Source organism: Edaphobacter paludis, from assembly GCF_039993895.1.
Classification (GTDB): Bacteria; Acidobacteriota; Terriglobia; order Terriglobales; family Acidobacteriaceae; genus Edaphobacter; species Edaphobacter paludis.
On record NZ_CP121194.1, the window covers coordinates 747,812 to 859,949 of the forward strand.

The window sequence follows — 112,138 nt, forward strand, 5'->3', positions numbered from 1 at the left end:
TCACCAACGGGATCGAGGTCACGACCTATATCCCGGGCATCGGCCACAACCTGCAGGAGCACTCGATTGTGCTGATTCGCGGCGGCCGTGTGAAGGATTTGCCGGGCGTTCGCTACCACGTTGTTCGTGGAACCCTGGACTCGGTCGGTGTTGCCAATCGTAAGCAGAGCCGCTCGAAGTACGGCGCAAAGCGTCCGAAGGCTGCTGCCAAATAAACCCTGCGGTTCGCCGCATGAATTTTAGATTTTGAAACCTAAGTTCAGGCCTTGAGAAGTCGACGGTCCTGAAGGAAGACGAGAAGAGAAAGCAATGCCCAGAAAAGGCTATATCGCGAAGCGTGAAGTTGCACCGGACCCGGTGTACAACTCGACCCTGGTTACAAAGTTTGTCAACTCCATGATGTGGGGCGGCAAGAAGTCGACCGCGCAGGGCATCTTCTACACTGCCATGACCAATCTGGAGCAGAAGGGTGGCGACGAGGCCCTCAAGCTGTTCAAGAAGGCGATTGAGAATTGCAAGCCTTTGCTCGAAGTTAAGAGCCGCCGCGTTGGCGGTGCGAACTATCAGGTACCGATCGAAGTTCTGCCAGAGCGCCGCACCTCGCTTGCGATTCGCTGGCTTGTAACTTATGGCCGCGCCCGTGGCGAGAAGGGCATGGTGGAGAAGTTGACGGCCGAGCTGCTCGACGCCGCCAATGGCCGTGGCGCTGCAATGAAGAAGAAGGAAGACGTTCACCGCATGGCTGAAGCAAACAAGGCGTTTGCTCACTATCGCTGGTAAAGAAAGAGCTTTCAGTAGAAGCTCCTGTCTTCACGTATTGTCTTAACGCATTTTTACAGCGAACAGAAGTTCGCAGATGAGAGATTGACCGTGGCACGCACTACACCTCTGAATCGTTGCCGGAACATCGGAATCATGGCGCACATCGACGCCGGCAAGACGACGACGACCGAGCGCATCCTCTTCTATACGGGCATTACGCACCGTATCGGCGAGGTGCACGAGGGCACTGCGACCATGGACTGGATGGAGCAGGAGCAGGAGCGCGGCATTACGATTACGTCTGCCGCTACGACCTGCACCTGGAAGGGCATCCGTATCAACATCATCGATACTCCCGGCCACGTAGACTTCACGGCCGAGGTGGAGCGCTCGCTGCGTGTGCTCGATGGGGCTGTCGCCTGCTTCGACGCTGTGGCCGGTGTTCAGCCACAGTCGGAGACGGTCTGGCGTCAGGCTGACAAGTACAAGGTTCCCCGCATCTGCTTCATTAATAAGATGGACAAGGCTGGCGCGGATGCAGTGTATGCCACTTCGACCATTGTCGATCGTCTTGGCGCTCGCGCGGTACCGATCAATATTCAGATCGGCGCCGAGGCAAAGTTTCTTGGTGTGATCGATCTTGTCACGATGAAGGCGATTCTGTGGCATGACGAGACGATGGGCGCGGAGTACTCGATCGAAGAGATTCCCGCCGAACTGCTCGACAAGGCGAAGGAAGCCCGCGCGCATCTCATCGAGGCAGTTGCCGACTCCGACGACGAGATCATGCATATGTACCTCGAAGGCCAGGAGCCAACCGAGGCGCAGCTCAAGGCTGGCATCCGCAAGGCGACCATCGCGATGAACATCTTCCCGGTGCTCTGCGGCTCATCCTTCAAGAATAAGGGCGTTCAGACGCTGCTCGACGCCGTGGTGGATTATCTGCCCAGCCCCCTCGATATTCCCGCTGTTGTCGGATCGAACCCCGACAACATGGAAGAGAAGATCATTCGCAAGGCTGATGATAGTGAGCCATTTGCCGCGCTGGGCTTCAAGATTATGACCGACCCGTTTGTCGGTCAGCTTATCTTTATCCGTGTCTACTCCGGCCAACTCAAGACTGGTGATTCGGTCCTGAATCCTCGTACGGGCAAGACCGAGCGCATTGGCCGCCTGTTGAAAATGCACGCCAATAAGCGCGAAGAGATTACGGAAATTCTCGCCGGCGATATCTGCGCGGCGGTCGGTCTCAAGAACCTTGTGACCGGTGACACGATTTGCAGTGACAAGCACCCGGTTGTGCTCGAGTCAATCGACTTCCCCAAGACGGTTATTGAAGTCGCGGTGGAGCCGAAGACAAAGGCCGACCAAGAGAAGATGGGCATGGCCCTCGCCAAGCTGGCGCAGGAAGATCCCACCTTCAACGTCCACACCGACATCGATTCGGGTCAGACAATCATTGCCGGCATGGGCGAGCTGCACCTTGAAATCATCGTCGATCGCATGATGCGTGAGTACAAGGTTGAGGCCAACGTCGGTAAGCCACAGGTTGCTTACCGCGAGACCATCCGTTCCAACTCGGACGCGGAAGGCAAGTACATTCGTCAGACCGGCGGTTCGGGTAACTACGGCCACTGCAAGATCCGCATCAGCCCCAACGAGCCCGGTAAGGGTTACGAGTTCTCGAACGACACCAAGGGCGGCGCGATTCCCAAGGAGTACATCAAGCCGATCGATCAGGGCATTCAGGACGCCATGCTGCGCGGCATTCTTGCCGGTTATGAGATGGTCGACATCAAGGTATCGCTCTACGACGGCAGCTATCATGACGTCGACTCGAACGAAATGGCATTCAAAATTGCTGGCTCCATGGCCTTCAAGGAAGCTGCCCGCAAGGCGAAGCCAGTTTTGCTTGAGCCAGTGATGGATGTGGAAGTTACGGTCCCCGAAGAGTATATGGGTACGATTATCGGCGACCTGAACAGCCGCCGTGGCCGCATCGAAGGTATGGAGATGGTTGGCGGCACGCAGGCGATCAAGGCGACAGTTCCACTGAGCACCATGTTTGGTTATGCGACGCACATGCGGTCGTCCACACAGGGCCGCGCTAATTACTCGATGCAGTTCAAGCAGTATGAAGAAGCGCCGCGGTCGGTCTCGGAAGAGATTATCGCCAAGGTGCAGGGCAAGGACAGTAAGTAAGCTGTTGCCGCGATGTACAACGAATTTAGCAGTATCAATTTAGAAGCAGCGACACACGGAGAGTAGTCATGGGCAAGGAAAAGTTTGACCGGTCAAAGCCGCACGTAAACATTGGGACGATCGGACACATCGATCATGGCAAGACGACGCTGACGGCGGCGATTACGAAGGTTCTGGCGAAGCATAACCCGAACAACAAGTTTCGTTCGTTTGATACGATCGACAACGCTCCGGAAGAGCGTGAGCGCGGTATCACGATCGCGACCTCGCACGTGGAGTACGAGACTCCGAACCGGCACTATGCGCACGTTGACTGCCCGGGCCACGCCGACTACATCAAGAACATGATCACGGGCGCAGCGCAGATGGACGGCGCGATCCTGGTGGTGGCAGCGACCGACGGTCCGATGCCGCAGACGAAAGAGCATGTGCTGCTGGCGCGCCAGGTTGGCGTTCCTTACATCGTGGTGTTTCTGAACAAGTGCGATGCGGTTGAGGACGAAGAGCTGATCGAGTTGGTGGAGATGGAGGTTCGCGAGCTGTTGTCGAAGTATGACTACCCTGGCGACGATACTCCGATCATCCGTGGCTCGGCACTGGGCGCGTTGAACGGCGAAGCGAAGTGGGAAGAGAAGATCGACGAGCTGATGGCGGCGGTGGACAAGTATGTTCCCCAGCCGGAGCGCGCGGTTGACCTTCCGTTCCTGATGCCGATTGAAGACATCTTTTCGATCTCGGGCCGTGGCACGGTAGTCACGGGCCGTATCGAGCGTGGCAAGATCAAGGTTGGCGAGGCTTGCTCGATCGTCGGCTTCCGCGACACGCAGCAGACGGTGTGCACGGGCGTGGAGATGTTCAAGAAGCAGCTGGACGAAGGTCTGGCGGGCGATAATGCCGGTCTTCTGCTGCGCGGTATCGCGAAGGAAGATGTGGAGCGTGGCATGGTGCTGGCGAAGCCGGGATCGATTACGCCGCACACCCAGTTCAAGGGCGAGATCTACGTGTTGAGCAAGGAAGAAGGCGGACGTCATACCCCGTTCTTCAACGGCTATCGTCCTCAGTTTTATTTCCGCACCACGGACGTGACCGGATCGGCGAAGCTGCCGGAGGGCACGGAGATGGTGATGCCGGGCGACAACATCCAGTTGGAGATTACGCTGCACACGCCGGTTGCCATGGAGAAGGGCCTGCGCTTCGCTATCCGCGAAGGCGGCCGCACCGTCGGAGCCGGTACCATCTCCGAGATCATCAAGTAAAGAAGATTTCGGTAAAGGTATTTCAAGTCAATCGAGGGCTGCCGATTCGTGCAGAAGTTCATGGCCGGCAGCCACTCCAAACGATCTTTGAGTAACGGAAGAGAGAACAACAATGGCTGGACAGAGAATCAGAATTCGGTTGAAGGCGTATGACTACCGCGTGCTTGACACCTCCACCGGAGAGATCGTCGAGACGGCCAAGCGCACAGGCGCTCAGGTTGCGGGTCCCATTCCGCTGCCGACCATGAAGAACAAGTATTGCGTTTTGCGTTCGCCCCACGTCGACAAGAAGTCGCGCGAGGCTTTCGAGATTCGTACCCACAAGCGGCTCATCGATATCCTCGAGCCGACCCAGCAGACGGTAGATGCGCTGATGAAGCTCGATCTGCCTGCCGGCGTCGACGTAGAGATCAAGACCGTTCAGAAGTAGTACTAACCCGGCAGTGCCTGGATGATCCGGGCATGATGAGGAAAGGAAACTCAAATGTCAGTAGTAGGAATTCTCGGAAAAAAAGTCGGCATGACGCAGATCTTCGATGAGCGCGGAGATGTTCATCCAGTCACGGTGCTCAAGGCTGGTCCTTGCGTTATCACTCAGCTTAAGACGCTGGCGAAGGACGGCTATGATGCCGCGCAGATCGGCTATGTCGATTTTGTCAAGGCTTCCAAGGTGAACAAGGCCATGACCGGTCACTTTGCCAAGTCAGATGTCCCTCCTGTTCGCGAAATCAGGGAAGTTGCTCTCGAAGCGGTCAAGACTGCAGACGGTGAAGAGGCTGTTACCGCCAAGGCTGGCGACCGTATTCTTGTAGACATTTTCAACGATGAGAAGTTCGTCGATGTGATCGGAACCTCGAAGGGACGCGGTTTTGCTGGCGTCATTCGTCGCCACGGCTTCGGCGGCGGTCCTAAATCGCACGGTCACATGTTCCAGGTGCAGGGTTCCATTGGTGCCTCGTCGTTCCCGTCTCGCGTATTTCCGGGTCAGCGTATGCCTGGCCACATGGGCCACGCGCAGATCACGGTTCGCAATCTGCGCATTCTTGGCGTCGACGTTGAGGATAACCTCCTGATGGTCGAAGGCGCGGTACCTGGTCCACGAGACGGCTTTGTGCTGATTTCGAAGGCAAAGGCTCCGCCGCGCGAGCGTCGCGGGTTCGCTGGTGCCGCAACGAAGGATGCCTTGAAGGCTTCCAAGAAGGCTGCGCCGAAGAAGAAGTAAAGAAGATTCAATCAGAGAGCTCTTTTTTGTAGTGCTTTCTATAACAAAGTTTTGGCCCGCCGCATCGATGGCGGGCGCGAAGAGAGAAGAAGAGATGGCAAACATCAACGTAGTAAATCTCGGTGGAACCAAAGTCGGTGAGTTTGAACTCGCCGACGAGGTCTTCGCGGGCGAGATCAACGACGCGCTCCTCTGGGAGTCGGTCAAGCACTACCGGGCCGCGCTCCGTCAGGGAACCGCAGCTACCAAGAACCGCAAGAACGTCTCTGGTTCCGGTAAGAAGTTGTGGAAGCAGAAGGGTACCGGTCGCGCTCGCGTTGGCTCCATCCGCACCCCGCTTTGGCGCGGTGGCGGTACGGTCCACGGACCTCAGCCGCGCAGCTATGAGTACGCCTTCCCGCAGAAGAAGCTGATGGGCGCGCTCCGCTCTGCCATCGCTGCCAAAATTGCAGATGGCAAGTTCACTGTCGTCGATTCCTTTGAAGTCGCCGAAGCCAAGACCAAGCTCTTCCGTGCTGCGATCACCAAGCTCGATGCCGGCAAGACAACTCTGCTGGTTGAGAGCAGCCGCAAGCTTGACGAGAAGCTGTACCTCGGTTCGCGGAATCTCAATGGCGTTGAGCTTGTGCTCAGCTCCGAAGTTCATCCTTACGACCTGCTCCGCTACGAGCATGCCATCTTCTCGAAGGATGCTATTGTGGCTCTTCAGGAGACGCTCAAGAAGTTTGTATCGAAGCGCAGCAAAGCCGCTGCCCAGAAGGAGGTTGCGTAATGCCAACCCTCTATACCGTAATTCGCCGCCCTCTGATTACCGAGAAGGGCATGGGCGTCAAAGAGACCCAGAATACGCTCGTCTTCGAGGTTGCTCTCAAGGCCACCAAGACCGAAGTCAAGCAGGCTGTCGAGACTCTCTTCAAAGTGAAGGTGTCCGGAGTCCGTACCGCAACCGTTGAAGGCAAGGAACGTCGCCGTGGCAAGTTCTCTGGCTACCGGCCCGACTGGAAGAAAGCTTACGTTCGCCTCAAAGAGGGCGAGAAGATGCCGGACTACATCAACAGCCTCTAACGCGGCCGGTCAGGAAACAGCCGCTGCACGCAACAGATTTTCAGGAACCGAAGCGCCGCTGGGAAATTCAGAGGCGCCGCAGGCAAGGGAATAAAGACGATGCCGATCAAATCATTTCGACCGATTACCCCATCACTCCGCTTCGCGACGAAGCTGGTCAACGACGACCTGACGACGGACAAGCCGCATAAGCCGCTGCTCGCCGTCAAACAGCGTACCGGTGGCCGCAACAATGCTGGTGGCCTCACCATGCGCCATCACGGCGGCGGTCACAAGCAGAAGCTGCGCATCGTAGACTTCAAGCGCGAGAAGTACGGCATTCCGGGTACGGTTGCCACCATCGAGTACGACCCGAACCGCAGCTCGCGTATCGCCCTCATCAGCTATGCGGATGGCGAGAAGCGCTATATCATTCAGCCTATCGGGCTGAAGGTGGGCCAGTCGATCATGAGCGGCCCCGAGGCCGACATTCTGGTCGGCAACGCTCTGCCGCTCAAGAACATCCCGATCGGTACGATCGTGCATAACATCGAGCTTCGTCCAGGTAAGGGCGCGCAGATGGCACGTTCGGCCGGCGCTCAGGTCAACCTGATCGCGAAGGAAGGCGACTACGCACTCCTGAAGCTGCCCTCCGGCGAGACCCGCAAAGTTCTCGTCGAGTGCATGGCGACCATCGGCCAGGTTGGCAACACTGACCACGAGAACGTCACCATCGGCAAGGCTGGACGCAACCGTTGGAAAGGAATTCGCCCCTCGAACCGCGGTGTCTCGATGAATCCGGTCGATCACCCGCACGGTGGTGGTGAAGGTAAGACATCAGGCGGTCGTCACCCGGTCACTCCGTGGGGTCAGCCGACACGTGGTTACAAGACCCGCAACAACAAGCGGACCGACGTATTTATTGTCAACCGCCGTACCAAGTAGTTCTCTCGTAGTAAGGGCAACACCAAGTCTCGCACGTAAGAGATTCGTCGTATCCAGCATCGCAACAAGAAATTCGGAGCTTAGCAAATGTCACGTTCAGCCAAAAAAGGTCCTTTCATTGACGGTCATCTGATGAACAAGATCAACGTCATGAACCAGACCAACGACAAGAAGGTTCTCCGTACCTGGTCCCGCCGATCCACGATCCACCCGGACTTCGTTGGCCACACCATCGCAGTGCACAATGGCCGCAAGTTCATTCCGGTCTACGTGACGGAGAATATGGTCGGCCACAAGCTCGGCGAATTTTCGGCCACCCGCACCTTCAAGGGTCACTCCGGGCGCGCCACTGAGTCCTCCGCAAAGCCCAAATAAAGAAAATCGGGCAGAGTTTTCGTTTGTCCTTCAAGGAAGAAGATCATGGCTAAGGCAGCAGTAGAGAAAATCCGAGAGTTCCGCGCAGAGGCGAAGTTCCAGCGCACCAGCCCGCAGAAGGCGAAGCTTGTTCTCGACCTCATCAAGGGCCTCCGCGTGGAGCAGGCACTCAACACGGTTCACTTCAGCACCAAGCGTATGGCTCCGGTGATTGAAAAGGTCCTGCGTTCGGCGATCCAGAACGCCAACTACGTCTCGCAGGAACAGGGGCTCGATGTAGACGTCGATAACCTGTATGTAAAGACCGCGGTTGCGAACGAAGGTCCGCGCATGAAGCGTATCCGCCCTGCTCCAATGGGCCGTGCCTTCCGCTATCAGCGCAGACTCGCACACATCATCGTCACTGTCGCTGAGAAGAAGTCGCCAACTGCCGTATCCGCAGCCGATGCTTCTGAAGTGCCGACAGCGAAGAAGAAGACCACGAAGAAGGCAGCCACCAAAACTGCGGCGAAGAAGCCCGCAGTCAAGAAGGCCGCCGCCAAGAAGCCCGCAGCTAAAAAGGCCGCAAAGTAAGCAGTTTCTTGTAAACTTAGAATTTTGGTTCACCGCCCGCCGGCTCAACCGGTAGAGGGCACGGAGTAAAGGGAAGCTATGGGACAGAAAGTCCATCCGTATGGGTTTCGCCTCGGCATCAACAAGCCGTGGAAGTCGCGCTGGTTTGTCGAGCGCGGCTATGACAAGCTGTTGGTCGAGGATGTCAAGCTGAAGGCTGAGCTGCGCGAAAAGCTCAAGGCTGCCGGTGTCAGCTCCGTTGAAGTCGAGCGTCCGGGTAATAAGTTGCGTCTCATCATTCGCACTGCGCGTCCGGGCATCATCATCGGCCGCAAGGGCGCCGAGATCGACAAGCTCAAGGCCGACATCCAGAAGCGCACCAGCCGCGAGGTCTTCATCGATATTCTCGAGGTCAACAAGCCGGAGCTTGATGCTCAGCTCGTTGCCGAGAACATCGCCCTGCAGCTCGAAAAGCGTGTCAGCTTCCGTCGCGCAATGCGCAAGAGCGTGGACTCCGCCCTTCGCTTTGGTTGCAAAGGAATCAAGGTTCGCGTCTCCGGTCGTCTCAACGGAAACGAGATTGCACGTTCGGAGTGGTATCTCCAGGGTCGTCTGCCGCTGCATACGCTGCGCGCCGACATCGACTACGGTTTCGCCGAGGCACACACCACCTACGGCATCATCGGCGTCAAGACCTGGGTCTATCGTGGCGATATCTACGAGCAGAAGAAGCGCCGCGATCAGGTCGTTACAACAGGCGCATTCGCGTCGTAGGGTTTCAGGCGGGCACGGTTTAACCGCTGCTTGCCGCAGAGTAAACGCGACGGGGCCTGAGCCCCCGAGGGTAAGAGGGTTTTTATATGTTGATGCCAAAGAAGGTCAAGTTTCGCAAGCAGCAGCGCGGTCGCATGTGCGGCAAGGCGTGGCGCGGCTCCGATCTCTCGTTCGGCGATTACGGCCTGAAGGTGATGGAGTGCGGTTATATTACCGACCGCCAAATCGAAGCCAGCCGTATCGCGATGACGCGTTTTATCAAGCGTGGCGGCAAGGTTTGGCTCCGTCTGTTCCCGGACAAGCCGATCACCAAGAAGCCTGCCGAAACCCGTATGGGTAAAGGTAAGGGCGCACCAGACCACTGGGTCTGCGTGGTTCGTCCTGGCCGGATCCTGTTCGAGATGGAAGGCGTCAGCCCGGAACTGGCCAAAGAGGCCATGCGTCTCGCGGCCCACAAGCTCCCGCTCAAGACCAGCTTCGTCCAGCGCCACGATGTGAAGGCGACGGTTGCGGCCAAGTAGTTTTAGCAGGCGTTTTTAGCAGTCAAGGAAAAAGACAATGGATTTTGAAAAGATCAGTAATCTCAGTGATGACGAGCTCAAGACTCAGGCGGCGCAGGCCGGCGAGCAGCTCTTCCGCATCCGCTTTCAGAAGACTCTCGGCAACACCGAAGGCCTGAAGAAGCTGCGGACACTCAAGCTCGATGTCGCCCGCATCAAGACCGTCGAGCGTCAGCGCACTCTTGCTGCGGAGAAGGCAGCCGCTCCGGTTCGCGTCAATGCCGCACCGGCCAAGAGCACTCGCACCGCTCGCAAGAAAGCGAAGAAGGACTAATTCATGGCAGACACAACCAACACCACCGCAGCCGCGACTTCCGCCGAAGCCCAGCCCTCACGCCGCAACGAGAAGGTCGGTCTCGTCGTCTCGACCAAGATGCAGAAGACCATCGTCGTCGAGATCGAGATGCGCAAGGCTCACCCGAAGTACAAGCGCGTCATGAAGTCGAACAAGAAGTTCTATGCACACGATGAGCAGAACTCCGCTCGCGTCGGCGATGTGGTCCGCATCCGCGAAGCACGTCCTTTGTCGAAGCTGAAGCGCTGGTCGCTTGAGGAGATTGTCCGGCGCTCTTCGCTGGCGCAGCTTGCAGAAGAGAAAGCAACAGCAGTCGCTGCCGAAGCAAAATAGTCAGCCACGGGACTTTTGTTCCGTGAAAAGAGATCAGCCATAACGGGGCGCACAGCCCCAGGCCGTTTCACCCAGGAGAAGAACGATGTCAGTACAAATGAGAACAATGCTTGACGTGGCCGATAACTCCGGCGCGCGCAAGTTGCAGGTGATCCTGCCCCTCGGTGGCGGACTTGGCAAGAAGGCCGGCCTCGGCGACGTCGTTACCGCGGCGGTCAAAGAAGCCTCCCCCGATGGAACCGTAAAAAAGGGTAAAGTAGTAAAGGCAGTGATCGTTCGCACCCGTAAGGAGTATCGCCGCCGGGACGGGACGTATATCCGCTTCGACCAGAACGCCGCTGTGGTCATCAACGACTCCAACGAGCCGGTCGGTACCCGCGTCTTTGGCCCGGTAGCCCGCGAGCTTCGTGAGAAGAAGTTTCTCAAGATCGTCTCGCTCGCGCCTGAGGTCATCTAGTTTCAGTGCCCAGCTTCTGGCTGGGCAGCAGCGCATCGAAGAATTGTTTACAGCAAACAGCCAAGGCTGAATGCCAGGAGCTAAGTTTTATGGCAGGCATCAAGATCAAGCGTAACGACACCGTCGAAGTGATCGCCGGTAAAGACAAGGGCAAGCGCGGTAAAGTAATCCGCGTCATCGCCGACAGGAACCGCGTCCTCGTCGAGCGCGTCATGATGATTAAGAAACACCTCAAGCCCAACCCGCAACGGAACATTCAGGGAGGCATCGCCGAGCAAGAGTCGCCGATCCACATCTCGAATGTGATGCTGGTCGACGGCGAGGGCAACAAAACCCGCGTTGGCACACGTCTTGAAGGTGACAAAAAAGTTCGCTTCTCGAAGGCAAGCGGCAACAACATCCCCGAGAAGAAGAAGTAGTTCTTATCCATTAACCCTGTTTCAACGGTTCACCCCACGCATCGGTAAACGGAAGACATCCCACCCCGGCAACCGTGGAGAAAGCGAAAAAGCAATCATGGCATCACGATTCAGAGAGAAGTACGAAAAGAGATCAAGCCGGCTCTCGCCAAGGAATTGAACATCACCAACGCGATGGCGATTCCAAAGCTCGAAAAGATCGTAATCAACATGGGTCTTGGCGAAGCCACACAGAATGTCAAGATTATGGACCCTCTGGTTGCAGATCTGGCAGCTATTGCCGGCCAAAAGCCTGTAACGACGAAGGCAAAAAAGTCAATCGCGGCCTTCAAGGTGCGTGAGGGCATGCCCATCGGCGCGATGGTCACACTGCGCGGCGACAATATGTATGAGTTCCTCGATCGCCTGGTCTCGATTGCTCTTCCCCGCGTTCGCGACTTCCGCGGAGTCTCGTCCAAGAGCTTCGATGGCCGTGGCAACTACACACTTGGTCTCCGCGATCAGCTTATCTTTGCCGAAATTGACTATGCAAAGGTCGACAAGCTTAAAGGTATGAACGTAACTATCGTTACGACGGCGGCGGACGACAACGGTGCCCGCGCTTTGCTTAAGGGTTTCGGAATGCCCTTCCGCGTCGGAGCATAGTCGGCAGTATCCAGGCCGATTGGCCTTCAACAAGTTTGCAGCAAGGATAGAGAGCAAAATACATGGCAACCACAGCAAAACGCGTCAAAGATGCAAGGAAACCGAAGTTCAAGTCCCGCCAGCACAATCGCTGCCAGCTCTGCGGCCGCCCGCGCGCGTTCCTGCGCAAGTTCGGTGTCTGCCGTCTCTGCTTCCGCAATCTTGCGCTCAAGGGCGAAATACCAGGCGTCGTCAAATCGAGCTGGTAGAATAAATTGTCTTCCCACGTTCGGCTTCGTGCCGGACGTATCTTCCAGAGACCTCATTCAAGCTAAGGCTTAGGGTGCAGAAGTCTGGAAGTTTACCGCAACAAGCATCCCCGCTGGTTCTCGTGAGAGACACTCGTGAGCGAACGGGGGATGAAGGAGAATGAATGAACCTCACCGATCCAGTAGCAGACTTTCTGACCCGCATCCGTAACTCCATCCGTGCGCGCCACCAGAAGCTTGACGTTCCAGCTTCCAAGCTCAAGGCCGAGATCGCCCGCATCCTCAAGGAAGAGGGCTACATCGCGAACTACAAGCCCACGGAAGAGGACGGCCAGAAGGTCATCCGTGTTTATCTCAAGTACGGCCCGAACAACGAAGCCGTCATCCGTGACCTGCAGCGCGTCTCGCGTCCCGGTTGCCGTGTATATCTTGGCCGCGATGAGATTCGCCGCGTCCAGGGTGGCCTCGGTATCTCCATCATGACCACCCCCAAGGGTGTAATGACCGGTCGTCAGGCTCGTCGCGAAGGTGTTGGCGGCGAGATCCTCTGCGAAGTCTGGTAATTTTCAGTCGTCCGGGCATAAGCCCAGATGACCTTTTCATGGATAAGTTTTAGAGCGGCTAAACCCCGCCGGCTGCAGTGGAACAGGCGTCAAGTCTGCGACTCGCAAGCCACAAGAAGGATTTGAACATGTCACGTATTGGCAAGAAGCCGATCCCTATGCCCGCCGGAGTCAAGTACACCGTCGACGGCAACACCGTTCTCGTTGAAGGCCCCAAGGGCAAAGTTACCGCAATGCTTCCCGGCGGAATCACCCTCGTTCAGAAGGACGGCAACCTTATTGCCGAGCGCCAGACTGACAAGCAGGCAGCATTCCACGGCCTCGCGCGCGCCCTCGTCTTCAACGCTGTTACTGGCGTCACAACGGGTTGGACCAAGGAGCTTGATGTCGTCGGCATCGGTTACCGTGTAGAGCTCAAGGGCAAAAACATGGTTGTCTTTACCCTTGGCTACTCGCATCCCATTGAATTTCCTCTGCCTTCTGGCATCGAAGTCACCATCGACCCGAAACAGACCCACGTTACGATCTCAGGCATCGATCGCCAGAAGGTTGGCCAGATTGCTGCCGACATGCGCGCTCTTCGCAAGCCCGATCCTTATAAGAACAAGGGCGTCCGCTACACCGGCGAGAAGCTGAAGAAGAAGGTCGGTAAGACCGGAGCGAAGTAAAACCTTCGTGGGGCAGAGACTGAATCTTGTTATTCTGATCTCTGTCCCGCACAACGCAATAAGCCCGAACGTCGTCAGCACTCTGGCGACGCCACTAGGAAGGAAAGCGAATTATGATCAATCCCCGTCAACGCAACGTCATCCGCCAGCGCGTCCACACGCGTATCCGCGAGAAGATGTCCGGAACCGCCGAGCGTCCACGCCTCAACGTCTACCGCTCACTCAACCACATCTATACGCAACTCATCGACGACCTCAACGGGGTCACCATCGCCTCGGCTTCCTCGATGGGCAAAAAGGGCGAAGAGAAGAACTACGGCGGCAATATTGCTGCTGCGGCCGAAGTGGGCAAGCTCATCGCTCAGCGCGCGCAGGAGAAGGGCATCAAGAAGATTGTGTTCGACCGTGGCGGTTACCTGTACCACGGCCGCGTCAAGGCCCTCGCCGATGCTGCCCGCGAAGCTGGACTCGATTTCTAAGGATTAGGCGCCTCAATCGGCAGCCAGAAAGCTGGATTAAGACATTATGGCAATGAAGAAAAAAATCGACGCGAACCGGCTCAACCTGAAGGATGAAGTCGTTTCCATCAATCGCGTCACCAAGGTCGTCAAAGGCGGCAAGAACATGTCGTTTGCCGCTCTCGTCGTCATCGGTGATCCCGGCGAAGGCGTGGTCGGATACGGTTCGGGCAAGGCCAAGGAAGTCCCCCAGGCTATCCGCAAGGGGATCGAAGCGGCCAAGAAGAACCTGCACAAGGTCAACCTTACCGACACCACGATTCCGCATCAGGTGCTGGGCCACTTTGGCGCCGGTCAGGTTATGCTGAAGCCTGCCGCCGAAGGTACAGGCATCATCGCCGGTAAGACGGTTCGTGCCGTAATGACCGCAGCCGGCGTGCAGAACGTGCTCACCAAGTCGCTGGGCACCGCCAACCCGCACAATGTTATCAAGGCCACCTTCGATGCTCTCATCCAGCTTCGCAACAAGGCCGAAGTCGCCGCTTTGCGCGGTAAGGCAGTCGAAGAGCTCTAGCTCTTCGCTCAAAAGATTCAGAGGAGTTCTAGTCCAATGGCTGACAACAACGCAATCGCCAAAATCAAACTGCAGTACTTCCGTTCCAAGATCTGCACTCCGGTCAAGCACAAGCTCGTCATCAAGGGCCTCGGCTTTACCCGCCTCAACCAGGTCGTCGAGCGCGAAGACACACCATCCATTCGTGGCATGGTCGCAAAGGTTCCACATCTCGTCCGCGTCGTCGACTAACTGACGGCAACGAGAGACAACAGCTTCAGGCCCATGGGTCAATCAATGCGAGTCGGTCAGCCAACGAGCTGACCGGCGTTAAGCGAGGAAATAATGGCAATCCGTAATCTCTCCAATCTCCGCGCCCCTAAAAAGGCTAATGAAAACAAGAAACGTGTCGGACGTGGTATGGGTTCCGGCATCGGTAAGACCTCCGGACGTGGCCATAAGGGCCAGGGTTCCCGCTCAGGTTCAAGCCTTATGCGTGGCTTCGAAGGCGGACAGATGCCCCTTCACCGCCGTCTGCCGAAGCGCGGCTTTACCAATATCTTCCGCGTGGAATATCAGGTTCTCGGCCTGGATCGTCTCGCTGAAATCAACGCAGCCTCCAACGAGACTGAGTTCACTCTCGACAAGATCATTGAGCTTGGCCTTCTGCGGAAGAAAAAAGGCCTCATCAAAGTGCTCAACAACGGTGAGCTGAAGGTAGCCGTCACCGTTCACGCGCACAAGTTTTCCAAGACCGCACAGGAAGCGATCGAAAAGGCTGGCGGCAAGGCCATCCTCATCGGCTAAGCAGCATTTAGAATCAATGGCAGGCGAGGGCACACGTCTTCGCCTGCCGGTTCATCCGTAGCAGGTTTCACCCCGAGGTCCACGCTCCGATGTTCGAGAAATTCGCAAACATCTTCCGTATTACCGATCTGCGCACGCGCGTCCTCTTTACGCTTGCCATGCTGGCCGTCTATCGGCTCGGATCGCACATTCCCACCCCTGGCATCAACGCCGACATGCTGGCGCAGTACTTCAATCAGAACTCCGGATCCTCCCTCGGCCTGGTCGACCTCTTCTCCGGTGGAAACCTTCGCAAGCTGACGGTCTTCGCTCTCGGCATCATGCCGTACATCACAGCCTCCATCATCTTCCAATTGCTCACTGTCATTTATGAGCCGTTGGCCAAGCTGCAGAAGGAAGGCGAACTCGGCCGCCGCAAGATCACGCAGTGGACCCGCTATGTCACGATCATGCTGGGCGTTGTGCAATCTTTCGCCATCGCGCTGACCCTCACCAACACTTCAACCGGCGAGTCGATGGTCACTATCTCCAAGGGATTGTTCGTCCCCCTTTGTGTGCTGACGCTTACCGCTGGTACCGGCTTTGTGATGTGGCTGGGTGAGCAGATTACCGATCGCGGTATCGGCAATGGCATGAGCTTGTTGATCTTTGCGGGCATCGTCGTCGGCATACCCGCAGGCATTGGCGACCTCTGGCAGAAGGCGAGTGAGCGTAGCTGGGGAGCCTTTACTCCCATCGCCCTTCTTATTCTTATCGCCGGTATGCTTGCCGTAGTAACCTTCATCGTCTACGTCGAAAAGGCGGAGCGCCGCATTCCGGTGCAGTACGCCAAGCGAATCGTCGGTCGTAAGATGATGGGCGGCCAATCTACGCATCTTCCGCTGAAGGTCAACTCCGGCGGCGTAATGCCGGTTATCTTCGCCGCATCCATCCTCTCGGCACCGCTGCTGTTCTCAGGCGCCAGCATCTTTGGATACTCGCTGCACGATTCGCCGTTCTTTGGGCCGCTCTTCCGCGCTCTCGGACCCGGCGAACCCTGGTATGTGCTGCTGTATTGCGTCTCGATCATCTTCTTCGCTTACTTTTATATCTCCATCGTCTTTCGTCCGGACGACATTGCGGACAATATGCGCAAGTATGGCGGCTTTATCCCAGGCATCCGACCCGGCAAGCGCACCGCTGACTTCATCAACGATGTGCTTACTCGCATTACTCTCGTCGGCGGCGTTTACCTTGTCATCATCTCGCTTATCCCGATGCTCCTCATCAGCGGTATCCATTTCAACCATCTCTGGCTCATTGGTGGTTTGTTTGACCGGATGCCAACCTGGGTGACCAACGGTCTCGGCGTGAACTTCTACTTTGGCGGTACATCTTTGTTGATCGTCGTAGGCGTAGCGATGGATACCGTTCAGCAGATCGAAGCCCAACTTGTCATGCGCCACTACGAAGGCTTCTCTCCGCGCAGCGGGCGCATTCGTGGCCGCAAGAGCTGGTAGGGAAGTGCAAACATTGAGCAGGGATTCCGCAGTAAATCATTCACCGGCCCACGCAGACAACACCTTTCTGCCCGGGCCGGTACTTCTTTTGGGCGCCCCCGGCGTAGGCAAGGGGACCCAGGCCCAGCTGTTGATGGCTGCCTTCGGCATACCGCAAATTTCCACCGGTGATATTCTCCGCGAGAACATCGCTAAGGGAACTGAACTGGGCAAGACTGCAAAGGGCTTGATGGATAGGGGGCAGCTCGTCCCCGACCAGGTCGTCAATGACATGGTGCAGGCGCGCCTTACTGGTGATGACGTCCACGCCGGCTACATTCTCGATGGCTTTCCCCGTACTCTCGCACAGGCCACCTGGCTCGACGCTCATCTTCCAATCTTTCGCGAAACGCCTCAGCTGGTTGCCATCAACATTCGCGTGGATGAGGATGAATTACTACGCCGCATCACCGGCCGTCGCACCTGTTCCGTTTGCAAGCACATTTACAATATTTACTCACATCCACCCGCGAAGCCGGGGATCTGCGATATCGATGGAAGTCCGCTCCAGCACCGCAGTGATGATACGGAAGAGGCTTTCGCTGAACGAATGAAGGCTTACGAATCTCTAACTTCGCCAGTGATCGAACACTATCGTGCCAGCAACCGTTTCCGTGCGGTAGACGGCGAGGCTCCGGTAGAGCAGGTAGCTCAAAGCATCGTCGCCGCCCTCAAAGAGCTTCGCCAAATCTAACCCCTAAGTCCTATTCCTAAACAATGGCCATCCTGATCAAATCGCCCGCAGAGATCGAAAAGATGCGGATCTCCGGCAAAGCTCTCCGCAAGGTCCACGATGCCATCGCGCCTTTTGTTAAGCCGGGCGCGACTACCATGGACCTCGAAAACGTCGCCGTTCGCAAGATTGCCGAACTCGGCGGAATCGCCGCCTTCAAGGGATATCACGGATACCCCGCCGCACTCTGCACCTCGGTCAACAACGAGGTAGTCCACGGGATACCCAACGAGAAACGGGTCCTCAACGAAGGAGACATCGTCTCCATCGACTGCGGAGTCATTATCGATGGCTTCTACTCGGATGCTGCTGTCACTTATCCGGTCGGCAAGGTCAGTCCCGAGACCCAAAAACTTCTGGACGTTACTCTCGCCTCGCTCGAAGCTGCAATCCAGAAGTGCCAGATCGGCGGTCGCCTCTTCGACATCTCTGCCGCTGTTCAGCAGATGTGCGAAGCCGCAGGTTTCGGTGTGGTCCGCGATTTTGTCGGTCATGGCATCGGCAAATCCATGCACGAAGATCCCCAGGTTCCTAACTTCGGTATCGCCGGTAAAGGTCCGCGGCTCAAGGCTGGCATGGTTCTCGCCATTGAACCTATGATCAATGCGGGCGGCCCTGAGGTCCGCGTTTTAAAAGATGGATGGACTGCTGTGACCGTTGACGGAAGCTACAGCGCCCACTTTGAGCACACCGTCGCCATCACGAAAGAAGGCCCCCGGGTGCTCACCCGTTAGTAAAATATCCCCGTTTCAGGGTATGATAAGAGATGCTGCGCGTGCGAACGCGCTGCTGCCTCAAAGAGTGGCGTCAACAACCCACTGAAGAGTTCGAACAGCGGTTTCAACACCGCTGAAGTAATTGCGAAAACTCGGGGCTCAACCCCGGGCTTTCCGAAGGAGATCGTTTGTCGAAGGAAGATGCAATTGAAGTCATGGCAGTTGTCGTAGAAACTCTGCCGAACGCCATGTTCAAGGTCGAGCTTGAAAACAAGCATCAGGCCCTTGCGCACGTCTCCGGGCGTATGCGTAAAAACTTCATCCGCATCCTCCCCGGCGACCGTGTCGCGATTGAGCTCAGCCCGTACGATCTCAACCGTGGCCGCATCGTCTACCGCTACAAGTAGACAATACCTGTAAGTATCCATCTGTTTAGGCATGGCCTAGGCTATGTCGCACCACGCCAACGAGATTTTCGTCTCTGAGGCACGACTTGGAAGGGAATCAAATGAAGGTTCGAGCATCTGTAAAGAAAATCTGCGACAAGTGCAAGGTTATTCATCGCCGCGGCGTCGTTCGCGTCATCTGCGAGAACGCCAAGCACAAGCAGCGCCAGGGCTAAGGAAGTAGAAATTCTGGCTCTGTTTATATATCGGCCCCAGCAGGCTAGTTAGCCGAAGTCAAGGCTTGCGTTGAACCCGCCGGACCAACCGAAGACCATCCACCCGCTCCCCGACCAGTTCCAGGAGCCCAACCGAAAAGGAACCCCATGGCACGTATTGCTGGAGTCGATGTCCCTAATAACAAACAGGCGCGCATCGGTCTCACCTATATCTTTGGCATTGGCGACTCGCGCGCGGCGAAGATCCTCGCGAAGGCGGACGTCGATCCTCTCGCGAAGATCGCAACGCTCGACGAGGACCAGCTGAACCGCATCCGTCAGGTCATCGAAGCCGAGGGCCAGATCGAAGGCGATCTCCGCAAGGACATCTCGCTCAACATCAAGCGCCTCATCGAAATTCAGTCCTACCGTGGCCTCCGCCATCGGCGCAGCCTGCCTGTCCGCGGCCAACGCACCCACACCAACGCTCGCACCCGCAAAGGCCCACGCAAGGGAACCGTTGCCGGTAAGAAGAAAGCGACGAAATAAATGGCGAAGACACAGAACACCAAAGGCGCAGCCAAGACTGGCAAAAACAAGAAGTTCAAGAAGCGCGAGCGCAAGAACGTTCCATTTGGCCTCGTATTCATTCAAGCCACGTTCAACAACACGATCGTCACCATCACTGACCAGGCGGGCAACACGCTTTCCTGGAAGAGCAGCGGTTCGCTCGGCTTCCGCGGCTCCCGCAAGGGAACTCCGTTTGCCGCGCAGCAGGCCGCCGTCGGTGCAGCCAACGCAGCCCGCGACCACGGTCTCCGCTCGGTCGATGTGCGCGTCTCCGGTCCCGGCTCCGGCCGTGAGTCCGCGATCCGCGCTCTCGCCACAACCGGCATCGAGGTTCGCAGCATCCGCGACGTTACGCCGATGCCGCACAACGGCTGCCGTCCGCCCAAGCGCCGCCGCGTATAAGCAATCCGTTGCCGGCTTCCAGTCTTTAGTGAAGATTGGAAGCCGGCAGCTAAATCTTCAACTGGATCGCGACTGAAGCGCAGCCAGCGTGTAAAGCGATCGACAACCGAATTCAGGAGATAGAAAGAAATGGCACGTTATACAGGACCCGTCTGCCGCCTCTGCCGCCGCGACGGCACCAAGCTCTTCCTCAAGGGAGCCAAGTGCTTCTCAGAAAAGTGCCCCGTCGAGAAGCGCAACTTTCCTCCCGGCCAGCATGGCCAGTCCAAGAAGCAGAAGAAGGTTGTAGGCTACGGTCTCCAGCTTCGCGAGAAGCAGAAGGCAAAGCGCATCTACTTCACGCTCGAGACCCAGTTCCGCGCGTACTACAAGAAGGCCTCCAACCGCACCGGCGTCACCGGCGAACTCCTGCTTCAACAGCTTGAGACCCGCCTCGACAACGTGACCTACCGCCTCGGCTTTGCGATGAGCCGTCGTCAGGCCCGCCAGCTAGTACGTCACGGCCACATTCAGGTCAACGGTCGCAAGGTCAACATCCCGTCCTTCCAGTGCAAGGTCGGCGACGAGATCGCGATCCGCGAAGGTTCCAAGGCTCTTATCATTCTCGAAGAGTCGAAGAACTTTGCCAGCGGTCAACATGCCGTCCAGTGGCTTGATATTAACCGCGACAATCTCTCCGGCAAGGTCCTCGCTCTGCCGAAGCGCGAAGATGTCAATCTGCCCGTCAACGAGCAGCTCATCGTCGAACTCTACAGCAAGTAACCGTAGCTGTTACAGAAATTTGGGCACCCCACGTCCTGAGCATCGGGCGTGGGTTTCTCCCACAGTAGTCCCTACAACTTAACCGCAACCGAACCACCCGCCGGTCCGCAAAATGCATCGCGGCCAGGACGGATAAAGGAGATCACCCATGCTTTGGAGAGGATTCCAAAAACCCAAGCGTCTTGCCGTCGAGAACGAAACCCTTACCGAAAAGTACGGAAAATTCTCGGCCCAGCCATTTGAGCGCGGCTTCGGCACGACCATCGGCAACGCACTTCGCCGGACGCTGCTTTCGTCCATTGAAGGCGCCGCCGTCACCGCCGTTCGCATCGAAGGCGTATTGCACGAGTTCCAGTCCATCACCGGCATCGTCGAAGACGCGACCGACATTATCCTGAACCTGAAGCAGATTCCCTTCAAGCTCAACGGCGAAGGTCCCAAGGCCCTCTACCTCCGCGCCGACCAGGCCGGCGTAGTCACCTCGGGTTCCATCGAGGCCGACGGCGACGTCGAAATTCTCGACAAGAACGTCTACATCTGCACCATCTCCGAAGGTGGCAAGATCGACATGGAGATGCGCCTCAAGCGCGGCCGTGGCTACATATCTGCCGATAAGAACTTCGATAGCGACCTCGGTCTCGGCTTCATTCCCGTCGATTCCGTCCACTCGCCTGTCCGCAAGGTCAACTACCTCGTCGAGGCCGCCCGCCTCGGCCAGATCACCGACTACGACAAGCTCACCGTCGAGATCTGGACCAACGGCACCGTTCTTCCTGCAGATGCACTCGGCCTCTCGGCCAAGCTGCTTAAAGACCACATGACCATCTTCATCAACTTCGAAGAAGAGCTCGAAGCCGGTCACGACAGCCTGCACGATGGCCCCGCGCTGCAAAACGACAATCTCAACCGTTCTGTCGAAGAGCTCGAGCTCTCCGTCCGCAGCTACAACTGCCTGAAGAACGCCAACATCATCACCATCGGCGAGCTCATCCAGAAGACCGAAGCCGAGATGCTCAAGACCAAGAACTTTGGTCGCAAGTCCCTGAACGAGATCAAAGAGATCCTCGCGCAGATGGGCCTCTCACTGGGCATGAAGATCGACGAGCACGGCAACCCGCAGCCTGGACCAACATCCGTGCTGCCCGCAGCCACTCTCGCCGCCAGCTTAGGCAACTTCGACGACGACGATGAGGACGAAGACGAAGATGACGACTTCGAACTCCCCGCCGAGCCAGAAAACTTCTAACAGCACCATTCACAGCGGAGGGATCAGTTGATTCTGATTCCTCCGCGTTCAATAGCAGTTCCGACTCACGGCTAAAGCCCAGTCGAAGGAGATCAAATGCGCCACCGTAATGCAGGATTCAAACTAGGCCGCAACACCAGCCATCGTCGCGCCATGCTGCGCAACCTCGTCACCTCTATCATTCTGATGGATCGTGTCGAGACCACCATCACCAAGTGCAAGGCCACCCGTCCTCTCGTCGAGAAGATGATTACCCTCGGCAAGCGCGGAGATGTCCACGCCCGTCGCCAGGCTGCCGCCTACCTGATGACGCCCGAATCCGTCGATCGTCTCTTCGCGGTGGTCGCACCCCGTTACGGAGCCCGTAACGGCGGTTATCTCCGCATCATTCGCAGCGGAGCTCGCAAAGGTGATGCTGCAGAGATGGCATTCATCGAACTCCTCGGCGCCGAGCACGAGCTGAACGAGAAAGCTCAGAAGCGTGCCGAAGCTCGTACCAAAAAACGTGAGGAACTCGCCAAGCAGATGGAAGAGCGCGGTCCCGGCGAAGCTCCGGACCCCAACGCAGAGCCATAAACAATCGTCATGAAAATTGAAGGCGCACCCCGCAAGGGTGCGCCTTTCTTTTGCGTTCCAAGCTATTTGCTCCCCAGCACATCGACTGCAGCATATCTCGCCCGCATGTCAGCCGTTATGCGCTACCACGCGATTCTTTCCCGCCCGTTTGGCCGCATACAGGGCTTCATCGGCCATTTCTACCAACTGAAAACCGTCCATCGACGAATCGTTCAGTGCCGCCATGCCAATGCTAATTGTCAACGGCGCATTGTCCCATCTCTCGCTCGCCACCCTTTCCATCACCCGCCGGGCCAGTCCCAGGGCGCTTTCCTGGCCGCTCTCGGGCAGCAACACGGCAAACTCCTCGCCGCCATATCTTGCAGGCAAGTCAGGCAGCCGCACTGTCGTCTGCAGGATCCTTCCCAGCCGGCGCAATACCTCGTCACCCGCGGCATGACCCCAGCGGTCATTCACCTTTTTGAAGTCGTCCACATCGAGCAGTAATACCGCAAGCTCCCGCTTCCGCCGTCGCGCCATGGAAAACTCCATTACCAGCCGTTCCTCAAAGGCGCGGCGGTTCCGCAGCCCTGTCAGTTCATCGGTCACTGCCAGTTTGCGCAACCGGTTGTTGGCCTCTTCCAGCTCTCGGTGATAGCGTTCCAGCTCAGCCATATGCGCCACCTCTTCAGAGACGTCGACAGCTACTCCTGCCAGCAGTATGTTTCCCGCCGAATCGTAGCAGGGAAATTTGAATGAGCGCAGTGAACGGATCTCACCATTTGCGCCACGAATCTGTTCCTCGCTCTCCAGTATCTGGTCTCCAACCATCACTTCGAGATTGCGAAGACGGTCCGACGCAGTAGGGTTTCGCTGCAACAACTGCTCATCCGTGCGGCCCAGCCAGGCATATTCGCTGACGCCGAAGCGTTGCGCGAAGCTTCGGTTATAGAACAGCAGTCGGCCCGCCGAGTCTTTGATGTAGCTCATAAATGGGCTGGCATTCATAAACGCGCGAAACAACTCCTCACTGGCCCGCAGCCCCGCAGCGGACTCTTCCTTCTCTTTCAATGCCTGTTCCAGTGCGGTCCGTTGCAGCAGGAGTTCCAGCCGGGCGCTCACTTGTCTTCCCAGCACTTCCAGCGTATGCCCCTGTTCTTCGGTCAGCAGCCGAGGCACAGTGTCCATCACTGCCAATGTTCCCAGTAATTGCCCACTCCCCGTCTGCAAGGGAACGCCGGCGAAAAACCTCAGTCCAGGGTCGTCCGTCACCAAGGGATTGGTAGCAAACCGGGGATCGGTAAATGAATCCGTCACGACAAACAATCCGTGCTGCCGTATCACATAGGAACAAAATGCCGATTCCCGCGGGGTCTGCCGTCGCTTCAGCCAATCGGTCGATCGAAACCATTGAAGCCGATCATTCAGCAGCGTCACCAGTCCCAGTGGGGTCCCGCAGATTCCCGCAGCCAGATTCACCAGCTCGTCACATTCCTGCTCGGGCTGGGAATCCAATAGCTCTTGCGTCCAAATCTCTTTGAGACTGGGATCTTCGTTCTCCGCTAACTGTGTGCTCATCAATCACCGTGGGATCAAAGTTAGGATATCCGCCCCGGCGACCCTGATGCCACAGACTTTTCGTAAGCTTACGAGAGTAACCTTCATTTCATTTGATGTAAGTTACCTGAGTTCGAATCGAGCCCAGCCCAGTTTTTTCGTGTCTCTTTCAGTGTTAATTCGATCGGAACTCACTAGAATAGAAGTAACAGCAGGTTTGCCTTCCTCAGGCCCGAGGGAAGGAGAAGCCCCAGCCACATGCCGATCGCTAGACTTACTATCGAACTGGAGATTCCTCATGCGCAATCGCTGAAGGATCGTCGCCAAGTCGTACGTTCCCTCAAGGACAAGCTGCGTCACGCCTTCAATCTTTCGATCGCCGAACTTGACGACGGAATCGTCTGGAACCGCGCCACCCTGGGCATTGCAGCCATCTCGTCCTCGGCCAGCTACCTGACCGGCCAAATTCAAATGATTGATGCCGCGGTACTTCGCCTGGCCACCGGCCTGAGCGCCGAAATTACGGACTCCTATGCCGAAATTCTTCCCGAATAGCTGCCAAATCCAGTCTCCGAACAATGGAGTTAGGTCAAACGCGTGAACCTTTGATATCCTCAACCGTTCACCCTGTAGAAACATATGCCCGAGCAACGAGCCAGAACGTACCACCGAAACCGAGTAGCGAATACTTTCTCCGAAGAGATAGGCGCAATGCTCGAAGGCGAGCTATCTGATCCGCGTATTGCGCCGAGCTACGTCACTGACGTAGTTCTTGCGCCCGGCGGCAAATCCGCTCGTGTCTTCATCGCTGTTCAGGGTACCGAAGAGGAAGAGGACTCCACTCTCGAAGCCCTGACCACGGCTCGCGCCTACATCCGCACGCAACTGCGTGACCGGATGGGTGTTCGCCACGTCCCTGAGCTTAGCTTTGCGATTGACCGCTCCGAAAAAATGACTGGTCGCATGGACGAGCTTCTGAACCGCATGCGCAAACGGGAAAAGAAGGCGGCCCCATCCAAACCATGATGCAAGCACCGACTTACGAACTAACTCACGAAGCCCGGATTGAGGCGCTGCTCGATGCCTTCCGCTCCAGCCCCCGCTTCATCCTCACGTCGCACTCGCGGCCCGACGGCGACGCTCTCGGCTCCGTCCTTGCGCTGGCCGAGATCCTCGACCAGATGGGCTGCCAGACCGACGTCGTCTTCGCCGATCCCGTCCCGCTCATCTATCGCACCCTGCCCAACGTGGAACGCGTTCACCACACTCCCTCCGCAGCCGACATCGCCGACCACAGCATCCCAGCCATTCTGCTTGAGTGTGACGGTATAGCCCGCACCGGCCTGCTCGGTCTGGATGAAGATCGCCCACTGATCAACATCGATCACCACGCCAGCGGACGACACTTCGCCGGAGTCAACTGGATTGACGAGCACGCCTGCGCGGTCGGAGCCATGGTCTACCGCCTCGCCATCGCCGCGAAGGTCGAGATCACGCCCAGCATGGCCACCTGTCTTTACACCGCTATCATGTCCGACACCGGGGCCTTCACCTACTCCAGCACTAACGCCGACACCTTCGCCCTGGTCCACGATCTCGCTCTCCATGGAGCGAACCCCGGCAAGATCGCCCGCGACGTTTATTTCTCGAACTCCATCAGTAAAATTCGTCTCCTTGGCGCGGCACTCTCCAATCTTCAGTGCGAAGGCAAGGTTGCCTGGTCCTGGGTCACGAGCAACGACATGCTACTCACCGGAGCGGACGCAGAAGACTGCGAAGGTGTCGTCAACTACCTCATCAGCATCGCCGGTATCGAATCCGCGGTCTTCCTTCGCGAAGTGCCGGATGTGAACGAGTTCCGTCTCAGCATTCGCAGCAAAGGCAAGATCGATGTCGCCCGCATTGCCGAATCCCTCGGCGGCGGCGGCCATCGCAGCGCCAGCGGATGCACTCTCGCCGGGCCGCTTGATGCGGCCAAGGAACGCATTCTCACCCAGCTCCGCACGGGACTCTGTTAGCCTTGTCTCGTTTACCTGACCCAATGAATGACTTGCAACAACCCGCCGCATCCGGCGCATGGAAAGAGCGCGCACCCATCGCCTGGGTCCGCGGCATATGGAATGGCTTCGCTGCCGAGTCGCCGCAGGAGTTTCTTGTTCTCTGCGTCGTCACCGGTTTCCTTCTCCTTTACGGCCTGGTACCGCTCATCGGTGGCGACCAGCTTGGCCTCGTCGGCGCGGACGAACCCCGCTATGCCCAGGTCGCCCGCGAGATGCTCGCCCAGCACAACCAGATCTGCAACCAGTACAACGCAGAGATAGTGCCGCGTAGTCTGACTGCCAACGCCATCGACGGCTCCTTTCACTGCCTCATCGGCGGAACTATCACGCCAATTCTCTACGGCAAGCCGTGGCTCGAAAAGCCAGCCCTCTACTACTGGCGCGCCATGAGCTTCTTCAAGGAGTTCGGTGTCTCCGACTGGTCGGCTCGCCTGCCATCATCCTCCGGAGCCTTCGCGCTCTTCGTTCTGATCTTTCTCCATATGCGGCGCTTCCGCCCTGGAGGCCACCTCAACGCCGCTCTCATTACCGCCTCCAGCCTTGCCATCTTCGCCTTCGCCCGAGGTGCGTCCACCGATATGCAGTTGGCAGCGCCCTTCTGTATCGGAATGCTCGGTTGGTATGCCTGGTACGAGACCGGCAAAAAGTTCTGGCTCTTCGACCTATACTTTTTCGGGGCCGCCGCTACGCTTGCCAAAGGCCCCGTAGCGCCCTTCCTCGCGCTCGTGATCATCCTTCTCTTCGCCGGTCTCCGGCGCGAGTGGTCTCTTCTTCGCCGTACGATCTGGTTGCCGGGCATCCTGCTCTACATGGTGATGGTGCTGCCCTGGTACCTCGCCGTGCAGTGGAAGAATCCAACTTTTTACCGTCTCTTCTTCCTCGAACACAATCTTGAACGCTTCGCCACGAACCGCTACCAGCATCACCAGCCCTTCTGGTTTTACCTGGCTGTATTGATCCTTGGCCTCATGCCGTGGACGATCCTCGCCCTCCGTGCTCTGGTCGATTCCATCGACGTCTCCATCGCCGAGTGGAAGGTACGCCATAACCCCCAGCGTTATCTCGGCCACTCCCGCGCCGGCGATGCCTTCCCTGAGTTCCTCGTCCTCTGGGCGCTCTTTCCCATCGTCTTCTTCTCCTTCTCCGGCTCCAAACTGCCCGGTTATATTCTGCCCTCCATCCCCCCGCTCACTATCCTCACGGCCGACTATCTCCACCGTAACCGCCGGGACGGTTTGCCTCGATGGCTCCTCTGGTCGCATGCTGCCGTCTGTGCCATCCTCGTCTTCGTTCTCATCCTTGCGCCCCAGCACATGAAGTACGAGACGCTCATTCCCTCGGCTCAATGGCTTCTGATTGCCGGGGGCTCTGCCCTCGCCGTTGGCGGCTCGGTATTCTTCATCATCCGTCGCTGGGGGGTTCCGCAGCTTGTCAACGCGACCTTCATTCCGATCGTGGTGGCGCTCGTCTTCCTCCTCGGATTCCATGGCCGTGACCTCGATCTCAACTACTCGGCCCGGCCTCTTGCTCGCGAGATTCAACGCGTAGCCCCTGGTGAAAAGGTGCTGGCGGTCGACCAGGTCCGCCGTGATCTCGACTACGGCCTCGCCTTCTACCGAAACAGCCCCACAATTCATTACACGCCGGAAGACTGCCCGGCCAGTGTCCCTGCCGAGGAGCATCTACTGGTCATCCCGACCCGCGACACGGAAGAGTTGAGCCGCTGCCTCACAGGCCGCGTGTACAAGCCTCTTTTCCTCTACGACACCCAGGGCCTGGCGGTCTACAAGGTTTACGCGCGCCAATAAAATCCTCCAGCGGGGGGGCCGTTTAAGCGGGTATTATCGCTGCAATCGGGGTCAAGTCTTGATAGACACTCCATTGAGGGAACGTCCGAAGAACTCAGATCTCCCTACCTCCATAAATTTCCTATAAGCTCGACAAAAGCATTCAACGACCCATGCCAGTCGCAACTCAACTCGAGATCCTAGACCTCCGGCACTTCTCCGCACGACAACTGCGGCCGCTGCTCGAGTCCGAGGCAGAAGTCTGGGAGCAGCGTCTTCGCTGGAACTACCGTGGCTCTACAGAACTCCTCCTGCAGTATCTCGATTCCCGCATCCTGCCCGGCTTCGTCGCGCTCGACCGCGGCCGCGTCTGCGGCTTCACCTTCTGCGTCTACGAAGGCAACAAGGCTGTCGTAGGCGATGCCTATGCCGTAGCCGGCGATCAGGAGCAGGCCCTCCACATCACCCACACCCTCCTGCAGCACCTGCTCGACCTTCTTCTGCACTCTCCTGGCATCAACCGCATCGAGGCGCAGCTTCTCCTCTACAACGCAGGTTCGGTGGATCAGAGTTTCAAGGAAACCGGCTTCACCCTGTACCCGCGCCTGTTCATGGAGTATGACTTTGCGCCGTCTGCCGATAAAGATGCGCTTCCGCACAACATAGAGATCTGCCGCTGGTCACCCGACCACTATCAGCCCGCCGCCGAGTTGATCCACGAGGCCTACACCGGCCACATCGATTCGCTCATCAATGATCAGTACTGCTCACTCCACGGCTCGCTTCGTTTCCTGCACAACATCGTGCGCTTTCCCGGCTGCGGCATCTTCGACGCCACGAACTCATGGATACTCCGCGACACCCGCACAGGCGCGCTCGTCGGTATGGTTCTCTGTTCCCGCGTGGCCGACGATGTTGCCCACATCACTCAGCTATGCATCTCCAACAACTGGCGTGGCCATCATCTTGGACGAACGCTTCTGCGCCACTGCATGGCGCAGTTATCTCAATCTGATTTCAAGGCAATAACTCTCACCGTTACCGAAGCCAACCATCAAGCCGTGAAGCTCTATGAAGCCCTCGGCTTTCGCACCCGTCATCGCTTCGAAGCCATGGTGCTCAACAAAGCCTGAGCCTACCCAACCATGCGGGTACGCCGCCACGCCAGAACCTTCAGCAAAACCAGATTGAATAGAAACGCTCCAAGGGTGTCGAGCAGAACGTCATACCGGCTGCTAACCCGCCCCGCCAGAAACTGCTGATGCCACTCATCGAGGCTCGCCACCAGAAATGTACTTAGCACCGCCAGCGCCATGGCCGCACCGCGCAGGCCACTCCGTGTCCCCATCCATCGCCGTCGCAGGCTCGCATACCATCCCCTGCGGAACAGCAGGCCCAGCGTTCCATACCCGGCAAAGTGGCCCACCTTCCGCAGCACAATATTCGCCGTTGCAACCGCCGATCCATCGACGCTTCCCCAGATCGAATTACACAGGTCCGTCAACCATCGCCCTGTATTCGCTCCCCGCATCATGGCAGTCGATTCCACCGAAATTACCACCAATCCAAAGATCGCTGGCAGCCACGCCATGGGCAGCGTAGGTCCGGTCGACCCCAACTGCGTAGTCTGCAAATCTCTCATAAAAAATAAATCCTCGCGATCCATGGCTTGGCCACTACTATTTGATTCGCCAAGCCGTCCATCGCTCCATCATTTATCCCCACACAGATAACACAGGGCTTACCGCATGGATTTGCGATAAGCCCTGTGTCTGCGCACTCAAACTGGTGTGGAAAGTCGTTGCCAGTGGTTAATCGGTGCGAATCGGTACTAGCATTTGCCGTTGTCGGCTAGTCCTGAGCCCCGGAGCTGGTTTTCCCTTACTCCACATGATAGTTCGGGGCTTCCCGGGTAATGATCACGTCATGCACATGGCTTTCGCGCAGCCCGGCGTTCGAGATCCGTATAAACCGTGCATTCGTCTGCAACTCCCCAATGGTCGAGCATCCCAGATATCCCATGCCCGACCGCAATCCACCCACTAACTGATAAACCATCGCCTCCAGCGGCCCACGATGGGGCACACGGCCTTCAATCCCTTCCGGGACGAACTTGCCCAACCGGTTCGATGAGGAGCCCTCACGCGCCGTCAGTGACGGCCTCTCCGCGCTCGACGCCTCGTCGATATCTTCCTTGCCCTGAAAATACCGCTCGCCCGAGCCCTGGGACATCGCCGACAGCGAACCCATTCCGCGATACGCCTTAAACGATCGCCCCTGGTACAAAATCGTCTCGCCCGGGCTCTCATCCACTCCGGCAAACAGCGAGCCAATCATCACCACGCTCGCTCCTGCGGCAATCGCCTTGGCCACATCGCCCGAGTACTTGATACCGCCATCCGCAATCACCGGAATCCCATGCTGACTGGCCGCGCGGTACGCCTCCGAGATGGCCGTGATCTGCGGCATCCCCGCACCCGTCACCATACGCGTTGTGCAGATCGATCCCGGCCCAATCCCAACCTTGATAGCATCCGCGCCAGCATTAATGAGTGCCATGGCACCTTCATAAGTCGCGATATTGCCCGCCATCAGATCGACGTCAGGGAAGCGTTTCTTCACCTCGGCAACCGCTTCCAGAACTCGCGAAGAGTGACCATGCGCGGAATCAATCGCCAGAGCATCCACCCGAGCCGCCACCAACTCTGCAGCCCGTTCCAGGAAATCTCCCGTAGCGCCAATCGCTCCCGCAACCCGAAGCCGACCCTGGCTGTCCTTCGAGGCGTTGGGATACTTCAACTTCTTTTGAATGTCTTTGACCGTAATCAGGCCCTTCAGCTCATAATCGTCGTTGACGACCAGCAGCTTCTCGACCCGGTGCTGATGCAGAATATGTTCTGCCTCTTCGAGCGTCGTGCCCACCGGAACCGTGATCAGGTTCGTCTTCGTCATTACCGAGTCGATGGTCAGATCGGTGCGCGACACAAAACGCAGGTCGCGGTTAGTCAAGATGCCGACCAGCTTTTTATTCTTGGTCACCGGCACACCCGAGATCTTGTACCGGCGCATCACCTCCAGCGCCGCCGCAATCGTCTGCTCCGGGTCGATGGTCACGGGATCGACGATCATCCCGCTCTCTGACCGCTTGACCTTGTCGATCTCGCCCGCCTGCTGTTCGATGCTCAGGTTGCGGTGGACGACGCCCAGCCCCCCCTGTTGCGCCATGGCAATCGCCAGCCGCGACTCGGTGACCGTATCCATCGCCGCCGATACCAGAGGCGTGTTCAGGCTGATGTTCTTGGTCAGTTGCGTCTGCGTGCTTACCTGGGTTGGAATGATGTCGCTATAGGCAGGAACGAGGAGGACGTCATCGAAGGTGAGGGCCTCAGGAATCGGGGAAGTGATCATGAATACTCTCGATTGTAGAGTCGCCACAGGGACAGAGCAAATTAGGCCGACATTTTTGACCGAAAGCGCACCGAAAAGGCCCACCATTGAAATCCCCAAACAGTCGATGTATCATCGGAATTGACGATTTTGTTCCGTTGTTCGAACAGCCGTGACCGCACCGGCAAATTGACGGAAGAGATGAGTGGGTGAGAACCCACTTTTTATTTGCTTTAAAAACGATCATGTATCAACGCTATGTCGCTGAAATTAGACACAATCCGAGCTACCGCGCAACGCGTCGCAGCGTCTCACAACCTCGACCTCGTCGACATCGAGTTCCAGGGTGGAGGCAAGTTCCGCACCCTTCGCATCTTCATTGAAAAGAATGCAGTGGAGCGCGCGAAACTGGCCGAAACGGCGAATCCCGACGAACTGCCCAAGGGAGTTCCCGTTGAGATGCTCTCCGGAGTGACTCACGAGGATTGCGCGCAGTTTGCGCAGGACTTCAGCAACATCCTCGATGTCGAAGACCTGATTCCCGGAGCCGAATACACGCTCGAGGTCTCTTCGCCCGGCTTGGAACGAAAGCTGGCCAGCTCCGAGGATTTCACCAGATTTCAAGGAAATCTGGTGAAGATTCAGACTTTTACGCCGATCAACAATAACCGGCAATGGCAGGGCCGGCTCACGAAATTCACAGACAACATCGCGACCGTCGACCTTTCTGCCATCAAGCAAAAAGGCAAAGCCAAGAAGGCCGTAACCGAACAGACCGTTGATATTCCGTTGGCAAATATCGAAAAAGCAAACCTTGTAGCGGAGATCTAAAATACCCGCATCAAAGCAACAATAAGCAGCAAAAGGCCCGCGATTCAGGGCAGTGAAGGACAAGTGACCGATGGCAAGTGTTTTGTATCAATCAATTGAGACGTTAAGCCGGGACAAGGGAATCGAGCCCGAAGTCGTTGTAGGCGCAGTCGAAGACGCCATCGCCCTCGCCACCCGCAAATACTACAAAACGCAGGAGAACATGCGCGCGGAGATGGACCGCGAGACGGGCGAAATCCGTGCGTATGTTTACAAGACCGTTGTAGAGACGCCCGAGCAGGTGGAAGACGAGGTCAATCAGATGACCCTCGAACAGGCCCGCGAACTTGCTCCTGAGGTCGAAGTAGGTGGCGAGCTCCGCTTCTATAAGGACACCACGCCCCTCGGCCGCATCGCCGCGCAGATGGCCAAGCAGGTCATCTTCCAGAAGGTCCGCGAGGCCGAACGCGACACTGTCTTCAACGAGTACAACCACCGCGCCGGTGAAGTCCTGAACGCCACGGTGAAGCGTCTTGAGCCGATGGACGTCATCTTCGATCTCGGCAAGGCCGAGGCCCGCATGCCCAAGCGCGAGCAGTCCCGCCTGGAGCAGTTCGCCGTGGGCGAGCGCGTTCGTGTGGTGTTGCTCCGCGTTGACCGCGCCGCCAAGGGCCCGCAGGTCATCGTCTCCCGCGCCGCGCCGGCATTGGTGCAGAACTTGTTCCAGTCTGAGGTCCCCGAGATCTACGACGGCACGGTCAGCATTCGGGCCATTGCGCGTGAGGCTGGTGAGCGCACCAAGATCGCTGTCATGAGCCGAGATAAAGACGTCGACCCGGTCGGTGCCTGCGTCGGCATGAAGGGCATGCGCGTACAGTCGATCATTCGCGAGCTGCGCGGCGAAAAGATTGACATCATCGAGTTCTCCGAAGAGATCACCACGTTTGCCGAAAAGGCGCTGCAACCCGCAAAGGTCAGCCGCGTCTCGATCACTGATCTTGCCGAGAAGCAGATCGAGGTCATCGTCGACGACACCCAGCTCTCACTCGCCATTGGCAAGAAGGGCCAGAACGTTCGCCTCGCCGCCAAGCTATTGCAATGGAAGATCGATATCAAGAGCGAAGAGGAGAAGCGTCAGGAGGTCGAGCAGCAGATGCAGGCCATGTCCGGCGGCCCGACGACTGCGATCGAGCAGGTCACCGAGCTTGGCGACGCTGTACTCGAGAAGCTCATCGCCGCAGGTATCACCACGGTCGAAGCGTTGGCCGACATGACTCCCGAGCAGCTTGAAGAGGTTCCGGGCATCGGCGAAAAGACCGTGGAGAAGATTTCTGTAGCAGTTCGCCACTACTTCGGCCAGTATGAAGAAGGCGAGGAGCGCCCTGCTGTTCAAGCTCCCGCAGTCGAAGCGGCATCTGAGAGCGAAGAGCCGCAAGGAGACACCATGACTAAGACCCCGGAAGCACTTCTTGTTGAAGCAGCCGAAACCGGCACCGCTGAAGAGGTGGACGATATCTCTGCGGAAGAGATTGCCGAAGCCGAAGATGAAGTAACCGACGCATTCAGTGACGCGGATGCGCGCGAAGAGCAGATTGAGTCAGACAACGACACCGTAGATTCCCTGGTGAATGAGAGCCAGGAGATCTCCGACGAAGGCATCGATAACGATGGACATGATCGTGGCTAGCCGGACCGGCCATGCAACGCATTCTTCGCTGAACCGCCTGACAGGCATTTCGGCGATAATACATATAATCAAAGATTCCTACCTCAATGAGGCTGATATGAACAGCTAAGGGCGCAGGGAAGCGAAAAGGGACGGATGAGCAAAGTTCGAATTAACGATCTGGCGCGAGAACTGGAAGTAAAGAGCAGGCCGATTCTCGATGCGCTTGAAGCGATCGGCATTACCGGAAAGACGCACTCCAGCTCCATCGAGGCTGATCAGGCCGAGAGGGTGCGCAGTTATTTCAATGGTGGAAGCCGCACCGCTAGCGCAGGCAGGCAGGCTGTCGAGGCTAAACCAAAGTTTGATCTCTCCAAGGTCTCAAAGCCCGGAGACGCGCTCAAGGCGATTCTCGAGCGCAAGCAAGCTGAGGCCGCCGCCAAGGCCGCGCCGCCGCGTCCCACAGCGGTCGTTGCTGCGCCTCCTCCTGTCTCCGCCCATACCGCACCTGTAGCATCGCGAGTCGTAGCAGCCCCTGCCGTTCCCGTTCCGACGGTGACTGCCTCGGCTTCCGCTCCGGCTGCGGCGCCGGCACCACGGCGTATTGTTCCTCTGCCTCGTCAGGCAGCAAACATTATTACTCCTGCCCCGCCTCCGGTTCCGGCGATTGCAAGCAAACCACCTGTAGGCCCAGTGATCGCTCGACCGCCTGCGGCTGCTCCTGTGTCCGCTCATGCTCCGGCCGTCGTGACTCCGCCTGTCGTCGTTGCACCTCCCGTTGCCGTCAAGCCCGCAGCCGCAGCACCTGTGCCCGCAGCTGCTCCACCGGCATCTACCCCGCAGCCCGCGACCCCCGTAGCCGCTGCTCCTGCGAGCGCACCAGCACCCGAAGCCGCTGAAGCGGTCGTTGAGCCCGCAACGGCACCCGCTCCGGTGGTACCAGCAGGCCCTCCGGCCCGTCGCGTCATCATGCCGCAGACCGGCCCGCGTCCCATCTACACTGCACCGCCGGTCGCTCCTGGAGCTCCGGCCCGCAGCCGTCCGATCTTCGAGCGGCCCCGCCCCCAGTCCCCCGGCGCGCCCGGTTCACGTCCCACCTCCATGGCTCCCGGCGCACGCCGCCCCATGCACCCCACGCGCACCTATCCGGGCGGCCCCAGCGGTCCCGGCGGAGCCCCCGGTCGTCCGGGCTTCGCTCCCGGAGCACCACGTCCCGGCTTTGGAGCTCGCCCTGGTTTTGGCGCGCGTCCCGGCGCACCTGGTGCAGCTCCCGGCGCAATGCCGGGCCCAGGAGAGAAGCCAGGGATGCGTCCTGCGGCGCGTCCGGCGTCTCGCCGCGGCAACCAGCGTTACGAGAAGAGCAAAGAAGGCCCGATGAAGGGCTTCCAGCCGCCATCGCGTTTTGGCGGAGCGCCCGTCTCACGTGAGCCGCTGCCGATCACTCGCACCATCACCGTCACCGAGGGCATCAGTGTCAAGGACCTCGCCGAGAAGCTCGACGTACGCGGCAAGGACCTGATCGCAAGCCTCCTGATGAAGGGCGTTTTTGTCACCGTCAACCAGTCGCTCGAAGGCGAACTGGTCAAGGACGTCGCCCGTCAGTTCGGCGCGGACGCCCAGGTCATCTCGGTTGAAGAGCAGTTGGAGAACGAGGCCATTGAAGGCTTCCTCGAAGACACCACCGGCATGGTCGAAATTGCCCGGTCGCCGGTCGTAACGGTGATGGGCCACGTCGACCACGGTAAGACCTCGCTGCTCGATGCCATCCGTTCCACCGACGTGGCCTCGGGCGAAGCTGGCGGCATCACCCAGCACATTGGAGCCTACAAGGTCCACGTCACCAAGCCAGATTCTCCCGCCTTCGGCCGCGAGATCGTCTTCCTCGACACTCCAGGTCACGAAGCCTTCACGCGAATGCGTGCTCGCGGAGCGAAGATCACCGACATCGTTGTCGTCGTTGTTGCGGCAGACGATGGCGTCATGCCCCAGACCCTCGAAGCCATTGATCACGCGCGCGCCGCCAAGGTGCCGATCATCGTCGCCGTCAACAAGATCGACAAGCCCGACGCAAACCCCGCCAAGGTCATCCAGCAGCTTGCTGCTCGCGGCCTTCAGCCTTCCAACCAGGGTGGCGACACGGAGTTCGTCGAAGTCTCGGCGAAGAAGCGCATCGGCCTCGATCTCCTCGAGGAGATGATCTGCCTCGTAGCCGATATCAGCGCACCCAAGGCTGTTCTGGACCGTCCTGCGGTCGGGACTGTCATCGAAGCCAAGCTCGATCGTGGCCGCGGTGCGGTCGCATCGATCCTCGTCCAGAACGGAACTTTGCGTCTTGGCGATAGCTATATCGTCGGTAACACCTTCGGCAAGATTCGTGCCATGTTCGACGACCGTGGCCGTTCGATCACCGAAGCCGGGCCATCCACCCCGGTCGAGATCCTTGGTCTCGAAAGTATGCCCGACGCTGGTGACACCTTCCTGGTCATGGCCGACCGGGACAAGGCCAAGGGCATCGCCCAGTACCGCAAGATGAAGGAGCGCGAGGCGCAACTCGCCAAGAGCTCCCGCGTCTCGCTCGAAGGCCTCGCCGAACAGATCAAGCAGGCAGGCATGAAGGATCTGAACCTGATCCTCAAGGGCGACGTGCAGGGTTCGGTCGAAGTGCTGGCCGACTCGCTGCAACGCATGTCCACCGAAAAGGTTCGCGTGCGTGTCCTGCACTCAGGCGTCGGCGCTATCACCGAGTCGGACGTGCTGCTCGCATCCGCATCGAACGCCGTTGTCATCGGCTTCAACGTACGTCCCGACCGCAAGTCTGCCGAGATTGCGGAGCGCGAGAACGTTGAGATTCGCCTGCACTCGATCATCTACGAGCTTCAGGATCAGATCACGAAGGCGATGTACGGTCTGCTCGAGCCGGTCTACAAGGAGAACTACGCTGGCCGCGCCGAAGTGTTGCAGGTCTTCAAGATCACGAAGGTCGGCCAGATTGCCGGCTGCCGCGTGACTGACGGCCTCATCAGGCGCGACGCTCAGGTTCGCGTGTTGCGAGACGGCAACGAAGTCTGGAAAGGCAAGATCTCCAGTCTCAAGCGCGTCAAAGAGGATGTCTCCGAAGTCCGTCAGGGCGTCGAGTGCGGTATCGATCTCGCCGGCTTCAAGGACATCAAGGCAGGCGACATCATCGAGTCCTTCACAACCGAAACGCTGGCCGCCGAACTCGGCCAGAACTCAGCCGTCGCACGAAAGGCCGAGAAGGCTGAAAAGGAAAGGGTCGCAGCAGAAGCAGCTGCGACCGCGCATGAAGCCAACGCCTGAAGCGATCCTAAGTAAGCCTCATCGTTACAAGGGCGGGACCTTCTGGTCTCGCCCTTTCTTTGCAGTCTAGTCCGCGTTTCTCCGCGAAGATCTTCGGTAGACAGTTCTGAATCGATTGATGCGGTGTAAATCGGCGTCAGGCCGTCCAACGCTCACCTTGCCCATCCGCCGCCACTGCACTAATCTGGAACAAGCCATGTATGAAGACTTTAAAGTAACCGACCGCTGGACCGGAGAAGAACTCCGCTGCCTGTGGAAAGGCACCGTCGTCGCCATCGCCACGCGGCACGCCGACGCCACAGATATCCGCTTTTCCGTCAACGGCAAACCCGTCTGGATCGCCATGCCGAATCTCGCCTGGATCGAACAGAAGCGCCGCAATGGACACGTCATCACCGACTATCTTGCCGCCCAGACCGCTGGCCGTTATCTGCAGCACGCCATCCTCTCCGGCTATGACAATGGCCGCGAGATGTACACCATGACGGTTGAAGAGGTCCTTACCCATGCCGACGCTGTCGTCCGCGAGGCTGGCCGTACCGACAACCTGCCCAGCCTGCCGGTCATCAACGAAGACATCCAGCCTGAACTCGAACTCGGACGTCTCCCCGGTGACAATCAAGGCCCCGTCCAGATTCCACCCGACCACATGGTCCTCTAAAAGCGATGGTCTGTCACTACCTCGTCAAAGGCCGCGTGCAGGGCGTCGGCTTCCGCTGGTTCGTTCAACGGGAAGCTTCCGAACTCGGCCTGAAAGGCTGGGTCCGCAATACCGAGGAAGGCCATGTGGAGATCGTCGCAGCCGGTGTCCCCGAGGATTTAGCAGAGTTGAAAGTCGAGCTGCGCAAGGGTTCACGCGGCAGCCGAGTTGATGCAGTCATTGAACATGAACTTGCCGAGAGCGAAGGCGAAAATCTCGGAGAGTTCAATATTGAAGGAGCCTGGTAGAAAATGATGTCCCACAACTGCGAACCCTTGAAGGAACTCGTACGCACCGTTCCTGATTTCCCCAAGCCGGGAATCCTCTTCTACGACATCACGACGCTGCTCAGGGACAAGGCAGGCTTCGCCCAACTCATTGACGCCTTCGCCGCCTACTACATCGGCAAAGAGGTTGACCTCGTTCTAGGTATCGAGGCCCGCGGCTTCATCTTCGGCCCAGCGTTGGCATACCGCCTCAACGCAGGCTTTGTCCCTGTACGCAAGCCCAACAAGCTGCCCGCCAAGGCAGCCCGCGTTACCTACGACCTCGAATATGGCACAGACTCACTCGAAATCCACCTCGATGCCATCCAGCCCGGCCAACGAGTCGTCATCGTAGACGACCTGCTCGCCACCGGCGGAACGATGCAAGCCACGGTGCAACTGGTTCGCCAACTGGGTGGAGAGATCGCCGGTCTCGGCTTCGCGGTCGAACTCGACTTCCTCAAGGGGCGGGACAAGTTTCAGGAATACGACGTTCTCAGCCTCCTTCACTACGACGAATAGCACGCACCAGCTCAGGAGCTTTCAATGAAGTCTCACGGATATGCCGCACACGATAAGAAGTCGCCACTGGTTCCGTTCAACTTTGATCGCAGAGAACCCGGTCCCAATGATGTCGTCGTCGAGATCGCCTATTGCGGCATCTGCCACTCGGACATCCATCAGGTCAGGGACGAATGGGGCCAATCCATCTATCCGATGGTTCCCGGCCACGAAATCGTTGGCCATGTCACTGCAGTAGGCTCGTCGGTGACGAAGTTCAAGAAGGGCGATCTGGCTGGCGTTGGCGTCATGGTCGACTCCTGCCGCATCTGCGAGAACTGTAAAGCTGAAGCTCAGCCCTACTGCGTCAAGGGAATGGTGGGAACCTATAACGCCCGCGACTATAAGGGCGAACTCACCTTTGGCGGCTACTCGAACAACATCGTCGTCGATGAGAAGTACACCTTCACCATCTCGCCCAAGCTGAATCTCGCCGCCGTAGCGCCTCTGCTCTGTGCTGGCATCACCACCTACTCGCCGCTGCGCCACTGGAACGTCGGCAAGGGGAAGAAGGTCGGTGTGGTTGGGCTTGGCGGCCTGGGTCACATGGGATTGAAGTTTGCCCACTCCTTCGGCGCTCATGTCGTCCAGTTCACGACGTCAGAGAGCAAGATCGAGGACGCGAAGAAGCTGGGAGCGGATGAGGTAGTCATCACCAAAGACCCCAGTGCGCTGGCCAAACACGCGGGTAGCTTCGACTTCATTCTGGACTGCGTTTCTGCGCAGCACAATTTGAACGACTATCTCAACCTGCTGCGGCTCGATGGTACGCTCTGCTCGGTCGGCTTGCCAGAACAGCCATTGTCCATCGCTCCGTTTGCGATTCTCGCAAACCGCCGCTCGTTGTCGGGATCGATGATCGGCGGCATGGCCGAGACGCAGGAGATGCTGGACTATTGCGCCGAGCACAACATCGTCTCGGACATCGAACTGACGTCCATCGACAAACTGGCTGAGGCTTACGAGCGTGTTCTGAAGGGTGACGTCAAGTATCGCTTCGTCATCGATATGGCAACACTGCCCGTGAAGTAATCGCAGCAGTGCTGCACTGTTGACAAAAGAGTCGTAGGTTCCATCCTTTGAACAAAAGATGGAGCCTACGACTCTCTTTAATACTTGAACTGAAAATGCTCTAGGCGCGGCTCATGTATGCGCCTTCGGCAGTGTCTACGCGGATCTTTTCACCCTCGTTGATGAACGGGGGAACCTGTACTACCAGCCCCGTTTCCAGCTTGGCAGGTTTGGTGACGGAAGACGCCGTTGCCGACTTGATGCCCGGCTCGGTCTCCACCACGGTCATCTCGACCACCAGCGGAAGCTCGATGCCGACCGCTTTGCCATCATGGTAGCTCACGCCAATCGTCAAATTGGGCATGAGGTAGTCGACCGCGTCGCCCAAGGTCTCACGCTTCAGCATGGTCTGCTCGAACTTATCGTCCATGAAGTAATAGTCATCGCCATCGTTGTAAAGGTACTCCATCTTGACTTCGTCTACGAAGACGCGGTCGATGGGATCAGGCGAGCGGAAGCGCTCGGTGAACATCGCTCCGGTGCGGACGTTGCGCAGCTTGGCCTGGATGAAGGCGCGGAGGTTACCCGGCGTGCGATGTTCGACGGAGAAGACCATATGAAGGTCGTCTTTGTACTTGATAACCATGCCCGGTCGCATCTGCGTGGCGGGAATCGACATAAGGAAAACCCCTGATTTCTTTGCTGTATTTGGAAGTGGCATTGTCGGCAGCGAAGCGCCGCCGACACTGCCACAACCTTTTAATTGTAGCGCAGCGAACTCTTGACCGCCTCAACCGCGGCCAAAGAGCCGCTTAAAGAAGTGCCCGATCCAGTGTCCTACGTCCGACGGGTGTCGCGGCTCTGCGGTTCGCGGTTGAACAACCGGTGGCGGCGCTGGCGCGGGAACCGCTGCAGTGGAGTTACCCGGTGTGCTGGCGCTCGAAGTGTTGTCAGTAGCTTCGCCATTCGCGTCGTAGGTCAGCGTCGTCGCAACCTGGGCGTGAACCACTCCGGGCGGGGCCTGCGGAGCCGATGGTACGGGCGCGAGGCCGTTGCTGATGGCGGCGGGAAAGGGATGCTCCGCCTCTGCCGACTGCTTCGGGCTACCTGCTGCCAGGGCGGCGTCTGCCAACGAGATTCCCGGAGCGGTAGGAGCCGGCGGACAGCCGCAGGGTGAGCTTTCGTTGTCGACGACTTCCTTCAGGCTGCCGTGCTCGAACAGGACGTGCTGCCCGGGCCGGAGATCGTAGCTCGATTCGCCGAACTGGTCTGCGCCGGTAAGGATGGGTGCGTTCGCCCCGCGATTTTCTACGCAAGTGTCGCCGTTGCTGGTGACGCGAAGCCTGAGGTCGAGCGGGCCGTTACTGGCGATGCCGAAGCGCAGATCGGGAGTCATGATGACGTCGCTGGTCGTTGCGGCCATCTGGACTTCAATCGCTCCACGATCGAGAGACAGCATCAGCGGCGCAGGGCCTGTTGCGCTCTTTCCAGAGGTGATGTGCAGGCCGCTGGTGGCGCATACGTGGATTGAACCGCCGCGATTGAGGGTGACATCCGCGGTCCGGTCTTTTGCCGTGACGGTGGTGTTGGCGACCAGAACGGCACGGCCATTATTGACGGTAAGATCGCCCGCAACCATGGCATCCTGCACTGCTACGTTTCCGATAGGCTGCTGCGCCTGTGCTACTCCGCATAACACCGCGAACAGAAAGACCAACTGGCGCTTCATCTTCACCACTCTACATGTTCAGAAAGTTCTGGATCATCTGCTTGCCGTGCACAGTCAGGACGCTCTCGGGGTGGAACTGCACACCTTCGATGGGCAACTCGCGATGGCGCAGCGCCATAATGGTCTCGCCATCGACGGTACGCGCCGAGACTTCCAGCTCTTCGGGGAAGCCATCTTCAGCAACGATCAGAGAGTGGTAGCGGGTGCAGGTCATCGCGGAGGGAATGCCTTTGAAGATGGTCCTGCCGTCGTGCTCGACTTCGCTGGTCTTGCCGTGCATCAGCTTGGGCGCGCGCACGACGTTGCCGCCGAACGCGGCTCCAATGGCCTGATGTCCGAGACAGACGCCGAGGATGGGGATACTGCGGCCTGCGGTCGCAAAGTGCCGGATCAGCTCGATGCTGATGCCTGCATCCTGCGGAGTGCAGGGGCCGGGCGAGATGAGGATGCGGTCGGGGCGCAGGGCTTCCACCTCGGCTGGCGTGAGCTCGTCGTTGCGCCGGATGATCATGTCAGCGCCGAGTTCGCCCATGTACTGGACGAGGTTGTAGGTGAACGAGTCGTAGTTGTCGAGGACGAAGACCATGGAATTCATTTGATTTTACGCTCGAAAGGTAGACCGCCGGCCGCCCTGTGGTTAGCTTTGCATAAGCCAATTGTTTGCAATGAGATAGGGGAGGGTGTCGTTCTATTTCCCGTTTGGATGAAGAAAATCTTCGCGCTGACGCGGGTTTTAGAGTGGATCAACGGGAAGAATAACGCTGAAGACGGTGCCGGTTCGTGCTCCGCCGCGATTAGAGCGGGCACGGATTGAGCCGCCGTGTTTCTCGATGATCTGTTTGCTGACCCACAGACCCAGGCCATTTCCGATTGCGCCCTTGGTGGTGAAGAAGGCCTCAAAGATATTCGGAAGCGTGTCCGCGTCGATGCCTCCTCCGTTGTCGGCGATGGTGACTCTTACCCAATGACCGGGGTGACCCGAACGCGATGAACGAGAGCAACGCAGCTTGACGGTTCCTCTGTCGGGGATGGCGTCAAGGCTGTTCAGCAGGAGGTTCGCAAAGACCTGCCGCAACTCTCCGGCGACTGCCGTTATCTGGAGTTGTTCATCGCATCGTCTCTGTATCACGGCGTGGCTGGATTTGGCCCTGGCCCTTAGTAGATCTAATACGGAATCCAGGAGCGGCGCGATGAAGAATGTAGACGGTTGGGTCGATTCGCGGTAGAAGCCGAGCGTTTGACGAGTGATATGGGCAATGCGCTTGAGTTCATCCTCCGCGAGTTCCAGATATTGACGGGCCGGCTCCGGGAGCCCTTTGGTGGTTAGCGCCAGGTAGACCGTATTCATCACGGCATCGAGAGGATTGTTGATCTCATGCGCTATCACAGCGGCCATGCGTCCCACCGAGGCGAGTTTTTCGGTGCGAATCAGAGCGGCTTGCGCCTGAGTGGTTATCAGCATCTGTTCTTGCAGTTGCATGTTCAGGACGACCGCGGCTTCTGTCAGCTCATGCTGGCGCACCGAACTGACCAGGAGTGCCTGGTTCATGGCGACTGCGTCGCGGTGATTGGGCGTCGATTCCGACACTCGAATAAAGATTCCAATTCGACCGCCCTTTGTTCCTAGAATCGGCGACATCGTATAAGACCAAAAGAGGGGATGCTCGATGGAGCCGTCGTGGCCGATGTGCACTTCCGGTATTCCACTGCGATAGACGCGTGCCAGCATTGGCAGACAATCGTCTTCGGTCGATAAAACCGACGAAAAAGCACAGCCAATTAAATTGGCTTTATCTTTACCGGTAAGCAGGCAGAAGGCGGGATTGACATAGCGGATGAGGTGGCCGGATCCATCGACTGCTGCAATGGGAGTAGGCGAGGCTTCAGATACGGCATGACAGAGATGATGGAGATTGCCGTTCAGGAGAACGCTTTTCAACTGCGTCTCAAATCAATTACCTGCCCCATTTACTCTCCTACTGTAGTTGATACGTGATGCTTCTTAGGACTTAGAGCGACGGGTGAGCTCCGGAATTCCGGTGATGAGGCGGTCATAGCCGGTGAGCCGCTCGCCGATGACGACACCTTCGGCGTTGATTTCGTACTCGCGAATGTCATTGCTGTGAGGCCCGCGACGCTTCTTGAGGACCATGATGATCTTGCGCATCTGGCCTTCGATTTCCACGTAACGAAGCCGAATGATGTCGTCGGTGAGAAACGAGATCGAGTAGCTGCTGAAGAGCAGCTCCGTGAAGGACTCCTCCATCTCCAGTGTGCTGAGAATGGTTACGCCAAGTCCGGTGAGCGAGAAGATCATGCGGTAGAGGGATTCGCGGAAGTCGGCGCGGAATCCAGGGGCGAGGGCCATCTCAAAGCCCGCGAGCGAATCGAGAACCAGCCGCTTGGCTCCGATCTCCTGAATCGCATCCAGGATGGCCTGCATGGCTTCGTCCACGGAAAGGTCGAGGGGACGCAGGTAGATGACTTTGAGCTTCCCATCGCGTAGCGGGGTATCGAGATCGATACCGAAGGTGCCTGCGCGCACTGCGTATTCTTCAGGGCGCTCTTCAAAGATGGCCACGATCCCAGGCTCACCCTCGCGTATGCCCGCCGCTATGAACTGGGTGGCGAGAAGCGACTTTCCGGTTCCGGAAGAACCGGCTATCAATAGGCTGTCGCCTTCGGGGATGCCTCCTCCCATCATCTCGTCCAATGCCGGAACGCCTATGGAAAGAAGCTTTGACGAAGCAGCTTTTTTCTTGCGTATGCTGAGCCCGAGGGTGCGCGAGAACGCCTGCACGCCGGCGTCGGTGATGCGGATGGTATGCAGACCGGGAACCGATCCCTGGCCGCGCAACTTCATGATCTGAAGCTTACGCACAACGGAGTTTCGTTCCGGGACCTGAGAGAGCCAGAAGAGGCCGTCGGCGACGGTGAAGACGGGATTGTCCCGCATCTCCGACTCGTGATATTCGCCGATGAGGAAAGTGGTCGCCTCCCAACCCGCGAGCAGTATGCCTAGACGCTGGACGAAGGCCTGAACTCCCATCTCCATTTCTGTTTCGCCGTGAGGCACACAACGGAGAACGGTGCGAAAAGAATCCACCACCACGATACTGGGGCTGGCAGCTTCGACCTCTTTGGTAATCTCTTCGAGTATTCCCTCCAAGCCATGATCGAGTAGAACCTGGCTAAGGTTGATGAAGCGAATGGCGCCGTTCAGCTTCGCCATATCGAAGAAGGTATATTGCTGCTGATAGCGCAGCATCTTGAGGGCGGGTTCACCAAGAACGGTGAAGTAGAGCGCTGGGTGCTCTGGCGTGGCATTGGCGAAGATGAATTGATGCGCCAATGTGGTTTTGCCGCAACCGGGCGCACCGGCAATGATGTTGAAGGACAGCTCGGGCAGGCCACCGCCGAGGATCTCATCGAGGCCCGGGACCCCGGTCGGCAGTTGCTTGATCTTCACCTTATCGTCTTGGGTCATGTCGTTTCCCCCCGGGAATCTATCTCGATGGCAGGCAGGTCCGGCCAGGCATCTTGCAGCAGGCGAAGAGTCAGTGCTTCGCCGATGAAGTTGGAAAGCAGGCCGAGCAATTCGGCGATAAGGATAGCGCCGGACTGTACGGCTTCGCCATTGGACAGGGATAAGTCGCCGCCCATGTTCCACTCCAAAGTTCCGTCGGGCTTCACTTGGATCGCGGCCAGAGCGGGAACCTGCGCCCTGGCTAAACTGAGAGAGCGGGTCAGCAGCGCGCGAAAGCCGGTAGATCCCGCAAGCATACTGATGGGACGGCGCAGTTTCTCAGAGACGCAGACCACTGCGGCCAGGTGGATGTCGGAAGGTTCGCCCGTAGAAGTTTCACGAGCAAGAAGCTGGTAGGCGATGGCCAGCATCCTGAGATTGGTTCGATTCATTGATCGCCGTCACGTAAGTCTTTCACCTGCAGTGGCTGAAAGCAAACGGTAAATGGGGAGTCAGACGCCGAGTTCGGTGCGAATGGCCTCGGCGATGGTGTTGGCGTGGTGGCGCATGAGGGGTTCCGATTCGGCTTCGATCATAACGCGGCAGAGAGTTTCGGTGCCGCTGTAACGGATGACGACGCGCCCTGAGTCGGCGAGCTCGTCTTCGGCGGCGCGAATGGCGTCGGCTACGGTGGGGATACTTTCAAGGGGCTTCTTTTCGCGGACCTTGACGTTAACGATGACCTGGGGGAAGACCTTGAGGTCGGAGACGAGTTCGCCGAGGGTTTTACCGCTGCGGTGGACGGTGTCGAGCACGAGCAGCGCGGTGAGCAGGCCATCGCCGGTGGTGCTACGGCCGTTGAAGATGATGTGGCCGGACTGTTCGCCGCCCAGTGCGGCGCCGGTGGAGAGCATCTGCTCGAGGACATACTTGTCGCCTACAGCAGCACGGAGCATCTGTATGCCGCTGCGCTTGAGCGCGGCTTCCAGGCCCATGTTGGACATCGTCGTGGCCACGACGGTGTCATTGGTGAGCATGCCGCGGAGTTGCAGGTCGCGGGCGGCGAGGAGAAGGACAGCGTCGCCATTGACGACTTTGCCAGTTTCGTCAGCAAAGAGTGCGCGGTCGGCGTCACCGTCGAAGGTGATGCCCATGGAGGCCTTCTGAGTGACGACTTCGGCGGCAACCACGTCCGGGTGGAGAGCTCCGCAGAACTCATTGATGTTGAATCCGTCGGGGCTGGAATGCGTGATGACGACTTCGCCGCCGCCTTTGGAGTTGAGTTCGGCGAAGAGCTGCGGGGCGACCGAGGAAGCAGCTCCGTTGGCGCAGTCGACGACGATGCGCTTGCCGTCGAGTGAGAGGCCGGGAACGGAGCTGAGCAGGAAGCGGATGTATTCGGCGCGGTCGGCATCGTTGACGGGAGGGGCTTGCGGGGTTTGTTCGGCGGGGACGGCGGAGGTTTCGAGGTGGCGGAAGATCTCATCCTCGATCGCGAGTTCGGTGGCGTCGGGGAGTTTGAAGCCGTCGGGGCCGAAGAGCTTGATGCCATTGTCCTGCCAGGGATTGTGCGAAGCGGAGATGACGATGCCAGCAGCGAAGCCATGCGTGTGCGTGAGGAAGGCAATTGCCGGAGTGGTGATGACGCCCGCGCTCTCGACGCTGGCTCCTCCGGACGTGAGGCCAGCGGTGAGGATGGCAGCGATAGAGTCGCTGGATTCGCGAGTGTCCATTCCGAGAATGACGCGCGGAGAGGGCGACGTCGCCTTCAACGTGTGCGCGAGGGCGAGGCCAATGGCGTGGACGGTGCGGCCGTCGAGGGGTGGTTGTCCGGCTACGCCACGGATGCCGTCGGTTCCAAAAAGCTTCTTCATGTGGTGCTTTTCTCCGTTAATCTTCTATTGTCTTATTGTCCGATACTTTTGCAGTTAGTGTGCCTTGGGCGAGCCGGGCGCGAATGGTTTGTCCCGGTGCGGCATCTTCGGCGGATCGTAATAGGATGCTTTTTTCGGCCCCCTCGTAGAGATAAACGAGCGCATAGCCTCGGGAGAGCACGGCCAGCGGCGATAGAGCTTCAAGCTGGGCGGTGGCACGGCTGAGACGGGTTTGATTTACAGTGAGTGCCCGGGTTGAGGTCCGTAACAGGCGCTCTGTGGTGGTTTGCAGGCGGCGCTGGGTGGCGGCGATGCGGATGGAGATGTTCTGGCGGCGGAGGCGTTCGGTGAGAGCGGCTACGCGCTGCGCGGGGATGCGCAGGGTTCGAGTGGTGGCCGCGTTGAGGCGCAGGCTTAGCTCGTCGATGCGCTGATCGCGGCGACTGACGGCGTCGCGGAGCCGGTTGAGGACGGATTCGGAGGAGAGGCGGGCGTAACGCTGGCGGGCGTGCATCAGGTGGAACCGACCGGCGCGGTGGACGCGGGTGGCGAGGGCCTGAATGCGCTCTTCGATGCGGTGCTGGGCGGCAGTGACGAGCTCAGCCGCGGCTGAAGGAGTAGGAGCGCGGAGGTCGGCTACGAAGTCGGCTATGGTGAAGTCGGTCTCGTGGCCGATCGCGGAGACGATGGGGATCTCGGACGCAGCGATGGCCTGGGCGAGGGACTCATCGTTGAAGCCGGAGAGGTCTTCGATGGAGCCGCCGCCGCGTGCGAGGATGATGACGTCTACGAGCGATGGGTTGTTGTTGAAGTAACGGATTCCAGCCGCTACGGACGTGCAGCAGCTTGCTCCCTGCATCGTGGCCGGATAGACGAGCAGATTGAGGCGGGCGTGACGTCGACGGACGACGTTGACGATGTCGCGGATGACGGCGCCCGTAGGTGACGTGATGACGCCGACGCACCTTGGGAATGCCGGGAGTGAGCGCTTACGGGCGGCGTCGAACAGGCCTTCGGCGAGCAGGCGGGCTTTAAGCTGCTCGAAGGCTAGCTGGAGGGCTCCGGCTCCGCGAGGTTCCAGTGTTTCGGCGATGAGCTGGAGCTGGCCTCGGCTCTCGTAGATGGAGATGCGGCCACGGACGAGGACGGCAAGGCCGTCAGCGGGGCGGAAGCGGAGAAGAGTGGACTGGCGGCGGAAGAGAACCACGGGGAGTTGGGCGTCGCCGTCTTTCAGCGTGAAGTAGACGTGCCCCGAGGGAGCGGCGCGGTAGTTGGAGATTTCGCCCTCGACCCAGAGGTCAGGGTAGCCGCCTTCGACCTGTTGGCGGATGTCGATGACTAGATCGCGGACGGTCCAGATGCGGCGTTGGGTGGGAAGACTGGGGGCTTCGCTGGGTTGGTGGGCTGGGGCAGCGGCCAGGTTGCCTTCTTTGGAAGTTATGCCGCTTTTGCCGATGACCTCAAAGGCCGGACGCGGAACATCCGGTTTCGTTGGTTCGGGGGCGAAGAAGAGGTCAGTCTGGATGGGTGCAGGCTTTGCGGCGCGTGGCTTTCCGCGGCCTGCCCGCAGGCTTGCTAGGGTTGGCGGCTTTTCTTCTTTCTCGCCCATATCGCCGAGTCTAGCATCGCTGGCAAATGAATTGGAGCTAGCGGCGCAGGTGGTTTACGACCCAGAGGAGCAGGCTTACAAGGACGCTGAGCAGAAGGCAGGTGACGATAGGAAACGAGACCGACCAGCCTCGGCCGCGCCAATTGAAGTCGCCGGGGAGACGGCCCAGCGGGATGTTGAGGCGATTGAGCCCGAGCACCACCAACCCCGCCACGACGAGCAGCAGGCCGAGAAAGATCAGGATGCGGCCAAGGTCAGACATCGGTTGAACTAGCTCGCGGTGGCCAGCATGGAGGCGGCTTCACGGAGCAGATCCGTTGGCGGGCAGGGTTTAGTGAGGATGCCTACGGGACGGTCTAGTTTGCTGGATTGCTCGCGCACGTCCTTGATGTTGGAGTAGAAGCCAGTCAGGACGATGATGCGGCAGGAGGGAAGTTCGCGGGTGATGTCACAGACCAGGGCGAGGCCATCTCTTCCGGGCATTGTGACATCACATAAAAGGAGATCGGGACTGAAGGAGCGTGCAGACTCGAGGGCTTCATCTGCCGAGTAGGCAGTTTTGGCTTCGAAGCCGTTCTTCAAAAAGATGAGCGCAAGTGTGTTGGCGACCAAATGATCATCGTCAACGATGAGAATTCGTTGCATGGGGAGCTCCCTCTAAATCGCTGCTGGATGCGAACGAGTGCCTACACATTAGGCCGAAAAGGCGTGCTTGTCCATTAATATCCTGATATTTTTTGCACAGAAAAGCGGAGACCGAAAGGTCTCCGCTGGGTTAAGCGAGTGCAGAAGAGAGTTAGCGTTGAAGCGCGGCGGCCGCGGCTGAGGGGTTCAGCTTCTGCGCAGCGAGCAATCCGACGGCGCTCTTTCCATCTTTATCCTTGAGCTTGGCGTAGATCTTTTTCGCGTCCTCGGTCTTGCCTTGCGACTCGTACATCTCGGCCAATTGGAGCTGTGCGAGGCCAGCGGGAACGGACGTGGTGGGCTTTGCGGTCAGCTCGTTGTAGAGGTCGACTGCCTTGGCGTCCTCTCCGGTCTGGCGATAGAGATTCGCGAGGGAGAGCTTGGCGAGCGAGGCCAGTTCACTGTTCCAGCCGCTGGCGACCTGCTTCAGCGTGTTTTCGGCCGCAGAGTTGTTGCCGGCTTCGATATAGGTGAGGCCGCCAAAGTAGCGGGCCGTCTTTCCGTCGGGCTCCATGCTGTACTTATCGGCGGCTGCCATGAAAAGTTGATTGGCTGCCTTGGCGCGCTCGGCGACGGTGGGGTAGGTCTTGACGCCGGCAGGGACGGCCTGGCCGGGTTCGGCGAGCGGTGTCTGGTACTCCTGCATGGCCGCGCCGAAGGCGACTGAAGCCGCATCGCAGCGGTTGTTATAGATGACAAATCCCCCGACCAGAATGATGATGAGCGCGAACAGGATGGAGCTGGCGATGATGACGGTCTTGCGGTTTTCGCTGGCCCACTCGAGGCTCTGGTGCGTGGTGTCGATGAACTGGTCGTGCTTGAGAGCTTGCTTGGTCTGCTGATCCACTGGGTTGAGTCTTCCTTTTTGGCTCGCGGCTGTCTTCGCCTTGAGAGAACTGGTTGCGTGAATGGTCGACGCAGAACTTTAAGTCTATCAGTGCGGGAAAGCAGTTGCGAGGATCTGCAATCCTTTTTGCGTTATTCCGGCTAAAGCTGCAGGGGCCAGGCCTGATCCTGTCTGATCAGCTGTGGTCGATTTAGAGGTACCCCCCCGGGGGTACTTAGTCTTCAAAGTATTCATTTCAAAGGGGATAATTTTAAAGTCTTGTTTCTAAAGGAGTTAGATTAAATCACCGCGAGGAACTCTTTTGCTTTCTCTATTTTACCAAGTGGAGCGGAACTCTTTTGCAACGTCTATCGCTTTTGTTTTGTGTGAGTTGGTATGCTCTGGGGCTTGACACGCATTATGCTGAGCTTTTTGATATTGAGGGATGTAAGAGATTGACCACAAGCGACTTAATGGCTTAGCTTCCATTGGCGCATGATTCTACTCGTAAGAGGGCATAACCCCAGGGGGCTGAAGCCCCGCTTTTGGGACGACTTTGAGAGACCCAAGGCTGAAGCCTTGGGCTACCGAGAAGCCAATGCTTTGGGGGCGCCAAAGCATTGGCTTGGGGTCACCTAAAGCCGTCATTTAGGGCTTGGGTTTGCCCCAGACTTCATCGAGAAAGAGGTAGCGGGGACGCAAGGTGTCGGGTTGAGGAGCGGGATTGGCGTCGAGGTGCATGACCTGATATTGGTCGGCCGGGGTGCTGGTGGGCCAGTTGGGTAGATCGGGGCCGTTGGGGTTGCCGGTGCGGGCGAAGTTGGTCCAGTACTGGCCGATCTGGTCGGAGAGTTTGCGGTCTTCGGGACGCCAGACGGCGCCGGGACGGGAGTCGAGAGTGCCGAAGACGTATTCGATGTCGTCGGAGTGGAAGGCTCCCATGGCTGCCGTGTGGTTCTTGTCGCCGGGATTGCCGAGGGTGAAGAAGTAACGGTAGACGGGCGCGTTGCCGGTCTGGATCTGGGCCTCGATCCAGCGCCAGGTGGAGAAGGCGATGAAGCGGTCGCTGGCGAAGTCTCCGGCGGAGGCCAGCGCTTCGGCGTCGGTGGTTGCGGGATAGACGGCGAGGAAGTCCTTCGCTCGGTCGCCAAACTCTTTGTCGGCCTGGGCAGTGAAGGTTTCGGCGGTGACGGGCGGTTTGGCGAAGAGGACAGAGGAGCGGACTTCGTCGGCGTTCCAACCGGCGAGAAGGGGAACGTGCGCCTGCTTGCCGGCGGCATAGATGTTGGGAACAGAATCAGGCAGGAAGTAGCCGTCGATATCTGGGCCGAAACGCGGCGGTGGTGGTGTGGTTTTAGCCATGGCGGCTTTGACGAGATCGTCGGGGGAGAGCTTGCGGAGATCGGCCAGCTTCGAGGTGCCGAAGGCGGTCTGGGAGAACTCGACGTTGCGCTGCTCAAGGACTTCGCGGGGCTGGTAGCCGAGGCCGCCGCTGTAGAAGGCACCGCCGCTCTCGCCGATGGCCTTGGAGATGAGGTCTTTGGTCTGCGGGGAGGCCATGAGAGTGCTGACCGCGAACGAACCGGCGGACTCGCCGAAGATGGTGACGTTGGAGGGGTCGCCTCCGAAGGCGGCGATGTTGCGCTTGACCCACTCGAGGGCGGCGGCCTGGTCCATGAGGCCGTAGTTGCCAGAGGCGTGGTTGGGCGACTCGGCGGTGAGTTCGGGATGGACGAAGAAGCCGAAGATGCCGAGGCGGTAGTTCATCGACACGATGACAACGTTACGGTGGGCGAGGAACTGGCCATCCTGACGATTCTCAGACGTGCCGCCGGTGACGAAGCCGCCGCCATAGATCCAGACCATGACGGGGAGATGGCTGTCAGGTTTGGCGTTGGCGGGGGTCCAGACGTTGAGGGTGAGGCAGTCCTCACTGGGGCCGGGGTCGTGGAAGACCATGTCGGGATAGCTGCCGGACTGGACGCAGTGCGAGCCGAAGTTGGCGGCGGAGCGCACGCCCTTCCATTTGGCCGCGGGCATCGGCGGCTTCCAGCGGAGATCGCCGACGGGAGGAGCGGCGAAGGGGATGCCCTTGAAGGCGATGACCTGTTTGTCGGTGGTGAAGGTGCCTTCGACCTTGCCTTTATCGGTTTTTACCTGAAGCGGATTTGCGGCCATGGCGGGAAGAGAAAAGAGGAGGAACGTGGCAAGGGACGCGACAGTACGGTTCAGGTGCAGCGAGGGCATCGGTTTTTCTCCGCTGCCCAACTTATCACAGAAACGATTTAGCTTCGCTCAATGATGCGTGCGCTCAGGCTCCGAAGAGGTTGGTGTTGAGAAAGTCGTTGCGGAATTTTCCGTTGGGATCGTAGTGCTTGAGCATGGCCTGATAGTCGGGCAGCTTTTCATAGAGATGCTGGATATGCGAGGGCTGCATGGTGAACATCTTGGCCCAGTGCGGACGGGCGTCGAAGGGAGCGAGCTTGGCTTCGATGAGCGGAAGGACTTTCTTGACCGATGGCCAGTCCGGCTTCCATGTGAAGTGGATGGTCATGGAATCGCGGTTGTGGCAGGTGCTCATCCATATGTTGTCGGAGGCGATGGTGCGGAACTCGGTGACGAAGAGATGCGGCGTGATGTGGTCGCGAAGCTCTTCGACGGCGCGGATGGCGGCGTAGCCTTTGTGCCGGGGGACGAAGTATTCGGACTGTAACTCATTCCCGCTGCTGGGGGTGAAGTTCATGCGGAAGTGCGGCATGCGCTCGTACCACGGGCCGGGGATGCCTTGCTGCTCGGTGCAGTTGACGGCGGAGGCTCCGGTGATGGGGTGGAGTTTTTGCTTGGCCAGCGTTGCGCCGTAGAACTCGGCGGGCATGTCGGCCTTGCCACCGGGAGCGAGGCGGCTCTTGATCCAGACCTGGGTGGCGCGATTTTTTTGCCAGTCGGTGAAAAGGCTGACGCTGTAGCCGCTGCCGAAGATGGCTTCGAGGTTGTGTTCGAGCTGGTCGAAGGAGAGATTTTCGTAGACGACCTGCGCCATCTGGAAAGTAGGTATGACGTCGAGCGTGGTAGCGGTGACTACGCCGAGGCCGCCGAGGGCGACGGCCGCACCGAGGATTTGGTCGCCATCTTTTTCGCGGGAGATGTGGACGATGTTGCCGTCGGCGGTGACGATTTCCATGGCGGCGACGGAGGTGGAGAGGTTGCCGTTCTTGTTGCCGGAGCCGTGGGTCGCGGTCGCGCAGGCTCCGGCGACGGAGACGTGGGGGAGCGAGGCGAGGTTGTGCACAGCGAAGCCTTGCGCGTCGATATACGGAGCGAGCTGGCCATAGGTGACGCCGCCGCCGACTGTGACGGTGCGGGCCTTGGCGTCGACCGACATATTCTGAAGCGCCTTGACGGAGATCTGGTTGAAGTTGCTGTCGGCGATGGTGTTGAAGGAGTGGCGTGCGCCGAGGGCTCTGAGCTTGGTACAGCTCTTTACGGCCTGCTGCGTCTCTTCGACGGTCGTTGGCTGGAGCAGGTGATCGGTATGGTACTGGAGATTGCCAGACCAGTTGGTGCGGTGGGCGGCGGCAGGGGCCTCTGAATGCGCGGTCTGTTCTGCAGGAGCGATGCGGGAGAGCATGGTTCCGGTGATGATAGCGCCTGTGCTCTTGAGGAATTCTCTCTTGTTCATGTACCTATCCCAATGCGTCGTGAAATTTAGGTTGCCGATTTCTTTGTCGTTTGCGACGAGTTCGCCAGTGTAAACGATCACGTATAAGTCAGACCATGCGGAGATGAGGAGACTTCTACAAAAGCGAAGCTAGAAATGGAGCTGCCACTTTAACTCCGACGCCGATGATGCCTGCGATCTTCGATACCGTCCCAACAATTTCAGACACGGAGCTGGCAGCGGTGTTGGCCTTCTGCAAGTTTGCGTTGAGATGTTCCAGTCCCTGAGTGAGTCCGGGTTTGGGGTCAGGTTGTTTGGCAGCTTCCTGCATGCTGGGCAGCACTTGCTGCGTGATCGCCTGTTTGGCCTCTTCGGGGATTGGAGCTTGCTGTATCTGCTGATGGAGCGAGTCCAGCAGGCTGAGAATCTGGTCGCGGTCAACCTGGTTCATGGTGACGTTCTGAGTGTTGTTGTCGCCGACCTGAACATTGGTTCCGGATACGGTACCCATTTGGATATTCGACATATACAAACCTCCTCGCTTCGTTCTCGTGTGCGCGGCCCTGTTAGGTGTGGACGATGTTGTGGTCCCCGATCTGAACATTCGTTCCTTTTACGTCTCCGAAAGAGAGGGAACCCCCAGCTTCAACGTGTATCTCGAATATCTGTGATTGGCCGACGGTGGTGGGTAGGCTCATGATGGGAGTCACTACGGAACTATCGGCGTTTACCAGCTGCATTTCTACATGGTTCAGATTGTTCTTGTCGATCAGGGTGCGGACTTCTCCGGGGACGGCGGAGGTTCCATTCAATTGAAGATTGGCCACGAACTGAAGCGTCGAGCCGGCGAACTCTACCCAGCGGTAGAGGCTGATGCCGACGACGCATTGCACGGCAGAGGTGGGGCCTTGCAGCAGCATGGCGCTCATGCGTATGGGATGTCCGTCCATCGAGAGAGCATCGAACTCCCGCACCAGCGTCATGACGCCGTTGAGAGTCGTCTGCCGCAGCGGAGTGATGCGCAGCACGCTCTGCAGGCCGAGGCTCCGCGCGTTGTAGGCGGCGACCATAGGATTGTCGAAGTTGTAATAATGCTGCACCAGGCCCGGCAGATAGGGCGGCATCACCGGGAGGATCCATATAAGCGCCGGACTGTTGGGCGGCGGTGTCGACCCGGGCGGCCATGCGAATACACCTCCGCTCATAGGATCAGGCGGCGTGGACGTAAAACCAGGGGGCATCTGGACGGAGTAGCCGTACCCGTTCAGCGTATTCGAGAAGTTGTTCCAGTTGCCCAAGCTTTGCCTCACGGTGTCTGATAGGCAAGCATCTTACTCCGGCTTGCGCGGGGACACCCGTGAAATTTTGCCGGGGCCTATATTTTTGTCAACGGCCTTACTTGATATCGCGCCAGTTCTGGCCTATGCCAACCTCGGCGGTGATGGGCACGGTGAATTCGGCTACGTGTTCCATCTCATGTTTGACTAGCTTTTGTAGCTCTTCGGCCTCTTCGGGGACTACGTCGAAGAGTAGTTCGTCGTGGACCTGGAGGGTCATCTGCGATTTGAGCTTGCGGTCGCGTAGAGCCTCGTCGATGCGGAGCATGGCTAGTTTGATGAGGTCGGCTGCGGTGCCCTGCAGCGGTGTGTTGACTGCGGTGCGCTCGGCGAAGCCTCGCATGTTCGGGTTGCGGGACTGGATGTCGGGGATGGGGCGGACGCGTCCGAAGTGAGTGCGGACGGCCTGGTCGCGGCGGACGGTTTCGAGGGTCTCGTCGATGAAGCGACGGACTCCGGCGTAGCGCTCGAAGTAGGTTTCGATGTATTGCTTCGCGGTCTTCTGGTCGATGCCGAGTTGGGCGCTGAGGCCGAAGGGGCTGATGCCGTAGACGATGCCGAAGTTGACCGCCTTGGCGCGATTGCGGGTCTCTTTGTCCATCTTCTCCGGCGCGATGCCGAAGACTTCGCTGGCGGTGAGGGTGTGGATGTCCTTGCCGGTGCGGTAGGCGTCGAGTAGAAGAGGGTCCTGCGAGAAATGTGCCATGAGGCGGAGTTCGATCTGTGAGTAGTCCGCCGACATGAGGACGTTGCCGGGAGCGGCGATGAAGGCGGCTCGAATCTCGCGACCTACTGCGGTGCGGATGGGGATGTTTTGCAGATTGGGGTTAGTGGACGAGAGGCGGCCGGTCGCGGTGCCTACCTGATTGAAGGTGGTGTGAATGCGGCCATTGGCATCGGCGAGATTGGGGAGCTGGTCGAGGTAGGTGTTTTTCAGCTTGGCCAGTTGACGGTATTCGAGGACGAGCGCTGGCGTGGTGTGGTGTTCGGCCAGCTCTTCTAATACGTCCTGGGCGGTGGAGACTACTTTGCCCTTACCGTACTTCATCGGCTTGGGGAGAAGCATCTTGTTGAAGAGTACGTCGCCTAGCTGCTTGGGGGAGTTGATGTTGAAGCGGTATGCGGAGTCGCTGCCCATTGCGGTACCGGCTTCGGCGTAGATGCGTTCGGCGAGGTTGTCGATCTCGATAGCAAGCCGGTTGGACATGTCGTTGAGGACGGTGGGGTCGATTCGGACTCCAGCTTGTTCCATGCGCAGGAGCACGGGGACGAGAGGGAGGTCAATGGTGTCGTAGACATTTGTAACCTTCGAGGTTTCAATCTCGGCGCGGAGGATGGGGGCGAGCCGCTGGACTGCGTTGGCGGCTTCAGCCAGCAGGTTTTCGGAGACGACACCTTTGGTGACCTGCGCGAGTGCTCGGTTGGTAAAGCGGGCGGTGACATCGGCCAGCGTATGCGATCCGTGGGTCGGGTTGACGAGATAGCTGAGGAGCATGACGTCGTTGCGGATACCGGCGAGCGTGATGCCATGCGGCTGTAAGGCGCGATGGATGGCTTTGAGGTCGTGGACGTCTTTGGGGAGAGCGGGGTCGAGGAGGGCTTCCTTAATGCCGGGAGCGTCGAGGGAGACTTCGATGGCGGTGTGCGAATTGACGGCGAGGCCCAATTTGCAGGCGGGGTCGGATGATGTGGCGCTGGCGGAAGCAGGGCCTAGGGCGCCCGGTTTTGTGGCTGCTTCGGCGGTGCCGAAGAGTGTGAGATTTTCTGCGGGGGGTGGTTCGGGTTCGTTCGATTCTTCGCTGGGTTCGGCGGCGGTCTCTTCGGCGATGGCGCGGGCGTCTTCGAAGATGGCGATGGCCAGACCGTGAGGTTTTCCCGTGGCCTGGTCGATGGTGCGGGCTTCGGTGAGGAGTGCAGCGATCTCTTCTGACGTGGGTTTGGTGTTGAAGGCGATGGGCGTGTTGTCGGTGGCGGGAGCCAGATCTTTGAGGAGGGTCGTGAACTCGAGTTCGGAGAAGAGTTCGCGGCAGGCGGCGTTGTCCGGCGGCTGGGTGAGCATGTCTTCGATGCTGTAGTCGATGGGGACGCCGGTGTGGATGGTGACGAGCTCTTTGGAGAGGAGAATATTTTCGCGATTATTTTGTAACGATTCGCGATACGTTTTGCGCTTGACCTCGTCGGCTCGATCGAGCGCGGCTTCGACGGTGCCGAACTGCTGGATGAGTTCGACGGACCCTTTGTCGCCGATGCCGGGTGCTCCGGGGATGTTGTCGATGGCGTCGCCGCGAAGGGCCATAACGTCGACGACGCGCTCGGGAGGGACGCCGAGGGCGGCTTCGACTCCGGCAGGGTCGAGGATGAGGTTGTCCTTCGTCGGGTTGAGGATGGAGACGCCGTCGTTGACGAGCTGCATCATGTCCTTGTCGGAGGACACGACGAAGACCTTGTGGCCTAGCGCGGAGAGCTTGCAGGAGAGGGTGCCGATGACGTCGTCGGCTTCGAAGCCCTCGTAGCTGAGGATGGGGATGCGGAAGGCTTCGAGGGCGCGGCGGATGAAGGGAAGCTGCTGGGCGAGGTCCTGCGGCATCTCGGTGCGGTTGGCCTTGTAGCCCGCGTAGTCGATGACTTCGAACTCCTGCGTTTTGATGTTGAATTTCTTGACGCCCTTCATCTCTTTGGCGCGCTCGTCGCGGAAGACGGGGCCGGAGAGATCGTAGACGGCGGCGAGATAGTGCGGCTGGAAGTCTTTGCGCAGCTTGTTGATCATGTTGACGAAGACATACGTCGCCGCGGTTGGGATGCCGGTGCGCGTGGACATCGGACGCTGGCGCTGCATGGCGTGGTAGGCGCGGAAGATAAAGGCCATGCTGTCGAGCAGGTAGATGGGGGGCTTTTCGGCGGTGGTCTTCTCTGTTTTCGCTTCGGACATGGTGGTTTGATGGTAGCGCGTTGGTCAGAATAAATGCATCGACCGCGGATTGCGCGTATAAGAGCGGATTGTTTTCAGAGGAGCAACATGCAGTCGCCGTAGGAGAAGAAGCGGTAGCGCTCGCGGACGGCGTGGGCGTAGGCGGCGAGGACGGCTTCTCTTCCGGCGAAGGCGCTTACCAGCATCAGCAGCGTGGATTGCGGGAGGTGGAAGTTGGTGAGCAGGCCGCTGACGACGCGGAAGTTGTGGCCGGGGCTGATGAAGATTTCTGTTGAGCCGGAGTGCGGGTGAAGGCGCAGGCCGGTGTGCGGCTCGAATGGATCGGTCGAGGCTAGCTGGGCGCAGTGCTCGAGGGTGCGAGTGGTGGTGGTTCCGGCGGCGATGATGCGGCGGCCCTCTGCCAGAGCGGCGTTGATGGCGGTGGCGGTGGCGGCGGGGAGGGTGTAGTGCTCGGCGTGGAGGTGTATGTCGGCGAGGTCTTTGGCGCGAACGGGCTGGAAGGTTCCGAGGCCTACGTGGAGGGTGATGGTCTCGATCTGGATGCCGTTTTGCTTGAGTTGGTCGAGGATCGCGGGAGTGAAGTGGAGTCCGGCGGTGGGGGCGGCGGCTGAGCCGGGTTCGTGGGAGAAGACGGTCTGGTAGCGGTCGCGGTCTTCCGGATTGTCGCTGCGGTGGATGTAGGGGGGCAGCGGCATGTGGCCGATTTTTTCGAGGATAGCCTGGAAGTCCGGCGCGGGGGCGAAGCGGAGGGTGCGCTCGCCGAACTCTCCTGCGGTGAGGATCTCGGCGGTGAGGAGTGGCTCGGTTTCGTTGGGGGCGTGGAAGTGGAGGTGTTCGCCGGGCTGGACCTTGCGGCTGGGGCGAACGAGGGCCGACCAGTCGTCCCCGCCAAGATGCTGGGTGAGGAGAACCTCGATGCGTCCGCTGGGGTGGGGGGAGTTTTGTTGGGTGTGCAGACCGGCGCGGGTGGCGTAGAGGCGGGCGGGGATGACACGGCTGTCGTTGAGGACGAGGAGGTCGCCGGGGCGGAGGATTTCGGGGAGGTTGCGGAAGAAGTCGTCGCTGTATTCGCCGGTGTGGCGGTCGAGGCGGAGCATGCGGCTGGTGCCGCGGACGGGTGGCGGGGATTGGGCGATGAGCTCTTCGGGGAGGTCGAAATGGAAGTCGGATACGCGCACTGTTTTATTTTAGTTAGGTCGAGATTGGTGAAAGAGGTCGCGCGTTGCGCGAATGCTCACCTCAGGTGCGATAACGCCGTGTCGAAGATGGGACACCCGGGTTTGTGGATTGGGCGAGTTCGACGGAGTGGTCGAGGGCGGCCTGAACGGCGGCTTGGTCGGCGGGAACCTGGGCGGTCCAGGCGACGGTGACGCGCGAGAAGGGTTTGGGGATGAGGAAGCGGTCCCAGGAGTTAGCCTGCCAGGCACTATGCGGGTGAACGTAGAAGGCGCCGACGGTGCTGCCGACGAGCTTGGCCAGTTGGACGACTCCGGGTTTAGCCACTTGAGCCGGGCCGCGGGGGCCGTCGGCGGTGATGGCGCAGTAGTGGCCAGCAAGGTAGGCGCGCTGCAGGTTGCGCAGACCGGCGGCGCCGTCGCGGGAACTGGAGCCGCGGATGGCGACGAAGCCGAGGCGCTCGACGGTGCGGGCGATGAGTTCGCCGTCGAAGCTGCGGCTGATGAGGATGGTCACGCCATGGTTGCGGAAGCGCCATGCGGAGGCGAGCAGGCAGCGGTGCCAGAAGGCGTAGACGGCGGGCGGGGCGGTGTCGTAGCCGGGAAGGGTGCCGGGGTCGGTGATGTCTTCGTAACGAAGCGTGACGCCGAGGCAGCAGATGATGGCGCTCGCAAGGCGGGGCACGATAGCCAGGGCGATGCGCTGCTTCAGAGTGTACGGAGAGGTCACGAAGATGAGTTTACCCGGAGGTAAGGGCAGGGAGTTTCAGGCCCGGCTTCGTCGTCCCAAATCGCCGCGAGCGTTCAGGCGGTCGATCTCGGCGATCACGCGGGCGGCTTCGTCTTCGAGACCGGTGCGCTGCTCGGTGTAGTCCTGCTCGGGGTACTTTCCGGCGAGATACTCGAAGTTCAGGTCGCGGAGGTTGTCGTAGATGGCGTCCTTGCGTTCGCGCAGGTAGTCGACACGGGTCTTGTCGGCCTGGAAGAACGGGTTGCGTTCCGGCCAGAAGATGAACAGGAAGATTGCGATCGTCAGCACGAGACCAGCTATGGCGCCCATTAGTATTCCGTCTCCCGGCGAATGCGCTCGCGCATCGCGTCTCTGTCTGTATCCGATATGCCTGTTGCGCTGGCGGGGGGCACGTTGACCAGCGACCGGCGCTTCCAGAAATAGATCAAAATGCCGGTGCCGAGCGTGGCAAAAAAGAAGACGGCGAAGGGAGCAATCCATGCGACGTCATCGAATCCGCCGCGAATGGGAGCTGCTAACACTGTCGGCCCGTATTTTGCGGCAAACCAGTTGAAGATCGAGGTATCGGAACCACCAGCGGCCATTTGAGCGCGCAACTGGTCGATCATGGGGCCGGAGTCGGGGCAACTGACGTGGTTGCATTCGAGCAGGATCTGGCCGCAACTGCAGGCGCACACCATCTGATGACCGAGCCTGCTGAAACGGGCGCCTCCATCGCTGGCTCCGAGCATCACCACGGCCAGAAGGCATACCGTCAAACTCTGCATCCACCGCTTAAGCGACATGGTGAACCTCGGCTTCAACCAGCGGTGGCTCGATGGTCGCCTTTGAGCGCGCATTCTTCGTCAGGCTGGGGACCAGCGCGAGGAACGTGCCCATGACGACGATCAGTACGCCGATCCAGATCCAGTTCATCAGAGGGTTGAGAAATACCTTGATGATGGGTCGGTCGGTGTCGGGATTCTTGCCTTCGTAGATTACATAGAGATCGCTCTCCAGTGTCGAGTGCAGAGCGACCATGGTGGAGGACGTCTGGCTGGCGATGTAGAAGCGCTTTTCGGGGGCGAGCTGCGTAATCTTTTTGCCGTGTTTATAGACGTCGAGCAGAGCGTATTCGGTGTCGTAGTTCGGCTTGCTCTCCTGGGTGAAGCTCTGGCAGACCAGCTTGTAGGGACCCATCGTCAGCGAGTCGCCGAAGTTCATCTCCTGCTCCTGCGACTGGTTGAAGGCTCCGCCGGCGATCCCGATAAAGAGGATGACTATGCCGAAGTGGACGAGGTAGCCGCCGTAGCGCCGGGTGTTGCGCCTGACCAGAAGGATGGTGGAGGCGAAGAGATTTTTGCCGGTCTGGGTGCGCACGACGAATGCCCCGCGAAGGAACTCAGAGCTGATGGCCGTAATGACTCCGGCGGCGAGCGAGAAGGTGACCAGCGAAAAAATAGTCGCCTGCATGGCGTCGCCCGCGCTCCAGGGACGCACACCGGCGAGCATGAGAACAACGAGTGCAACCAGGAAGGCGACGCCTGGCAGAATGAAGTTTCGCCGGATCGACCGTAGAGAAGTAGACCGCCACGCCAGCAAGGGGCCGATTCCGGTGAGGAAGAGGAGGAAGAGGCCGACCGGGATATTCACGCGGTTGTAGAACGGCGCGCCCATGGTGACTTTGGAGCCCTGCACGTACTCCGACAGGATGGGGAAGAGCGTTCCCCACAGAACGGTAAAGCAGGCAGCCAGCAGCACCAGATTGTTGAAGAGGAAGCTGGACTCGCGCGAGACCAGCGATTCGAGTTTGTTCTCGGACTTTAGGTGGTCCTTCTGCTTGAAGAATGTGAAGAGGCAGACGGCGAAGACGATGATGATGAATCCATAGAACCAGTTGCCGATGTCGGACTGCGCGAAGGCGTGGACGGAGCTGACAATACCGGAGCGTGTGAGCAGCGTGCCGAGAATGGTCAGCATGAAGGTCGAGAAGATGAGCCAGACGTTCCAACTCTTCATCATGCCGCGCTTCTCCTGCATCATGACGGAGTGGAGGAAGGCGGTGCCGGTGAGCCACGGCATCAAAGATGCGTTTTCGACCGGGTCCCATCCCCAATAGCCGCCCCAGCCGAGGACGCTGTAGGCCCAGTGCGCACCCATGAAGATTCCGCAGGTGAGGAAGAGCCATGTCACCATCGTCCAGCGGCGGGTGATGTGAATCCACTTTTCACCGGGATAGCGCATCATCAGCGCGCCGAGCGCGAATGCGAAGGGAACCGAGAAGCCTACATAGCCGAGGTACAGCAGCGGCGGATGCATCACCATCTCGGGATACTGCAGCAGGGGATTGAGGCCGAAGCCGTCGGCCGCGACCGGGCCGGGTTGGATCGCGAACGGCGGGGCAGCAAAGTTCAGCAGCAGGAGAAAGAAGACCTGGATGGCTGCAAGGATGGTCGAGGCGAAGGCGGACAACCGGACATCCACCCGATGCCGGATGCGCAGCACAAAGCCGTACGCAGAGAGCAGCCACGCCCACAACAGCAGCGAGCCTTCCTGTCCGGACCAGAGCGCGGAGAACTTATACGCCGGATTGAGCGAGCGGTTGGTGTGGTGCAGGATGTAGGAGACGGAGTAGTCGTTGGTGAAGGACGCCCAGACGAGAGCAAATGCAGCGCAACTCAATGCGATGAAGCTGGCGATTCCGGCGCGCCGGGCGGTTTCGCCGAGCCGTCCGGAGCCATCTTCAGCACGGGTCGTCTTGAATCGCCAAAGGGCAAATGCGCCTGCCAGCAGCGTGTAGACGCTCAGCGCCAGAGCCAGCAGCAACGTGAAACTACCAAACTGAGGCATTGGGTGCGAGTGCATGTCTCATTCTCTCAGGGAGAAGGATGGGACGGCAATAAACCGTTTACCGCACAGGCTGTTCCGAGGGACTCTGCAGCTCCGGTTGTATCAGATCATTCACACTGGCCAGAAGATGATCGGGATGGAAGGGCTTCATCCGAAAGCGCACCCGAAGGCCTTCGTACTCGGCTTCAGCCTCCTCTGACCCGCTGATAACCAGTACGGGCAGCTTCGAGTGGGTCTGACGAAGTTGCCGGACAAACTCTGCCCCATTCATCCCCGGCATGGTGTGGTCGGTGATGATCAGGTCGATCTCTGTGGGGAAGTCGCCACGCTGAAGCTGATCAAGTGCCCGCTGGGGGTTGAGTACGGCAATTGCGGTGTATCCGGCGCGCTTCAAAATGGCCTGCCGGGTGGCGGCCTGCACTGCATTATCGTCAATAAGGAGGATGGTTGCCGTCATTCTGCGTCTATTGCTCCAAGGAAGAAAGCCCAACAATTTTCGATCAAGGCTTGTCCCGTTGTGAGAGCAAGACTAAGGAAGAAATACGGACAAACTGCCGTACCGGCGGTGCGTCCGCAGGATGCTTCCTACGATGCGTCGTTTGAACCGCAAGTTATCCGGTACACCAATATTATCGTTTTAGGTCGGAATACAGGCGGCCTCCTCCGCTGCAGGAGCGCCGCTTTCGAATTGAAAGCACCTGGTGTTTGGGATGAGTATTGTCTGCAGTCGGTGGTCATCCGGCGTGTGGACAACAGCCTTTGGAAGAGGCACATCTAATGTGCCCAGGTGACGCGAATGCTCTTGACTTCAAAACGCTGGAAACACTTTACCGCGATGGCGCTGATTGGAGATGGCGTCATGGCTGTTGTTTGTCCTCGCCATGATGCTTTGGCTTGGGAGCGCGGCCCAAAGGCATGGCAGAACCTGATGCATAAGCTGCAAGACCGTCCCGGCCTTACCCGGGCGATCGGTGCGGCGCAGATTATCGGCGGCGTCTGGTGGGCGCTGCATCATGAGAGGGAAGATTAGCTCTTGCGAGCTCGCTCGATTGCCCGCACGACGGCTTGGGCTTTATTGCGGCACTCTTCAAACTCTTTTTCCGGCACAGAATCGGCGACGATGCCTGCTCCTGCTTGAATGTGCCCTTGCTTTCCATTCATGAAGAGGGTGCGGATGGCGATGCAGGAGTCGAGATTGCCGTTGAAGTCGGCGTATAAGATGCTGCCGCCGTAGACGCCGCGCCGTGTCGGCTCCAACTCCTCGATGATCTCCATGGCGCGAATCTTTGGCGCTCCGCTGAGCGTTCCTGCCGGGAAGCAGGAGCGGAAGGCATCGATTGGCGCAAGCTCGGGCTTCAGCTTTCCTTCGAGCGTGCTGACGAGATGCATGACGTGACTGTATTTTTCCACGTACATCAGATCTTTCACCTTGACGGAGCCGAACTCACTGACGCGGCCCACGTCGTTGCGCCCGAGATCGACCAGCATAATGTGCTCGGCTACCTCCTTCGTGTCTGAGCGAAGGTCGGCTTCGAATGCCGCGTCCTCGACCTCGTCGGCGCTTCGCGGACGGGTGCCGGCGATGGGGCGATACTCCACCTCCCGGCCGTGCACGCGTACCAGCAACTCCGGCGAAGAACCTACGATGTGCGCTGCTGTTGGCTTCTTCCCAGATTTGGCGTCCATGCCGAAGCGCAGAAAATACATATAGGGCGAAGGATTCACGATGCGGAGCGCGCGATAGATCTCAAATGCATCGACGCCGGGCACGCAGTCGAAGCGCTGCGAGAGCACGCATTGAAAGACGTCGCCCGATGCGATGTACTCCTTCGTTTTGTTGACGGACTTGATGAAGGCTGCCTTTGATGTTTGCGGCGCCAGTGTCAACTTTCCGGCAGGCTTCTTCCTTGGCTTTGCAGGCAATGCGCTCGCCAGTCGTCGCTCCATTCGGTTCAGCCGTCGAACTGCGCGTTCGTAGGCGCCGTCACGGGCCTCGCGCGTCAGGTCGACCGTTGCTATCAGATGAATCTCTTTCTTTACGTGGTCGAACGCCAGCACCTGGTCGAAGAACATGAGGCAGGCATCAGGAACGCCGAGGTCGTCCTTGGCAAGCGACGGGAGTTTTTCGATCTGCCGCACGACATCGTAGGCGAAGAATCCTACCGCTCCTGCGGTAAATGGAGGAAGGCCAGGAAGCTTTGCCGGAGTGTGGCCGGTCAGCGCACTCTTCAACTCCTCAAAGATATCGCCGGTAAAGCTGCGCTGGCGGCGACCCTGCTGCACTGTGATCTGCTGGCCGTGCGCCACGATCTTTTTATAAGGCTGGATGCCGATGAAGGTATAGCGGCCAACGTGCTTGCCGCCCTCGACCGACTCCAGCAGAAAGGCCTCCGGTTCTTCAGCTGCAATGCGCAGAAAGGCCGACACTGGCGTCTCGAGGTCGGCCGTCACCGTGCGATAGACAGGGACGAGCGAGTGCTTGCGGCTCAACTTCAGAAAGTCATTCGCAGAGGGCAGGGAATTGGCGTCGGCAGTGGGCATGGCTGCCTCCATCATAACTGCGAGGGCGACCACGGATGAGCGCGGATAAACACGGATAAAGACAAATTGCGTACATCCTTCTCGCGTCGATCCGCTGTCGACTTGTATTGGCTTCCAACGTACGTCTAATGATTGAGTTTGTTTGCGCAACTTTATTGCGCGAGCCTATACTCCTCGGGTTTGGCCACGGACCGGTCTGGCCGAACGTGTGTTTTGCTATTAAGCAGGCGGCCGGAAAATGCTTTATGGGACAGGAACAAAGGAAGACGATCATGCAGACTCTCACTATCGAGCAGGAAACAAACCCCTGGGAAGCACAAGCCGCTCGATTCGATATCGCCGCTCAAAAACTCAACCTCGATGCTGGAATCATGAAGGTCCTGCGCCTGCCCGTCCGCGAGATCACGGTTTATATCCCGGTGGGCATGGACGATGGATCGATCGAAGTATTTACCGGATACCGGGTTCAACACTCGATTGCACGCGGTCCCGGCAAGGGCGGCGTTCGCTACGCGCCCGATGTCTCGCTCAACGAGGTGCGCGCACTGGCCAGCTGGATGACGTGGAAGTGCGCGGTGGTCAACATCCCTTTTGGCGGAGCCAAGGGCGGGATCATCTGCGACCCGAGAAAGATGTCGCAGGGCGAGCTGGAGCGGATGACTCGCCGCTATACCGCGGAACTGATGGAGTTCATCGGCCCGGAGAAGGACGTTCCCGCGCCGGACATGGGCACCAACGAGCAGACCATGGCGTGGATCATGGATACCTACTCGATGCATACCCGGCAGACCTGCACGGCTGTTGTGACGGGGAAGCCGGTTAATATCGGTGGCTCTCGCGGGCGGCGTGAGGCTACGGGGCGCGGTATCTCCGTCATGTGCGATGAGGCGCTGAAGCATCTTGGCATGTCCATTGAGGGGTGCCGCGTTATCGTCCAGGGGTTTGGCAACGTCGGCTCGAACGCCGCCCTGATTCTCGCGGCGAAGGGCTACAAGATCGTCGGCATCGCCGAATATGATGGCGGTCTTTATGATCCGTATGGCATCAACATCCGCGCTTTGGTTGAGCACCGCGCGAAGGCTGGCACGATCAATGGTTTTGCCGGAGCGGAGGCCGCAGACAAGGATGAACTGCTGACCCGCGAGTGTGAGATTCTCATTCCCGCGGCGACGGAAAACGTCATTACCAGCCGCAACGCCGACAGGCTGCGCTGCCGCATCCTCTGTGAGGGCGCCAATGGACCTACGACGACTGTCGCCGATGAGATTCTCGCGGATAAGCGTGTCTTCGTCATCCCCGATATTCTTGCCAACGCAGGCGGCGTCACGACCAGCTACTTTGAGTGGGTTCAGGACCGCATGGGCTATTTCTGGACGGAGGCCGAAGTGAACGAGCGCCTCGACCGCATCATGGCTGACAGCTTCCATGACGTGCTTGCTTATGCGAACACCCACAGCGTCAACAACCGCATCGCTGCGTACATGTTGGCGATCGATCGCGTCGCCTATACAACCAAACAGCGTGGCATGTACGCATGAACCCTTAAGGGACGGTCACATGCAGCACGATCTTTGTAATGACCGTGCTGCTGGCCGTTCCCGTTGAAGTGCCGATGATCTTGATGGTGTAGTCGCCGGGGCGGGTTCCCAGGTCAGTGCAGTTTCCGCAGCCGATCAACGTTGCCATACCGCAGGCGGCGACGAGAACAAGCAGCAGGCCCTTCAGCGATTTGCGGCGGCGACGCGGAATAAACAGCAGCAGCAAACCAGCAAGCGCGGGACCGGCAAAGGGTAGACCTGCATTCTGGGTGTAGGGTGTCGTCGATTCGCAGCTATGGGGAAACATGGTGCTGATCTGCAGACTGGTGGTGCCGCCATTGACGGGGAGCGTCGCCGTGCCGAAGGTGCAGGCGGATTCTGTTGGCAGGCCCGCGCACGAGAGTTGCACCGGCTGAAGGGTGCCGGTTTGCGGAGCTACCGTGATCAGCAGATTCACTGCGCTTCCAGTCACGACGGTGGGCGTGCCTGCAATGGTTAGCGTGAATGGACTCTGACTCGTCGCAGAAGATGCACTCACTACCTCGATCAGTGGCGTGGATGAGCTTGCTGCGGTGACTGCATTGCCTGCATAGCTGGCAGAGATGGTGTGGCTGCCGGTTCCGAGCGAAGCCGTGCTGAACGTCGCCAGCCCAAGGCTGTTCAATGGGGCAGTTCCCAACACTGTGCTTCCATCCAGAAGCGTTACCTCTCCCGTTGGCACCAGCGACTCACCCATCGTTGAGACAGCAGCGGTAAAGGTTACGTTCTGGGCGGCGGATACTGGGTTCACGTTGGACGCCAACGTTGTTACCGTTGCGATCGCTCCTCCGGGTTGAACGGCCTGATTCAGCACAGTGCTGGCCCCGGAAAAGTTCTGCGTCGCCGCATACTGAGCCGTGATTGTGTGGGTACCCAACGTCAGCGCAGAGGTTGCTAGCGTCGCGACCCCGGCCTGATTCAACGTGGCGATTGCAATCAGGTTCGTTCCATCGAAGAAGCCGATTTGGCCTGAAGGAATGGCATGGTCTCCCTGAGCGGTTGCAGTAAGCACCACACTCTGGCCGAAGCTTGCCGGATTTGCGGAACTGGTCAGGTTTACCGTCGTCGTATCGGGCAGAACGGTGATGTATACGCCATTTGAAGTCGAACCCAGGTGTGCTGCGTCGCCGGAATACACTGCCGTCAGCAGGTGCGTTCCCGCCGCGAACCCTGTTCCCGCGCTGGGAGGGCAGCTTGTCGTCTGCGTCACCGGGATGGTGCAGATATTCGCGGTCCCGTCGTAGAACGTGACTGTTCCCGACAGAGTTGTGCCGTCGCTTGAGTTGACGACCGCGTAGCCGCTGACATCTTCGCCAAAAGAGGTCGTGGAGGGGGTCGAGATCGTCAGCACAATGGAGGTGGCGACGGCGGTCGATTGCTGTGCCAGTGCAGGGACGGCCGCAGCCATCAAGGTGAGAGTTGCGGCAGTTTTCCGGGCGAAGCTTCGAATCGACATGCAAAACACTCTCAAGCCGTCGTGGCAGACGGTCTCTATATCGGCGTTTCTGGCCGAAGACGAGAGAGTGTGCTGGATAGATGAGGTTCAGCGCGAAGGTCTGCGATCCAAGCTGGGAATCTCCGAAGAGAGCAACAATTCTCAGTAAAAGATCGTCTCTATGAAGAGGCATGCCGGGCTTTTACGCCGCTGCTACCCCTGATGTGGCAGAATTACTATCATTGGGCGGTGTTGCCACCCACGCCGTTCTCAAGTTCTGCTCATGAACCTGCCCAACTCCATTACGATGAGCCGCGTTGCCTGCGTGCCCCTTCTTATCTGGATACTCTCGCCCTCGTTTCCCTGGGTGGGTGGTCATGGAGCGCTGGGCTTGCGTGGCGGCGAACAAGAGGTCATCGCCTCCATCGTCTTCATTCTGGCCAGCATTACTGACGGCCTCGACGGCTACCTCGCGCGGCGGCGGCAGCAGATTACCACCATGGGGATGTTGCTCGATCCATTGGCCGACAAGCTGATGGTCAGCGCGGCCTTTATTATTCTGGTTGCCTACAATCCACGCGTCGTTCCGCCGTGGATCGCCGTCCTGGTGATTGGCCGCGAGTTTCTCGTCTCGGGGTTGCGCTCCATCGCCGCCGCCGAAGGCTTTACTATTCAAGCCAGCGAGATCGGCAAGCTCAAGACTGTCATCCAGATTGTTTCGGTTGTGGCCGCTATTCTGGCGCACCGCTGGGACTACTGGAACTGGGGCGGATTCATCGTTGGCGTCCACTTTATCGCCGTGACGGCGATCTACTGGATGGCGATCGTCTCGATTATTTCGGCGGTCGATTATTTCGTCGGCTTCTGGAAGAAGATCGATCACGCCAGCGACACGCGCCGCAGGCGGCGTAGCTTCGTGCTAAACCGAAAGGCCAAGCAGGTCCCGCCAGCGGAAAATCCTTCGCGCATCTCCTGATATTCGACATCCAAGTGGGGCGTTATTGCAGGATTCGCACGCCGCCCAGGTCTCCCGATATTCTCGCCTTCCATTCGGCGGGCCCAGTGGTGTGGACGCTGGTTCCCTTGGTGTCGACGGCGACGGTAACGGGCATGTCTTTCACGTCGAACTCGTAGATCGCCTCCATGCCGAGGTCTTCAAAGGCCAGCACGCGGGAGCTTTTGATTGCCTTTGAGACGAGGTAGGCTGCGCCGCCGACCGCCATCAGGTAGACCGCCTCGTTGTCGCGGATCGCTTCAATGGCGGCTGGGCCGCGCTCGGCTTTGCCGACCATTCCCAGCAGGCCGGTTGACTCCAGCATTTGCCGAGTGAACTTGTCCATGCGGGTTGCGGTCGTTGGACCGGCGGGACCGACGGCCTCTTCACGCACGGCATCCACCGGGCCGACGTAGTAGATGAAGCGGTTAGTGAAGTCCACTGGCAGCTTCTCGCCACGGTTCAGCATGTCGGTCATGCGCTTGTGCGCTGCGTCGCGCCCGGTCAGAAGCTTGCCGCTCAGCAGGACAACCTCGCCCGGCTTCCACGTTTTTACGTCATCGCGTGTCACTGTATTCAAATCGACGCTGCGAGCCGTGCTGACGTCGTAGGTCAGCTTCGGCCATGCATCGAGCGATGGCGGTTCGAGCATCACCGCGCCGCTGCCGTCCAAGTGAAAGTGCGCGTGGCGCGTCGCGGCGCAGTTGGGAATCATCGCCACCGGCAGATTCGCCGCGTGGGTCGGATAATCCAGAATCTTGATATCGAGCACGGTGGTCAGGCCGCCGAGACCCTGTGCTCCAATGCCGAGACGGTTGACCTTGTCGTAAAGCTCGATCCGCAGCTCTTCGAGCTTGTTCTTCGGCCCGCGCGCCTTTAGCTCCTGCATGTCGATGGGGTCCATTAGCGCTTGCTTCGCCAGCAGCATTGCCTTCTCCGCCGTGCCACCGATGCCGATGCCGAGCATTCCCGGCGGGCACCATCCCGCGCCCATGGTCGGCACCGTCTTCAGCACCCAATCCACAATCGAGTCCGAAGGGTTCAGCATGACAAACTTCGACTTCGCCTCTGAGCCTCCACCCTTGGCTGCGACGATCACATCTACGTCGCCGCCCTTGACCAGAGAAACCTCGACGACTGAGGGTGTATTGTCCTTCGTATTCTTCCGCGTAAACGCGGGATCAGCCAGAATGCTTCCGCGCAACTTGTTATCGGGGTCAAGATAGGCCTTACGCACGCCCGCATCGCATATGGCTTGCAGGTCCAAGGTGGCCGGGCCACCGTTCGGCCCTTGCCATACGACCTCCATGCCCACCTTCAAAAAGATGGTGACAATGCCTGTGTCCTGGCAGATGGGTCGATGCCCCTCGGCGCACATCCGTGAGTTGATGAGGATTTGCGCCATTGCATCTTTGGCCGCATGGCTCTCTTCCATCTCATAGGCCCGCGCCAGATTGGCGATGTAATCGACCGGATGGTAGTAGCTGATGTATTGCAGAGCGTCCGCCACGCTCTGAGTCAAATCGTCCTGATTGATGATTGCCATATTTTTCTCTCGGCATTGATTCTAGGATGTCAGACATAGTGTTGTCCCTTCTGCCGCCCGGATGGCTCCCAGCATCCAATGTTTAGAGAAAGATCATGCCCGATACCCGCACAGAAACCGATTCGTTAGGAGCCATCGAAGTTCCCGCCGACGCTCTCTACGGAGCGCAAACTGCCCGCGCCATCGCCAACTTCCCCATCAGCGGACTCAAGGCGAGCCCATTCCTCATTCGCGCATTGGCGATGATCAAGCATGCCGCCGCCGAAGCCAACGAGTCTCTCGGTCTCATCACAAAAGAGCAGGGAAGCGCCATTCAGCAGGCGGCGCAGGAGATTGTCCATGGGCGGCACCACGATCACTTTGTCGTAGATGTCTTTCAGGCCGGAGCCGGAGTCAGCCTGCATATGAACACCAATGAGGTCATCGCCAACCGCGCGGGGCAAATCCTTGGGGAACCACCAGGCACCTACAAAAAACTCCACCCCAACGATCATGTCAACTATGGCCAGTCCACGAATGACGTCTTCCCCACAGCCATGCGCCTCGCCACCCTGCTGGCGCTCGAAGACCTCTATCCCGTCCTGAACGACCTCGCCGCGAGCCTCGACGCCAAGGCGCGCGAGTTCAAAGACATCCTTAAAGCCGGCCGTACCCACATGCAGGACGCCGTCCCCATCACGCTGGGGCAGGAGTTCAGGGCCTACACTGTGGCCATTCAGAAGTGTCACCAGCACATCGCCCGCACCGCCGAGTCCCTCCGCGAATTGGGTCTGGGAGGCTCCGCCGTCGGCACCGGCCTCAATACGCATCCCGACTATCGTCAGCGCGCCATCGACAACCTCAGCCGCATCTCCGGTTTTGAGCTGGCTCCCGCCGAAGACCTGCGTTATGCCATGCAATCGAACGCCGCGATGGCCGACGTCTCTGCCGCACTCCGCACCCTGGCGCTCGAACTGATCCGCATCTCCAACGATCTGCGCCTGTTATCGAGCGGCCCCAACACAGGCTTCAACGAGATCCATCTGCCGAGCCTCCAGCCCGGCTCCAGCATCATGCCCGGGAAGGTCAATCCTGTGCTTGCTGAACTAACGGCGATGGTCGCCTTTCAGGTTATCGGCAACGACACGGCCACCGCCTACGCCGTTCAGGCCGGACAGCTTGAACTCAATGTCATGATGCCCACGATGGCCCACAACACGCTGCAATCCATCACCATTTTGACCAATACGCTGCGCCAGTTGGACCACCACTCCATTCGCGGAATCACTGCAAATCAGGAGCGCTGCGCCCACTACGCCGCCAGAACGATTGCGCTCGCCACTGCGCTCAATCCCTACATCGGCTATGCAAAGGCAGCCGCGCTGGTAAAGGAATCTGTCGCTTCCGGCCAGAGCATCGTGGCCCTTGCTCGCGAGAAGAAGCTGCTCACCGAGGAGCAGATCGCTGAGATCCTCGACCCCAAAAACATGACGGAACCACGCGCCAGAAAGTCCTGACTACCGCGGTTCCGTCGTCTTTACCAATTCAACTGCCTGTCGAAGCGGTGGTTGCTTAGTTTCTTCCAAACCGATAGACGAGGCCGATGTTGAGTCCGGCGTTGTTTTGTATGGTTCCCCCGAAGGTTGTGCCTAGATAGGTCGGCGTGATGCGGACTGCCAAATTGGGGTAGAAGTTGTAGTCGAGGTTGAGTCCTACGGAGAACGCCGCCCGGGTTTCAGAAGGCCACGTGCCCAGCAGGGAAGAGGGAATTCCCTTCGAGCCGCTGTCGAACTTGCCGACTCCCGCACCACCCACGGCGAAGACGCTCGCTGCGGTCTTCTCCTTCGCGTAAAAGCGGTAGGAAGGGCCGGCCATGAAGGCGTACTCCGAGATCTGGGGGTTGAACTTGAGGTAGTCGTTTGTCCCGATCTTGGCATTGCCGTAGGCGCCGCGAACATCGGCTTCGATGCCGATCTTCGGGTTGAGATAGCGTGTCCCGCTCAGCCAGAAGGAGACCTCGTTGTTACGCTGCAGGCCCTCGCCCGAGCGATAGCGCAGATACCCGCCGCCTCCGCCGACCTCCCACCTATGGCTGTAGGTGTCCTTGACGATCCGCGCGATTCTGGCCTGACGGTTGGCGTTCGATTCGCGCCGCTCCCGCCGCGTCGACTGCGCCTGCACGATGCCTGCTCCGCTGGCCATCAATCCTGCCAGCAACGTAACCGCTACACACTTTTCCTTCAACTTCAAAACGAACATCAACCATTACTCCCGCACAAGCTGCGCTTTGCTATTGTTGAAACCTGGAGGGCGCGCCGATAAAACCAGCTGCGGCCATCCCTTATTAGAACATCCGCCGCCATTTCCGGGGCGGCTACCGGCGAAGGAGCACATACGATGGCGAAAAAAAATGGAAACGGCGGCTTTGGCAAGGTCTTTCTGGGCTTCATTCTTGGCATTGCTGCCGTTGCGGCGGGCGCGTTTCTCTATCTTCACTTTGGCACGCTGCCGGTCGCGGTGTCTGACGCTCCCTTCCCTTACGAGAAGCAGATCGTCAAGGTGCCCTTGAATGGCCGCATCGATCGCGAGATCAAGACGCCGCCCTTCGGCATCAATGAGGATGTCTTCGAGTCGGGCGCACACATCTACGTCGACCAGTGTGCCAGTTGCCATGGCGTCCCCGGCCACGACGTAGGCTATGCCCGGTATATGTACCCCAGCGCGCCTCAGCTATGGAAGAAGCATGGAAAGTCAGGCGTGGTCGGCGTAAGCGACGATTCGGCTGGCGAAACCTACTGGAAGGTGGCCAACGGCATCCGGCTCACCGGGATGCCCGCCTTTAAACATGTGCTTACGGATACACAGATGTGGCAGGTAAGCCTTCTGCTGAAGAATGCGAACGCTGAGCTGCCTTTGCCGGTGACACAGATTCTGACCAAGTAGGAGAGGAGTAAGCGGTCTCGACCACAGTAAGGGCCGGGACCGCTTTCTTCTATTTGAAGCTGTAAACGACAGACGTGACGAACTGGAAGCTGTTCTTCTTGTAGCCGGTGGCGGGCATGTTGAGGTAGTTGTCCGTGGCATTCAACCCCAGGCTGATTCGCTTATAGGCGGGCAGAGTCAGTCCAGCCGCCGCAATCGCCGAATAGGCATTCGGGTTGTTGAACGCTGGCAGAACGCTCGCGCTCTCGGTGAAGACGATCTTGCCGGGCAGGTTGCGGTGATAGGCTTCGCCGAAGGTGGAACCGATCAGGTTCTGGTTAGGAATGTGCGGGTTGGCTGGAGTGATCGGGTTGGGCTCGATGAAGGACTGCATCTCGTAGTGCACGTCCGCCTTCAGGTCGAGCTGCTGTGCCGATGTCTCGAGTGGGGTCCAGCCGAAACCGCCGCCGTATACCTGTTGCAGGTTCAGGCCCTGGGCAAAGTTATGGTCGAAGGAGACTTCGCCCAGCGCGTAAAACCGGGGGGAGAAGTAGAGGTCATGCTCCGCATCAGCGTGAAAGATATTCGTCTTCGCCTCCGAAGCGGGCGTCGGCGGGGTTGTCTGTGGAATCACGGGCTGGGTCAGCTTGCCGTAGCTCTCGAGCAGGTTGAAGGTGGTGCGCCTCTTCGCCGGCAGGTAGGGCACGTCAGGGATTGAACGGATCAGCGCGACACCGGCGCTGAAGCTGGTTCCTGTCTGGGTCGAGCGGATCAGCGTCGCCCCTCCCGAGACGGACCCGTTCCATCCATGCAAAAAGTTCGGGTGGTGCGCCACTTCGTTGTCATACGTCGTCTGGTCGATGATGTAGGCAAGGCTCTTCACGGGCACCGTCTCGGGGGCGCCTGACGTGGTCTCTACGGTTACAGCATTGTCGGCGTAGACGAGGCTTCCCGGACGGCGGGTGATCCTCGTTGGCTTCTCGTCTTTGCGGATGACGACAAAGCTGCCGTGGGTGCGAAGCTCCTTAATCTTGCTCATCGGGATCGTGATCTCGCCAACTGTGTCGCCTTTGAAGACAACGCTGTCGCCGACCCCACGCTCCATGGTTCCGGTCAACTGGTCGCCATTGGTAAACACAATCACGTCAGATTTTGGCTCGGCTGCCGGGGCCTGCGCCACCGCATTATGGGCGACGAAGCCGGTCATCAGCAATAGAGCAACAAAATTCCAGATTTGTTTGGGACTGCGTGTGAATGAGCTCATGCTTTCAAGATAACGTAGCCTCCAGCGTGGGAAGAAGTTGATACCCGAGCGGTTGTTCGTGACATTGGAAAAATGTTGCGTATGGTAGGCCAGTGCCCAAAGGACGTCTCATAAATCTGGCCGCGAACTCCTGAACCTCTAATTTTGCGCGGAAATGAGGCGGTCAAAAGATACAAAAGGATCGAACTCCGACGAAAATTCGTAGAAGACGGCACTTTTGGACCTGTCGCGCTCCCTGTAAGTTCAATTACTTAGCGGAAAGATTAAGAAATTCTTGCCAACGGTCTCCCAAGAGGCATACTATCCGTTTCGCATTCAGTCGAGACCGCTAATCGCGCATTTCGTCTGAGTCAAAACCATTACAAATGTATAGCTTCCAACCAGATTTTCGAATCCGTATGAGTTCCATAACCAACTTCCTGATGGGGCAGTTAGACCCCTCAGCGCGCTAAAGGAAGGTAAAAGATATGGCATGGTACGCCTATTGCATCGCAGAACGACAGTCGTTCCCGGAACTTTGCCGGCACCGTCGTCCAATGCCCCTTACCGGAGTCTCAGGCCTCTTCGGTAATCAGGCATTCTTGTTTCCCGCCAGTGATTTGGCCGTCATCGTCTCCGAGCACAGTAATGAAGACCATGAGAGGCTCGACCAGCAAGCTGCTAAAGATCATGCCCGCGTCATCGCGGATTGCTTCAAACTTTCAACCGTTCTTCCGTTCCGTTTTGGCACTACTTTTCAAGATGACGACGCGCTTCGCCGCTCCGTCCGCTCCAACCAGCGTCACTTTCAGGCCAATGTCGAGCGGCTTCGCGGCAAGGCCGAGATGCACCTCAAGGTCCTGGTGGACGACACTTGCCCCGGCAACTCCGCTCGTGACATGACCGTCGGCCAGCAGTACCTCACCAGCCTGCGCGAGAGCGCCAGCCGTCAGCGAGAGCGCCAGTCCAAGGCCCGCGCTCTCTCCATCCAGATGCATCGTATGTTCCTTCCGATCGCGGAAGAGATTACCTGCAAACGAATGGAATCAGGCAAGATGCTGTTGGATATCGCCCACCTCATCGATAACAAGACAGTAGAGCGTTACCAGAACAAATATTCTTCGGCCACTCAGCAGTTGAAAGAGTGCCGCATGCAGCTTTCGGGTCCGTGGCCGCCTTACCACTTCGTGCACCGCTCGGCGGCCCAACAGCAGCACTCGGCTTAGTATCTCTAGTTGCCCCATTTCCTTTGTGCTACATCGAAGAAGATGGGGCAGTTCTGCGTTCAGGGACTACCTTTGGCCGATAGGGGGCATCGAAAAACAACAGGAGATTGCCTGTCTTGTTTTGACATGCACTCAGGAACTCCAGGAGAGACCATGAAGCGTACGATAGAAAGTTCTTCCGCGCGGGCATTGTCCGCGCTTTTGTTTGCCGGTGCTGCCTTGTCGGTCCTGCCCACTGCCTTTGCTCAGACGACGAGAACGACAACGACAACCCAGACCACAAGCCCCACCGAAGATTCGACGACCATCACCAAAAGGAATGGGGTTTATTTCTACCAGGTCAAAGTTGTGCACCGCGACCTCGACGCAGTGAATTATCTGCATCGAAGCAGCAGCACCAAGATTGCTTTCCGTGGGACGTCGCTTCTTCCCAACGGTCGAGGTGAGGCCAAAGTCCAGAGCGAGCGTGGCCGCATCACCATCGATGCCGAGTTTAAAGGTCTTACCCCTGCCAATGGCTTTGGTCCTGGCTATTTAACCTATGTTCTCTGGGCGATCACACCTGATGGCCGTGCTACCAATCTCGGCGAGATCCTGCCTGCGGGCACCAAGAACAACATCCATGTAACCACTCCGCTCCAGTCTTTTGGAATGATCGTTACCGCCGAACCTTACTTCGCCGTCACCCAGCCGAGTGACGTGGTTGTTCTGCAAAACGACATCATTGAGGACAAGACCAACGGCGTCCTCGAAAAGGTGAACGCGCACTATGCGCTTCTGCCGCGTGGCTTCTATGCGCCGACCGAGGGTTCCAAGACGAATGAAAACCCCATCACCCGCGATGAGAAGGCTCCGCTCGAGCTATATCAGGCATACAACGCGGTGCGGATCGCTCAGGCGAACGGCGCGGACACGTACGCAGCCGACATTATGAAAGAAGCGAAACAGGACCTCCAGAATGCCGCCGATATCCAAAGCAACAAAAAGGGCGACCGCAAGATGGAGATCACCTTCGCCCGCCAGGCCGTCCAGCGATCTGAGGATGCCCGGCTGGCAACCCTCCGCAAAAAAGAGGAAGAGCGCCAATTGAACGCGCAACGTGCCGCACAGCAATCGCAGCTGGAAGCCCAGCAATCGCAGATGGCAGCGCAGCAGTCGCAGTTGCAGGCCCAGCAGGCGCAGCTCGAAGCTGAGCGCGCTCAGGCTGCGAAGGCGAAGGCAGACGCCGAAGCAGCCGAGGCCCGTGCCCGCGCCGCCGAGGCCAATAAGAACGCCGAGAACGCAAATGCTGTTCGCGAACGCCTACGCAACCAGTTGAACAGTGTTCTGGCCACCAGTGAAACTGCGCGTGGTCTCATCGTCAATATGTCCGATGTGCTCTTCGACACGGGCAAGTACACCTTGAAGCCGACAACGCAGATCAGTCTGGCCAAGGTGGCTGGAATCCTTCAGGCTTACCCTGGCCTGAAGCTACAGGTCGAAGGCTACACCGATAGCGTTGGCAGCGACATGATGAACCAGAAGCTGTCGGAAAATCGTGCCGATAGCGTCAAGGCCTTTCTCATCGGTCAGGGCGTCCAGCCGGATAACATTACGTCAACCGGCTATGGCAAGAGCAACCCGGTGGCCGACAACAGCACGTCCCAGGGACGTGCGCAAAATCGCCGCGTACAGCTTGTCGTCTCCGGTGACGCAATTGGGGTCAAAGAGTCCAGCCCTGAAGTCAGCGCTCAACCTGCACCTGCACCTGCTCCGGACGCCACAGGAACTTCAAACCCGCAGTAAGCAATAGGCAAGCCAATGAAAGCGAGATGCCGTTCGACGCGGCATCTCGTTTTTTTGCTATAAGAAAGCTATGAAATCCTTACAGGGAAAGATCGTTATCGTCACAGGTGCAAGCTCAGGAATCGGTAGAGCGACCGCATTGGCCTTTGCACATGAGGGAGCCCGGCTCCTGCTCTGCGCGCGGCGGCTGGAGCGCCTGGAAGAGCTCAAACAGGCGCTTCTGGATACGGGAGCACCTGGGGTTCACGCGTTTGAACTCGACGTTCAGAAGCGTGCCGTTGTCGAAGGGGCCATTGCGGAGCTTCCGACGGATTGGCGGGAGATTGATGTACTGGTTAATAACGCCGGTCTTAGCCGTGGCCTCAGCAAGCTATACGAGGACGATCCTGAGAACTGGGAAGAGATGATCGATACCAACATCAAAGGCTTGCTCTACGTCACGCGCGCCGTGGTGCCGGGCATGGTCTCCCGTGGGCGGGGACACGTCATCAACCTTGGGTCTACGGCCGGGTACATTACCTACGCCAACGGTGCCGTCTACTGCGCGACGAAGGCTGCGGAGAAGGCCATCAGCGAGGGCCTGAAGATAGATTTGATGGGAACCTCCGTGCGCGTGACCTCGGTGGATCCGGGCATGGTCGAGACGGCGTTCAGCTCGGTTCGATTTCACGGAGACGAGGAGAAGGCAGAGAAGGTCTATCAGAACATCACGCCGTTGCAACCTGAGGACGTAGCGGACGCTATTGTGTGGGCAGCCAGTCGACCGGCACACGTCAACATCCACAATATCCTGATGACCACGATCGACCAGGCAAACTCAATGGTCCTTCACCGTCACAGCTAGCGTGCTACAGGTGGATCGTCCAGCCGAGTTCGGAGAGCTTCTCTTCGATATCGGCAAGTGCGAGCTCAAGTGCAGATCGTCGGTGCGGACTCGATGTCCGTTCCGACAGGACGCGCTCCCGTTGTAACTCCAGCGCTTGTCGCTGACGTCTGCGTTCAGCCGACTCGACGCTGGCTTTGGTGGGATCAGGTTGTGGCGCAGCGGCCTGAGATTGTTGTTCTTCCACGGATTTACTCTCCCATCCTCGCGACATAATACTTATTCTACGCCGGGAACGATTAAGGATTCGATAGTTTTGAGTTTCTTCGGCGGGAGAAGATGATTCGAATCTAAACGGCTACCCTCTTGGCCCGCAGGTCTTCGGCAATAAGTTGGCCATGAAAGCGGCCGTTTTCGATAAAGATTTCGTTGGTTCGTTCGCCGGCAACGATGACACCAGCCAGGTAAATGCCGGGAACGTTGCTTTCGAGCGTAGCTGGATCGCAGACCGGGCAACGGTCGTTTCCTTCATCCAGCTTAACTCCGAGCCGTTCGATAAATTCAAAATCAGGGTGATAACCCGTCAGCGCAAACACAAAATGATTCGGCAGTGTCACCGGGCCCTCGGGCGTCTGCAGGGTGACATCGTCTTCCGAGATGTTGGACACGGTGCTGTTGAAGTAAGCCTTGATCTCGCCATTTTTCACACGGTTGTTGATGTCAGGTAGTATCCAGTACTTTACATGGTGGTGCATTGCTGGCCCGCGGTGCACCAGCGTTACGCGCGCGCCATGCCGCCAGAGATCGAGCGCGGCAATTGCTGCCGAGTTCTTGCCGCCAATAACAACCACGTCCAATCCGTAGAACGGATGTGGTTCGTGATAGTAGTGGCGGACCTTGTGCAACTCTTCTCCGGGAATGTCCAGATAGTTGGGTAAGTCGTAATAGCCGGTGGAGATGGCCAGTTTGCGGGCGCGGTGGGTGAGTGGGCGAGCGAAGCGGTCGGTTGTGTGAACAATGAAATTGCCGTCGCTGCCTTCGACTTTTTCAACCGTCTCGTACTGGTGGATGTCGAGGCGGTAATGCTCTGCAACTTTGCGGTAATACTCCAGCGCTTCATTGCGATTGGGTTTCTGGTTCGGGCTGGAGAAGGGCATGTTGCCGATCTCCAGCAGCTCCGGTGTAGTGAAAAATGTCATGTGCGCGGGATAGTGGAAGAGCGAGTTGCAGAGGCAGCCCTTGTCGACCAACAGGGTGGAAAATCCTGCCCGCTGCGCCTCGATGGCACAGGCGAGCCCGGTGGGACCGGCGCCGACTACAAGAAGATCCACTATGTTTGCAGCTGCATCATCGCTCATGTCTTTCATGTCTTCAATCTTACTGAAGGTTCGCTGCGCGGGCTGGCTCAGAGATTGAGGCTGACCAGCTTGTGGGCGATGGCGAACAGTGCAAGCTCCAGCCGGGTCGAGACGCCGGTTTTATCGAAGATGTTCGAGAGGTGCCGCTTCACGGTCTCTTCGCTGATGGCGAACTGCTTGGCGACATCCTTGTTGCTGCATCCCTCGACGATGCAGGTGGTCACCTCAAGTTCGCGCGGGGTGAGTCCGTAGGTCTTCCGCTCCGGCACGGCAGCGGCTTTGCTCATCAGTTCGTTCAATGCGGTCAGCAGGTTTGCGACGCGCTCTCCGCCGATCCAGTAGTCGCCCTGGAGCACTGCGCGCAGGGATGTTGCGAGGTCGCTGGCGACCGCGTCCTTCAGCACAATACCGCGTGCGCCAATCTGCAGAGCCTCAATCACCTGCTGGGTCGAAATAGTGCTGGTTAGCAGAATGATCTTTACCCGGGGAGATTTGCTCATGATGGCACGCATGGCCTCGAGACCGGGCAGACGTGGCATCTGCAGGTCGAGAAGCAGAATGTCCGGCTCCAGTTCCAGCGTCTGCGTGATGGCGACGTCGCCATCCTCTGCCTCGCCTACGACTTCAAAGCCGGGCTCGTCTTCGAGCATGTTCTTGACGCCGAAACGGACTACGGGATGATCGTCGGCGACGACGATACGGATTGGCGTTACGGCGATTGCAGCGTTGTCAGCTTTTTTCACTGCGGCGTTCATAGAGTTGCTCCCCCTCATTATGCAGTGCCAGTTGCCTAAATGATCTTGCGCGCCATCAGGATACGACGCAGACGCTCCCATGCGTTGATGAATTCATCCAGAGAAGCTACATGATTAGCGTTGCCATTCTCCTCCATTATGCTAGCCAACGTCTGCAACTCTATAGCTCCGACCATTCCGGCGCCCCCATGGATGGCGTGTGCCTCTCTTCGGAACGTCGCATCGTCTATGTCAGACGCGGTTTGCCGCATCCGGCCAATCCGCTCCTTTATATCATCCAGGCACAAAGCGTAGAGCTGCTGCAATCGTTCTCTGCGCATGGATGCTGCGAGCCTCTCATAGATATTTTCATTCAGAATCGTTAGGTCCTCATGAATAGACTTTCCGGCTACCGTGGCAGAATGGTGAGTCCCGGCAATTGCGGCGGTTAGTTCTTCGATAGTGAAGGGCTTCAGCAAGAGCGCATCGAACCCGCGCACGACCTGCTCGCTGGGCGAGCTGCCACTCATGGCCAGCAGGCGGGTACCTGCCCCGCAGCAATCACGCAACGCGTGGGCAAGTGAGCTGCCGCTGGTACCTGGCATCTGGATATCAGCCAGTACGACAGCGGGCGCAGGCCCCGGGGTGTTGTCTAGATAATGCATTGCTTCATCCCCTGAATCTGCCGTGACCACGACGAAACCGGCGTGCTCGAGCAGCAGAGCAATTACATCGCGGCTAAGGGCATCGTCGTCAACAACCAGGATCCGCAGCGGCAAAGTCTCGTTTTTCATTCACGCAAAGAGTATCAACTGAGAGATTCAAGCGCCAATGCTGACCCCAATCATTGCCAATTACTGCCGCTGCGTGCCGCAATAACGGTAAAGTATTGCCAATGGGCGAAGAGGACATGGCCGCGCAGCAGGATCGTGAAACACGTCTTGCCGGAGAACTGGCATCGTTGTCGGAGCGGGTTGATGCGCTTGAGCGCGAGATTATCCAATTGCGTGGAGGCATGCCTGCGAGATCGTCCGCCAAAGCTGCACCGCCACCTCTGGCAACTCCGTCGATTGAGGAATCCGCCAGCCCGAGGGCGTCGCTGGAGAACCGCATTGGCTCGCAACTCTTCAGTCGCGTTGGGATTGTTGCTCTGCTTATTGGGGCGACATGGTTTCTCAAACTTGCCATGGACAACCATTGGATCGGACCACTGGGCCGCGTCGTGGCCGGGTTGATTGCAGGCGCAGGACTGGTCGTGTGGTCAGAGCACTTCCGCCGACAGGGTTTCAATCTTTTTTCCTGGTCGCTCAAGGCGATTGGCAGCGGCGTGCTCTACCTTTCACTGTGGGCAGCCTTCCAGCTTTATCATCTGTTGCCCGCTCCCGTGGCGCTTGGGGCAATGATCCTCGTGACTGCATGGAACGCCTTCATGGCCTGGTCGCAGGACAGCGAGATTCTGGCTGCCTACGCCCTGACAGGAGGCCTGGCGACGCCACTGCTGCTCTCTACCGGCGGCAATCACGAGATATTTCTCTTTACCTACATACTCGCGATCGATGTCGCAACGATAATTCTTCTTCGGCTCAAGCCCTGGCCGAGGCTGCTTTTGGGAGCGTTTCCCGCCACGGTTGCCTATTTTATCGGCTGGTATATTGCATTCAATTCTGCTGACCAGCTTAGTCCGACGGTGCTCTTCGTCGCTCTCTTCTTTGCTGTCTTTGTATCGGTTCCCATCGGTTGGGAAGAGAGCCGAAAACTTGTGCAGCCCGGTCGGCGAGGTGCATTCCGCATCACCGAGGTCTTTCTGCCGCTGGGCAATGCCATCTTTGCATCGCTGGCGCTTTACTCGCTTTTGCAGGACGCAGGGCATCACAATCTCCTCCCATGGCTGATGGTGTTATTTGCCGCTGTGTACCTTGGCGTGATGCGATTGCCGCAGACGAGTATTGCTTCGGCTGTTCACCTGTCGCTGTCCGTTGTATTTCTTACGATCGCCATTCCGTTGAAGGCCAATGGGCGCTGGATTACCGTGGGCTGGTTTGCAGAGGCTGCTGCGCTGCTTTGGGTCTCCGCACGCCTCGAAACGGCCATGGCGGATGCGGCCTCGGTCAGCGCGAATCGCATTCTTCGTTCGCTTGCGATGGCGGCGCTCGCCCTGGGATTCTGCGCTCTGCTGGTGCAGCCTGTCTGGTTTGACACGCCTGTTCAGACCGCTTTTCTCAATGGTCGTTTTGCCACTGCGCTCTTTGGAATTGCGGTCCTCGCTTGCGCAACGTGGATCGCTCTTCATGCGCGCTACTCCACTGGAGGCGAGCCCACCTGGCCGCACATTGCGGGAGTTTCCATCATTGCGCTCAATTTCGTGGCAATCGTGGCGTGTGTTCGCGAACTGAATACAGTCTGGGGACAGGCTCGGATTCCTTCTGAGGCTGAGTTACAGAAGGCACTTGCCATCTCTGCATTCCTTATGGTCTACGGTGCGATTCTGCTCGCTCTAGGCTTCTGGCGGCGCACTGCTTTTATTCGCTGGCAGGCGCTACTGCTGATCGTCTTCACGATCGCCAAAACCTTTCTCTACGACATGCGTAACCTCAGCCAAGGGTACCGCGTCGTCAGCTTCCTTGGCCTTGGCGTGCTTCTCATGGCGGTCAGCTTTGCATACCAGAAGGACTGGCTGGCCTTGCGTGACTCCGAGCCGGACACGCCAGTCGGCAAAGGAGCTGAGCGATGAGGTCTGCGCTCCTGATGTTGCTGCTCTTCTGGCAGACAGTAGCGGCCCCGGCTCCAGAAACTGCGACTGATGCGCAGCAGTACTCACGTTACCAGCGGACGATCTCGCTTCCCGATGGTGCGGGGCAGACGTGTGCCGTCATCGATGGCCAGATGTTTTCCCATGCCGCTCCGTCGCTTAGAGATGCCCGGCTCTATCAAGACGCGCAGGAAATTCCCTACGCCATCACGCTCAGCGAACCTGCGCAGGCGGACAGCACGGCGGCGCGTGTTCTAAATCTTGGAATGCGTGGCCACAGTATCGTCTTCGATCTCGCGATGCCCCCCCGGACATACACCGACGTCGAACTGGATCTTGCAGGTCGTGATTATCTTGCCACCGCGACGGTCACAGGACTTGATACACCACAGTCCTCCAACGCGACTCGCCTCGGCGTCTTCACTCTCTTCGACCTGGCCACGCAGCACCTCTGGCACAGCACAACGCTTCATCTGCAGGAGTCGAGTTTCCCCTATCTACACGTCGTCTTAACCGCCTCGCCTGCTCCTGGCACTCACGGCTTCTCCGTTACGCCGAGGATGGTGAAAGGAGCCACTGTTCCCCCTAGCCGCGAGGCACAGTCTCTCTACACTGTTGTTGCTGAGACCACGCTCATCACTCAGCAGGGTCGTCAGAGCGTCGCTGCGTTTGCGCTGCCAGAGCGGGTTCCGGTCGAGCGAGTCAGCTTCGTTCTCGCTTCAAACTTCAAGACCAACTTCAGTCGGGCTGTTCACATCTTTGATCGTCCAAGAGGCACGCCAAAGTCTGCGGCAGAGATCATCGATGGCACCATTGTCCGCGTAAATCTCACTCAGGCTGGACGGGAGATTCGCCAGCAGCAACTGAGCGTCCCGGCAACTCTCGGCGCTAACCTGCAAGGCCCTGCGACCGTGGAGGTAGCCATCGACAACGGCGATGACGCTCCACTTCCTGTCATCGACGTCCGGCTTGAGATGCGCCAGCGCAAGCTCTGCTTCTCCGCTCCGACCGCGCAGCCTGTAACTCTCTTCTATGGAGATGACGGGATTGCCACGCCGGAATACGACTATGCGCGTCTCTTCTCTGTCACTGCGCAGACCAACCGAGCACCGCTCGGCCCTGAGCAACTGAATCCCAATTATCATTCCCGGCCCGATACCCGCGCGCTTACCGAGCGCTATCCGGACATTCTCTGGGTAGCGCTGCTCGCCGTCATCTGCATTCTTGCTGTCGTTGCGTTGCGTTCGGCACGCAGCGTCCATCATTAGATCGTGGTTGGAATTCCTATCGAATCGCCGCATCCACTTCGCTGACCCAGTCCGGTGACTTCAGAATCTCGCGGGGTTTCGATCCGTCCGCAGGACCGACCAAACCATCACTGTGCATCAGGTCGATGAGATGGGCGGCGCGGCCATAGCCGATGCGCAGCCGCCGCTGCAGCAGGGAAGTGCTGGCCTTGCCGAACTCGTAGACCAGTCGCACGGCGTCGTCGTACATTGGATCGTCGTTTTCGCTATCCGCGCCGCCATCCCCGTCCTTCCCTGTTTCGTCCTTCGGTCCTTCGAGGAAGCCATGAACATACTCGGCCTCTCCCTGCGCTTTCCAGAATGCAGTGACGGCGGAGATCTCTTTTTCGGTTACAAATGGTGCATGGACACGCTGCACGCGGCTTGTTCCCGGTGGCAGATACAGCATATCGCCGCGTCCCAGCAGGCTTTCGGCGCCATTGGAGTCGATGATGGTTCGTGAGTCTACCTTGGTCGCCAAGCGGAAGCTCATGCGCGTCGGCACGTTCGCCTTGATCAAACCGGTGATGACATCGACGGAAGGCCGCTGCGTGGCGAGAATAAGGTGGATGCCGACGGCACGTGCCATCTGCGCCAGCCGCGTAATCGACTCTTCCACGTTCGAGCGGTCGAGCATCATCAGGTCGGCAAGCTCGTCGATGATGATGATGATGTAGGGCAGCGGCTCCTGGTTTACGTCCTCGAACAGGTAGTCGCTGCCGTGATCGAAGAGCTTGTTGAACTGGTCGATGTTGCGAACGTGATTGGCGGCGAGCAGCTTCAACCGCCGTTCCATCTCGCGGACGGCGTTGCGCAGGGCATTCGCGGCCAGCTTCGCCTCGGTGATGATTGGCGTAAACAGGTGGGGGATGCCCTCGTACATGCCGAGCTCAACGCGCTTCGGATCGACGAGGATCATTCTCACCTGCTCCGGCGTGTTCTTGAAGAGCACGCTCATAATCATTGCGTTGATGGCGACTGATTTACCAGAGCCTGTCGATCCGGCGATGAGCACATGCGGCATTGAAGCCAGATCGGCAGTCACGATGCGGCCGTTGATGTCCTTGCCCAGCGCGATGACGAGCTTGCTCTTCGATTGCGCGAAGCTCTCGCACTCGACCACATCGCGCAGCCAGATGGTCTCGCGTTCGAGATTCGGCACCTGAATGCCGACGGTGCTCTTACCTGCCATGCGCTCGATCAGGATGGATTCAGCAGCCATCGCCAGACACAAATCGTCGGCTAGGCCAGTGATGCGGGCCACCTTCACGCCCGCCTCGGGACGGAACTCAAAGGTTGTGACCACCGGGCCTGGGTTGATCTGCGTTACCTGTCCATTGACACCGAACTCGGCGGACTTCTCGACCAGAACCCGGGCCTCTTCGCGCAGTGCGTCTTCGCGCACGGCGGCCTGCTCTTCGCTGCGATGCAGCAGGGAAGAGGGTGGCAGCTTGTAGCCGCGCACGCTCTTGGGCACAATCGTTACCGTTTTGATGTCGGCGTCGGCCCGCTTGCCGAAAGAGATATCCTCCTCTATCTCTATTGCCTGCGGGGCCGCAGGAATTGGCGCAAACGCCGCCGCCCTTGGCTCTTCCATCCTTTTTACTGCGCGAATGGGAGCAGGGGCACGCTCCGCTTCGAAACTACGGGGCTGAAAGTTTGATTCGTCTTCGAGCGCATGGCCGGGTGTGGCGGCCTTCGCCAGTGCATCGGCATAGGGCGCGGCGGCGGCGGCAGCGGTGCTGAACGGTGTGACCGGAGGAGCGTCGACAAATGTGCGCGGCATGGCCTGCCACATCGAGGTTGGTTCCGCGACAAGTTCTTCCTGCGGATCGATCGAGATCGCCTCCGTCCGCTTCCTTCGTCCCCACCAGCCAAATAGACCGCCCAGCAATGTATTGCTTTCGATCTTGTTGTTTCTGCGCTCAGCTTCTTCACGCGCCCGCTGGGCTTTTAAATCTGCCTGCTCGCGCTTACTGCCATAGGCTTCTTTCGCTGCGGCGATACTGGCGCTCTTCCGCCGGCTCTTCCATCGCGCCCACCGCTCCCACAGCGATTGCGCGAAAGAGAAGTGGATCAGGCTCCACTCGCGCGCCGTGTTGAACGTGAATGTCGTGGTGAGATAGAGCGACAGCGCTACCATGAGCGCTACAACAATGCAGGCGCCGGGCAGGTTCAGATATTGCACCATGACATCTGCCAATAGCCGTCCGCTCACGCCCTCGATCGGGAGAGTGCGATGCCAAAGTATGTGTCCTGGCAGCAGAGCGATCGCCGCCGGGCCGAAGACCACCCACAGGCCTAATCCAATGCTCTTCGCCAGTGGAGAACCGGCAGGCCGCGACCACATCCAGCACAGCCCCAGCCGTCCCAGCACCAACGGCAGAAAGAAGGCTGCAACGCCAATCGCCTGCATCAGGGCATCGGCGATGTAGGCGCCGATGATTCCAGTCCAGTTATGCGCTGGTCGTCCCGTGACATAGGCTCCGACGGTGTTGAACGAAGGATCGGAGGGCGTATAGGTCGCCAGCGCCAGCAGCAGCAGAGCGGCGCCTACCAGAACGGTCAGCCCGATGATCTCATTCAGCCGGCGGTTGCGTGTCGGAGTCGAAACTAGTCTCAGGGTCTTCATCAGGGGTTACGCGCGACCTCTCCTGCACCGGCGCAGCGTCTCGCATACCGGGCGGTCTGCAAGGCCGTGAACCACCAGAGCATCTCCGATTATCCCAAAGCGGCGAACAAAATTGGAAAACCTTAGCCTCGGGGTACCTGAATGCAAACCCACGGCCTAAACCTGCATCTATTCCTCCATACTCGCCGCCGGGTGCATCAGCCCGGTGGACCTTAGCAAACGGTAGGCAGGGGCGCGGGATTTTCGCGATTTCTCCTGTTTGCCGCCGGTGAAGGAGAATCGCACACAACCGGCGGACCCTGCCTCAACCGAAGCTCATCTCTATCAAATTTCGATCCCCAATTCCGATCCACGAGGACACTATGTCAAGCGATTCCGGTAAGCAGCACGAAATGCAGCGCGTTCTGCGCTCGGTCATCAACATCCTCCAGGACAGCCAGAAGGGCTTTGCCGATATTGGCGAGCACCTTAAGGATGAGACGCTCAAGAGATACTTTCTGACTGAATCGCTCAAGCGGGCCAGCTTCCGCGGCGACTTGGAAGAGGCGCTCCATCAGAATGGCGTCCACGACATCCATGAAACCGGCACCACGGCCGGAACGTTGCACCGCGTCTGGGGCGATCTCAAAGCCAAACTTGGCAGCGGCGACCATGGCCTCCTCGAAACCGCTGAGACCGGCGAAGACGAAGCGAAGAAGGCGTACGCGGATGCTCTTAATCAGGAACTGCCTTTGCCCATCCGCCAGCTCTTGGCCGAGCAGCAGGCGCACGTCCTTGCCTCGCACGATTACGTTCGCAACCATCGGGACGCCCTGGCAACGAAATAGCCCAGCCTTGGTGAACCCCCCTTCGGCCCCGCATCCAATTGGATGCGGGGCCGATCTTCCGTGCGGCGAGTGTGTAAAGTGGCGGTATTCGCACGCGATGCTAAGATTGAAGGTTGATGATACTTGATAAATTGAAGATGATTCCGCTGGGGGGCCTGGGCGAGTTCGGGATGAACTGCATGGCTCTCCGCTGGCAGGATGACATTATTGTCATCGACGCCGGTCTGATGTTTCCTGAAGAAGAGTTGCTGGGTGTGGACATCGTTGTTCCCGACATCAGTTACCTGACTGAAAACCGCGACAAGGTTCGCGCGATCCTTTTGACTCACGGGCACGAAGACCACATCGGCGGTCTGCCCTGGATCCTTTCCGAATTGAATGTGCCTGTCTATGGGACCGAGTTCACGCTGGCCTATGTTGAAGGCAAGCTCGAAGAGCACCGCCTGTTGGACGACGCGGACCTGAATGAGATGATTCCCGGCAAGCGGTTTACGCTGGGGCCGTTCTCGATCCTGCCTATCCGCGTGACGCACTCGCTGGTGGACTGCGTGGCATTGGCGATTCACACGCCGGTGGGAGTCATTCTGCATACGGGCGACTTCAAGGTGGACCTTTCGCCGCCCGACAATAAGCCGTTCGATCTTCATGCATTCGCCGAGCTGGGTAAGCAAGGCGTTCTGGCATTGCTGCAGGACTCCACCAACGTTGACCGCTCCGGTTATACGCCGAGTGAGCGTGCGGTGCGGCCGCGACTGGATGAAATCTTCGGGCAGGCTAAGAAGAAGCTGTTCTTCAGCTGCTTCTCATCGTCGATCCACCGTATCCGGCTGGCGATGGAACTGGCGCACCAGCATGGGCGCAAGGTCGCAATCATTGGGCGGTCTTTGGATAACTCCACCGAAATTGCGCAGGACCTTGGCTACCTCGATCTGCCGCAGGGGCTCATCATCAATCCCGGACACATCAAGGATCATCCAGCGAACAAGCTGTGCATCATGATCAGCGGGACGCAGGGTGAACCAATGAGCGCGCTCAGCCGCGCCGCGGTCAACAACCATAAGTTCGCGCACATCGACGCGGGCGATACGGTGTTGATGAGTTCGCGCGTCATACCGGGCAATGAGAAGTCCATCTATCGCGTCATCGACCACCTGGAGCGCCGCGATGCCAAGGTCATTTATGACGATGGCGCGTCCGGCCTGATCCACGTCAGCGGCCACGGAAGCCAGGAGGAACTGCGGTTAATGATTAACCTTGTTCGTCCAAAGTTCTTCATTCCCGTGCATGGCGACTATCGCCACCTGAAACGGCATGTCGAGCTTGCCAGTTCGATGGGCGTGGTTGAGAAGGCGATTCTGCTGGAAGATGGCGACGTCCTGGAGTTCGACAAGAATTCAGCCACCAAGACCGGTAAGATCACGGTTGGCCGCGTGTGCATCGACTCTGGCGGAGTAGCGAACGATGTGGTCGAAGACCTTGTCATCCGCGACCGCAAGCATCTGAGCGAAGACGGAATCGTGCTGCCAATCATTGCCATCAATAAACGAACCGGTCTGCTGGAGAACGCACCGGAGATTGTGATGCGAGGCATGGCAGTCGCCGAGGAGGGATTGATTCCCGAGGCGCGGCAGGTCGTTCAGCGGACGCTTGATAATTCCAGTCCAGAAGAGAAGGCGGACTACGGAGTTATCAAAGAGAAGATTCGCAATGACCTGAAGCGGTATATCCAGAAGAGCACAAGCCGGCGGCCTTTGATCATGCCGGTCATTCTCGAGATCTGACCATTTGCCAGAAGATAGAAAAGGCACCCCTTTGCGGGTGCCTTTTGTTTGTGAGATGACGCAAGAGAGATTGCAGAATTCAGGTTGCGCTGGGATATATAACGGGAGCCATATAGTGCCGGCGGCGGAAGTGGAAGTAGATCAGAACGCTTATGACCGCCGCGTAGGCGCACCATATCGAAGTAAACGCATAGCGCATGACGCTCATCACCACGACCAGCCCGATGATGTTGGCAATGCCCAGCGCGATGAGATAGCGGAATCCTGAAAGAAGCAGCGCACCGCAGGTTGCGATGACGTAGAGAACTGCCACGGTAGTCGTGGTGGTCGCACGGTTGAAGTAGACGATACTATGTCCATGCGCGGAGACCTCCAGTGGGTATGCGGTCAGCCCCCACAGGAGGTACAGCATCAGGCCACCGCCCAGCAGCACGAACCACAACATACGTTGCTGCTTGCGTTTGGTCGGCTCGATGAGATACACGCTCAGTGGCAGTAGGAACGGCAGCAATCCCTGGGCGTAGAGCACAAAAGCTGCTCCGGCATCATGGGCGACATAGGCCGGCAGAATGCCATCCAACCCCAGCCAGACGAATCCCTCGATGAACTGGTGTATAGCGAACAGCAAAGGCATGGCTGCAAACATGAACGCGCGGCGGTGTTTCACCTCTGCGATCGTGGCGACACCAATGGTACCCAGAACGGCGCTGCCGGCGAAGTTCGCCGTGGCTGAAAAACACATGGTCCCATCCTTTGGATACAGATCGAATCATACGTCAACCGGCAGAGTGGGCAGGCGATCTACCCTCAAGATCATTCATTTGGCTTGCCGTTACTGGTAGATTTATCTGCAGATGATCTCCTTTCCGCGTTGCGCTATTTGCCGGCGAATTCTTCTTGGTGTTGGTGGCGTGATCTTGGTGCTGGGGCTTCGGGTAGTGATGGCGCAAAAGCCGAAAATTGTGCCTCCAAAACGGCCTACGATCGGACTGGTGCTCGAAGGCGGCGGCGCGCTGGGCTTCGCCCACATCGGAGCAATCGAGTGGCTGGAGGCACATCACATCCCGGTGGACTACGTGGCCGGTACGAGTATGGGTGGCCTGGTAGGCGGTCTTTATGCGGCAGGCAATAGTCCGGAAGACATCAAGGCCTTCGTTGGCCGCATTCATTGGCCCGGTGTGTTGAGCGGCCAGGTTCCATTCCAGGCACTGGGCTACCGCAGAAAAGAAGACAAGCTGGCGTATCCGAATCGGCTGGACTTTGGGTTGAGACATGGAATCAGCGTGCCCAGAGGGTTGAACTCAGGAGCTGCGGTAGGCCTGCTCTTCGACCGGACGTTGATGCCCTACTACGATTTGAAGAATTTTGACGATCTACCCATCCCCTTCCGCTGCGTCGCGACCGAACTTACGACGGGCAGCAAGCACGTCTTCGAGAATGGTTCGCTCGCGCAGGCGATGCGGGCGACGATGTCGATTCCCGGAATGTTCGCGCCGGTGCAGCATGGCGACGAAATCTACTCCGACGGCGCCGCGGTAGACAATCTGCCCGTGGATGTGGCGCGGGCTATGGGCGCGGATATCATCATCGCCGTGTATCTGGACACGGGCCCGGTAAACCCGGAGAGCCTGAGTTCTCCGTTGGCGGTCGCAGGCAGGAATGTGTCGATTATGGTGGCGGCGAATGAGCAGGCCAGCATGAACAACGCGACTGTCCTGATCAAGGCGGACGTCAGCAGGTTCGGCGCAACCGACTTCGACAAGAGTGAGGAGATCATTCCGCAAGGCAGCAAAGCTGCGGAGGCCAATGCCAGCGCATTGGAGAGATATGCCCTCGACGATGCGGACTGGAAAGCATATGTCGCTGAGAAAGATGCGCGGCGGCGAACGCATCTGCCGGTGCCGCAGTTCGTGGATGTGTATGGGCTGAAGGGCGCGGAACGCTCTGAAGTCGCCGCTTCGTTCAAGCAGTTTGTCGGTAAACCCGTCGATACAGCGGCTATCGAAAAGAGCATCGCTGATCTTGAAGGCACGGGAACGTTCTCGATCATCAACTACAACCTGGTGGATGAAAATGGTAAGCCAGGCCTGCTGATCCGGCCGCGAATCAAGGACTATGCGCCGCCGTTTCTTAATTTGGGGCTGACTCTTTTATCCAACAACTCGAATGACATTCAACTCGGTTTTGGCGCGCGGGCCACGTTTCTGAATCTTGTCGGACCCGGTTCGGAGCTTCGAGTGGATGGCATGGTCGGCCAGGTTGCGGGTTTCGACGCAGAGCTTTACAAGCCGCTGAAGCTACAATCGCGATGGTTCATCGCTCCGCACGGGTATATGACGCAGTCGGAGACGGGATACTATTCCGGCAGCGACCAGCTGGCACAGTTCAGGCAGTCGAAGAATGGCGTGGGTGCGGACGTGGCCTACCAGTTCAACGCGAGAGCAGAGCTGCGTGTCGGGGAGGACTATCAGTGGTTTGGTGAGCACCGCACCATTGGTTCATCGGTGGGGCAGGAGTTCAATCTGACTCCATTGGTCACCTCGGTACGGTTTCAGTACCTCGGACAGGATGAGGTTATGTTGCCGACGAAGGGCTCCGAGCTGCATTCGAACTTCAGCTATTACACTCAGCGGCCCAATGCGATGAATGGCCTCTCCCAGTTCAATGGAACAGTGGAACACTTTATCCCAGCCGGGAAGCGCGGCATCGTATTTGGCACTGCTAGCGGAGGCACGAGTTTTGGCGCCTCGAACCTCGGCCTCGCTGGATTTTCGCTAGGCGGCCCACTGCGCCTCACGGCATACAGCCGCGGAGAACTGCTGGGCGACGATTACTTTCTCGGGCAGGCGGGCTATCTGATCCGGCTGTCACACCTGAACCCTATCTTCGGCGATGCCATCTATGCGGGCGGATTCTATGAGCTCGGCAAGATCTTCGGCGGCAATTCGGGCACGCCCTCGGTACCGAACGATGGAACTGCAATTGTTGTGATGAAGACGTTGGTAGGCCCACTCTACGGCGGAGGCAGCATCGGGGGTAGCGGTCACTACAAGTGGTACTTCGGGTTGGGACGCATTTTTTGAGGAATCGAACTTGAGGAATTGAAGATGAGTGAGTTGGTCACACTGGAAGAGATACGCGCGGCACAGCAGCGGCTTGCCGGGGTAGCGGTGCGGACTCCGTTGTATCGGGTGGCGCGCGCCCGTCTCAGAATGAAAAAGATTGCCGAGCCAGAGTTCGACATCTATATCAAAGCCGAGAGCGAGCAGCCGATTGGCAGTTTCAAGCTGCGCGGCGCTTACAACATGATGGCACAGCTATCGTCCGAGGCCCTGCGGCGCGGCGTGATTACCTACTCCAGTGGCAACCACGCTCAGGGCGTCGCCTATGCCGCGCGTGCGCTGGGGGCGAAGGCCGTGATTGTGATGCCGGACAACACTCCTGAGATTAAAAAGGCTGCGACCCTGGCCTTGGGAGCCGAGATTGTGATCGTAGGACCAGCGTCCTCGGAGCGGCAGGCCAAGGCCGAGGAACTCGCCGCGCAATTCGGCTATACCGTGATTCCCCCTTACGACGATGCGGCGATCATTGCTGGACAAGCCACCTGCGCGTTGGAGATTCTGGAGCAGTTGCCGAGTGTCGATCTGATCCTCGCGCCCGTAAGCGGTGGCGGCCTGTTAGCTGGAAGTAGCGCAGCGGTGAAGTTGAGCGCACCGAGAATACAGGTCTGGGGAGCAGAGCCGGAACTGGCAGCCGACGCGAAGGAGAGCTTCGAGACGAAGCGACTGGTGAAGTGGCCCGCGGAGAAGACCACCCGCACGATCGGTGACGGGCTGCGCACGCAGAGCCTCGGTGCGCTTAATTTCGAGCATGTCATGGCGTACGTAGACGGCATCGTGGCCGTCAGTGAAGACGAAATTCTGTCCGCGATGAGTGTTATGCTGACCGCGACTAAGCTGGTTCCGGAGCCCAGCGGCGCGGTGGCTTTTGCCGCTGCTTTGTATCATGCTCACGAAATGCCCAAGGTCCGAAAAATAGCAGTCATCCTGAGCGGCGGAAATCTGGAGCCACAGTTGCGGCAGACGCTGGAGCAGCGTTAGAAGATACGTCAGCCCAAGTGGAACTACCACTTTCGTATCAGCGTAACCGGAAAAGATTCACGGTACGCTAAGTGAACGTCACGTGGCAGATGCGTGTCATGGATATTCAAATTGGCTGATCTTTCCACCTCTCGACATGCTCCACTCAAGCCCAGCAAAGTCATCCCTCTGCTGGTCATCTCTGCTATTGGTGCGCTTATATTCACGGTAGGCGGTGGCCTGATTGTCTACTCGAACACGCGGCACCTGATTGAAATCCGCAACTGGCTGGATCACTCCCAAACCGTTATCAACAACCTCCAGCTGGAATCGCAGCGTCTTGACCGGCTCAGCTCCAGCATGCAGCTTTACCAGGCAACGGGAGACATAAATAATCTTCGTGCCGCCGGGGGATCGGTTGCCGCACTGCGGAGCGGCGTGTTCACCTTGCAAAACCTGTTGCAGGACAATACATCCCAGGAACGTCACGTAGACGAACTGGACACCTCAGTGGAGGCGCTGACCCGCGCCATGGAGAGTGCCCGTCAATCGAAGACCGTTCCCGATCAGCAGATCCAGTCCTGTCGCAACGTAATCAGCCTGATCCAGGAGGAAGAGCGAGGCCTCCTTACGCTGCGTTCCAACGAGTCGCAGGCCAGCGGTGTCAGAAGCTTGCTCGTTGGAGCCGGTTATCTCGGGCTATCGCTGATTGTGCTGATTGTGCTCTTTGCATTTCTCATTCGCGATGCTCTCCGTCGCAAGACTTTTGAGAAGCAACTGTCTCTCGCAAATGATCGTCTGGAGGCGACCATCGAAGCGCTCGAACGCCGGGGAACGGAGGCGTCGCATCTGAAAGCAACGCGCGATGAACTGCACTTGTGCGTTACCGCGGCGGAAGCACAAGCATGCAGCGTTCGCCACCTTCAGACGCTCGTTCCCGGCAGTAGCGGCGCAACACTGATGATCAACAATTCACGTAGCATGTTGGAGATCGCCGCCACATGGAACGACCCCTCCTCGCTCGCAGAAGGATTTGCCCCCGACGCCTGTTGCGGTCTGCGGGCGGGCCATCTCCGCTGGCGCTCTCCGGGCCACTCGTCCATCAATTGCAGCCACTTCATCGGCAACCCGCCGGAAAATTATGTTTGCATCCCTCTGGCCGCGCATGGCGAGACGCTCGGATTTGTCTACCTCACGTTTCCCACACAAGAGATCGCGGACCTCGCCCGAAGTCGCATTCTCCAAATCAACGAGATGGTTGAACTGGCAGCGATGACGATTGCCGCTCTGAATCTGCGGACGAAGCTTGAAAACCAATCCATTCGCGACGGACTCACCCATCTCTTCAATCGGCATTTCATGGCCATCGCCCTTGAGCGCGAGGTGCATCGTGCTCTCCGCAGCACAAGCCCTCTGGCCGTCCTCATGCTGGACGTTGATCATTTCAAGGCATTCAACGACGCCTTCGGACACGAGGCCGGAGACGCCGTGCTGCGTGAGGTGGCTGATTGTTTCCGCCAGTCAGTCCGCAGCGAAGATGTCGTCTGCCGCTACGGCGGAGAGGAGTTCATCATCATCCTCCCCGAGACAGACGAAGAGACAGCCGTTCAGCGCGCAGAGGTAATTCGCCAAGCCGTCAGCAGGCTGCGTGTGCAGTTCAAGGGGCAGACCCTGCGGCAGATTTCGTTGTCTATCGGGATCGCGATGTATCCATCGCCAGCTCGCGATTCTACCGATCTCGTCCGCGTGGCCGATCGCGCCTTGTATGACGCCAAACACGCTGGCCGCGACCGGGTCCACGTGGCTCACGAAGCAGTGACCGTTTAAGCCACGAGCCGCTATGATGGCGTACGGGCTCTCCCGAACGATTAATGGAGCGTCTAATAATCGCCTATGCTCTCTCTTTGTCTTCAGCGAAACTTTCAGCAGCGTCTGGTGGTGGTTGTCTCGGTAGTATTGCTGCTGACCGGGATGGCCTCAGGTCAAAAGTCGAAGGACAAGTCAGGATACGACCGCTCCGCACGCGCCACCGTCGTGCATGAGGCGAACGTCTATGTCACCGCCGACGCGGACGCGCAGAAGGTTTCGGTGGTCACTCCCGGCCACGAAGTAGTGGTGGTCCAACGCAGCGGCCCGTGGATTCAGGTCTTCGCGAACACCGACATCGAGGACACCAGCGACGAGAACAAGCCCGAGTTCACCGACGATAGCAACACAGTCACTCCCGCCTCGGGATGGATTCGAGACAAGGGTGTCATCAGTCCGGCGACTCCTGGCGGCGACGCCATTCTCTACGGGGCCGCGGCGAATTTCGAGGATGAAGCATCTCAGCCGCATGCTCCCAAGGGAGCGGCCATGGCGGCCCATCTCCTATACGAGCGGGCCGCCGATTATTTTCCTCAGTCTCCCGTCGCGGCAGAGGCAGCATGGCGGTCGGCGGACATTCGCTGGCAGTTGGAGAAGGAAGACATCAGCACCCTCCCCAGCGCGAAGGAGCAGGAGGCCTATCTTCGTCCGCAGCTCTACGAAGGCGAGATGAAGAAGGTGATGAAGATGTATCCCGGCACGAAGTTTGCCGCTCTCGCAGCCTACGACCTGCTCGACAACAAACTCTGCGGCGACTGGCAGGGCCTGCCGAAGTGTCCGGAGATGGAGTCTGGTCTCTACGAGAAGTACGCGCAGAAGTTTCCCGATGGCCCCAAGTCTGCCGAGGCACTCTATAACGCGACGTACCGGCAGGGCGTTGCGGTAACCATGTACAACGTTCAGGACGACCGCAAGCGAGCGCAGGATGCGGCTCAGCGCACCGCAGCGTTGGCTCAGGAGCTCAAGGAGAAGTATCCGCAGTCGGACTTCGCCGCCCGTGCCGCCGCCATCGCCTACAAGGTGCAGCAGGGAATTCCCATCTTCGGAAATGATAGCGATTGAGCGGTTGCGAAAAGGCTGCCGCTCCATGACAGCTTGCTATACGAGCATTAAATTGCCATGAGCGAATCTTCGATTGCCCATTCCGATGCGTACTCTCTGATCGTGCGATTCATCTCACGCGAAGACGCGCAAGCGGTCGCCGAACTCAGCAGGCAATTAGGGTACGAAGTCTCGGTCGAAGCAATCTCCGAACATATCGTCCGATTGTCCTCGTGCACGGAGAGGCAGGTAGCTTTAGTCGCCTGTCGGGATACAAGTGGGGGCGAGGAGATCGTGGGCTGGGTCCAGGCATCAGTGATGCACGAGCTTCAATCGCCTTCCTATTGCCTCATTAGCGGCCTCGTCGTCAGCGAGGCGCAGCGCAGTCTGGGCATCGGCAAAAGACTCTGCGCCGAGGTTGAGGCGTGGAGCAGGAAACAAGGTGTCTCGACCATACGCGTCACCTCCCGCATCTCCCGCGAAGGCGCGCATCGATTCTATCTACGCGAAGGTTTCCAGCGGATTAAAACCTGGGCGGTATTTGAAAAGATGCTCTCGTAAGCGACTGCCTGCCGCACGACTAACCTGCCATTTAGGATAGTTCTATGCCATTCTTTCAAGTGATTGTTCTTGCCATCGTGCAGGGCCTCGCCGAGCTTCTGCCCGTCTCCAGCTCCGCCCACGTCGTTGTCGCGGAGAAGCTGTTGGGACTCGACCCCTCCTCGCCGCCGATGACGCTGCTGCTGGTCATGCTGCATACAGGCACTATGTTCGCCGTCATCGTTTATTTCTGGAGCCAGTGGAAGAAGACCTACTTTTCCAGCTCCGATGCGTTCAAGCGCTTCGCCATCCGCGCCATCTGGGCTTCTCTGCTGACGGCTGTCATCGGCTACCCCATTATCAAGATTATTGAGAAGACCGCCTTCGCCGGGGCATCGAAGGGTGAGATCGAATCGCTCTTTGGCCGGCTTGATCTGGTCGCTCCCGCGCTGGCTGCTGCCGGCATTCTGATCCTGATTGCGGGATTGATGGAAAAGCGACGCATGGGTGCCCAACAGCAGGTCTACGGCGATAGCGTCACCATGCGTCAGGCCGGCTGGATTGGCGCGGTCCAGGGCCTATGCCTGCCCTTTCGCGGATTCTCCCGCTCCGGCGCAACCATCTCGACCGGTATGCTGACCGGAGCAAGCAAGGACCGCGCAGAGCGCTTCAGCTTTGCCCTCGCCGTCATCCTCACCCCCGCGGCCATCGCCAAAGAGGCCTTGCGGCTGTTGAAGGCCACGCACGCGGCAGCGGCAAGCGGGACGCCCATCGACCTGCACAGCAGCCTGCTAATGAGCTTGCTGGGAATGGTCTTCGCTTTCCTCGCCGGACTGGTCGCCCTCAAGTGGCTCAGCAGTTGGCTCGAGCAAGGACGTTGGTACCTGTTCGGTATCTACTGCCTCATCGCGTCAGCGGTAGTGTTTTACCTTCACTATGGTCCCCGCCACCTCTAATAATCGTGGCTTGCGACAATCAGGATGCCCATGTCCTGATTCTGGGACATGGGTTTCAGCAGAAAAACCAACTTACCCTCGCGTATAGAGCCACGCCCAATAGACAAGCGGAATCTGAAGCGGGATTCTGAGCCACTGCACCCAGCTCTGTCCCGCCAGACCGGGCAGCGGCAGATGAGCTGTCGCCGTGTAGATGTTGGCAGGCAGCACGGCGATCAATAGCGCCATGAGCCCCCACGCGGCAAGGTGACGCGTGAAGGGAATGAGCAGCCCAACTCCACCCAGCATCTCCGCCACGCCACTGATGGCGACGAGCAATGACGGCGAAGGCAGATACGGCGGCATAATTCGAAGATAGGCCTGCGGGAGAATGAAGTGCAGGGCTCCGCTTAGCATGAAGAGCACGGCGAGGATGATTCTTCCGGTCATCCAGATTCAACCTCAAGCCGCATTTTCAAACCCTCGGCAATTAGCGCAGAATATCCTCTAAAACCAGAGACAATTCAGTCTTCTCATCGCGATATTTAACAATCACCGGAGCCGAGATGCTCAGTCCCCATTCCTGTCCTTTTCCTTTGTTTACCGCTCGGGACCCGGGGACAACGACTGCCCCTTCCGGAATAATCAACGGCATCTCGGCGGTCGCTTTATACACCTCGCCGCGCACAAGATCGTAAACCGGAGTGCCCCGCGTCAGCACCGTCCCAGCAGCTAAAACCGCGCGTTTGCGCACTACGGTCCCCTCATAGACCCCGGTATTTCCACCCACCAGCACGTCATCCTCGATAATGACCGGGCTTGCGTTCACCGGCTCCAACACTCCACCGATCTGCGCCGCCGCGCTGAGGTGCACCCTCTTGCCAATCTGCGCGCAACTCCCCACCAGCGCGTGAGAGTCCACCATCGTTCCCTCATCCACATAGGCTCCGACGTTTACATACGCCGGTGGCATGACCACGACCCCTTTAGAAACAAACGCTCCTGCCCTTACGCTCGATCCGCCCGGCACCACGCGCACCCCATCAGCCGCGGCAAACCGCCGCGCCGGATAGGTCGCCTTGTCCACAAAGGAAAGTCCTTCCGGCGAACCCATCTCCACCAGCGAACCGAGTCGGAACCCGAGCAGAATGCCCCGCTTGATCCATGCATTGACGCGCCATCCGAGAGACGAACCATCGGGCTCCGCCGCACGCAATGCACCCGCTTCCAGTCCACTCCGAAGTTCCAGAAACGCCGCCTCAGCCTCTTTGTTTCCTACCGCAGCCGTACCCTGCGCAAACCAATGCTCAACCCGCTCCTGCAACGTTCCGTCCAGACTCACTCTTCACCTTTTTCTTTCAAGTTACTCATCCAAACAATTTGCTAGAAAGTCCGCAGATCTTCGCCGGTCCCTGGAATCCCCACCAGCATTCCCAACTCGCCCACCATGCATTCCAGCCTCCGCCGCGTAGCCGCAGAAACCGGGACCATGGGCAGCCGCAAAACATCTTCGCATCGCCCAAGCATCGAAAGCACAGCCTTGACGGGCGCCGGGCTGGCCTCCCAGAAGTGTGCCTGCATCAACCTGAAAAACTGGCGATTGATCCTCCGCGCAGCCACCCAGTCGTTTTCCAGCGCCGCGTCCACCATCCGGGCCATCTGTCCCGGAATCACATTGGAGGCGACTGAGACCAGACCACTTCCTCCCAATGCCAGCACAGGCAAAGCGATCCCATCATCTCCAGCAAACACCTTGAAATTCCGGGGAGCCGTAGTCAATAACTCTGTAATTTGCGCCAGATTTCCGCTGGATTCCTTGATTCCAATCACGTTCGGCAATTCCGCCAGCCGCAGAACCGTCGCCGGCTCCAGGTTCGCGCCCGTTCTCCCCGGAATGTTGTAAAGCAGAACCGGCAGGTTCACAGCCTCCGCAACTGCCTTGAAGTGCTGATACTGCCCCTCCTGCCCCGGACGGTTGTAGTAAGGATTCGCCGTTAGAATTCCCGTAAGTCCATACACCTTCGCCAGCTTGCGTGCCCGCAACACCACTTCGTGCGTAGCATTGTGCGTACACCCTGCAAATACCGGGACCCGCTTTGCGGTGGCCGCAACGACAACCTCCACGACACGGAGCCACTCCGCCTCCGTCAGCGTCGAAGCCTCGCCCGTGGTTCCGCAGGGAACCAGAAAATCAATTCCGCTCTCGATCTGCCAGTTCACCAGCGCATGCAGCGCAGGCTCATCTACGCCGCCATCCTTGCGAAAAGGAGTGACCAGCGCCGTTCCACATCCCATCAGTTCCATAGTGGTTGCAGTTTACCTTGTCTTTTACCTTGCCTGCTGTTGTGCATGGGCTTCACTAAACCCATTCGCCCTTCCGCATCAATGGTTCAGCCGTTCCGTCAGCGGCCACACCGTCCACATCCATCGCGCCAGAGCCGATCATCCAGTCCACATGGATCAGGCTGGCATTCGCGCCGCGCCTAGCTAACTCTTCCTCGTCCATCTTTTCGCCGCCAATCAGGCACGTCGAATAGGCCTGTCCGAGCGCAATGTGGCTGGCTGCATTTTCATCGAAGAGCGTGTTCCAGAAGAGCACACCGCTCTGCGCAATCGGGGAGGAATGCGGCACCAGCGCCACTTCGCCCAGCCGCCGCGCGCCATCGTCCGTGCTGATCAGCCGGTTGAGTACATCCTCGCCAGCCGTCGCCGTCGCTTCAACAATCTTGCCGCCTTCAAACTTCACCGCGATATTTTCAATCAGCGTCCCCTGATGAGACAGCGGTTTCGATGCCCGAACCGTTCCATCCACCCGATCTTTATGCGGAGTCGTAAAGCACTCCTCGGTCGGAATATTGGGCTGGCAGTAAACTCCATTTCCGGCGGTCGTTCCCCCACCTGCCCAGAGATGATCGTCTGCCAGTCCCACAGTCAAATCCGTTCCCGGTCCCTTGAAGTGCAGCGCCGAAAACCGCTTCGCATTCAACAGATCGACGCGCTTCTTCAGCCGCTCTCCATGCTGCTGCCACTCCACGACTGGATCATCGGCATTCACACGCGAGGCAACAAAGATCGCTTCCCACAATTTGGCGATAGCAACATCTTCGGCATCCTCTGGAAACACTAGCTTCGCCCACTCCGGCGTTGCATAGGCAACGATCGTCCAATTGATCTCGTGCCGTGTGATCAATTCCATCGCGGGCTTGCCTGCCTTGGACGCCGCGACATTGGCGCGTGCGACCTTGGCCGGGTCCTGCTTTGCCAGCAGCGCAGGGTTAGCGCCTGCAATGGCGAGCCGCGCTGCTCCACTTCTAAAGCCCTCGGCAATTCCATCCTGTAGCCACTTTGGCGCGTAGTCGAAGCTCGCATCGGGAGCGTAGGCAAATCGAGCGAGCACGGAGGGATCGTCGCCATAAAATGTCGTGACAAGCAACGCGCCAGCTTTGTAAGCATGTTCGGTGATTCGCCGCACCAGCGGCAGCGCCTCCATCGGAGCGGACATAATGAGTTCCTGCCCTGCGCGCAGGCCCAGGCCAACCTTCACAGCGACTTCAGCCAACCGGTCCAGCTTTTCTTCAAACGCCAAATCCGCGAACTTCGCTGCTTCTACTTCCATTGTGCTCATGGCAAATCCCCGTTCAATGCAAACCTAAATCTGTGTGTAGATATGTTGAAAGTCGTAGCACCCTGTCCGCGAAGACAGCCACTCCGCCGCACGTACCGCGCCTTCAGCGAATCCACGCCGCGAGAACGACTCATGCGTCAGCGTTAGTTTGTCCGCCTCGCTCTGCGCTACAAGTACATGTGTGCCGGGCGCATCGCCTTCGCGCTTCGACTCAATGGGAACCCTTTGATATCCCGATGCCGTTTCGACCACCGTGGCCAAGGTAATCGCTGTTCCGCTGGGCGCATCCAGCTTGGTGACATGATGGGTCTCTTCAATGGAAAACTTGTAGCCAGCATTCTTCAGCGACTCGCCCATCTTTGCCGCCAACTGGAACATCACTTGCACGCCGATGGAAAAGTTCGTTCCGTACAGCAAACCGGCCTGCTTTCGTTCCGCCAAGGCTCTCATGTCCGGCAGCTTGTCATACCAGCCTGTTGTGCCAACCACCATCTTCGCGCCCGTCGCCAGGCACGCTCGCATGTTTTGGACGACCGCTTCCGGAGCGGTAAAGTCGATGACTACATCAAATCCCGCAACAAAGGGTGGAGTCAGGGCAGAGGCATGTGCATTTTCTTTGGCATCCAAGACATGAACCCCATGGCCACGCTCAGCCGCGATTGTCGCTACCAGCTTGCCCGTTTTGCCTTGTCCTAACACCAATATCCGCATGTGTTCCTTCCTACGCCTTGACCGCAATTGGAGCCCGAGCTGCTACGTCGAATATGGTCTCATCCGGATTCACAAAGAATCGCTTGTGCAGACTCCGCACGGCCTCTTCGACATCTTCTTCGTCGATCATAAAGCTCATGTTGATCTCGCTCGCACCTTGCGAGATCATCCGCACATTGACATGGCTCACCGCGCTGAATACCTGCCCGGCGATACCGTTATGTCCGCGAATATCTTCACCCACCAGGCAAACCAGCGCCTTGCGGCCCTCGTACTTCACATCGGCAATCTTGCCTAGCTCTTCGCAGATCTCCGGTAGCCTCTCGTTCGAGTCCACTGTCAGCGAGATGCTCACTTCGCTGGTCGAAACCATATCGATCGCGCACTTGTATTTGTCGAAGACATCGAAAACTGCCTTCAGATATCCATGCGACATCAGCATTCTGCTGGCGACGACGTCGATGATGGTCAGCCGCTTCTTCGCAGCAATGCTCTTGAACGGACTGGCGCACTTCGGGGCCAGCGCCGTGATCTTCGTTCCTTCGTTCTCCGCGTTGCGCGAGTTCAGCACCCACACAGGGATGCTCTTCTGAACCGCAGGCAGGATGGTCGCAGGATGCAGCACCTTCGCTCCAAAGTAGGCCAGTTCCGCCGCCTCTTCAAAGCTGATCGTCTTTACCCGCAGTGCATCCGGGCAGATGCGAGGATCGGTCGTCATGATTCCATTTACGTCCGTCCAGATCTCGATTGCGCCCGCGTGCATTCCCCCGCCAACCAATGCCGCAGTGTAGTCGCTGCCCCCACGGCCCAGCGTGGTCGTAATGCCTTCCTTCGTCGCTCCAATAAATCCGCCCATCACCGGCGTCTGTCCCGCCTCGATCAGCGGCAGAACGAGTTCGGTCAGCTTTGCTTCAATCGCGTTCTCCTGCGGCACTGCCTTGCCATAGTGTGCGTCGGTCACGATGCAGGTACGGGCATCGACATGCGCGCCCTGCAAGCCACGCTGTTCGAATGCAGCCGCAACCATGCGGCTCGACAGTCGCTCGCCAAAACTCACCACCAGATCGTTGGTGCGCGCCGTTAGTTCACCCACCGCAGCGATACCGCGGAGCAGATCGTCCAGTGCATCGAACTCGTGGTTGATGGTTTCCTGCAACTGGACAAACCGTTCGCCGTCAAGCAGGTCGGCCGTTGTATCGATATGCCGATGGCGCAGTCTTGCGCTGATGGCCAACGCGCCCGCTCTGTCGTCGCGTCCGGCAGCCGCAGCGGCAGCCAGCAACTGGTCGGTCACCTTGGCCATCGCCGATACGACGACGACAGCTTCCAGCCCGCGCTCGCGACGGCCGCGAACGATGGCGGCAGTGCGATCAATGGCCTTTGCGTCCTCAACCGATGTTCCGCCGAACTTCATCACTACAAGTTGTTCACGTACAGTGCTCACGCCATCACCGCCACAGCCGGCGTTACAGCTACATCTAACTTGTCCAGCTTACCCAGCAAGGCCAGGACCTCCGCATTCAACACGGCAGCTCCGGCAGCTCCACGAATCGTATTGTGCGAGAGCACAACGAACTTCCAGTCCAACAGGCTGCACTCGCGCAACCTGCCGACAGTTGCTGCCATGCCGTTGCCGCGCATCTTGTCCAGTCGGGGCTGCGGACGATCCACCCCGTCGTCGTACTCTACGGGCTGCGATGGAGCCGTTGGCAGATGCTGTCCCTGCAGGGGCAGAAATTCGTTCCAGGCCGCAAGAATCTCTTCCCGCGTAGCTTTCTTCCTGAGCTTGATGCTGACGCACTCGGTATGCCCATCCTCGACGGGAACGCGGTTGCAGTGAGCGCTGACCTTCGCATCCAGCATCTCGATTTTTCTGCCGTCCAGCCGCCCGAGCAGCTTGCCAACCTCTTCCTGCATCTTCTCTTCTTCGTTTTTGATAAACGGCACCACATTGCCCATGATGTCCAGCGAAGGAACGCCGGGATATCCCGCTCCGCTCACCGCCTGCATCGTGCTCACGAAGAGGCTCTCGATACCAAACCGTTCTTCCAGTGGTTTTAGCGCCATGACAAGCCCAATCGCGCTGCAATTCGGATTCGTGACGATATAACCGCCCTTGCCGCCGTTTTCCCTGCGCGAGGCCTGGGCTTCGATCAAAGCGAGATGATCGGCGTTGACCTCTGGAACGACCAGCGGCACATCCGGCGTCATGCGAAAGGCGCTCGAATTCGAGATCACCGCGCAGCCTACAGCGGCAAACTTCGGCTCCAGCTCGCGTGCAATGTCCGCGTCGAGCGCCGCGAAGATAATCTTCGGCAACTCCCCAACTGTACCTTCGGGCACATTCGGCTGCATCGTCATCGCTGCAATATGCTTTGGCAGCGGCGTATCCAGCTTCCACCGGCACGCGTCGCCGTACGTTTTGCCTGCGCTGCGATCGCTCGCAGCCAGCCACGCAATCTCAAACCACGGATGATTGCTCAATAATTGAATAAATCGCTGCCCGACCATGCCGGTCGCGCCCAGAATTCCAACTTTGCGCCGTTCCATATCTTCAAGAATAACGCGGCGCAGCCACAACCGTCACACGGACTTTGATCTGTTGCCGCTCTTGAGGCGGTATTTTGACGCAACCCGGCCATAAGTGGCTAAACCGCGTGTTCCGGCTGTCCCTACTTCTTGATTGAGTAAGTAAAGTTAGCCGTCTCCGTCGCATGGGGTTTGACCGTCACAGTCATGGTCTGCTCACCCATCTTTTCGTGCACAACCGCCAGGGTGTAAGTCCCGGCGGGCAATCCCTTGATCTCAAAGCGCCCATTGGCATCGGTTACAGCGAAAAACGGCGTGGCCGAAACATTGATAAACGCGTTCATCCACGGATGGTTATTGCAGCGCACCGGCATCATGACCTCAGGGTCAGGAAAACTCCTGACCTCCGGCGCGCCCTTCGGCCCCTGCGAAACATCGATCTCCTTGTTGGCGGCCACGGTCGGTATGGTATGGATGTTATGCATCGTCCCGTCTGAATTGCGGAACTCCACCGAACCGCCCTGCATCAGGGCAATCACATGCGGCACATATTTACAGCCAATCTGGTCCAGCACTACAGGAGCCGTTGTGGTGGCAGGAGCCGACATGGCCGCAGGAGGCCCGCTTTTGACATAGACATAGACGTTCGCCAACTTGCCATCGTGCACGACATACTGCTCGGCGAAGTTATCGCCGCCCATCATCGAACACACCGGGTCCTGACTCATATCAATGCGGATACGCTCCGGAGCTTTTCCAGAGAAATGCACGGTTCCGCTCACATCGCCCAGCGTCGCAGGGTCAAGCGGCACGGCACTTTGAACAGGCGCAGGTGCAGCATTTGTGCTCGCAGTTGTCTGACTCTTTTGAGCGGGTGTATGTGGCTTGCACCCAGCCAACCCAGCCACCAACCCACTCGCCACTACTCCAGTCATCAACCAACCGAACACCTGCTTCATCCCAACCACTCCTATGCCTGATTTTTTATGCCAATACTGCTTGTGGCATCTCCATCGCCGCCAACACTGCGTCCGCAAACGCCTTCGTTCCGCTGGTGCCCCCAACATCTTTCGTTAGAGTCTTGCCTTCGCGATACACCTGCTCCAGCCCGGTTTGTACGCGGTTGGCCGTCTCGCTCTCACCAATGTGGTGCAGCATCAACACCGCGCTTTGCATCAACGCCGTCGGATTCGCCATGTCTTTTCCTGCAATATCTGGAGCCGAGCCGTGCACCGCCTCAAAGATCGCGCATTCCGTCCCAAGATTCGCCCCCGGTACCAAGCCCAACCCACCCACAAATGCACTGCACAGGTCGCTCAAAATGTCGCCATACAGATTCTCTGTCAGCAGAATGTCGTACTGATACGGATTCATCACCAACTGCATGCAGGTGTTGTCCACGATATGTTCCGCATAGGTGATCTCCGGAAAGCCCTCGGCCACCGTTCGGCAACATTGCAAAAACAGGCCATCTGAAAGCTTCATGATGTTCGCTTTATGGATGGCGTGAATCTTCTTCCGTCCATGCTTGCGTGCGTAATCGAACGCAAACTTCGCAATCCTCGTCGAACCCTTCTCCGTAATGATCTTCAGCGCCTGCACCACTCCCGGCACTACGATATGCTCGAGCCCGGCGTACAGGTCTTCCATATTCTCCCGCACGATGATCAGGTCGATATTCGGATAGTTGGTCTTCAATCCGGGCAGGCTCTTGACCGGGCGGAAGTTGGCAAACAATTCGAACTTCTGCCGCAGCGTAACGTTGATCGAAGCAAAGCCGCCGCCAATCGGCGTCGTCACTGGACCTTTCAACGCCACACGATTCTCTTCAATCGAGTCGTACAGCGCCTTCGGGATGTACTCGCCTGTCTTCTCGAATGCGTCTGCTCCCGCCGCATGGCGATGCCATTCAAAGGCCACGCCAGTCGCAGCTCCCGCCGCCTCGACAACACGTACTACCGCACCCGAAACCTCCGGACCAATACCATCGCCCGGAATCAAAGTAATCTTATGAGTTTTCGCCATATCTCTTTCCGCTATCGCCGTTTCTTCTGGTCTTTACCGTTCAACAGCTCTTCCAACTCAGCCTTGAACTCGCGCACATCTTTGAAGTCCCGATACACACTCGCAAACCGGATATAAGCGACCGTGTCGATGTCTTTCAGACGCTGCATGATCTGTTCGCCTACCTCGCTGGTCGAGCGCTCGCGCTCCGGCGAGTCCACCACATAGGCCTCCGTCTCATCCACAATCTGCTCAAGTTTTAGGGCGGAGACCGGGCGCTTCTCGCAGGCATGAAGAAGACCGCTCAACACTTTTTGGCGATCGAATTTCTCGCGGCGGCCATCTTTCTTCACCACCATGTAGGGGATTTCATCGATCCGCTCGTAGGTTGTAAACCGCTTGTGGCAGCCTTCACACTCGCGTCGGCGGCGGATAGAATCCGCATCCTTACTCTCTCGTGAATCAACGACTCGATCCTGGGCAAAACCACAGTAGGGGCACTTCATCGGAATAATTCGATTCTAGCAGCGAGCGCACAATGAGACCGACCGTGTCTATCCGTGGTCGACGTTGGTCTCCAGTATTTCTGGCTCTTGCCCGGCAGCTTCACTCTCGCTCGCGATCTTTTTCAGGTTCACATGCTCCACTCGCGAATACACAAGCCCAGTCGGGATGATGCAGAGGAACGTCACCACCAGCAGCATCGCTCCACAAGCCGTAGCAGCCTCGATCGGAGCGCCATAAAAAGCATGCATCGCCGCTGCGGTTACGGCAATCTGCGTAAACCAACCGATAATCGGAAGCTGCAGCAGCGACCCGCCAATGCTGGCGGCCATCAACAGCATAGTTCGCGAAAACGTAAGGCTGGCAAGCTCAGGTGTCTGAACAAACGCATGTGCCGTCTGCATATACGCCGTGCCAATCATTGCCCACATCGCCAGCGAAAGGAGCGCCGCAACGCCGAAATCACGCATCGACGACAACGCATTCAGGCCGTCACGGAACCCGAGGATCTTGGTTGCAATGCTTTCGCCCACTGGCTTTGAGAGCCGTCCCAACGTGGCTCGCGCGAAACCAGCCACCATTGCGCCCGCTACCCGCACGGTGATTGCAAAAACAGCGATCACAACCGTCAGCCCCAGACTCAGCACACCAGCGCGCACGAAGACTTCGTGATGCGGAAGATCTTTCGGAGTAAATGCCAGCGCGCTCGAAAAGATAACTGCAGCCGCCCCAAGGTCGAACATTCGCTCAATCGTATACACCGCGACCTGTGAACTCAGCGGCAACGCCACACGCCTCGACACCAGGTATGGCCGGGTGAGATCGGCGAGCCGGCCAAACAGCGCCACCGCCGTAAAACCGATAAACTGCGACCCCAGCAGAGCATGGGCAGGCACTTTTTTTGTCGGCGATAGAAACACAGCCCACCGCACCGAGCGCAGCCAGTAGGTGCCATAGATGAGCGCGATGCCCGCCCAGATGTGGATCGCGCTTACATGCCGCAACTGATGCCAGAACATTGGCCAGTCAAAGTGCACTTTATTACGGAACACAACAACGATCACTGCAAGCACAACAACGATCGCAATCCACACTATTCCACTACGCTTTTTCATCGTGTGCTCTCTCTGGCTGACTGAATGGTGATCTCCGGCAACGCTACTGAGCCCGTGCCACAAGGGTCATCTGTTTGCGCCGGTTGAACTCGCGAATCACTTGTGCCACGTACTCCCTCGTCTCACGGTACGGTGGCACTCCGTGGTATCGGTCGACCGCCCCCGGCCCAGCGTTATACGCCGCCAGCGCCAGCGCGATATTGTCGCGATACCGGGTCAAAAGCTCATCTAAATATGCCGTCCCGCCAGCAATGTTCTGGTCTGGACGGAACGCATCCTGTACACCCATCTCGCTGGCCGTCGCTGGCATTAACTGCATCAGGCCTCGCGCTCCTGTCCGCGAGACAGCCCGTACATGCCCGCCGCTCTCGGCCTTCATCACGCTTGCCAGAAGATCCGTGTCAACGTGATGCATGGCTCCAGCATGGGCCAGCATCTCGTGCATCTCCGCTTGGGTTGGTGTGGCATCGCCGGGCGTAGATGCCGGAGTCTTCGTCTTAGCTAATGGTTGCGGTAGGTCAGCAACCGTCTCAACGCGGACAATCGCATCTGCGGCAACCTCAAGATAACTCGTGTCTGTGCTGGCGGAATCCACTGCCGGATTTTGCTGAGGAAGATAAAGCCGGATCTTATTGCCAACCGCTTCCTGGCGCACACAATTCAGCTCAAATCCATTTCGCAGGGTTACATGCTCAGCCGCATGCGCCAGCGGGCATACCATCCCCACTACCGCCAGCATCATCAACCGAGGCTGCATCCTCTTTAGCCGCATCATATTAAAGCCTATCACCGCCCCCAGCGAAAACTAGGTTGTGCGTGACAAGGTCTCAGCCAATACCGCCTCAATCGCTTCGGCCACTCCATCCTCATCGTGTCGTCGGCCCACAAACCATCCCCGTTCCACCGCGGTCTGCTTCAAATCATCAGGAGCGTTGCCCATCAGCACCTTATGCCCAGCCATCTCAAGCATCGAAACATCGTTCCAGTTGTCTCCGATTGCCAGAATCTCCGTTGCTCTCACCCCACGCTTTGTAGCCAGCCGCAGCAGCGCCGCCCCTTTGCTGCATCCTGCTGGCAGTATGTCCACAATACTTAAGTCTCGCTCCGGATACTCCGTCCGGTGCAGTGCGACCTCGCTGGCCGTATGCTCCTGCGGATTCACGCCCACTGCTGACACACCCGGATGCTCCAGCAACCGTGCTTCCGCTCGCCGCATCCGCTCGATCGTCCCGCACAGCATCATCTGGATGGGTGCCTCGCCCTCCAGCGATCGCTCGATCGGTGCCACCTGGGCGATGTAGGGTTCATTGGCAGCCATCCACTTACCGATGCTCCCGTTCAACTCCTCTAAATGTTCGACCACGAGAGAGCCCCGTGCGTCTTCTCCATCTGTTCCCACCGTGTCGAACGTGATCACCAATGCATTACGAAACTCATCAATATGGCCGCACAGCCAACGTGACGTCTCTATCTGCATCTGGTTTCTTTCCAATAACGCGGCGCCTATAGTGCGTGTGACGGTGCCGTTTGAGCTGATCAGCACATTTTCGTCCCTCAGTCCCAGCCCTCGCAGTTGCCGCATCGCATAGGAGTGCCTCCGGCCCGTGGCCACCACAATCTCTACGCCAGCACCCTCCGCTGCTTGCAGTGCGGCCAGATTACGGGCGCTCACATGGCCATCTGTGCCCAGCAGTGTGCCGTCCATATCAATCGCAATCATGCGGACGGGGTGGGATCTTTGACTGTCGTTTTGCATTCGCTCCCCTTTAGGCAATCCAGTACCATCGTACCCATGTCCAGTCTCTCCTCGCTTGGGTGCTCTCGCTGTCATCATGTATCAGTAGATACTTCGCAGACCGTTTGTCCTCAGTGCGGTGGCCCTCTCTCTGTTTTCCAATACATGGACGACCTCGAACAAGCAGCGAAGCGCGAAGAAATGCTGAAGCGTCATCGCCTGCCTACGAGCCTGCCGGTTGGCGGGATCATTACTCCTCAGTAAATGGAGAATGCTGCCCGTCGTGCGGTAAATCCGGTGAGAAAGCAGCACCATTTCAGATGGTGCGAAGAACCCGCCGCCGCTTCTGTGTCTAATCCGCATCGATCGAAAGATGTCTATCCGTCGCCAAATCCGCCCGCTGCTCACGCTTGCGATTCCGCTGGTGGCGGCCGAACTGGGCTGGATGACCATGGGCATAGTGGACACCATGATGGTGGGGCACATGGCGTCACCCGCGCTGGCCATCTCGGCGGTGGCATTAGGGCAGATTCTTTACAACACCGTGGCGTTCGGCATCGCCGGGGTGCTGCTCGGTCTGGACACCTACCTCAGCCAGTCCCACGGTGCGGGGCGCTACGATGAGGCCAACCGCTGGCTCTACCACGGCCTGATTCTTGCCGCCGTATTGGCCATTCTGCTCTACGTCCTCGTCGCACTTGCGCCCATCATGCTGCTTCGGCTGCCTATCGATCATGGAGTGTTGATAGGAGCGGTTGCGTTTCTCCGCGCGCTGAACTGGGGTACGCCGTCGCTGTTTCTCTACTTCGCGCTGCGGCGATATCTCCAGGCCTTCAACCATGTCCGTCCAATCGCCGTGGCCTTGATCTCAGCCAATCTCTTCAACGCCCTTGGCGACTGGCTGCTGATCTACGGACACTCCTGGGGCCCGGTCCATATTCACGCCTTTGGCGTAACGGGATCGGGACTGGCGACCTCCATCTCTCGGCTTTACCTCGCCCTTTTTCTGGTTGCAGTGGTATGGCGTGTCGAAGACCGCCACAACTACGGCCTGCGTTCGATGCTGCGTCATATCGAAACCTCGCGGCTGCGACGGCTCGCGTCTCTGGGCGCACCGGCGGGCGCCCAGATCTTTGTAGTGGTCGCTATCTTCGGCACAGTCACCTTTTTGATTGGAACGATGGGCCCGCTGCCGCTCTCGGGCCATGAGATCGCCTTGAACTGCGCCAGCTTAACGTTTATGGTGCCGTTTGCGATCTCGACGGCTGCTGCCGTCCGGGTAGGGCAGGCGATTGGGCGCAACGCACCAGCCGAAGCCTCTGCTGCGGGGTGGGCTGCGATTCTGCTTGGCGCTGGGTGCATGGCATTTTTCTCGGCGATGCTGACCCTGTTTCCCCATGCCATCGCTCACGCCTTTACCGAAAATAGTGCCGTGATCGCCGCTACGATTCCGTTTCTGCTGGTCGCCGCCGCCTTCCAGTTTTTTGACGGCCTTCAGATCACCGCGACGGGAGCTTTGCGTGGGGCAGGGAATACTCATGCGGCACTGATTGTGCAGCTTGTGGGTTATTGGGTGATTGGGCTTCCGGTGGGATATCTCCTCGCCTTCCGGTTGCACTATGGAGCAGTGGGGCTGTGGCTGGGGCTTTGTGCCGGATTAATTGTGGCTGGGTCGACGCTTACCTTCATCTGGCGGCTGACGACGCTGTCAATTGGGAAGAACGCTCTCGCGGGATGAGGGAACCGGCGACCCTGTCAGGTGATG

General features: G+C 58.5%; 116 protein-coding genes and 1 pseudogene (2 of these 117 cut by a window edge). 67 read left to right on the top strand and 50 right to left on the bottom strand.

What is annotated here, in order from left to right:
* The 35 genes and pseudogenes from rpsL to rplQ form a co-directional block, all read left to right on the top strand.
* Positions 1-215 carry the 3' portion of a 30S ribosomal protein S12 gene (gene rpsL / locus P4G45_RS02770; RefSeq protein ID WP_014263802.1) on the top strand. 169 nt of this gene lie to the left of the window's left edge, so the window shows 215 of its 384 coding nt (coding positions 170-384); its start codon lies beyond the left edge, outside the window; the stop codon is at positions 213-215.
* A 94-nt stretch (positions 216-309) separates the two neighbouring features.
* Complete coding sequence (gene rpsG, locus P4G45_RS02775; protein WP_020715236.1) at positions 310-780, top strand: 30S ribosomal protein S7; 471 nt, start codon at positions 310-312, stop codon at positions 778-780.
* 90 nt (positions 781-870) lie between these two features.
* Complete coding sequence (fusA, locus tag P4G45_RS02780) at positions 871-2,964, top strand: elongation factor G (protein ID WP_348268172.1); 2,094 nt, start codon at positions 871-873, stop codon at positions 2,962-2,964.
* A gap of 68 nt (positions 2,965-3,032) precedes the next feature.
* Positions 3,033-4,220: an elongation factor Tu gene (gene tuf, locus P4G45_RS02785; RefSeq protein ID WP_348268173.1), complete on the top strand. Its 1,188-nt coding sequence runs from the start codon at positions 3,033-3,035 to the stop codon at positions 4,218-4,220.
* Between the two features lie 112 nt (positions 4,221-4,332).
* Positions 4,333-4,650, top strand: a complete 318-nt coding sequence (gene rpsJ, locus P4G45_RS02790; protein ID WP_013581294.1) for a 30S ribosomal protein S10 — start codon at positions 4,333-4,335, stop codon at positions 4,648-4,650.
* A gap of 54 nt (positions 4,651-4,704) precedes the next feature.
* Positions 4,705-5,442, top strand: coding sequence for a 50S ribosomal protein L3 (gene rplC, locus P4G45_RS02795; protein WP_121471280.1), 738 nt, complete (start codon positions 4,705-4,707; stop codon positions 5,440-5,442).
* Between the two features lie 94 nt (positions 5,443-5,536).
* A complete protein-coding gene (gene rplD / locus P4G45_RS02800) occupies positions 5,537-6,214 on the top strand; it encodes a 50S ribosomal protein L4 (RefSeq protein ID WP_348268174.1) in 678 nt (225 codons plus the stop codon).
* The gene (locus P4G45_RS02805) at positions 6,214-6,507 is read left to right on the top strand and encodes a 50S ribosomal protein L23 (RefSeq protein WP_158910042.1); all 294 of its coding nucleotides are present in this window, start codon (positions 6,214-6,216) and stop codon (positions 6,505-6,507) included. Before rplD ends, P4G45_RS02805 begins: the two co-directional genes overlap by 1 nt.
* Before the next feature lie 99 nt (positions 6,508-6,606).
* Entirely contained in the window at positions 6,607-7,431 is an 825-nt protein-coding gene (rplB, locus tag P4G45_RS02810) for a 50S ribosomal protein L2 (RefSeq protein ID WP_348268175.1), read from the top strand.
* 87 nt (positions 7,432-7,518) lie between these two features.
* A complete protein-coding gene (rpsS, locus tag P4G45_RS02815) occupies positions 7,519-7,806 on the top strand; it encodes a 30S ribosomal protein S19 (protein WP_348268176.1) in 288 nt (95 codons plus the stop codon).
* 45 nt (positions 7,807-7,851) lie between these two features.
* Positions 7,852-8,379: a 50S ribosomal protein L22 gene (gene rplV, locus P4G45_RS02820; RefSeq protein WP_348268177.1), complete on the top strand. Its 528-nt coding sequence runs from the start codon at positions 7,852-7,854 to the stop codon at positions 8,377-8,379.
* Between the two features lie 78 nt (positions 8,380-8,457).
* Complete coding sequence (rpsC, locus tag P4G45_RS02825) at positions 8,458-9,132, top strand: 30S ribosomal protein S3 (protein WP_158910038.1); 675 nt, start codon at positions 8,458-8,460, stop codon at positions 9,130-9,132.
* Between the two features lie 86 nt (positions 9,133-9,218).
* Entirely contained in the window at positions 9,219-9,653 is a 435-nt protein-coding gene (gene rplP / locus P4G45_RS02830) for a 50S ribosomal protein L16 (RefSeq protein ID WP_348268178.1), read from the top strand.
* A 37-nt stretch (positions 9,654-9,690) separates the two neighbouring features.
* Positions 9,691-9,966: a 50S ribosomal protein L29 gene (rpmC, locus tag P4G45_RS02835; protein ID WP_188554303.1), complete on the top strand. Its 276-nt coding sequence runs from the start codon at positions 9,691-9,693 to the stop codon at positions 9,964-9,966.
* 3 nt (positions 9,967-9,969) lie between these two features.
* A complete protein-coding gene (gene rpsQ, locus P4G45_RS02840; protein ID WP_348268179.1) occupies positions 9,970-10,320 on the top strand; it encodes a 30S ribosomal protein S17 in 351 nt (116 codons plus the stop codon).
* Positions 10,321-10,405: 85 nt separating this feature from the next.
* Complete coding sequence (gene rplN, locus P4G45_RS02845) at positions 10,406-10,777, top strand: 50S ribosomal protein L14 (RefSeq protein WP_121471290.1); 372 nt, start codon at positions 10,406-10,408, stop codon at positions 10,775-10,777.
* An 89-nt stretch (positions 10,778-10,866) separates the two neighbouring features.
* Positions 10,867-11,196 carry a 50S ribosomal protein L24 gene (gene rplX, locus P4G45_RS02850; RefSeq protein WP_216846393.1) on the top strand — a complete coding sequence of 110 codons (330 nt, stop codon included), beginning with the start codon at positions 10,867-10,869 and terminating at the stop codon, positions 11,194-11,196.
* 97 nt (positions 11,197-11,293) lie between these two features.
* Positions 11,294-11,841: pseudogene (gene rplE, locus P4G45_RS02855) on the top strand (50S ribosomal protein L5).
* A 62-nt stretch (positions 11,842-11,903) separates the two neighbouring features.
* On the top strand, positions 11,904-12,089 hold the full coding sequence (locus tag P4G45_RS02860) for a type Z 30S ribosomal protein S14 (protein ID WP_325383673.1): 186 nt from the start codon (positions 11,904-11,906) through the stop codon (positions 12,087-12,089).
* Positions 12,090-12,253: 164 nt separating this feature from the next.
* Positions 12,254-12,652 carry a 30S ribosomal protein S8 gene (gene rpsH, locus P4G45_RS02865; protein ID WP_158910031.1) on the top strand — a complete coding sequence of 133 codons (399 nt, stop codon included), beginning with the start codon at positions 12,254-12,256 and terminating at the stop codon, positions 12,650-12,652.
* A 128-nt stretch (positions 12,653-12,780) separates the two neighbouring features.
* Positions 12,781-13,320 carry a 50S ribosomal protein L6 gene (gene rplF / locus P4G45_RS02870; RefSeq protein WP_348268180.1) on the top strand — a complete coding sequence of 180 codons (540 nt, stop codon included), beginning with the start codon at positions 12,781-12,783 and terminating at the stop codon, positions 13,318-13,320.
* Positions 13,321-13,433: 113 nt separating this feature from the next.
* Entirely contained in the window at positions 13,434-13,799 is a 366-nt protein-coding gene (rplR, locus tag P4G45_RS02875) for a 50S ribosomal protein L18 (protein ID WP_348268181.1), read from the top strand.
* A 46-nt stretch (positions 13,800-13,845) separates the two neighbouring features.
* Positions 13,846-14,352, top strand: a complete 507-nt coding sequence (gene rpsE, locus P4G45_RS02880; protein WP_216846392.1) for a 30S ribosomal protein S5 — start codon at positions 13,846-13,848, stop codon at positions 14,350-14,352.
* Between the two features lie 36 nt (positions 14,353-14,388).
* Positions 14,389-14,583, top strand: a complete 195-nt coding sequence (gene rpmD / locus P4G45_RS02885; RefSeq protein WP_348268182.1) for a 50S ribosomal protein L30 — start codon at positions 14,389-14,391, stop codon at positions 14,581-14,583.
* A 93-nt stretch (positions 14,584-14,676) separates the two neighbouring features.
* Entirely contained in the window at positions 14,677-15,138 is a 462-nt protein-coding gene (rplO, locus tag P4G45_RS02890) for a 50S ribosomal protein L15 (protein ID WP_348268183.1), read from the top strand.
* A gap of 89 nt (positions 15,139-15,227) precedes the next feature.
* On the top strand, positions 15,228-16,637 hold the full coding sequence (gene secY / locus P4G45_RS02895) for a preprotein translocase subunit SecY (protein WP_348268184.1): 1,410 nt from the start codon (positions 15,228-15,230) through the stop codon (positions 16,635-16,637).
* A 4-nt stretch (positions 16,638-16,641) separates the two neighbouring features.
* Positions 16,642-17,370, top strand: coding sequence for an adenylate kinase (locus tag P4G45_RS02900; protein ID WP_373694148.1), 729 nt, complete (start codon positions 16,642-16,644; stop codon positions 17,368-17,370).
* 23 nt (positions 17,371-17,393) lie between these two features.
* Positions 17,394-18,143: a type I methionyl aminopeptidase gene (gene map, locus P4G45_RS02905; protein WP_348268186.1), complete on the top strand. Its 750-nt coding sequence runs from the start codon at positions 17,394-17,396 to the stop codon at positions 18,141-18,143.
* Between the two features lie 170 nt (positions 18,144-18,313).
* The gene (gene infA / locus P4G45_RS02910; RefSeq protein WP_013581270.1) at positions 18,314-18,532 is read left to right on the top strand and encodes a translation initiation factor IF-1; all 219 of its coding nucleotides are present in this window, start codon (positions 18,314-18,316) and stop codon (positions 18,530-18,532) included.
* 101 nt (positions 18,533-18,633) lie between these two features.
* Positions 18,634-18,747, top strand: coding sequence for a 50S ribosomal protein L36 (rpmJ, locus tag P4G45_RS02915; protein ID WP_013581269.1), 114 nt, complete (start codon positions 18,634-18,636; stop codon positions 18,745-18,747).
* 147 nt (positions 18,748-18,894) lie between these two features.
* Positions 18,895-19,275 carry a 30S ribosomal protein S13 gene (rpsM, locus tag P4G45_RS02920; protein WP_348268187.1) on the top strand — a complete coding sequence of 127 codons (381 nt, stop codon included), beginning with the start codon at positions 18,895-18,897 and terminating at the stop codon, positions 19,273-19,275.
* Positions 19,276-19,698: a 30S ribosomal protein S11 gene (gene rpsK / locus P4G45_RS02925; protein ID WP_348268188.1), complete on the top strand. Its 423-nt coding sequence runs from the start codon at positions 19,276-19,278 to the stop codon at positions 19,696-19,698.
* Positions 19,699-19,827: 129 nt separating this feature from the next.
* The gene (rpsD, locus tag P4G45_RS02930) at positions 19,828-20,460 is read left to right on the top strand and encodes a 30S ribosomal protein S4 (RefSeq protein ID WP_348268189.1); all 633 of its coding nucleotides are present in this window, start codon (positions 19,828-19,830) and stop codon (positions 20,458-20,460) included.
* 148 nt (positions 20,461-20,608) lie between these two features.
* Complete coding sequence (locus P4G45_RS02935; RefSeq protein ID WP_348268190.1) at positions 20,609-21,706, top strand: DNA-directed RNA polymerase subunit alpha; 1,098 nt, start codon at positions 20,609-20,611, stop codon at positions 21,704-21,706.
* A gap of 96 nt (positions 21,707-21,802) precedes the next feature.
* Entirely contained in the window at positions 21,803-22,282 is a 480-nt protein-coding gene (gene rplQ, locus P4G45_RS02940; protein WP_373694150.1) for a 50S ribosomal protein L17, read from the top strand.
* Between the two features lie 108 nt (positions 22,283-22,390).
* Here the strand turns inward: rplQ and P4G45_RS02945 are convergent, their stop codons facing one another.
* Positions 22,391-23,839 (bottom strand): diguanylate cyclase, encoded by a 1,449-nt coding sequence (locus P4G45_RS02945; RefSeq protein ID WP_348268191.1) that lies wholly within the window; start codon positions 23,837-23,839, stop codon positions 22,391-22,393.
* 237 nt (positions 23,840-24,076) lie between these two features.
* Here P4G45_RS02945 and P4G45_RS02950 point away from each other — a divergent pair, with 237 nt between their 5' ends.
* The 5 genes from P4G45_RS02950 to P4G45_RS02970 all read left to right on the top strand — a co-directional run bounded on the left by P4G45_RS02950 (position 24,077) and on the right by P4G45_RS02970 (position 28,798).
* The gene (locus P4G45_RS02950) at positions 24,077-24,373 is read left to right on the top strand and encodes a DUF503 domain-containing protein (RefSeq protein ID WP_348268192.1); all 297 of its coding nucleotides are present in this window, start codon (positions 24,077-24,079) and stop codon (positions 24,371-24,373) included.
* A gap of 84 nt (positions 24,374-24,457) precedes the next feature.
* Positions 24,458-24,844: a 30S ribosome-binding factor RbfA gene (gene rbfA / locus P4G45_RS02955; RefSeq protein ID WP_348268193.1), complete on the top strand. Its 387-nt coding sequence runs from the start codon at positions 24,458-24,460 to the stop codon at positions 24,842-24,844.
* Entirely contained in the window at positions 24,841-25,836 is a 996-nt protein-coding gene (locus P4G45_RS02960) for a bifunctional oligoribonuclease/PAP phosphatase NrnA (RefSeq protein ID WP_348268194.1), read from the top strand. The genes rbfA and P4G45_RS02960 overlap by 4 nt, the downstream gene beginning before the upstream one ends.
* A 23-nt stretch (positions 25,837-25,859) precedes the next feature.
* Positions 25,860-27,686, top strand: coding sequence for a glycosyltransferase family 39 protein (locus P4G45_RS02965; RefSeq protein WP_348268195.1), 1,827 nt, complete (start codon positions 25,860-25,862; stop codon positions 27,684-27,686).
* A gap of 152 nt (positions 27,687-27,838) precedes the next feature.
* Complete coding sequence (locus P4G45_RS02970; protein WP_348268196.1) at positions 27,839-28,798, top strand: N-acetyltransferase; 960 nt, start codon at positions 27,839-27,841, stop codon at positions 28,796-28,798.
* 2 nt (positions 28,799-28,800) lie between these two features.
* Here P4G45_RS02970 and P4G45_RS02975 read toward each other — a convergent pair whose 3' ends face one another.
* A complete protein-coding gene (locus P4G45_RS02975) occupies positions 28,801-29,307 on the bottom strand; it encodes a VanZ family protein (protein ID WP_348268197.1) in 507 nt (168 codons plus the stop codon).
* A gap of 239 nt (positions 29,308-29,546) precedes the next feature.
* A complete protein-coding gene (gene guaB / locus P4G45_RS02980) occupies positions 29,547-31,073 on the bottom strand; it encodes an IMP dehydrogenase (protein WP_348268198.1) in 1,527 nt (508 codons plus the stop codon).
* A 237-nt stretch (positions 31,074-31,310) separates the two neighbouring features.
* Here guaB and rimP point away from each other — a divergent pair, with 237 nt between their 5' ends.
* The 7 genes from rimP to P4G45_RS03015 all read left to right on the top strand — a co-directional run bounded on the left by rimP (position 31,311) and on the right by P4G45_RS03015 (position 39,405).
* Positions 31,311-31,883: a ribosome maturation factor RimP gene (rimP, locus tag P4G45_RS02985; RefSeq protein ID WP_348268199.1), complete on the top strand. Its 573-nt coding sequence runs from the start codon at positions 31,311-31,313 to the stop codon at positions 31,881-31,883.
* 70 nt (positions 31,884-31,953) lie between these two features.
* A complete protein-coding gene (gene nusA / locus P4G45_RS02990) occupies positions 31,954-33,549 on the top strand; it encodes a transcription termination factor NusA (RefSeq protein WP_348268200.1) in 1,596 nt (531 codons plus the stop codon).
* A 135-nt stretch (positions 33,550-33,684) separates the two neighbouring features.
* Positions 33,685-36,846: a translation initiation factor IF-2 gene (infB, locus tag P4G45_RS02995; protein WP_348268201.1), complete on the top strand. Its 3,162-nt coding sequence runs from the start codon at positions 33,685-33,687 to the stop codon at positions 36,844-36,846.
* 118 nt (positions 36,847-36,964) lie between these two features.
* Positions 36,965-37,507, top strand: a complete 543-nt coding sequence (locus tag P4G45_RS03000; RefSeq protein WP_348268202.1) for a hypothetical protein — start codon at positions 36,965-36,967, stop codon at positions 37,505-37,507.
* Between the two features lie 5 nt (positions 37,508-37,512).
* Positions 37,513-37,794, top strand: a complete 282-nt coding sequence (locus P4G45_RS03005) for an acylphosphatase (RefSeq protein ID WP_348268203.1) — start codon at positions 37,513-37,515, stop codon at positions 37,792-37,794.
* Positions 37,795-37,800: 6 nt separating this feature from the next.
* Positions 37,801-38,334 (top strand): adenine phosphoribosyltransferase, encoded by a 534-nt coding sequence (locus P4G45_RS03010; RefSeq protein WP_348269204.1) that lies wholly within the window; start codon positions 37,801-37,803, stop codon positions 38,332-38,334.
* 24 nt (positions 38,335-38,358) lie between these two features.
* A complete protein-coding gene (locus tag P4G45_RS03015; protein ID WP_348268204.1) occupies positions 38,359-39,405 on the top strand; it encodes an NAD(P)-dependent alcohol dehydrogenase in 1,047 nt (348 codons plus the stop codon).
* Between the two features lie 100 nt (positions 39,406-39,505).
* On the opposite strand, the gene efp is transcribed toward P4G45_RS03015, so the two are convergent.
* From efp to P4G45_RS03125, 22 genes are all read right to left on the bottom strand, one after another.
* Positions 39,506-40,063 (bottom strand): elongation factor P, encoded by a 558-nt coding sequence (gene efp, locus P4G45_RS03020; RefSeq protein WP_348268205.1) that lies wholly within the window; start codon positions 40,061-40,063, stop codon positions 39,506-39,508.
* Positions 40,064-40,174: 111 nt separating this feature from the next.
* A complete protein-coding gene (locus P4G45_RS03025; RefSeq protein WP_348268206.1) occupies positions 40,175-41,113 on the bottom strand; it encodes a nuclease in 939 nt (312 codons plus the stop codon).
* Positions 41,114-41,123: 10 nt separating this feature from the next.
* The gene (locus tag P4G45_RS03030) at positions 41,124-41,699 is read right to left on the bottom strand and encodes an aminodeoxychorismate/anthranilate synthase component II (RefSeq protein ID WP_348269205.1); all 576 of its coding nucleotides are present in this window, start codon (positions 41,697-41,699) and stop codon (positions 41,124-41,126) included.
* 147 nt (positions 41,700-41,846) lie between these two features.
* The gene (locus P4G45_RS03035) at positions 41,847-43,052 is read right to left on the bottom strand and encodes an ATP-binding protein (RefSeq protein WP_348268207.1); all 1,206 of its coding nucleotides are present in this window, start codon (positions 43,050-43,052) and stop codon (positions 41,847-41,849) included.
* Positions 43,053-43,115: 63 nt separating this feature from the next.
* Positions 43,116-44,600, bottom strand: a complete 1,485-nt coding sequence (locus P4G45_RS03040; RefSeq protein WP_348268208.1) for an ATPase domain-containing protein — start codon at positions 44,598-44,600, stop codon at positions 43,116-43,118.
* Positions 44,597-45,031: a hypothetical protein gene (locus P4G45_RS03045; protein WP_348268209.1), complete on the bottom strand. Its 435-nt coding sequence runs from the start codon at positions 45,029-45,031 to the stop codon at positions 44,597-44,599. The genes P4G45_RS03040 and P4G45_RS03045 overlap by 4 nt, the downstream gene beginning before the upstream one ends.
* Before the next feature lie 60 nt (positions 45,032-45,091).
* Positions 45,092-46,453 carry a phosphoglucosamine mutase gene (glmM, locus tag P4G45_RS03050; RefSeq protein ID WP_348268210.1) on the bottom strand — a complete coding sequence of 454 codons (1,362 nt, stop codon included), beginning with the start codon at positions 46,451-46,453 and terminating at the stop codon, positions 45,092-45,094.
* 16 nt (positions 46,454-46,469) lie between these two features.
* On the bottom strand, positions 46,470-48,062 hold the full coding sequence (gene xseA, locus P4G45_RS03055; protein WP_348268211.1) for an exodeoxyribonuclease VII large subunit: 1,593 nt from the start codon (positions 48,060-48,062) through the stop codon (positions 46,470-46,472).
* A gap of 37 nt (positions 48,063-48,099) precedes the next feature.
* Entirely contained in the window at positions 48,100-48,324 is a 225-nt protein-coding gene (locus P4G45_RS03060) for a DUF2905 family protein (protein WP_348268212.1), read from the bottom strand.
* A gap of 8 nt (positions 48,325-48,332) precedes the next feature.
* Positions 48,333-48,707 (bottom strand): response regulator, encoded by a 375-nt coding sequence (locus P4G45_RS03065; protein ID WP_348268213.1) that lies wholly within the window; start codon positions 48,705-48,707, stop codon positions 48,333-48,335.
* A 151-nt stretch (positions 48,708-48,858) separates the two neighbouring features.
* Positions 48,859-49,593, bottom strand: a complete 735-nt coding sequence (locus P4G45_RS03070) for a tetratricopeptide repeat protein (RefSeq protein WP_348268214.1) — start codon at positions 49,591-49,593, stop codon at positions 48,859-48,861.
* A gap of 627 nt (positions 49,594-50,220) precedes the next feature.
* The gene (locus P4G45_RS03075) at positions 50,221-51,819 is read right to left on the bottom strand and encodes a carboxylesterase family protein (protein WP_348268215.1); all 1,599 of its coding nucleotides are present in this window, start codon (positions 51,817-51,819) and stop codon (positions 50,221-50,223) included.
* 64 nt (positions 51,820-51,883) lie between these two features.
* Positions 51,884-53,251 carry an FAD-binding protein gene (locus P4G45_RS03080; protein ID WP_348268216.1) on the bottom strand — a complete coding sequence of 456 codons (1,368 nt, stop codon included), beginning with the start codon at positions 53,249-53,251 and terminating at the stop codon, positions 51,884-51,886.
* 115 nt (positions 53,252-53,366) lie between these two features.
* Positions 53,367-53,756 carry a hypothetical protein gene (locus tag P4G45_RS03085; protein ID WP_348268217.1) on the bottom strand — a complete coding sequence of 130 codons (390 nt, stop codon included), beginning with the start codon at positions 53,754-53,756 and terminating at the stop codon, positions 53,367-53,369.
* A 40-nt stretch (positions 53,757-53,796) separates the two neighbouring features.
* Complete coding sequence (locus tag P4G45_RS03090; protein ID WP_348268218.1) at positions 53,797-54,540, bottom strand: hypothetical protein; 744 nt, start codon at positions 54,538-54,540, stop codon at positions 53,797-53,799.
* 85 nt (positions 54,541-54,625) lie between these two features.
* Positions 54,626-57,496: a DNA polymerase I gene (polA, locus tag P4G45_RS03095; RefSeq protein WP_348268219.1), complete on the bottom strand. Its 2,871-nt coding sequence runs from the start codon at positions 57,494-57,496 to the stop codon at positions 54,626-54,628.
* 74 nt (positions 57,497-57,570) lie between these two features.
* Positions 57,571-58,674, bottom strand: coding sequence for a tRNA preQ1(34) S-adenosylmethionine ribosyltransferase-isomerase QueA (gene queA, locus P4G45_RS03100; protein WP_348268220.1), 1,104 nt, complete (start codon positions 58,672-58,674; stop codon positions 57,571-57,573).
* A 61-nt stretch (positions 58,675-58,735) separates the two neighbouring features.
* Positions 58,736-59,401: a lysophospholipid acyltransferase family protein gene (locus P4G45_RS03105; RefSeq protein WP_348268221.1), complete on the bottom strand. Its 666-nt coding sequence runs from the start codon at positions 59,399-59,401 to the stop codon at positions 58,736-58,738.
* Positions 59,402-59,437: 36 nt separating this feature from the next.
* On the bottom strand, positions 59,438-59,731 hold the full coding sequence (locus P4G45_RS03110; RefSeq protein WP_348268222.1) for a hypothetical protein: 294 nt from the start codon (positions 59,729-59,731) through the stop codon (positions 59,438-59,440).
* A complete protein-coding gene (locus P4G45_RS03115; RefSeq protein WP_348268223.1) occupies positions 59,731-60,207 on the bottom strand; it encodes a cytochrome c-type biogenesis protein CcmH in 477 nt (158 codons plus the stop codon). Before P4G45_RS03115 ends, P4G45_RS03110 begins: the two co-directional genes overlap by 1 nt.
* Positions 60,197-62,266 carry a heme lyase CcmF/NrfE family subunit gene (locus P4G45_RS03120; protein WP_348268224.1) on the bottom strand — a complete coding sequence of 690 codons (2,070 nt, stop codon included), beginning with the start codon at positions 62,264-62,266 and terminating at the stop codon, positions 60,197-60,199. Before P4G45_RS03120 ends, P4G45_RS03115 begins: the two co-directional genes overlap by 11 nt.
* 43 nt (positions 62,267-62,309) lie before the next feature.
* Complete coding sequence (locus P4G45_RS03125) at positions 62,310-62,708, bottom strand: response regulator (protein ID WP_348268225.1); 399 nt, start codon at positions 62,706-62,708, stop codon at positions 62,310-62,312.
* A gap of 339 nt (positions 62,709-63,047) precedes the next feature.
* Between P4G45_RS03125 and P4G45_RS03130 the strand changes: the two genes are divergently transcribed.
* Entirely contained in the window at positions 63,048-63,281 is a 234-nt protein-coding gene (locus P4G45_RS03130) for a hypothetical protein (protein WP_348268226.1), read from the top strand.
* On the opposite strand, the gene trpE is transcribed toward P4G45_RS03130, so the two are convergent.
* Positions 63,278-64,792 carry an anthranilate synthase component I gene (trpE, locus tag P4G45_RS03135; RefSeq protein WP_348268227.1) on the bottom strand — a complete coding sequence of 505 codons (1,515 nt, stop codon included), beginning with the start codon at positions 64,790-64,792 and terminating at the stop codon, positions 63,278-63,280. The two genes, P4G45_RS03130 and trpE, sit on opposite strands and share 4 nt — an antisense overlap.
* A gap of 272 nt (positions 64,793-65,064) precedes the next feature.
* Between trpE and P4G45_RS03140 the strand changes: the two genes are divergently transcribed.
* Complete coding sequence (locus P4G45_RS03140) at positions 65,065-66,330, top strand: Glu/Leu/Phe/Val dehydrogenase (protein WP_348268228.1); 1,266 nt, start codon at positions 65,065-65,067, stop codon at positions 66,328-66,330.
* A gap of 4 nt (positions 66,331-66,334) precedes the next feature.
* Here P4G45_RS03140 and P4G45_RS03145 read toward each other — a convergent pair whose 3' ends face one another.
* Positions 66,335-67,825 (bottom strand): Ig-like domain-containing protein, encoded by a 1,491-nt coding sequence (locus P4G45_RS03145; protein ID WP_348268229.1) that lies wholly within the window; start codon positions 67,823-67,825, stop codon positions 66,335-66,337.
* On the opposite strand from P4G45_RS03145, the gene P4G45_RS03150 reads away from it, so the two are divergent.
* Both P4G45_RS03150 and pgsA read left to right on the top strand, forming a co-directional pair.
* Positions 67,824-67,973, top strand: a complete 150-nt coding sequence (locus P4G45_RS03150) for a hypothetical protein (RefSeq protein WP_348268230.1) — start codon at positions 67,824-67,826, stop codon at positions 67,971-67,973. The genes P4G45_RS03145 and P4G45_RS03150 overlap by 2 nt on opposite strands.
* Positions 67,974-68,087: 114 nt before the next feature.
* Positions 68,088-68,780 carry a CDP-diacylglycerol--glycerol-3-phosphate 3-phosphatidyltransferase gene (pgsA, locus tag P4G45_RS03155; RefSeq protein WP_348268231.1) on the top strand — a complete coding sequence of 231 codons (693 nt, stop codon included), beginning with the start codon at positions 68,088-68,090 and terminating at the stop codon, positions 68,778-68,780.
* A gap of 22 nt (positions 68,781-68,802) precedes the next feature.
* Here the strand turns inward: pgsA and P4G45_RS03160 are convergent, their stop codons facing one another.
* Positions 68,803-70,344: a fumarate hydratase gene (locus P4G45_RS03160; protein WP_348268232.1), complete on the bottom strand. Its 1,542-nt coding sequence runs from the start codon at positions 70,342-70,344 to the stop codon at positions 68,803-68,805.
* A gap of 95 nt (positions 70,345-70,439) precedes the next feature.
* On the opposite strand from P4G45_RS03160, the gene P4G45_RS03165 reads away from it, so the two are divergent.
* Complete coding sequence (locus P4G45_RS03165; RefSeq protein WP_348268233.1) at positions 70,440-71,840, top strand: aspartate ammonia-lyase; 1,401 nt, start codon at positions 70,440-70,442, stop codon at positions 71,838-71,840.
* 55 nt (positions 71,841-71,895) lie between these two features.
* On the opposite strand, the gene P4G45_RS03170 is transcribed toward P4G45_RS03165, so the two are convergent.
* Complete coding sequence (locus P4G45_RS03170) at positions 71,896-72,582, bottom strand: outer membrane beta-barrel protein (protein ID WP_348268234.1); 687 nt, start codon at positions 72,580-72,582, stop codon at positions 71,896-71,898.
* A gap of 138 nt (positions 72,583-72,720) precedes the next feature.
* Between P4G45_RS03170 and P4G45_RS03175 the strand changes: the two genes are divergently transcribed.
* Entirely contained in the window at positions 72,721-73,266 is a 546-nt protein-coding gene (locus tag P4G45_RS03175) for a cytochrome c (protein WP_348268235.1), read from the top strand.
* Between the two features lie 49 nt (positions 73,267-73,315).
* Here P4G45_RS03175 and P4G45_RS03180 read toward each other — a convergent pair whose 3' ends face one another.
* Entirely contained in the window at positions 73,316-74,509 is a 1,194-nt protein-coding gene (locus tag P4G45_RS03180) for a DUF481 domain-containing protein (protein WP_348268236.1), read from the bottom strand.
* 467 nt (positions 74,510-74,976) lie between these two features.
* Between P4G45_RS03180 and P4G45_RS03185 the strand changes: the two genes are divergently transcribed.
* The 3 genes from P4G45_RS03185 (at position 74,977) to P4G45_RS03195 (ending at position 78,343) form a co-directional block, all read left to right on the top strand.
* Entirely contained in the window at positions 74,977-75,714 is a 738-nt protein-coding gene (locus tag P4G45_RS03185; RefSeq protein WP_348268237.1) for a GvpL/GvpF family gas vesicle protein, read from the top strand.
* A 153-nt stretch (positions 75,715-75,867) separates the two neighbouring features.
* The gene (locus P4G45_RS03190; RefSeq protein WP_348268238.1) at positions 75,868-77,499 is read left to right on the top strand and encodes an OmpA family protein; all 1,632 of its coding nucleotides are present in this window, start codon (positions 75,868-75,870) and stop codon (positions 77,497-77,499) included.
* 70 nt (positions 77,500-77,569) lie between these two features.
* The gene (locus tag P4G45_RS03195) at positions 77,570-78,343 is read left to right on the top strand and encodes an SDR family NAD(P)-dependent oxidoreductase (protein ID WP_348268239.1); all 774 of its coding nucleotides are present in this window, start codon (positions 77,570-77,572) and stop codon (positions 78,341-78,343) included.
* Between the two features lie 4 nt (positions 78,344-78,347).
* Here P4G45_RS03195 and P4G45_RS03200 read toward each other — a convergent pair whose 3' ends face one another.
* The 4 genes from P4G45_RS03200 to P4G45_RS03215 all read right to left on the bottom strand — a co-directional run bounded on the left by P4G45_RS03200 (position 78,348) and on the right by P4G45_RS03215 (position 81,208).
* Positions 78,348-78,569: a hypothetical protein gene (locus P4G45_RS03200; protein WP_348268240.1), complete on the bottom strand. Its 222-nt coding sequence runs from the start codon at positions 78,567-78,569 to the stop codon at positions 78,348-78,350.
* 103 nt (positions 78,570-78,672) lie between these two features.
* Entirely contained in the window at positions 78,673-79,680 is a 1,008-nt protein-coding gene (locus tag P4G45_RS03205) for a YpdA family putative bacillithiol disulfide reductase (protein ID WP_348268241.1), read from the bottom strand.
* 47 nt (positions 79,681-79,727) lie between these two features.
* The gene (locus tag P4G45_RS03210) at positions 79,728-80,435 is read right to left on the bottom strand and encodes a response regulator transcription factor (protein WP_348268242.1); all 708 of its coding nucleotides are present in this window, start codon (positions 80,433-80,435) and stop codon (positions 79,728-79,730) included.
* 35 nt (positions 80,436-80,470) lie between these two features.
* Positions 80,471-81,208, bottom strand: coding sequence for a response regulator (locus tag P4G45_RS03215; RefSeq protein ID WP_348268243.1), 738 nt, complete (start codon positions 81,206-81,208; stop codon positions 80,471-80,473).
* Positions 81,209-81,309: 101 nt separating this feature from the next.
* Here P4G45_RS03215 and P4G45_RS03220 point away from each other — a divergent pair, with 101 nt between their 5' ends.
* Together P4G45_RS03220 and P4G45_RS03225 are read left to right on the top strand one after the other, a co-directional pair.
* Positions 81,310-83,145, top strand: coding sequence for a DUF2339 domain-containing protein (locus tag P4G45_RS03220; protein ID WP_348268244.1), 1,836 nt, complete (start codon positions 81,310-81,312; stop codon positions 83,143-83,145).
* Positions 83,142-84,431 carry a DUF3999 family protein gene (locus P4G45_RS03225; protein ID WP_348268245.1) on the top strand — a complete coding sequence of 430 codons (1,290 nt, stop codon included), beginning with the start codon at positions 83,142-83,144 and terminating at the stop codon, positions 84,429-84,431. Before P4G45_RS03220 ends, P4G45_RS03225 begins: the two co-directional genes overlap by 4 nt.
* A 16-nt stretch (positions 84,432-84,447) precedes the next feature.
* Here the strand turns inward: P4G45_RS03225 and P4G45_RS03230 are convergent, their stop codons facing one another.
* Positions 84,448-87,081 (bottom strand): DNA translocase FtsK, encoded by a 2,634-nt coding sequence (locus P4G45_RS03230; protein ID WP_348268246.1) that lies wholly within the window; start codon positions 87,079-87,081, stop codon positions 84,448-84,450.
* A gap of 362 nt (positions 87,082-87,443) precedes the next feature.
* Between P4G45_RS03230 and P4G45_RS03235 the strand changes: the two genes are divergently transcribed.
* Positions 87,444-87,908: a PA2169 family four-helix-bundle protein gene (locus P4G45_RS03235; protein ID WP_348268247.1), complete on the top strand. Its 465-nt coding sequence runs from the start codon at positions 87,444-87,446 to the stop codon at positions 87,906-87,908.
* Positions 87,909-88,024: 116 nt separating this feature from the next.
* Positions 88,025-89,689 carry a ribonuclease J gene (locus P4G45_RS03240; protein WP_348268248.1) on the top strand — a complete coding sequence of 555 codons (1,665 nt, stop codon included), beginning with the start codon at positions 88,025-88,027 and terminating at the stop codon, positions 89,687-89,689.
* Positions 89,690-89,768: 79 nt separating this feature from the next.
* Here the strand turns inward: P4G45_RS03240 and P4G45_RS03245 are convergent, their stop codons facing one another.
* A complete protein-coding gene (locus P4G45_RS03245) occupies positions 89,769-90,431 on the bottom strand; it encodes a DUF6629 family protein (protein WP_348268249.1) in 663 nt (220 codons plus the stop codon).
* Between the two features lie 199 nt (positions 90,432-90,630).
* On the opposite strand from P4G45_RS03245, the gene P4G45_RS03250 reads away from it, so the two are divergent.
* The 6 genes from P4G45_RS03250 to P4G45_RS03275 all read left to right on the top strand — a co-directional run bounded on the left by P4G45_RS03250 (position 90,631) and on the right by P4G45_RS03275 (position 98,171).
* Positions 90,631-92,772 (top strand): patatin-like phospholipase family protein, encoded by a 2,142-nt coding sequence (locus tag P4G45_RS03250; RefSeq protein ID WP_348268250.1) that lies wholly within the window; start codon positions 90,631-90,633, stop codon positions 92,770-92,772.
* A 24-nt stretch (positions 92,773-92,796) separates the two neighbouring features.
* Positions 92,797-93,789, top strand: coding sequence for a threonine/serine dehydratase (locus P4G45_RS03255; RefSeq protein WP_348268251.1), 993 nt, complete (start codon positions 92,797-92,799; stop codon positions 93,787-93,789).
* Between the two features lie 111 nt (positions 93,790-93,900).
* On the top strand, positions 93,901-95,595 hold the full coding sequence (locus tag P4G45_RS03260) for a GGDEF domain-containing protein (protein ID WP_348268252.1): 1,695 nt from the start codon (positions 93,901-93,903) through the stop codon (positions 95,593-95,595).
* A gap of 66 nt (positions 95,596-95,661) precedes the next feature.
* Positions 95,662-96,696: an SH3 domain-containing protein gene (locus P4G45_RS03265; RefSeq protein ID WP_348268253.1), complete on the top strand. Its 1,035-nt coding sequence runs from the start codon at positions 95,662-95,664 to the stop codon at positions 96,694-96,696.
* A 57-nt stretch (positions 96,697-96,753) separates the two neighbouring features.
* Positions 96,754-97,236 carry a GNAT family N-acetyltransferase gene (locus P4G45_RS03270; RefSeq protein ID WP_348268254.1) on the top strand — a complete coding sequence of 161 codons (483 nt, stop codon included), beginning with the start codon at positions 96,754-96,756 and terminating at the stop codon, positions 97,234-97,236.
* A gap of 44 nt (positions 97,237-97,280) precedes the next feature.
* The gene (locus P4G45_RS03275) at positions 97,281-98,171 is read left to right on the top strand and encodes an undecaprenyl-diphosphate phosphatase (RefSeq protein ID WP_348268255.1); all 891 of its coding nucleotides are present in this window, start codon (positions 97,281-97,283) and stop codon (positions 98,169-98,171) included.
* Positions 98,172-98,243: 72 nt separating this feature from the next.
* Here P4G45_RS03275 and P4G45_RS03280 read toward each other — a convergent pair whose 3' ends face one another.
* From P4G45_RS03280 to P4G45_RS03340, 13 genes are all read right to left on the bottom strand, one after another.
* Complete coding sequence (locus P4G45_RS03280) at positions 98,244-98,600, bottom strand: DoxX family protein (RefSeq protein WP_348268256.1); 357 nt, start codon at positions 98,598-98,600, stop codon at positions 98,244-98,246.
* Between the two features lie 40 nt (positions 98,601-98,640).
* Positions 98,641-99,492 carry a 2,3,4,5-tetrahydropyridine-2,6-dicarboxylate N-succinyltransferase gene (locus P4G45_RS03285; protein ID WP_348268257.1) on the bottom strand — a complete coding sequence of 284 codons (852 nt, stop codon included), beginning with the start codon at positions 99,490-99,492 and terminating at the stop codon, positions 98,641-98,643.
* Positions 99,493-99,533: 41 nt separating this feature from the next.
* The gene (gene dapA / locus P4G45_RS03290; protein WP_348268258.1) at positions 99,534-100,454 is read right to left on the bottom strand and encodes a 4-hydroxy-tetrahydrodipicolinate synthase; all 921 of its coding nucleotides are present in this window, start codon (positions 100,452-100,454) and stop codon (positions 99,534-99,536) included.
* A 55-nt stretch (positions 100,455-100,509) separates the two neighbouring features.
* Complete coding sequence (locus P4G45_RS03295; RefSeq protein ID WP_348268259.1) at positions 100,510-101,775, bottom strand: aminopeptidase; 1,266 nt, start codon at positions 101,773-101,775, stop codon at positions 100,510-100,512.
* A gap of 24 nt (positions 101,776-101,799) precedes the next feature.
* The gene (dapB, locus tag P4G45_RS03300) at positions 101,800-102,486 is read right to left on the bottom strand and encodes a 4-hydroxy-tetrahydrodipicolinate reductase (protein ID WP_348268260.1); all 687 of its coding nucleotides are present in this window, start codon (positions 102,484-102,486) and stop codon (positions 101,800-101,802) included.
* 10 nt (positions 102,487-102,496) lie between these two features.
* Positions 102,497-103,900, bottom strand: coding sequence for a lysine-sensitive aspartokinase 3 (gene lysC / locus P4G45_RS03305; RefSeq protein ID WP_348269206.1), 1,404 nt, complete (start codon positions 103,898-103,900; stop codon positions 102,497-102,499).
* A 26-nt stretch (positions 103,901-103,926) separates the two neighbouring features.
* Complete coding sequence (gene asd, locus P4G45_RS03310; protein ID WP_348268261.1) at positions 103,927-105,036, bottom strand: aspartate-semialdehyde dehydrogenase; 1,110 nt, start codon at positions 105,034-105,036, stop codon at positions 103,927-103,929.
* A 122-nt stretch (positions 105,037-105,158) separates the two neighbouring features.
* A complete protein-coding gene (locus P4G45_RS03315; protein ID WP_348268262.1) occupies positions 105,159-105,974 on the bottom strand; it encodes a carboxypeptidase regulatory-like domain-containing protein in 816 nt (271 codons plus the stop codon).
* 25 nt (positions 105,975-105,999) lie between these two features.
* Positions 106,000-107,040 (bottom strand): isocitrate/isopropylmalate dehydrogenase family protein, encoded by a 1,041-nt coding sequence (locus P4G45_RS03320; RefSeq protein ID WP_348268263.1) that lies wholly within the window; start codon positions 107,038-107,040, stop codon positions 106,000-106,002.
* Positions 107,041-107,051: 11 nt separating this feature from the next.
* Positions 107,052-107,525 (bottom strand): transcriptional regulator NrdR, encoded by a 474-nt coding sequence (gene nrdR, locus P4G45_RS03325; RefSeq protein WP_348268264.1) that lies wholly within the window; start codon positions 107,523-107,525, stop codon positions 107,052-107,054.
* Between the two features lie 48 nt (positions 107,526-107,573).
* The gene (locus tag P4G45_RS03330; protein ID WP_348268265.1) at positions 107,574-108,638 is read right to left on the bottom strand and encodes a lysylphosphatidylglycerol synthase transmembrane domain-containing protein; all 1,065 of its coding nucleotides are present in this window, start codon (positions 108,636-108,638) and stop codon (positions 107,574-107,576) included.
* A 43-nt stretch (positions 108,639-108,681) separates the two neighbouring features.
* Positions 108,682-109,413: a lytic transglycosylase domain-containing protein gene (locus P4G45_RS03335; RefSeq protein ID WP_348268266.1), complete on the bottom strand. Its 732-nt coding sequence runs from the start codon at positions 109,411-109,413 to the stop codon at positions 108,682-108,684.
* Positions 109,414-109,443: 30 nt separating this feature from the next.
* Positions 109,444-110,394, bottom strand: a complete 951-nt coding sequence (locus P4G45_RS03340; RefSeq protein WP_348268267.1) for an HAD-IIB family hydrolase — start codon at positions 110,392-110,394, stop codon at positions 109,444-109,446.
* Between the two features lie 352 nt (positions 110,395-110,746).
* Here P4G45_RS03340 and P4G45_RS03345 point away from each other — a divergent pair, with 352 nt between their 5' ends.
* The gene (locus P4G45_RS03345) at positions 110,747-112,111 is read left to right on the top strand and encodes an MATE family efflux transporter (protein WP_348268268.1); all 1,365 of its coding nucleotides are present in this window, start codon (positions 110,747-110,749) and stop codon (positions 112,109-112,111) included.
* 17 nt (positions 112,112-112,128) lie between these two features.
* Here P4G45_RS03345 and P4G45_RS03350 read toward each other — a convergent pair whose 3' ends face one another.
* Positions 112,129-112,138, bottom strand: the 3' end of a protein-coding gene (locus P4G45_RS03350) for a DMT family transporter (RefSeq protein ID WP_373694154.1). It continues 866 nt past the right edge of the window; the window shows 10 of its 876 coding nt (coding positions 867-876); its start codon lies off the right edge, out of view; its stop codon occupies positions 112,129-112,131.

Bases quoted from the DNA above. Each gene is read 5' to 3' on its own strand.
- rpsG (WP_020715236.1), top strand. From the start codon at position 310: ATGCCCAGAAAAGGCTATATCGCGAAGCGTGAAGTTGCACCGGACCCG.
- tuf (WP_348268173.1), top strand. From the start codon at position 3,033: ATGGGCAAGGAAAAGTTTGACCGGTCAAAGCCGCACGTAAACATTGGG.
- rpsJ (WP_013581294.1), top strand. From the start codon at position 4,333: ATGGCTGGACAGAGAATCAGAATTCGGTTGAAGGCGTATGACTACCGC.
- rplC (WP_121471280.1), top strand. From the start codon at position 4,705: ATGTCAGTAGTAGGAATTCTCGGAAAAAAAGTCGGCATGACGCAGATC.
- rplD (WP_348268174.1), top strand. From the start codon at position 5,537: ATGGCAAACATCAACGTAGTAAATCTCGGTGGAACCAAAGTCGGTGAG.
- P4G45_RS02805 (WP_158910042.1), top strand. From the start codon at position 6,214: ATGCCAACCCTCTATACCGTAATTCGCCGCCCTCTGATTACCGAGAAG.
- rplB (WP_348268175.1), top strand. From the start codon at position 6,607: ATGCCGATCAAATCATTTCGACCGATTACCCCATCACTCCGCTTCGCG.
- rpsS (WP_348268176.1), top strand. From the start codon at position 7,519: ATGTCACGTTCAGCCAAAAAAGGTCCTTTCATTGACGGTCATCTGATG.
- rplV (WP_348268177.1), top strand. From the start codon at position 7,852: ATGGCTAAGGCAGCAGTAGAGAAAATCCGAGAGTTCCGCGCAGAGGCG.
- rpsC (WP_158910038.1), top strand. From the start codon at position 8,458: ATGGGACAGAAAGTCCATCCGTATGGGTTTCGCCTCGGCATCAACAAG.
- rplP (WP_348268178.1), top strand. From the start codon at position 9,219: ATGTTGATGCCAAAGAAGGTCAAGTTTCGCAAGCAGCAGCGCGGTCGC.
- rpmC (WP_188554303.1), top strand. From the start codon at position 9,691: ATGGATTTTGAAAAGATCAGTAATCTCAGTGATGACGAGCTCAAGACT.
- rpsQ (WP_348268179.1), top strand. From the start codon at position 9,970: ATGGCAGACACAACCAACACCACCGCAGCCGCGACTTCCGCCGAAGCC.
- rplN (WP_121471290.1), top strand. From the start codon at position 10,406: ATGTCAGTACAAATGAGAACAATGCTTGACGTGGCCGATAACTCCGGC.
- rplX (WP_216846393.1), top strand. From the start codon at position 10,867: ATGGCAGGCATCAAGATCAAGCGTAACGACACCGTCGAAGTGATCGCC.
- P4G45_RS02860 (WP_325383673.1), top strand. From the start codon at position 11,904: ATGGCAACCACAGCAAAACGCGTCAAAGATGCAAGGAAACCGAAGTTC.
- rpsH (WP_158910031.1), top strand. From the start codon at position 12,254: ATGAACCTCACCGATCCAGTAGCAGACTTTCTGACCCGCATCCGTAAC.
- rplF (WP_348268180.1), top strand. From the start codon at position 12,781: ATGTCACGTATTGGCAAGAAGCCGATCCCTATGCCCGCCGGAGTCAAG.
- rplR (WP_348268181.1), top strand. From the start codon at position 13,434: ATGATCAATCCCCGTCAACGCAACGTCATCCGCCAGCGCGTCCACACG.
- rpsE (WP_216846392.1), top strand. From the start codon at position 13,846: ATGGCAATGAAGAAAAAAATCGACGCGAACCGGCTCAACCTGAAGGAT.
- rpmD (WP_348268182.1), top strand. From the start codon at position 14,389: ATGGCTGACAACAACGCAATCGCCAAAATCAAACTGCAGTACTTCCGT.
- rplO (WP_348268183.1), top strand. From the start codon at position 14,677: ATGGCAATCCGTAATCTCTCCAATCTCCGCGCCCCTAAAAAGGCTAAT.
- secY (WP_348268184.1), top strand. From the start codon at position 15,228: ATGTTCGAGAAATTCGCAAACATCTTCCGTATTACCGATCTGCGCACG.
- map (WP_348268186.1), top strand. From the start codon at position 17,394: ATGGCCATCCTGATCAAATCGCCCGCAGAGATCGAAAAGATGCGGATC.
- rpmJ (WP_013581269.1), top strand. From the start codon at position 18,634: ATGAAGGTTCGAGCATCTGTAAAGAAAATCTGCGACAAGTGCAAGGTT.
- rpsM (WP_348268187.1), top strand. From the start codon at position 18,895: ATGGCACGTATTGCTGGAGTCGATGTCCCTAATAACAAACAGGCGCGC.
- rpsK (WP_348268188.1), top strand. From the start codon at position 19,276: ATGGCGAAGACACAGAACACCAAAGGCGCAGCCAAGACTGGCAAAAAC.
- rpsD (WP_348268189.1), top strand. From the start codon at position 19,828: ATGGCACGTTATACAGGACCCGTCTGCCGCCTCTGCCGCCGCGACGGC.
- P4G45_RS02935 (WP_348268190.1), top strand. From the start codon at position 20,609: ATGCTTTGGAGAGGATTCCAAAAACCCAAGCGTCTTGCCGTCGAGAAC.
- rplQ (WP_373694150.1), top strand. From the start codon at position 21,803: ATGCGCCACCGTAATGCAGGATTCAAACTAGGCCGCAACACCAGCCAT.
- P4G45_RS02945 (WP_348268191.1), bottom strand. From the start codon at position 23,839: ATGAGCACACAGTTAGCGGAGAACGAAGATCCCAGTCTCAAAGAGATT.
- P4G45_RS02950 (WP_348268192.1), top strand. From the start codon at position 24,077: ATGCCGATCGCTAGACTTACTATCGAACTGGAGATTCCTCATGCGCAA.
- rbfA (WP_348268193.1), top strand. From the start codon at position 24,458: ATGCCCGAGCAACGAGCCAGAACGTACCACCGAAACCGAGTAGCGAAT.
- P4G45_RS02960 (WP_348268194.1), top strand. From the start codon at position 24,841: ATGATGCAAGCACCGACTTACGAACTAACTCACGAAGCCCGGATTGAG.
- P4G45_RS02965 (WP_348268195.1), top strand. From the start codon at position 25,860: ATGAATGACTTGCAACAACCCGCCGCATCCGGCGCATGGAAAGAGCGC.
- P4G45_RS02970 (WP_348268196.1), top strand. From the start codon at position 27,839: ATGCCAGTCGCAACTCAACTCGAGATCCTAGACCTCCGGCACTTCTCC.
- P4G45_RS02975 (WP_348268197.1), bottom strand. From the start codon at position 29,307: ATGAGAGATTTGCAGACTACGCAGTTGGGGTCGACCGGACCTACGCTG.
- guaB (WP_348268198.1), bottom strand. From the start codon at position 31,073: ATGATCACTTCCCCGATTCCTGAGGCCCTCACCTTCGATGACGTCCTC.
- rimP (WP_348268199.1), top strand. From the start codon at position 31,311: ATGTCGCTGAAATTAGACACAATCCGAGCTACCGCGCAACGCGTCGCA.
- nusA (WP_348268200.1), top strand. From the start codon at position 31,954: ATGGCAAGTGTTTTGTATCAATCAATTGAGACGTTAAGCCGGGACAAG.
- infB (WP_348268201.1), top strand. From the start codon at position 33,685: ATGAGCAAAGTTCGAATTAACGATCTGGCGCGAGAACTGGAAGTAAAG.
- P4G45_RS03000 (WP_348268202.1), top strand. From the start codon at position 36,965: ATGCGGTGTAAATCGGCGTCAGGCCGTCCAACGCTCACCTTGCCCATC.
- P4G45_RS03005 (WP_348268203.1), top strand. From the start codon at position 37,513: ATGGTCTGTCACTACCTCGTCAAAGGCCGCGTGCAGGGCGTCGGCTTC.
- P4G45_RS03010 (WP_348269204.1), top strand. From the start codon at position 37,801: ATGTCCCACAACTGCGAACCCTTGAAGGAACTCGTACGCACCGTTCCT.
- P4G45_RS03015 (WP_348268204.1), top strand. From the start codon at position 38,359: ATGAAGTCTCACGGATATGCCGCACACGATAAGAAGTCGCCACTGGTT.
- efp (WP_348268205.1), bottom strand. From the start codon at position 40,063: ATGTCGATTCCCGCCACGCAGATGCGACCGGGCATGGTTATCAAGTAC.
- P4G45_RS03025 (WP_348268206.1), bottom strand. From the start codon at position 41,113: ATGAAGCGCCAGTTGGTCTTTCTGTTCGCGGTGTTATGCGGAGTAGCA.
- P4G45_RS03030 (WP_348269205.1), bottom strand. From the start codon at position 41,699: ATGGTCTTCGTCCTCGACAACTACGACTCGTTCACCTACAACCTCGTC.
- P4G45_RS03040 (WP_348268208.1), bottom strand. From the start codon at position 44,600: ATGACCCAAGACGATAAGGTGAAGATCAAGCAACTGCCGACCGGGGTC.
- P4G45_RS03045 (WP_348268209.1), bottom strand. From the start codon at position 45,031: ATGAATCGAACCAATCTCAGGATGCTGGCCATCGCCTACCAGCTTCTT.
- glmM (WP_348268210.1), bottom strand. From the start codon at position 46,453: ATGAAGAAGCTTTTTGGAACCGACGGCATCCGTGGCGTAGCCGGACAA.
- xseA (WP_348268211.1), bottom strand. From the start codon at position 48,062: ATGGGCGAGAAAGAAGAAAAGCCGCCAACCCTAGCAAGCCTGCGGGCA.
- P4G45_RS03060 (WP_348268212.1), bottom strand. From the start codon at position 48,324: ATGTCTGACCTTGGCCGCATCCTGATCTTTCTCGGCCTGCTGCTCGTC.
- P4G45_RS03065 (WP_348268213.1), bottom strand. From the start codon at position 48,707: ATGCAACGAATTCTCATCGTTGACGATGATCATTTGGTCGCCAACACA.
- P4G45_RS03075 (WP_348268215.1), bottom strand. From the start codon at position 51,819: ATGCCCTCGCTGCACCTGAACCGTACTGTCGCGTCCCTTGCCACGTTC.
- P4G45_RS03080 (WP_348268216.1), bottom strand. From the start codon at position 53,251: ATGAACAAGAGAGAATTCCTCAAGAGCACAGGCGCTATCATCACCGGA.
- P4G45_RS03085 (WP_348268217.1), bottom strand. From the start codon at position 53,756: ATGTCGAATATCCAAATGGGTACCGTATCCGGAACCAATGTTCAGGTC.
- polA (WP_348268219.1), bottom strand. From the start codon at position 57,496: ATGTCCGAAGCGAAAACAGAGAAGACCACCGCCGAAAAGCCCCCCATC.
- P4G45_RS03110 (WP_348268222.1), bottom strand. From the start codon at position 59,731: ATGGGCGCCATAGCTGGTCTCGTGCTGACGATCGCAATCTTCCTGTTC.
- P4G45_RS03115 (WP_348268223.1), bottom strand. From the start codon at position 60,207: ATGTCGCTTAAGCGGTGGATGCAGAGTTTGACGGTATGCCTTCTGGCC.
- P4G45_RS03120 (WP_348268224.1), bottom strand. From the start codon at position 62,266: ATGCACTCGCACCCAATGCCTCAGTTTGGTAGTTTCACGTTGCTGCTG.
- P4G45_RS03125 (WP_348268225.1), bottom strand. From the start codon at position 62,708: ATGACGGCAACCATCCTCCTTATTGACGATAATGCAGTGCAGGCCGCC.
- P4G45_RS03130 (WP_348268226.1), top strand. From the start codon at position 63,048: ATGCTCTTGACTTCAAAACGCTGGAAACACTTTACCGCGATGGCGCTG.
- trpE (WP_348268227.1), bottom strand. From the start codon at position 64,792: ATGCCCACTGCCGACGCCAATTCCCTGCCCTCTGCGAATGACTTTCTG.
- P4G45_RS03140 (WP_348268228.1), top strand. From the start codon at position 65,065: ATGCAGACTCTCACTATCGAGCAGGAAACAAACCCCTGGGAAGCACAA.
- P4G45_RS03150 (WP_348268230.1), top strand. From the start codon at position 67,824: ATGCAAAACACTCTCAAGCCGTCGTGGCAGACGGTCTCTATATCGGCG.
- P4G45_RS03145 (WP_348268229.1), bottom strand. From the start codon at position 67,825: ATGTCGATTCGAAGCTTCGCCCGGAAAACTGCCGCAACTCTCACCTTG.
- pgsA (WP_348268231.1), top strand. From the start codon at position 68,088: ATGAACCTGCCCAACTCCATTACGATGAGCCGCGTTGCCTGCGTGCCC.
- P4G45_RS03160 (WP_348268232.1), bottom strand. From the start codon at position 70,344: ATGGCAATCATCAATCAGGACGATTTGACTCAGAGCGTGGCGGACGCT.
- P4G45_RS03165 (WP_348268233.1), top strand. From the start codon at position 70,440: ATGCCCGATACCCGCACAGAAACCGATTCGTTAGGAGCCATCGAAGTT.
- P4G45_RS03170 (WP_348268234.1), bottom strand. From the start codon at position 72,582: ATGTTCGTTTTGAAGTTGAAGGAAAAGTGTGTAGCGGTTACGTTGCTG.
- P4G45_RS03175 (WP_348268235.1), top strand. From the start codon at position 72,721: ATGGCGAAAAAAAATGGAAACGGCGGCTTTGGCAAGGTCTTTCTGGGC.
- P4G45_RS03180 (WP_348268236.1), bottom strand. From the start codon at position 74,509: ATGAGCTCATTCACACGCAGTCCCAAACAAATCTGGAATTTTGTTGCT.
- P4G45_RS03185 (WP_348268237.1), top strand. From the start codon at position 74,977: ATGGCATGGTACGCCTATTGCATCGCAGAACGACAGTCGTTCCCGGAA.
- P4G45_RS03190 (WP_348268238.1), top strand. From the start codon at position 75,868: ATGAAGCGTACGATAGAAAGTTCTTCCGCGCGGGCATTGTCCGCGCTT.
- P4G45_RS03195 (WP_348268239.1), top strand. From the start codon at position 77,570: ATGAAATCCTTACAGGGAAAGATCGTTATCGTCACAGGTGCAAGCTCA.
- P4G45_RS03205 (WP_348268241.1), bottom strand. From the start codon at position 79,680: ATGAGCGATGATGCAGCTGCAAACATAGTGGATCTTCTTGTAGTCGGC.
- P4G45_RS03210 (WP_348268242.1), bottom strand. From the start codon at position 80,435: ATGAACGCCGCAGTGAAAAAAGCTGACAACGCTGCAATCGCCGTAACG.
- P4G45_RS03215 (WP_348268243.1), bottom strand. From the start codon at position 81,208: ATGAAAAACGAGACTTTGCCGCTGCGGATCCTGGTTGTTGACGACGAT.
- P4G45_RS03220 (WP_348268244.1), top strand. From the start codon at position 81,310: ATGGGCGAAGAGGACATGGCCGCGCAGCAGGATCGTGAAACACGTCTT.
- P4G45_RS03225 (WP_348268245.1), top strand. From the start codon at position 83,142: ATGAGGTCTGCGCTCCTGATGTTGCTGCTCTTCTGGCAGACAGTAGCG.
- P4G45_RS03230 (WP_348268246.1), bottom strand. From the start codon at position 87,081: ATGAAGACCCTGAGACTAGTTTCGACTCCGACACGCAACCGCCGGCTG.
- P4G45_RS03235 (WP_348268247.1), top strand. From the start codon at position 87,444: ATGTCAAGCGATTCCGGTAAGCAGCACGAAATGCAGCGCGTTCTGCGC.
- P4G45_RS03240 (WP_348268248.1), top strand. From the start codon at position 88,025: ATGATACTTGATAAATTGAAGATGATTCCGCTGGGGGGCCTGGGCGAG.
- P4G45_RS03245 (WP_348268249.1), bottom strand. From the start codon at position 90,431: ATGTGTTTTTCAGCCACGGCGAACTTCGCCGGCAGCGCCGTTCTGGGT.
- P4G45_RS03250 (WP_348268250.1), top strand. From the start codon at position 90,631: ATGGCGCAAAAGCCGAAAATTGTGCCTCCAAAACGGCCTACGATCGGA.
- P4G45_RS03255 (WP_348268251.1), top strand. From the start codon at position 92,797: ATGAGTGAGTTGGTCACACTGGAAGAGATACGCGCGGCACAGCAGCGG.
- P4G45_RS03265 (WP_348268253.1), top strand. From the start codon at position 95,662: ATGCTCTCTCTTTGTCTTCAGCGAAACTTTCAGCAGCGTCTGGTGGTG.
- P4G45_RS03270 (WP_348268254.1), top strand. From the start codon at position 96,754: ATGAGCGAATCTTCGATTGCCCATTCCGATGCGTACTCTCTGATCGTG.
- P4G45_RS03275 (WP_348268255.1), top strand. From the start codon at position 97,281: ATGCCATTCTTTCAAGTGATTGTTCTTGCCATCGTGCAGGGCCTCGCC.
- P4G45_RS03280 (WP_348268256.1), bottom strand. From the start codon at position 98,600: ATGACCGGAAGAATCATCCTCGCCGTGCTCTTCATGCTAAGCGGAGCC.
- dapA (WP_348268258.1), bottom strand. From the start codon at position 100,454: ATGGAACTGATGGGATGTGGAACGGCGCTGGTCACTCCTTTTCGCAAG.
- P4G45_RS03295 (WP_348268259.1), bottom strand. From the start codon at position 101,775: ATGAGCACAATGGAAGTAGAAGCAGCGAAGTTCGCGGATTTGGCGTTT.
- dapB (WP_348268260.1), bottom strand. From the start codon at position 102,486: ATGCGGATATTGGTGTTAGGACAAGGCAAAACGGGCAAGCTGGTAGCG.
- lysC (WP_348269206.1), bottom strand. From the start codon at position 103,900: ATGAAGTTCGGCGGAACATCGGTTGAGGACGCAAAGGCCATTGATCGC.
- asd (WP_348268261.1), bottom strand. From the start codon at position 105,036: ATGGAACGGCGCAAAGTTGGAATTCTGGGCGCGACCGGCATGGTCGGG.
- P4G45_RS03315 (WP_348268262.1), bottom strand. From the start codon at position 105,974: ATGAAGCAGGTGTTCGGTTGGTTGATGACTGGAGTAGTGGCGAGTGGG.
- P4G45_RS03320 (WP_348268263.1), bottom strand. From the start codon at position 107,040: ATGGCGAAAACTCATAAGATTACTTTGATTCCGGGCGATGGTATTGGT.
- nrdR (WP_348268264.1), bottom strand. From the start codon at position 107,525: ATGAAGTGCCCCTACTGTGGTTTTGCCCAGGATCGAGTCGTTGATTCA.
- P4G45_RS03330 (WP_348268265.1), bottom strand. From the start codon at position 108,638: ATGAAAAAGCGTAGTGGAATAGTGTGGATTGCGATCGTTGTTGTGCTT.
- P4G45_RS03335 (WP_348268266.1), bottom strand. From the start codon at position 109,413: ATGATGCGGCTAAAGAGGATGCAGCCTCGGTTGATGATGCTGGCGGTA.
- P4G45_RS03340 (WP_348268267.1), bottom strand. From the start codon at position 110,394: ATGCAAAACGACAGTCAAAGATCCCACCCCGTCCGCATGATTGCGATT.
- P4G45_RS03345 (WP_348268268.1), top strand. From the start codon at position 110,747: ATGTCTATCCGTCGCCAAATCCGCCCGCTGCTCACGCTTGCGATTCCG.